Below are 114,964 nucleotides of genomic sequence, written 5' to 3' on the forward strand. Positions count from 1 at the left end.
TCGATATCGACCGCTCGCAGTTCGACCTGGTCGCGCACCGGCTCGCGCAGCCGCGGCGCACCGCGCCGCACTGCTTCGGCCCGTGGCTCCGCTTGNTCCGGCAGCTCTCCAAACAACTCGTCACCAGCCATCATCCCCCTCCTGCAAATCAATCCGCGAAGAGAATCACAGCTGCCACGCGCCCGATATAAAAAGATTCACAGTCTCGTAGGATGGGTAGAGCGGAGCGAAACCCATCATTCGCGCGGTTTGCTTCATCGCGATGGGTTTCGCTGTGCTCTACCCCTCCTACCGGGACGGTGCGTCCCCCTCACGACAGCTTGCGCTTGCTGCGCAGCCGCAGCCGTTCTTCGGCCTCGAGCTTCGCCATGCCCAATAAATGGCTCAAAACCTCCAGCCGGTGACGTTCCGCGAGCTTCACCAACTCGGTCACAGTCTCCGCAATGAAGGCCACGGCCTCGTCAGGGCCGCCCTCCTCGCCGGGTTCATCCAGTTGCGATCGCTTTTCCCGACCGGAAGCGGAGCGCTTCCGGCGGCCTCCCGCCCTAGCCAAAAATTTTTTCCAAAAGCATCATTTTGGAATGAGGATAGGGCCTTTTCGGCCGCAACTCTAGGACGCATTCTGCAACTTCCTAGATATTAAGTCGTAGACCGGCCCCACCCTCTCAGTATCCTTCGATTTGACAGGGGGCCCCTCAACACCCATGTTCGCCCCGACAGAGGGGATCGCGAGTCTCGCGGAGCCCGCTTTCAGTTCCTCCCCTAAGCTATTGGAATGACATGAATATCGTCATTGTGGAGTCGCCGGCCAAAGCCAAGACTATCAACAAATATCTGGGCTCCTCCTACGAGGTCCTGGCCTCGTTCGGCCATGTCCGCGACCTCCCCGCCAAGAACGGATCGGTCGATCCGGACTCCAATTTCCAGATGATCTGGGAGGTCGATCCCAAGGCTGCCGGCCGACTCAACGACATCGCCAAGGCGCTGAAGGGTGCCGATCGCCTGATTCTCGCGACCGACCCTGATCGCGAGGGCGAGGCGATCTCCTGGCACGTGCTGGAGGTGTTGAAGGAGAAGCGCGCGCTGAAGGATCAGAAGATCGAGCGCGTGGTGTTCAACGCCATCACCAAGCAGGCGGTCTCGGAAGCGATGAAGACGCCGCGCCAGATCGACGGCGCGCTGGTCGACGCCTATATGGCGCGCCGCGCGCTCGACTATCTCGTCGGCTTCACCCTCTCCCCGGTGCTCTGGCGCAAATTGCCGGGCGCGCGTTCCGCCGGCCGGGTGCAGTCGGTGGCGCTGCGTCTGGTCTGCGACCGCGAGCTCGAGATCGAGAAGTTCGTACCGAGGGAATATTGGTCGCTGGTCGCGACGCTTCTGACGCCCCGCGGCGACGCCTTCGAGGCACGGCTCGTCGGCGCCGACGGCAAGAAGATCGCGCGGCTCGACATCGGCTCGGGCGCGGAAGCCGAAGATTTTCGTAAAGCCATCGAAGCCGCGCTGTTCAAGGTCGCGACCGTCGAAGCAAAGCCCGCCCGGCGCAATCCGCAGGCGCCCTTCACCACATCGACGCTGCAGCAGGAAGCCAGCCGCAAGCTCGGCTTCGCGCCGGCCCACACCATGCGCATCGCGCAGCGGCTCTATGAAGGCATCGACATCGGCGGCGAGACCACCGGCCTCATCACCTATATGCGTACCGACGGCGTGCAGATCGATCCGTCCGCGATCACCCAGGCGCGCAAGGTGATTGGCGAGGACTTCGGCAACGCCTATGTGCCCGACGCTCCGCGCCAGTACCAGGCCAAGGCCAAGAACGCACAGGAAGCGCACGAAGCGATCCGCCCGACCGATCTCTCGCGCCGGCCCAACGACCTGAAGCGGCGGCTGGATAACGATCAGGCGCGGCTCTACGAATTGATCTGGACCCGCACCATCGCCAGCCAGATGGAATCCGCCGAGCTCGAGCGCACCACCGTGGACATCGAAGCCAAGGCCGGCTCGCGCGTGCTGGAATTGCGCGCCACTGGGCAGGTCATCAAGTTCGACGGCTTCCTCGCGCTCTACCAGGAAGGCCGCGACGACGACGAAGACGAAGACTCCCGCCGCCTGCCCGCGATGAGCGCGGGCGAGCCGCTGAAGCGGCAGGACCTTTCCGTCACCCAGCATTTCACCGAGCCGCCGCCGCGCTTCTCGGAAGCCTCGCTGGTCAAGCGCATGGAAGAGCTCGGCATCGGCCGTCCCTCGACCTATGCCTCGATCCTGCAGGTGCTGAAGGACCGCGGCTATGTGAAGCTAGAGAAGCGGCGCCTGCACGGCGAGGACAAGGGGCGCGTCGTGATCGCGTTCCTGGAGAGCTTCTTCCGCCGCTATGTTGAATACGACTTCACCGCCGATCTCGAGGAACAGCTCGACCGCATCTCGAACAACGAGATCTCCTGGCAGCAGGTGCTGAAGGATTTCTGGCGCGACTTCATTGGCGCGGTCAACGACATCAAGGATCTGCGCGTCGCCGAGGTGCTCGACGTGCTCGACGAGATGCTGGGTCCGCACATCTATCCGCCGCGCGCGGATGGTGGCGATCCCCGGCAGTGTCCGACCTGCGGCACCGGCCGATTGAACCTCAAGGCCGGCAAGTTCGGCGCCTTCATCGGCTGCTCGAACTATCCGGAATGCCGCTACACGAGGCCGCTCGCTGCCGATTCCGAGGCTGCCGCCGACCGCGTGCTCGGCCAGGATCCGGACACCGGCTTTGATGTCACCGTGAAGGCGGGACGGTTCGGCCCCTATATCCAGCTCGGCGAGCAGAAGGATTATGCCGAAGGCGAGAAGCCGAAGCGCGCCGGGATTCCGAAGGGCACCTCGCCGAGTGACGTCGATCTCGAACTTGCGCTCAAGCTGTTGTCGCTGCCGCGCGAGGTCGGAAAGCATCCCGAGACGGGAGAGCCGATCACCGCCGGCATCGGCCGCTTCGGCCCGTTCGTGAAGCACGAGAAGACCTACGCCTCGCTCGAGGCCGGCGACGAAGTCTTCGACATCGGCCTCAACCGTGCGGTGACACTGATCGCGGAGAAGATCGCCAAGGGTCCGAGCGGACGTCGTTTCGGCGCCGATCCCGGAAAACCGCTCGGCGATCATCCGACGCTTGGCGCGGTCGCGCTGAAGAACGGTCGCTATGGCGCTTACGTCACGGCGGGCGGCGTCAACGCGACGATCCCGAGCGACAAGACGCCCGACGAGGTGACGCTTACGGACGCGATCGCGCTGATCGACGAGCGCGCAGCCAAGGGCGGCGGCAAGAAGGCCAAGAAAGCCAAGGCGGAAAAGGCCGCCAAGGCCGACGGCGACGCCGCGGCAAAACCTGCCAAGAAGGCGGCGGCGAAGAAAGCGCCGAGCAAGCCGAAATCGGATGCCGCCAGCAAGGCGCGCGCCCCGGTGAAGGCAGCGAAGACATCAGCGGCAAAACCTGCCGCAACATCGAAAACGCCCGCGAAGAAAAGCGCGGGCAAGGCTCGAGGGTAAGTGAAGCAAAAGCCTGACCATGGCTTTCCGGCCAGGGACGCCATTGTCGCCTTTATCCGATCCAATCCCGGAAAAGTCGGCACGCGGGAGATCGCGCGCGAATTCGGGTTGAAGAACGCCGATCGCGTCGAGCTGAAGCGCATGCTGCGCGAGCTCGCCGACGACGGCACGATCGCCAAGCGCGGCCGCAAGATTCATGAGCCGGCCGCGCTGCCGCCGACCGTGATGGCCGACGTCACCGGCCGCGATGCCGACGGCGAGCTGATCGCAACGCCGACCGAGTGGGATACGGAAGAGAACGGCACCGCGCCGAAGATCCGTATCGTCACGCCGCGCCATCAGAAGCGCGGCACCACCGCAGGGGTCGGCGACCGCGCGCTGCTGCGCATCGAGATGGTCGGTGATGCCGACGGCACGCCCTATCGCGGCCGCATCATCAAGGTCATCGACCACGCCAGGACCCGCGTACTCGGGCTGTTTCGCGCCCTCCCCGACGGCGGCGGCCGGCTCGTGCCGGTGGACAAGAAGCAGGCCGGGCGCGAACTCAACATCGCCAAGGCCGACGCCGGCGGCGCCAAGGATGGCGACCTCGTCAGCGTCGACCTCGTTCGCAGCCGCGGCTTCGGTCTGGCGTCGGGCAAGGTGAAAGAGCGGCTCGGCTCGATCGCGAGCGAAAAGGCGATCAGCCTGATCGCGATCCATACTCACGAAATCCCGCAGGAATTTTCGCGCGGCGCCCTGCGCGAGGCCGAGGACGCGAGGCCCGCGACGCTGCAAGCGCGCGAAGACTGGCGCGACGTGCCGCTCGTCACCATCGATCCGCCGGACGCCAAGGATCACGACGACGCCGTGCACGCGGAAGCCGATCCCGATCCGAACAACAAGGGCGGCTACGTCATCCATGTCGCCATCGCCGACGTCGCCTACTATGTGCGGCCGGGTTCGGCGCTCGACCATGATGCGCTGATCCGCGGCAACTCGGTCTATTTCCCGGACCGCGTGGTGCCGATGCTGCCCGAGCGCATCTCCAACAATCTCTGCTCGCTGGTGCCGGGCGAGCCGCGCGGCGCGCTCGCGGTGCGGCTGGTGATCGGCGCCGACGGCCGCAAGCGCTCGCACACATTCCACCGCGTGCTGATGCGCTCGGCCGCCAAGCTGCACTATGCGCAGGCGCAAGCAGCAATCGACGGTCGGCCGGACGACACCACCGGTCCCCTGCTCGATCCGATCCTGAAGCCGCTCTGGGAAGCGTACCGGCTCGTGAAGCTGGCGCGCGACGAGCGCGATCCGCTCGACCTCGATCTGCCCGAGCGCAAGATCCTCTTGAAGGCGGACGGCACGGTCGACCGCGTCATCGTCCCCGAACGTCTCGACGCGCACAGATTGATTGAGGAATTCATGATCCTCGCCAACGTCGCCGCGGCCGAGACGCTCGAGAAGAAAGGCCTGCCGCTGATCTACCGCGTGCATGACGAGCCGACGCAGGAGAAGGTTTACAACCTCCAGGAATTCCTCAAGACGCTCGATCTTCCCTTCACGAAGGCCGGTGCGCTGCGGCCGTCGATTTTTAACCGCGTGCTGGCACAGGTCGAGGGCGAGGATTACGAGTCGCTGGTCAACGAGGTGGTGCTGCGCTCGCAGGCGCAGGCCGAATACTCCTCGGAGAACTACGGCCATTTCGGCCTGAACTTGAGGCGATACGCGCATTTCACCTCGCCGATCCGGCGCTACGCCGACCTGATCGTGCACCGTGCGCTGATCCGCGCGCTTGGGCTCGGCGATGGCGCCCTGCCGGACAGCGAGACGCCGGAGACGCTTGCCGAAATCGCCGCCGAGATTTCGATGACGGAGCGGCGCGCGATGAAGGCCGAGCGCGAGACCGCCGACCGGCTGATCGCGCATTATCTTGCCGATCGCGTCGGCGCCAGCTTCCAGGGCCGCATTTCCGGCGTCACCCGCTCCGGACTGTTCGTCAAGCTCGACGACACCGGCGCGGACGGCCTCATCCCGATCCGGACGCTTGGCACCGAATATTACGACTATGACGAGAAACGGCATGCCCTGATCGGCTCCCGCAGCGGTGCCATGCACCGATTGGGTGACGTGGTCGACGTGCGTCTGGTAGAAGCTGCTCCGATCGCCGGCGCACTACGCTTTGAATTGCTGTCGGGCGGACAGGCCATTCCGCGTGGCAGAAAAAGCGAGGGCCGGCGCGAACGGAAGAAAGAAGTGCGTGGTGCGAAAGCGGGTCGCGCGCCGAGCAAGAAGGATCGCAAGCCGGGCAAGCAAAAGTCCGGCAAATCAAAGCGAGGCAAGTCATGGAAACGCTGAAGCCCGCGACAACGGTATGGACCCGCGACGCTGTGCCGGTCGAGCGGCGCGACCTATGGACGGCCTTGAAGCGCGGCTTTCGCTGCCGCTGCCCACGCTGCGGCGAAGGCAAATTGTTTCGCGCCTTCCTCAAGGTCGATGGTCACTGCCCGGTCTGCGACCTGGATTTTTCGCACCATCGCGCCGACGACCTGCCGGCCTATCTCGTTATCGTCGTCGTCGGCCACATCGTGGTGCCGCTCGCGCTGTGGATCGAGACCAACTATTCACCGCCGGTCTGGCTGCAACTCTCGATCTATCTGCCGCTGACTTTGATCTTGTCGCTGCTGCTGTTGCAGCCGATCAAGGGCGCAGTCGTAGGTTTCCAGTGGGCGATGCGCATGCACGGTTTCGACGAGAACGCGCCAGACGATCTTCCGCCGATCCGATAGCCTTAAATTCAAAAAAATAACAAACGGGGATGGAATGACCGAAGCAGCGACCGCGATCAAAGCGGAAGTCAAGGAAGAAAAGGAAGCGGATCATCATCCGTATTTCCGGCCCAAGGATGCCGCGACGCTGATCCTGATCGATCGCTCCAGCGCGAGGCCGAAGGTGCTGGTCGGCAAGCGTCACGACAAGGTCGTGTTCATGCCCGGCAAATACGTCTTTCCCGGCGGCCGCGTCGATGCGGCCGACAACCGCGTCCCGGTCGCCGCTCCGATCAGCAAGGAGCTCGAGACGAACCTGCTGAAGGGCAGCCCGAAGATCACGCCCGGCCGCGCGCGTGCGCTCGCCAATGCGGCGATCCGCGAGGCCTGCGAGGAGACCGGCCTGTGCCTCGGCCGCAAGGCTGAGAAGCCCGGCAACCTCGATGGTCCGTGGAAGCCGTTCGCCGATGCCGGCCTGTTGCCCGACCCCTCCGGCCTGTTCCTCATCGCGCGCGCGATCACTCCGCCCGGCCGCGTCCGCCGCTTCGACACGCGCTTCTTCACGGCGGATGCCTCCGCCATCGCCCACCGCGTCGAGGGCGTGGTGCATGCCGATGCGGAATTGGTCGAGCTGGTCTGGGTCGAGATCGGCTCCGAGCCATTGGCGGACGCCCATGCCATGACCAAGAACGTGCTCGCCGAGCTCGACCGGCGGCTCGCCACTGGTCCCCTCAGCCACGACGCCCCGGTGCCGTTCTTCCATTTCTACGGCGGCAGGATGCAGAAGGACATTTTGGGAGCGTGACAGGCATGTCGCGCAAGTGTGCAAAAACAAAATAATCTTCCCGGTGGCGCCGCCGTGCTTCGTGCCTATCTGCTTCTGAACGACCCACACGGAAACGGGGCAGATGGCACAGCGTCAACTCAAGCTCGGCGCGTTCATGCGGCCGATCAGCATCCACACCGGCGCATGGCGCTATCCCGGCGCCTGGCCGGACGCCAATTTCAACTTTTCCCATATCAAGCAGCTCGCCCAGAAGCTGGAAGCCGGCAAGTTCGACGCCTTCTTCATGGCGGACCATCTGGCCGTGCTGAACATGCCGATCAACGCGCTGAAGCGCAGCCACACCGTGACCTCGTTCGAGCCGTTCACGCTGCTCTCAGCGCTCGCGACGGTGACGGAGAATATCGGCCTGGTCGCGACCGGCTCGACCACGTTCGACGAGCCCTATCATGTCGCCCGCCGCTTTGCCTCGCTCGACCACATCAGCGGCGGCCGCGCCGGCTGGAATATCGTCACCACCTCCAATCCGGATGCGGCGCTCAATTTCGGGCTCGACGACCATATGGAGCATGCCGAACGCTATCGGCGCGCGCGGGAGTTCTACGACGTCGTCACCGGGCTCTGGGATTCCTTTGCCGATGATGCCTTTGTGCGCGACGTCGAATCCGGGCTCTTCGTCGATCCTTCGAAGATGCATGTGCTCAATCATGAGGGAAAATACCTGAAAGTGCGCGGTCCCCTGAACATCGCACGCCCGGTGCAGGGCTGGCCGGTGATCGTGCAGGCCGGCGCATCGGAGGACGGCAAGCAGCTCGCGGCGGAGACGGCGGAAGCGGTGTTCACCGGTGGCGGCAGCCTCAGCGACGGGCAGAAGCTTTATGCCGACATCAAGGGCCGCATGGACAAGCTCGGCCGCGACCGCGAGCATCTGAAGATCCTGCCGGGCGCCTTCGTCGTGGTCGGCGACAGCGTCGAGGAGGCCAAGGAGAAGCGGGCCTTGCTCGACAGCCGCGTGCATTACGACAGCGCGATCGCCTCGCTCTCGGTGATCCTGGGCACCGATGCGTCCGGATTCGATCCGGATGGGCCGTTGCCGCCGATCCCCGAAACCAATGCCAGCAAGAGCGGGCGCCAGCGCCTGGTCGACGTCGCCGCGCGCGACAAGCTCACCGTGCGTCAACTCGCACAGCGCGTCGGCGGCTATGGCGGGCTGGCCTTCGTCGGCACTCCGAAACTGATCGCCGACCAGATGGAGGAATGGCTAACGAGCTATGCCTCCGACGGCTTCAACATCATGTTCCCGTACCTGCCGGGCGGGCTCTACGATTTCGTCGACAAGGTGGTGCCGGAACTGCAGAAGCGCGGGATCTTCCGCAAGGAGTATGAAGGCAAGACGCTGCGGGAGAATCTGGGCCTGCCGCGGCCGAAAAACCGGTTTTTCGCGCACTGATCCGCCCGAATTGGGCCGGTTTGGGTCCGGAAAACCTTGACTTTGGGCCGATTCTGACTAGTTTGCCGGCCAAACGCGGGCCGCTTGGCCGGCTCCTATACCCCACATTTCCTGAGGTTTTGACATGGCCAAGGCGGTCACCATCAAGGTCAAGCTCGTGTCGTCCGCCGACACCGGCTACTACTACGTCGCCAAGAAGAATTCGCGCACCATGACCGACAAGCTGGTCAAGAAGAAGTACGATCCGGTCGCGCGCAAGCACGTCGAATTCCGCGAAGCCAAGATCAAGTAAGATCGCGGGACACTACCCACTCGAACGGGGCCTCGCGGCCCCGTTTTTATTTTGTGGCCCGGGGGCACAGGGCTCACATGATCGCAACCTTGGACGAAGGAAGCGTTGGCGGTTACTCGGTCGCATATGGCCGCGAGGACATCTACTTTCCCGTCTACATCACCGCCGCCCTCGCCGCGATCTTCTTCACAGCCACCTGGATCACCGGCGCGCTGTATTGGCTGGCGCTTGCGGCTGCGGCGGCTGGCTTCACCTACTACAACATTCCCCTGCTGGAGACCGGGCGCCCGACCATCGGCGCCAATCAGTACGGCATCTTCATCCAGGCCTTCGGCCTGATCCGGTGGCGCGCCATCGAACGCATCGACCTCGTCCAGATCGCCGAGCGCGCGATGACCGTCCATGAATTGCAGATCGCGCTCAGCATGCCCCTCAGCGGCGCGCTCGTCGCCGACTGGCGCAAGCAGCCGGCCTATCGCCGCTTGATGCGGCTGCCGTGGCGCATGGATCACCGCGCCGTGGTGTGCGTCAACCTGGAGCCATTCGACCGGTCGCCCGACGACATCCATCGGACGTTCCTCAGGATGTGGCGTTACTACCGGAGCTAAGTGGCTTTGTGTCTGCTCAGACGAGGGCGGCGATCTCGTCCGCGGCTTTGCGAAGATCCGGCAATAACTCGACGACGCGTTCCATCGTCATGCGTTCGCTGGTCGAGGCCACTGCGACGGCGGCCACTGCCGCGCCGGTGGGGCCGAGCACCGGCAGGCCGACGGCAGTCACGCCCGGAACGGCTCGGTTGCCAATCAACGCATAGCCCGTCTTGATCGCTTGCCGCCGCAGCCGGAGCAGTTCGTTACCGCTCATATTGCCGTAGGCACGCAGCCAAGGCTCGTTGTCGGCCACGACCTCATCTGCATCGTCGTCGCTCAGCGCGGCGAGCAGCGCAAGGCCGCCAACAGTGATGCCCAGCGGATGCCGCGCGCCGAGCGGCACCGACGGCGTCTGGATCGGATGGGTACCTTGCACTCTGTCGACGCAGACGCTGTCGTTGGCGCTGCGGATGAAGAGGAAAGACGTGTCGCCAGTGCGCTCCGCGAGTTGCTGGAGCATTGGGTGACAACTCCGATGCATCGTGAGCGCGCGCGCGGAGACGAGGCCGATCTCGAGTGCGAAGGATCCGAGCACGTAGCGACGGGAGCCGTGCTCGCGCGCGAGCAGCCCCTCGTCAACCAGCGTCGCGAGCAGACGGTGTACGGTCGGCCGCGGCAGCGCGAGCGCGGCAGCAATGTCGGCGAGGCGAACGCCTCTCCCTTGCCGTTTCGCGACCAGCCGCAGAGCGCGGATTGCACGCGATATGGTTTGCGTCCCTGCGATCGACGTCGCTGACGTGTCTGCCACCATAGACAACCTGGCTCCAGAGTATTCCGCACGAAATAATTTCAATATGTGGAATATTTAAGCTGCCCCATCAAGCCGGATCTATACCGCATCCCCGTAGAGCGTCATTCAAGGCACCCGATGAATGCGTGAAATTCTGAATGAGGGACGCTCTATTCCGGTATTTGAAATTCACATGGAATTTCATCGACAGAATGTAGGGGTTTTTGACTGTTTTTGTGATGCCGCTTATCGTCGATGCAATTCCAATTAATGGAATTCTCTTACGGCGATAGGTTTTCTGTGATGACTCACGACCGGCCCGGTTTCTCCATCCGGGAACGCATTCCGTACGATCCGATCATCGGTCGCCGCTTTCGGCTTCCGGGAGGAGCGCGCGTCGCGGTATGGACGATCGTAAACGTTGAGACCTGGGATCCTGCCGGCGCGATGCCGCGTAATGTGCTGTCGCCGCCGATGGGGCAGCCGCTGTTGCCCGATATCCCCAACTGGGCTTGGCACGAGTACGGCATGCGCGTCGGTTTCTGGCGCTTCGTCGATGTGCTGGCGACGCGCGGTCTGAAGGCTTCGTTTGCTGTCAACGGCTCGGCGATCGCTAGCTATCCCGCGGCCTGCGCAGCGGCACGCGACGCCGGATGGGACTTCATGGGCCACGGCTATGTGCAGGGACCGATGCACGGCGTCGCCGACCAGGCCATGGCGATCCGCGAAACCGTCGATGCAATCCGCAGCTTCACCGGCAAGCCGGTGCGCGGCTGGGAAAGTCCCGGCCTGACCGAGACCAGCGATACGGTCGATCTGCTAGCGGAAGCTGGCATCGAATACGTCGCCGACTGGGTGCTGGATGACCAGCCGGTTTTCATCAGGACCCGCGCCGGCGATATCGTCTCAGTGCCCTACACCGTCGAGGTCAACGATGTGGTGCTGTCGGCGATCCAGCAGCAGCCGTCGGACGCTATCCTCCAGCGCGGACGCGACCAGTTCGATCGTCTCTACCAGGAGGGCGCCTCGATCCCGCGGGTCATGGCGATCAGCATCCATCCCTATTTGACCGGCGTTCCGCACCGCATCCGCTATCTCGAGGCCCTGTACGATCACATCCTGGCGCATGAGGGGGTGTTGATGTGCACCGGCGCCGAGATTCTGGACATCTTCAAAAGCCAGACGGGCGACAAGTCATGACACGCCCGCGCATCCTGCTCGTGTCGACCGGAGGTACCATCACCATGACGGGCGGCGTCGGCGGTGGCATCGCGCCGGCGCTGACCGGGGAGGATCTGGCCCGGGCCGTCCCCGAACTCGACACGATTGCGGCACTCGACGTGGTCACCTTCTCCACCAAGCCGGGCGCCTCGCTGACACTATCGGATTTGGCTGAGATCGCCGCGCTGATCGATGCGCGTCTGGGCGGCAACGATGCGGGAGCCGTCGTGGTGCAGGGCACCGACAGTATTGAGGAAAGCGCCTTCGCTCTCGACCTTATCGTCAAGTCGAACAAGCCGGTCGTGGTGACCGGTGCCATGCGGGGTGCCGCCTCGCCGGGTGCGGACGGGCCGGCCAATCTGCTCGCCGCAGTCACGGTTGCGACGGCGCCGATCATGACCGGCTGCGGCACGACGGTCGTCCTTAGTGACGAGATTCACGCTGCGCGCCATGTCGCGAAGGCCGACACCTCATTGCCCGGTGCTTTTCGTTCGCCGACGGCAGGGCCACTCGGCCGGGTCGCGGAAGGGGACGTGTGGCTGCTGTTCAAGCCGGAGCGCCTGCCTCCGCTAGCGCGAGTGGTCGCTACGACTGTCCCTCCGGTTGCGCTGGTGCGGATCGGACTCGGCGACGACGGCCGCCTGCTCTCAGCCCTTGCCGGTCTCGGCTATCGTGGCGCGGTGATCGAGGCGATGGGCGCCGGACATGTCCCCGCTAGCGTCGCCCCGCTCGTCGGCGCGCTTGCAGAAGCGATGCCCGTCGTGCTGGCGAGCCGCACCGGTGCCGGGCCTGTGTTCACACGAACCTACGGCTTCGACGGCTCCGAGATCGATCTCATCCGCCGCGGCGTCATCCCCTCTGGCATGTTGAGCGGCGTCAAGGCTCGCCTCCTGCTGCAACTCTTGCTCGGACAGGGGCTCGCACGGGACGAGATCGCCAGTGCTTATGCCGAGCGATCCGAAGGCCACCGCAGCCGGCGGGAGCGGGAGGCGGTCTAGCAGCGGCCTCGTCACCGTCGCCGCATCGAGTTTTGCCCTCCACACAAGCGCGCAAGGGTACGCGCAGGGAACGGAACCACATTATCATGAGCACACCGCAGAGCACTTCATCCGTCACCGGCAAGGATGGCAAGCGTGAGAAGATCGCATTGGCGATGTTCGTCGTCCTGCTGCTGTCCTACGTGGTGAACGCGATGGACCGCCAGCTCTTCTCGCTGCTGGCGACGGATGTCCGCAGGGCGCTGAACCTTTCGCTGCCAGAGGTCGGGCTGGCCTCCACCATCTTCACGCTTGGCATGGGGCTCGCCGGCATTCCGACCGGCTACCTGCTGCACAACATGTCGCGTCGGGGCGTCACCCTCCTCGGCCTCGTCATCTTCTCGGCGGCGACGCTGTTGACCGCCTATGCCACCGGCCTGCCCGATCTCTTGGTCTACCGCTTCGTCTCGGGCCTCGGCGAAGCGATGCAGCTCACTGCGATCCTGGCGATCGGGACGACCTACTTCCTCAACCACCGCGCCATGGCGGCAAGCTCACTCAACTTCACCTTCGGCATCGGCGCCATCGCCGGCCCCAATCTCGGGGCCGCCATCCTGAACGCGGCGCACTGGCAGATGCCGTTCATCCTCTTCGGCCTCGCCGGCATCCCGGCCCTAATCCTGATCCTGCTTTTCGTGCGCCCATGGTTCAGCGAGGCGAGCGTGACCGAGCAGGCAGCCGCGGGCGGCCCGGAGGAAGGCGCCGCCGACAGCCTGTGGTCGGCCCAGCCGCTGTTGCTGGCGGCCGCCACCGTATTCGCTGGGCTCGCGATCTACGGCTATCTCGGTCTGTACCCCACCTATCTGCGCGAGGCGGTCGGCTTCACGCCCAAGGAAGCCGCGCTCGCCGTGAGCTGCTACGGCTTCGGCGCGCTGTTCTCGTTGATCGGCGGCTGGTCCGGCGACCGGTTCGACTATCGGAAGCTGCTGTTGATCTCGCTGCTGATCGCCGCTGCGTCGGGAGGGGTGCTGTTCACCCAGCTTGGCCACTCGCTGACGCTGCATATGGCGGTCTCCCTTATCTTCGGCGTCGCCATTAGCGGCATGGTCTATGCGAACCTCTCCGCCGGCATCATCAAATCGGTGTCCCGGAAGAAGGCGGCCGAGGCGTCAGGCCTGTTCGTTGCGGCGCTCTACATTCCCGCCGCCTTCGCCGGCTATCTGCTCGGCCTGCTGAAGACTGCGCTCGGCTGGACGCCAGCCGGGGCGCTGCAGCTCTCCGGCTGCGCCCTCGTAGCCGCCCTGCTCTGTCTGGCCACGAGCCAAGTGCAGCGGAAACCACGCTGACGGACGCGATCCGCCGGATGGTTCGCTGCTTTTGCAGAAATGACACCGCCGAGTTTCGACCCGGCGGCAAGAACAGCGAGCGCCGGTCTAGTGCACCACTTCACCATGCAGCGCGAGGTCGAGGCCGTCGCGCTCGGCGTCCTCGTGCACCCGAAGCCCGACGAACACCTTGACCGCAGCGAGGATGATCAAGCTGACGACGGCATCGTAAACGATCACGGAGGCCACGCCGACGCACTGGTTGAAGAACTGACCAGCGTTCCCCTCCAGAACGCCGGCCGTCCCCCCGTATTGTTCGACCGCGAACACGCCGGTGAGCAGTGCCCCGACGATGCCGCCAATCGCATGCACGCCGAAGCAATCGAGCGCGTCATCATAGTTGAACGTGCGCTTCAAGCCGGTGCATCCCCAATAGCAGAAGACGCCTGCGCCAATTCCAATTGCAAAGGCGCCGATCGGTCCCACGAAACCGGAAGCCGGCGTGATGGCAACGAGGCCGGCAACTGCGCCCGAGCAGATGCCGACGACAGTCGGCTTGCCCTTGAGCGACCATTCCACCAGCATCCAGGTGAAGGCGGCGACGGCCGTGGCGATCTGGGTCACCAGCATGGCCATGCCGGCCTGCATCCCTGCCGTGACGGCGGAGCCGGCATTGAAACCGAACCAGCCAACCCAGAGCAAAGAGGCCCCGATGAAGGTGAGAACCATGTTGTGAGCAGGCCCCGTCTCCTTGCGCTTGCCGAGCATGATGGCGCACATCAGACCTGCCACGCCGGCATTGATATGCACGACGGTACCGCCGGCGAAATCGAGCACCTTCACCCATGCGTTCTCGTTGGCAGCGGCGAAGACGCCGTCGGGTCCCCAGACCCAGTGCGCAACCGGCGCATAGACCAGGATCGCCCACAGGCCGATGAACCACAGCATGGCCGAGAATTTCATGCGCTCGGCAAATGCGCCGGCAATCAGCGCCGGCGTGATGATCGCAAATGTCATCTGAAAGCAGATGTACACGGCCTCGGGAATGGTTGGAGCAAGCGGATTGGGATTGCCAATTCCGCCCTTGCCGATGTCGCTCAGGATGTCCTTGAGGAACATGCGATCGAGGCCGCCGACAAAGGGCGTGCCAGCGCGAAATGCCATGCTGTAAGTCAGAATGGCGAATAAAATGGTGACGAGGCAGGTGACCGCGAAACTGGTCATCACGGTGTCGCCGACGTTCTTCTTGCGCACCATGCCGCCATAGAACAGGCCGAGGCCCGGGATCGTCATCATCAAGACGAGCGCGACGGATGTGAGCATCCACGCCGTGTCACCCGAGTTCGGCGTGCACTTTTCAAGGACCTTGCCGCCGCAGGCCGGCGGCGTCGCGTCCTGCGCAAACGCAATGTCGCCGAGTGCGAGACCGAGGAGCGCAATTGCCAGGAAAGTCGCCAGGAAAGCAGCCGCGAATTTCACGAGCCTTTGGCTCGCATAGGTCCTTGAGTGCATCATCTTTCTCCCGTCGCAAGAGAAGTCGGCGAAAGGCTTGAAGAGAGGCTTTGCCGCGCCGGCACACGCGCGGCTTGCTGCTCAACGGACGTCACCAAATGTCTGCTGTGGCCCGCTCGTCGGGTTTTCGCAGTGCTTTGGAGCGCCGCAATTGGCCTGCAGTGCTTGCCCAGAATTGGCAACGTGCCCGCCCAGGGCACAAAGCTCGGGCAACTCGGCGCCGCGGCACGGCCGTCGAGTTTCAGTGGCTTGGGGTTGGCGGCGACTAGCCTCATGGGCTGCCAGCCTTTTCAGAGACACCAAAGTCGGAAGACGTCCGTGTCGCTCTCCGACTCCCAATTCTTAGCCAGACTTAATCAAGTTTCGTGCCACCAACCATGCAGAGAAAACCCGTTGAATCAACATCGTCTCTCGTTCACCAACGCGTGAACTGACTTGGCTACTGCCGATTTTGACAGCACCTCACTGACCATAATTTAATCAGCCCCGATGGCCGTCGGCATGGCGCAGCAGTCCTCCGCGGAGGACTAGCCACCGGCGCGGACTTTACGCCGCCTTCAATAGCGGCGGCTGCGAGGGCCGCATCAGCGCAAACGCCACCTGGATGATGCCGCCGGCAAGCCCCAGCGCGACGCCGATGCGCCAGGCCATGGTGTAGGAGCCGAGCGCGTCGTACAGCAGCCCTCCCCCATAGGCGCCGAGGAAGCTGCCGATCTGGTGGCTCATGAAGGCGAGCCCCTGGATCATCGCCTGCCAGCGCAGCCCAAACATCTCCGCCACGGCGCCCGCGACCAGCGGGCCGACGCCCATCCACAGGAAGCCCATGATGGCTCCGAACAGCAGCGTGGAGGCAGGCGTCGCCGGCAGCATGAAATACCAGGCGAGCGCCAGCGAGCGCAGGATGTAGATCATGCCCAGCAGCGCAAGCTTGTTCCAGCGCTGGCCGGCCCAGCCGAAGAAGAGAGAGCCGAGTACGTTGAAGCCGCCGATCATGCCGAGCGTCTGCGCGCTCAGCATCGGGTCGAGGCCGCAGATCGCGAGATAGGACGGCAGATGCGTGGTGAGGAAGACAAGCTGCATGCCGCAAACGAGATAGGCGCAAGTCATCACCACAAACGAGGCGTTGCCGAGCGCTGCTCGCGCGGCAATGGCTGCGGTGGCCTCGCCGATGTCCTCGGATGACCTTGGCTTGGGCAGCGGAACCTTGTCGATCCGCCCCGCGTACCAGGCGGCAGGAATCATCGCGAGCGCCAGCACCACGAAGCCGAGCAAACCGACGCGCCAGCCGAAACCTTCATTGAGAAGCTGTCCGATCGGGGCGGACAGCAGCGCGCCGAGCGATCCGGCACCGGAGACGATGCCAAGCACCGTCGAGCGCACCGTCTCGGGCACCGCGCGGGCAGCGACCGACATCGCGATCGCGGCTGCCGTGCACGCCATCGAGGTACCGATCAGGACCCCACCGCCGATCATGACGCTGATGACGCCGTGCGCGCCCGCCATGAACGCAAGGCCCGCGATATAGAGCAGCGAGCCAACCACCATGATCGGGCGAAAGCCGTACCGTACCGTCATGGCGCCGGCGAGCGGCTGCAGGAAGCCCCAGGCGAGGTTCTGCACCGCCAGCGCCAGCGTGAAGTCGGAAACAGAAATCCGGATGTCGTGCGTCAGCGGCTGCATGAAGATGCCGAGGCTCTGGCGCAGGCCCATGCTCAGCGTGAGCATGATCGAGGCTCCGATCAGGATGGGCAGCGTGGGACGCAGGACTTGCAGCAAGGGCATTGTTTTTGTTCTCCCTATCGATGGCGGCACAGCAAAGCCCATCTGCGATTCACGCGTTTTTTAGTTACACAGATCTGTTTACTTTGGCTACAATACGAAGATACTGTCAAGCGAGTGAGATACGGAGCCAACGCATGGCTTCTCCGCACCAGAAACAGACGATGAAGGAGCGCATCCTTCAGACCGCCGACCGGCTGTTCTACCTGAAGGGCATTCGCGCCATCGGCGTCGATACGATTTCCGCGGAGATCGGCATCAGCAAGCGCACGCTCTACAACCACTTTCCGTCCAAGGACGCATTGATCGCGGCCTATCTGGAGCATCGCTTCGTGCAGCCGAGGCCGTCGGACAAGTCACCGGTCGAGCAGATCCTCGGCACCTTCGATGCGCTGGAGCGTCGTTTCGGCGCCAAGGATTTTCGTGGCTGCCCCTTCGTCAACGCGGTCGCCGAACTCGGCAGTGAAGACAAGTCGGTCAAGAAGATCGCCATCGCCTTCAAGGAAAGTCGGCGGCTGTGGTTTCGCGATCGATTGGTCGAGCTAGGCGTTGCCGATCCGGAGGGGCTTGCGATCCAACTGCAATTGCTGGTCGATGGCTCGATCGCGCAGGATCTCGTCCGCGACGATCCCGCGATGGCGCGCGCGGCGAAAGATGCGGCGCGGGTGCTGCTGGAGAATGCCGGGGTGAAGGTCAGTAGCCCGGATGAAGCGAAAGCGTAATCCGGGGGCGGACGATGAGCGCACGTGCCCGTGGAGAGAACCCCTCACCCAAACGAGTACGTTGCTGGCACCGGAGCAGCCCCCTCCCACAAGGGGCGAGGGCGCATCAACCGGCACCTGCAAGGCAGGGACGAATTCTGTTCGAACGGCGATGGCGCGTCGTTTCCTTCTCCCCTTGTGGGAGAAGGTGGCGCGCATGCAATGCGCGACGGATGAGGGGTTCTCTCCGCGGGCACGCCGCATCCCGCGCGCTACGGAGCGGCTATGCCGCCGCTGAGACGACCCTGTTCCGGCCATCGTGCTTGGCGCGGTAGAGCGCGTTGTCAGCGCGTTTGAGCACGTCGGAGACCGACTCGCCCTTGCGCTCCAGCGTGGTGAGACCGATCGAGATCGTGACCTCGATGCGGTTGGCGCCCTTGTTGATGGAGAAGGATTCACCGGCGATCGAGCGGCGCAGGCGTTCGGCGACCATGCTGGCGACGTGAAGGTCGGTTTCAGGCATCACGATCACGAATTCTTCGCCGCCATAGCGGCAGGCGAGATCAATGCCGCGGATCGATTTGCGGATCCGTGTCGCGAAGTCGCGCAGGACGTCGTCGCCGGCGTCATGACCATAGGTGTCGTTGATCGCCTTGAAGTAATCGATGTCGAGGATCATCAACGCCAACGGCTTGCCGCGGGCGGAGGCCTGTTCGGCGAGGGTCCCCAGATGGCTTTCCATGTAGCGGCGGTTATGCAGCCCGGTCAGCGCGTCCGTGATCGCCATCTCGATCGAGTTCTGCACATTGTCGCGCAGATGATCGGTATAGCGCCGGCGCCGGATTTGCGTGCGTGCCCGCGCCAACAGTTCGTTCTTGTCGATCGGGCGCAGCAGGTAATCGTTGACGCCGATCTCGAGCCCACGCAGCAGCCGCGCATTGTTGTCCGCATCCGAGATGGCGAGGATCGGCAATTGGCGGGTCCGCTCCAGCGAGCGCGCCTGGCTGCAAAGCCGCAGGCCGTCGTAATTGTCGAGGCTGAGCGAGACAATCAGCAGGTCGTAATTGCCCTCGGCGGCATTGAACAGCGCTTCCGCCGGGTTGGTCTCGACATCGACCGTATGCTCGGCCGACAGCATCGGTGCGAGCCGTTCGTAGGACGACGGCCGGTCGTCGACCAGAAGGATGCGGCCGCCAAGCCCCTTGTCGGCAATCGCGCTGCGTTCGGGCGCCTGCATGCCGATCTCGAGCGAGGTGATCGCGCGCATGCGCAATTCATCGGTCATCATCTTCAGTCGCGTCAGCGAGCGCACGCGTGCGATCAGCACGACGTCGGACACCGGTTTGGTCAGGAAGTCGTCGGCGCCCGCTTCCAGCCCGCGCACGCGATCGGCCGGGCTGTCGAGAGCGGTGACGATGACGACCGGAATGAAGTGCGTGGCCGGGTTGGACTTGAGGCGGCGGCACACCTCGAAGCCATCCATGTCAGGCATCATGACGTCGAGCAGGATGATATCGCACTCGGCACGAGCGCAGATCTGCAGGGCCTCGGCGCCGTTGGAAGCGGTCAGCACGTCGAAATATTCGGCCGACAGTCGTGCTTCCAACAACTTGACGTTCGCGGGAACGTCATCGACCACGAGGATACGCGCAGACATCGAAACTCTACTCCCCTACCCGATAAAGCGTCGGACAGTCTCAATGAATTTGCCGACCGAAATTGGTTTGGACAAATAGGCCTCGCATCCGCCCTCGCGGATACGTTCCTCATCGCCCTTCATCGCGAACGCCGTGACCGCGACCACCGGGATCTTGCGCAGATCGGGATCGTCCTTGATCCAGCGCGTGACTTCGAGCCCGGAGACCTGCGGAAGCTGGATGTCCATCAGGATCAGGTCGGGATGCAGCTTGCGGACCAGATCGAGCGCTTCGAAGCCATTGCTCGTGCCGGAGGTCTGATAACCGTGCGCCTCCAGCAGGTCGCGAAAGAGCTTCATATTGAGCTCGTTGTCCTCCACGATCAGGACGGTCTTGGCCATCCCGTCCCTCCAAAGCCGTAAGAAACAGTCCCTGATACGGTACGTTCGATACCGCGCTCGGGCGCGTCGAAATGTAAAATCAAACTAGCGCCAGATTCGCTCAAACCCGTTAAGCCCGACGCTATCTTGTGTGGCGTGGTTTCCACTTGCTTGAACAGGTCCGAAAGACTCGGGCATGATGCGTCTCATTAGAGAACATAAGTTAACGGAAAGGCAAACCGGCCGTTGAAAAAGCCTGTTCAAAATCCCCGCGAAGTAGCTGAAATCGTTGCGGTTCAGGCGCTGGGTTTCATTGCCGGCGACCCCGAAAGGCTGGGCCTGTTCCTCGCCGAGACGGGAATCGGCCCGGAGACGCTCCGCTCGGCCGCCTCCGATCCAAAGTTCCTTAGCTCGGTGCTCGATTTCGTGATGCGGGATGATGCGACCGTGCAGGCGTTTGCGAAGGCTTCCGAGCTGCACCCGACCAACATCGCCGCGGCCCACCAGGTCTTGAACGATCCCAAATGGGAACGCGACGTGCCGTGAGCGCTCCGCTCACGAGCAACGGCCCCCGCTGCTTCTGCCGGGATTGTCTCGGCGATCTCGACTTCAAGGCAAGGCGCTGCAGCCATTGCGGCTCGCCGCGCCTGGTTCGCCATGACGCCCTGCCCCGGCTTGCGCTGGCGCATATCGATTGCGACGCCTTCTACGCCACGGTCGAAAAACGCGACAATCCTGATCTCGCCGACAAGCCTGTCATCATCGGCGGCGGCAAACGCGGCGTGGTCTCGGCCGCCTGCTACGTCGCGCGGACCTTTGGCGTGCGCTCGGCCATGCCGATGTTCAAAGCGCTTGAGCTTTGCCCGTCGGCAACCGTGATCCCGCCGGACATGGCGAAATATGTTCGCGTCGGCCGCGAGGTGCGCCACGCGATGCAGGCGCTGACGCCCCTGGTCGAGCCGTTGTCGATCGACGAGGCCTTCCTCGATCTCTCCGGCACCGAGCGCGTCCACGGCATGATCCCGGCGAAGGTGCTCGCGGGCTTTGCCCGCGACGTCGAGCGCAATATCGGCATCACCGTATCGGTCGGGCTGTCCTGCAACAAGTTCCTGGCCAAGATCGCGTCCGACCTCGACAAGCCGCGCGGCTTCGCCACGCTCGACCAGGACGAAGCGCGCGAGATGCTCGCGGACAAGCCGGTCGGATTCATTTTCGGCGTCGGCCCTGCGACCCAGGAAAGGCTGATCCAGCGCGGCTTTCGCACCATCGCCGACCTGCAGCGCGCGGACGAGAACGAGCTGATGAGGCAGTTCGCCAGCGAAGGCCGAAGGCTATGGCGGCTTGCGCGCGGCATCGACGACCGCCGCGTGGTAGCCGATCGCGGAGCCAAGACGATCTCGAGCGAGACCACGTTCGAGAACGACATCCGCGATTTCGTCACGCTGGAAAGGCTGCTGTGGAGATTGTCCGAGAAGGTCTCGGCGCGGCTGAAGAACAGCGAGCTTGCAGGCTCCACCATCACCTTGAAGCTGAAGACCGCCGATTTCCGACCGCGCACCCGCTCGCAATCGATCGCGGCGCCAACCCAGCTCGCCGGAAAGATCTTTGCGGTGTCGCGCGAGATGCTGGCGAAGGAGATCGACGGCACCGCCTTCCGCCTGATGGGCGTCGGCGTCAGCGCGCTGCGGCCGGGATCGGCGGCCGACGACACCGACATGCTCGACCGACGCTCCGCCCATGCCGAGCGCGCGATGGATGACCTGCGGAAGAAGTTCGGAAATGCGGCGGTGATTAGGGGGATTTCTTACAAGGGGCCGGCGAAGGCGGAGTGACGCCGACCGTCTTTCCGCTGTCATTGCCGGGCTTGACCCGGCAATCCATCCACTCCGAAAGAAATCTTTTGAAGGGCGATGGATGCGCGGGTCAAGCCCGCGCATGACGAGCAGAGCGCAATCGCCCTCCTGGTCACTTACAGGGCTTCGAGTCCTTGACGTCGAACTTGCCCATCGCGCCTGATATCACGAAGTCATTGTAATCCAGCACCAGCGCACGGGAGACGCCGTTCTCATAGAGCTCGAACGACATCGCGTAGACCGGCGTCTGCTCGCCATCAACGGCCTTGGCGTCCCGGTCATAGTAGCTCACCGTCACCGGCCAGCGGGTCATCGCTTTCATCGCATCGTTCGTGCTCGAAGCATCGGGCGACGCCGGCGCGCGCTCGCCGGGGATCGGCTGTCCGATCACCGAAAGCGTGTTGTAGACCTTTTCGCCATTGTCGGAGCCGTCATAGACCGTGAGTTCGAGCACGCTCTTGCCCTCGCGCGCAGCAGTGATGATGTGCTGGATCTGCTCGGTCGGAAATACGACTTTGCCGTCGAGCTGAAAGGTCTTCGCCACCGGCTGCTTCAGCTTGACCGTGATGTGGTCGCCCACCCGCTCCGCCACGCCATCCACCGGCGCGGAATCGCCGTCGTTCATCCGCGTATCGATCTTGAACCGGTAGCTCTTGCCGGCGGCATCCTCCCAGGACGAAGAGCGCAGGTCGGAGAGCGTAACCTTGCCCTCGCCGCTGTCGAGCTCCGATACCTGGCGGAATTCGGATGTGTAGCCCTCGCAGGTGCTGCCGGAGAAATTGTAGAGGATGCGCCCGCGCACGCCGCTGATCGCGTTGGAACCACGCGACTTCACGAGATTGAGCTCGTAGAGCGCCTGATGCGACAGAAACGGCACCGTTCCGGCCGTCGCCGCTCCGTTGGTGAATCCCGATCCTGCGGCTACGGCAATAGTCATCGCCAAAACGCGAGGCGGAATCCGGAACAGGCGGGCCATGTATATCCCTTTAGGAAACGGGCGATTCGTCACAATAGTGACGGCTCTATTGCGCCGCAACTGGGGCAGTTTCACAAAAAGGTAACGCCGAGGACGCGAGTGATGCGTTTTTCGGCATATTTCACCGGGGCTTACGCAGAAAGCGCCGTCCTTGACCGATCCGCGGCCGACTTGAAAGCGGCGGCGCGATGCGCGAAACAGTGCGCCCTGATTGTCACTGAACCGGGGACGGAAAACATGGCAGGTACGGTCGAACAGAAACTGGCGGCACAGGGCATTACCCTGCCCGAGCCCGCTGCTCCCGTGGCGAACTATGTCGGCTTCGTCCGGACCGGCAACCTGCTGTTCGTCTCCGGCCAGCTTTGCTTCGATGGCCAGGGCAAGCTGATCGCCAAGGGCAAGCTGGGCGCCGGCGTCACCCTCGAGCAGGGGCAGGCCGCCGCCCGCGGCTGCGCGATCAACCTGTTTGCGCAGATCAAGGCCGCGCTCGGCGACCTCGACAAGGTCGCGCGCGTGGTGCGGCTCGGCGGTTTCATCAATTCGACACCCGACTTCCCGGACGCACCGAAGGTGCTGAACGGCGCCTCGGACCTGATGGTGGCCGCCTTCGGCGACAAGGGCCGGCACGCCCGCACCACCGTCGGCGTCGCTTCGCTGCCGGCGGACGCCGCCGTGGAAGTCGAGGGATTGTTCGAGGTCATCTGAGCGATGCGGGCCCCCGACTGGCTGACGGCGCGGCCGGTCGCCCATCGCGGCCTGCATGATGCCGCGCGCGGCATCATCGAGAACATGCCGGCGGCGGCAGAGGCGGCCATCGCGGGCAATTTCACCATCGAGTGCGATATCCAGCTTACCGCCGACGGCGAGGCCATGGTGCATCACGACGATGCGCTTGGCCGGCTCACCGACGGCGCGGGCCTCCTGCTCACCAAGACGGCGGCCGAACTGAAGACCGTCAGGTTCAAGGACACCGCGGAGCGCATGATGTCGCTCGGCGACCTCTGCGCGCTGGTTGCCGGCCGCGTGCCGATCCTGGTCGAGGTGAAGAGCCATTTCGACGGCGACCGCAAATTGGTGAAGCGGATGGCCGAGGTGCTGAGCAGCTATGCCGGCCCCGTGGTCGGCATGTCCTTTGATCCGGACCAGGTGCTGGCGCTGCGCGAGATCATGCCAAGACTGCACCGTGGCATCACCGCCCAGCGCGATTATGACGACGGGTATTGGGCCAAGCTCACGCCGGCACAGCGCGACAGCATGCTCTACCTGCGCCACGGCTTTCGCACCGAGCCGCATTTCATCGCCTTTTGGGTCGACCAGTTGCCGGCGCCCGCTCCCTGGATCGCCCGAAACCTGTTCGGCTGCCCGCTTCTGGCCTGGACCGTGCGCACGGCGGAGCAGCGCGCGAAAGCGGCACGCTATGCCGACCAGATGATCTTCGAAGGTTTCATGCCGGGAACCTGAGATGTGGCTGGCGGCCTTGAAGTCGGCATTGCGATGCACGATCTTTGCAAGGCGCAGGTCACCATGGGCGATGGCCGCTCGCACAGGGGACCGGTTCAAATTCTCAATGGCCTCATCTGAAATCACCCTCGAAGCCGTTCCGTCCGTCAGCGACATCAAGGCTGCCGATTGGGACGCTTGTGCCAATCCGACGGTCGATCCCACCTCGCTCGACGCCCTCGACACGCTGGCTTTACCCAGTTCCGGAGGTCTTGCGTGCATCCATGCAAGACGTTCCTATAACCCATTCGTTTCACATGCCTTTTTTGCAGCGCTGGAGGTCTCTGGCTCGGCCGTTGCGCGGACCGGCTGGGGGCCGCGGCATCTCCTGGCCAGGCTCGATGGCGAGATCGCCGGGATCGTCCCCTGCTATCTCAAGTCCCACTCGCAGGGCGAATACGTTTTCGATCGCGGCTGGGCGGACGCCTATGAGCGCGCCGGCGGCCGGTATTATCCGAAGCTCCAGGTGTCGGTCCCCTTCACGCCGGCCACCGGGCCCCGCCTCCTGCTTCGCAACGGCATCCACCGTGAGCAGATCAGGTCGGCGCTTGCCCATGGCCTGATGGCGCTGTGCGAGGCCACCGAGGCCTCCTCCGTGCATGTGACCTTCGCAGGCGAGGACGAAGCAAAGTTTCTGGGCGGACATGGTTTCCTGCAGCGGACCGACCAGCAGTTCCACTGGCACAATGCCGGCTTCAAGAGCTTCGACGATTTCCTCGCCACGCTGAATTCGCGCCACCGCAAGGCGATCAAGCGCGAGCGGCGCGAGGCGCTTGCGGCTGGTGTGACGATCCACTGGCTAACTGGCGAGGAGATCACCGAGGATGCGTGGGACGCGTTCTTCGACTTCTACATGGAGACCGGCTCGCGCAAATGGGGCCGGCCGTACCTGAACCGGAAATTCTTCTCGCTGATCGGCCAGAGCATGGCCAAGGACGTGCTGCTGGTGATGGCCAAGCGCAATGGACGCTGGATTGCGGGCGCCATCAACTTCATCGGTTCGGACACGCTGTTCGGCCGCAACTGGGGCGCAATCGAGCACCATCCGTTCCTGCATTTCGAGGTCTGCTACTATCAGGCGATCGACTTCGCCATCCAGAACGGATTGAAGGTGGTCGAGGCCGGCGCGCAGGGCGAGCACAAGCTCGCACGCGGATATTTGCCGCAGACGACCTATTCCGCCCACTATATCGCGGAGCCAGGTCTGCGCCGGGCGATCGCCGATTACCTCAAGCGCGAGCGCGCCTATGTCGCCGAGGTCGGCCGTGAGCTCACTGACGCTGGCCCGTTCCGCAAGGGCGGCGACGAGGCTTGAGCTTTCTGCTAGGACCCGAGAACTTCAGACTGATGTGAGGAACCGCCATGCCCGCCTATGACCCCCAAAATCCCTTCGCAAAGATCCTGCGCGGCGAATTCCCCTGCTACAAGGTCTACGAAAATGAGTACGTGCTGGCCTTCCTCGACATCATGCCGCGCTCGACCGGCCATACGCTCGTAATCCCGAAGGCCCCTGCCCGCAACATCCTCGACATCTCGCCCGACGATTACGCCCATGTCGCGCGCGCCGCCCACAAGATCGCCGCAGCGGCGATGAAAGCCTTTCAGGCCGACGGCATCACCGTGCAGCAGTTCAACGAGCCAGCCGGCGGCCAGGTCGTCTTCCACCTCCACATGCATGTGATGCCGCGCCAGGACGGCGTCGCGCTGTTGCCGCCTGCAAGCCGCAAGGAGGATGTGAAGGTGCTGGAGGACAATGCGACCAAGCTGATCGCCGCGCTGGGGTAACGGCTCTCTCCACTCGTCATTCCGGGATGCGCCGTCAGGCGCAGGCCCGGAATCCATTGGACCACATGCGCTGCGGCGAAATGGATCCCGGGCTCGCGCTGCGCGCGCCCCGGAATGACGAGCGGGACGAGAAAATCACTCCGTCTCGAAATCGCCGGGCTGTGACGGCGCGAGCGGGGTGAATTCGCAGCGGTCGGGCTTGACGTCGAGCAGCGGCGTCTCGTCGAGACAGTCCAATCCGCGCACCAGGATGACGTTGCCCTCGACGCCGACTAGCTTCACGATCGAGGTCGCGATCGGGTTCGGTCGCACCGGGGAGCGAAGCGAGAAGGCGCCGCGGGTCTTGCCGTTGCTCTTCGGGCTCTGCAGCACGAGGTCGCGGCGCGACTGGTGCAGCCAGTAGAGCACCTCGAGATTTTCGTAGAAATCGACGCCCTTGATGGCGGGCACCCAGGGCTCGAAAATCTCCAGACGACAGACGGGCCCGTCCTGGCGGCCTTGGCGCGGCGTCATCAGCCGCGAGGTCCAGGGCGTGCGGATGCGGCCGATGAAGATCAGGCCGGCGTCCTGCGCCGGCGGCATCTCGACGGCGACTTCGCCCGGGCGTACCTCACCTTCTCGAACCATGTCTCAATCCACGGATAGCTGCTTGCCGATCGACAGTAACGCATTGCGCGGCGGCTGCAATCAGCCGAGCCACCATTGGCCGCCGACCAGGATCACTTCGCCGACGGCAACGCCTGCGAAGATCGACCTCCGCGACAGCATGAACGCGGCAAAGCCTGCGGCCACGGCGCCATAGCGCAACAGGGCCGGAACGCTTGCGAGCGCGCCGGGCGGCTGCACCACGATCTGCGCGATGACGCCGGCAAGAATTGCGGTCGCGACCGCCCTCACCCACACAAGAAGCTCCGAGCCCTCGTCGAGCCCGCCGCCGAACCACAGGCCCAGCATCCGCCAGATCTGGTTCGGGATCACGCCGGCCACGAACAAGACCACGAGCGCGTGCCAGTCGCCGATGAAGGTGCTCATGCGATCGCCTTTGCCCTTGCCCGGTGCACGCCATAGGCGATCGTGCCGGCGACGACGCCACTGACCAGGATGTCGAGGCCGCTGTTGAGCAGCGTCGCCAATGGATACAGTGCCAGTCCGAGCGCGAGCGCGATGCCGTCGGCCAGCTCGCGGCAATTGCGCGCGGTCGAGAACAGGAACGTCAGGGGCGTCAGCATCAGGATCGCCGCGGCGAAAAGCTGCGAAAGATTGGCCGCCAGCAAATAGCCGATCGTGTTGGCCACCACTGAGAGAAAGACCAATCCGCAGCCGAGCCCATGAATGAAGGCGATGCGGCGCTCCCGCGGCACCTGTGGCAGAAAGCGATGGCATTCGACCCACAGCGTCACCGCGGTGAGATGCGCCGCCAGGATCAGGTGCCGCCGTTTTGTCTTTGGCGTCCGCATCATTGGCAAGACTGACACCACCATCGGAAACAGGCGGATGGCGCTGACGCTCACCGCAATCGCCGACTGCAGGATGGTCGCGCCGGAGCCCAGCGTCGACACCAGGATGATCTGCGCCGGTCCAGCCCAGACAAACACCGTGCTCGCGAGCGTCCAGGCCAGCGAGAAATGCGTGTCATGCGCCAGCGCCCCGATGCCGAGATAGGTCGCGAACAGCACCAGCGCCAGAATGGTCGAGCCGACCGACCGCACGCCCCAGAAGAAGGCGCGGAACGAGCTGTGCCATTGCGGGGAATCGAGCGGAGGAAGCGCCACGGAGAACCGGAGGAAGGTTTGAATTGAGCGGCATAGGGCAAATGAAGACGGGCCGCGTCAAGTCAGGGCTGGCATGCAGCAGCAGTTTGTCGTCCCGGCCTTGAGCCGGGACCCATACCGCGGAATCTATCTGTGAGGCGATCTGGTCGACGCCCTTATCAAACGACTACGCCCTGTGGTTATGGGTCCCGACTCAAGGCCGGGACGACAAGTTTCGCTAGCCCCTCACACCCTGTTCCGTAACACAAAACAGGCGCCGCCGGCTTTGCGGATGCGGTTACAGAGATTGTCGGCCTCGGGCCGCGTGTCGGCGCCGATGCGCACCTGATAGAAGGTGGCGGTCCCGCGCGTGCGCAGGGGTGCGCTGAACAGGCTCGGGTCCTGATCACCGATCACGGCGCTCAGGCTCTTCATCGCGCGCGCATACATCGCGAGCGCCTTGTCGCGGTTAAAGCCAGCGGCAAGCTGAACGCCCCAGACCTTTGCAGCGGCGAGCGTAACGTGCTGTTCAAGGCCGGCAACGAACGGGTTCGGCGCGCGCTTCAAGAGCGCCATCAATTCGCGGCAGCTCGAGGTCTGCGGGCGTGTGGGCACCTTGCCATTGCGGGCGGCGGACGCCCATTCGTCGACGCTGGAGCCGGTGATCGCGTATACATAGTTGCGCGTTTCCTGCGGCATATAGCCGGTGCCGGCGAGCCAGTCCTGCACGCGGCGCGGACCGGCATTGTAGGCTGCGGCGGCAAGGCCGAGATTGCCGAACTGGCTGCGAAGCTCGCTGAGGAATTCGGCCGACTTCGGCAGCGCCTGCACGGGATTGAAGGGATCGAGCAGGCCGCGCTCGCTCGCCGTTCCCGGCATGAACTGCGCGATGCCCTGCGCGCGCTGGCCGTTCCGCGTCATCGGGCCCACCGCATCGGGCTGAAACCGGCTCTCCTGCCAGATCACGCGGGCAAAGAATTCGAGCGGCAGATCGTTCGCCCGTGCAGCGGATTCGATCATCAGGCACATCGCCTCCCGCGCCTCGCTCTCGCGCGCGGTCTCAGACTTTTCCGGGGGTTGCGCGAGTTCCTCGACGCTCGGGTGCACGACGCGGCTGTCAGGCTCCTCGGCCGCCGCCGGTGCCAGCCACAGCAAGATCGCGAAAGCGGCACTGAAATGCGGGATTATTCGCATCATCTCAGACCTGACAAATCAGTCCTTGACTTAGGCGGCGGGCCAACTAGCAAACTTGGGCATTATCAACGCCCCAGGGCCGAAATGCGCACAATCTATTTTGATCTCGACGGCACGTTGACCAATCCCAAGCCCGGGATCACCCGTTCGATCCAATATGCCCTCGAGCGACTGGGCCAGGCGATCCCAAGCGAAGACGAATTGACCTGGTGCATCGGCCCTCCCCTGCACGCGAGCCTGAAGAAACTGGTCGGCAGCGATGCGCTCGCAGATCGGGCGTTGACACTTTATCGCGAGCGGTTCGCCGATATCGGCCTGTTCGAGAACGAGACCTATCACGGCATCCAGGAGACGCTGTCCGCGCTGGCCGCCTCGCATCCGCGCATGTTCATCGCCACCAGCAAGCCCGCGGTCTATGCCGAGCGGATCATCGACCATTTCGGCCTGCGTCCCTATTTCGAACAGGTGTTCGGCTCGGAGCTCGACGGCACGCGCACCGACAAGACCGAGCTGCTGCGGCATGCGCTCGATACGGCGAAGGTGGATCCGACGCAGGCGATCATGATCGGCGACCGCAGCCACGATATCGTCGGCGCGCGGAGCAACGGCATGACGGCCATCGGCGTCCTCTACGGCTATGGCAGCGAAGAGGAGCTGAAGGGCGCCGGCGCACATCATATCTGCGCGACCCATCCGAATTTGCTCGACCATTGCCTGTCGCTTCCGGCTTGATCACTCGGAGCACACGAGATGACAACAACGTCCGACCAGCAGCTCGACTTCGCACCCGACGACGATGCGCCGATCGGCTATATGAAACGCACGCGCGACTACTATGCGGCCATCGGCTACACGACGCCCTACCGCTGGGCGCATTACACCAGCGCGCCGTTCCAGCCGCTGCGCAAGTCGCTCGCCGAATCCCGCGTCACCATCATCACCACGGCGGCGCCGTTCGATCCCGCCAAGGGCGATCAGGGACCGGCGGCGAAATATAACGGCGGTGCCAAGTTTTATCAGGTCTATGACGGCGACACATCGAAGCAGCACGATCTGCGCATTTCCCATATCGCCTATGACCGCGTGCACAGCTCGGCCGAGGACAGCGGCACCTGGTTCCCGTTGCCGCAATTGCGGCGGCTGGCGCAGGAAGGACGGATCGGCGAGATCGCGCCGCGCTTCTTCGGCGCGCCCACCAACCGCAGCCACCGCGTCACCATCGAGACCGATGCGCCGGACATCCTGGCGCGCTGCCGCGCTGATGGCGTCGATGCCGCGGTGCTTGTGCCGAATTGCCCTGTGTGCCACCAGACCGTCAGCCTGGTGGCACGGCATCTCGAAGCGAACGGCATTTCGACCGTCGTGATGGGCTGCGCGAAGGATATCGTCGAGCACGCCGCCGTGCCGCGCTTCCTGTTCAGCGATTTCCCGCTCGGCAATTCAGCCGGCAAGCCGTACGATCCTGCTTCTCAGGCGTTCACGCTGGAGCTTGCGCTACGTGTGCTGGAGTCCGCGCCAGAACCGCAGACCACGGTGCAGTCGCCGCTGCGTTGGAGCGCAGATCATTCCTGGAAGCGGGACTACAGCAACGCCGATGCGCTGAGCGCCGAAGAGCTTGCCCGGCTCCGCCGCGAGTTCGACGCGCAGAAGGAAATCGCGAAGAGTATTCGCGAGAGCGCCGGCTGATCCAATCTTGAAGTGAAGTGCAGCCGAGCGGGCAATTGGGACGACGGACTAACAACTGACAACGTAGTCACGGTACAGCTAGGCACTCATCGCGACCAGAAATCGCTCACGAAACTCGCGGTGCGGAAATCGATCGTGTATTTCCCGATGGAAAAAAGAGCCCTTGGAAGCGGCGGATTTGAAAGCTTGGATGACTTCGAAGGGAACGTCATCGTATACATACCGTTGCCCTGATGCAAAAGTAACAAGAAGTTCGCGCCGGCTGCTCTCGTAGGCAATTTCTTTGATGGTGGCGCTATCGAGTTCAATTCGCAGCGATGTAAGCTGATCGTTTGCAGGAGAAACGAGCGCGATGACGGCGCCGGCAGCATCATCAACGAAGTCAGGATTTCTTTTCAGTTCCTCAAGCGTATGCGCTATCGGAATGCGGTCTCCGTCCGCCTCCATCACAGCGAGGTGACCAGCAAGTGCCTCAGATGCGGTGCTGAGCGCATCGGCAAAGGAGTCACCAGCCGAGATGCAGCCCGGCACGTCAGGAAAACTGACTCCGTAGCTCGTATCCTCATCCTTGTGAACGAGGGCAATATAACTCGCTGTCTTGCTCACTTTCGCTCCTGCAATCCTGCCTGCCTGTAGATCGACCTGACAGTTTTGGGATGCAAATCTCTCTTTGGATGCGGCACCGTCACCTTACTGGCTTCGTCGGGTGCTTGTAGTGGTGGTGACTCCCGGTCGCTCCAACATATCGCCAACCGTCCGCTTCGAGCTCCTTTATAAGATCACGAGAATCCTTCGGCATTGCCGATTGAACGTATCCCGCGAGTACTCATCAAGGCAAGTTCCTCGCCGGCAGACGCAAGTTCAGATCATAAGTGAGGAAGGGCCGACTTGCGCCGGCCCCTCTTTTTCGATTGCTGTCAGACCTTCACCAGCGGTCCGCGCGCCGGCCCCTTGGAGCCGCCGCCGCCATTGGGACCGCCCGGCTTCGGCTTGCGCTTGCGGGCGCCTGGGAGCTTCTCCGGCTTCGGCGTGACCGGGCCTTCGACGAACTCGAAGCCGATCTTGTCTTTGCCGGTCGCCTCGTCCTTGACCAGGATGACACGGACATGGCCGCCGCCCTTGAGATGACCGAACAGCACTTCATCGGCCAGCGGCTTCTTGATGTGCTCCTGGATCACCCGCGCCATCGGGCGGGCACCCATCTGCTCATCATAGCCGTTCTCGATCAGCCAGGCCTTTGCGGGCTCGGACAGTTCGATGGTGACGTCGCGGTCCGCAAGCTGCGCCTCGAGCTGAAGCACGAACTTCTCGACCACCATGCCGATCACGTCGGCATTAAGATGCGCAAAGGAGACGATCGCATCCAGCCGGTTGCGGAATTCCGGCGCGAACTGGCGATTGATCGCCTCGTGGTCGTCGCCTTCCCGCTTGCTGCGGGTGAAGCCGAAGGCCTGCCTGGCGAGATCCGCCGCGCCGGCATTCGTGGTCATGATCAGGATCACGTTGCGGAAGTTGACCTGCTTGCCGTTATGGTCGGTCAGCCTGCCGTGATCCATGATCTGCAGCAACACGTTGTAGAGATCCGGATGCGCCTTCTCGATTTCGTCGAGCAGCACCACGCAATGCGGATGCTGGTCCACGCCGTCGGTCAACAGGCCGCCCTGGTCGAAGCCGACATAGCCGGGAGGTGCACCGATCAGGCGCGACACCGTGTGCCGCTCCATGTATTCGGACATGTCGAAGCGCAGCAGCTCGACGCCCAGCGACGCCGCGAGCTGTTTTGCCACCTCGGTCTTGCCGACGCCCGTCGGGCCGGAGAACAGGTAGCAGCCGATCGGCTTTTCTGGTTCGCGCAAGCCGGCACGCGCCAGCTTGATCGAGGCCGATAGCGACTCGATCGCCTTGTCCTGACCGAACACCACGCGCTTCAGGGTCTGCTCGAGATGCTTCAGCACCTCGGCATCGTCCTTCGACACGCTCTTCGGCGGAATCCGCGCCATGGTCGCGATCGTGGTCTCGATCTCCTTGATGCCGATCGTCTTCTTGCGCTTGTTCTCGGCGACCAGCATCTGCGCCGCACCGGACTCGTCGATCACGTCGATCGCCTTGTCAGGCAATTTGCGGTCGTGGATGTAGCGCGACGAAAGCTGCACCGCCGCCTCGATCGCCTCATTGGTGTATTTCAGCCGATGGTAATCCTCGAAATAGGGCTTGAGGCCCTTGAGGATCGCAATCGCATCTTCCACCGTCGGCTCGTTGACGTCGATCTTCTGGAACCGGCGCACCAGGGCGCGGTCCTTCTCGAAATGCTGGCGGTATTCCTTGTAGGTCGTCGAGCCCATGCAGCGGATGGTGCCCGAAGCCAGCGCGGGCTTGAGCAGGTTGGACGCATCCATCGCGCCGCCTGACGTGGCGCCGGCGCCGATCACGGTATGGATTTCGTCGATGAACAGGATCGCGTTCGGGTGCGCCTCGAGTTCCTTCAGCACCTGCTTTAGGCGCTCCTCGAAATCACCGCGATAGCGCGTACCGGCAAGCAGCGTTCCCATGTCCAGCGAGAACACGGTGGCCGCGGCCAGCACTTCCGGCACTTCGCTGTCGACGATGCGCTTGGCCAGTCCCTCCGCGATCGCGGTCTTGCCGACGCCGGCTTCGCCGACGAACAGCGGATTGTTCTTCTGCCGGCGGCACAGCACCTGGATCGCGCGGCTGATCTCGGCATTGCGCCCGATCACCGGATCGATCTTGCCGTCACGCGCCTTCTTGTTGAGGTTGACGCAATAGGTCTCGAGCGCCTCGCCCTTCTTCTTGGCGTCCTCATTGCCCTTGGTCTCGGTCTCCTCGTCGACGCCACGCACCGGTCGCGCCTCGGAGACGCCCGGCCGCTTGGCGATGCCGTGGCTGATGTAGTTGACCGCGTCGTAGCGCGTCATGTCCTGCTCTTGCAGGAAATAGGCGGCGTGGCTTTCGCGCTCGGCGAAGATCGCGATCAGCACATTGGCGCCGGTCACTTCTTCGCGACCCGAGGACTGCACATGGATCACCGCGCGCTGGATCACGCGCTGGAAACCGGCGGTCGGCTTCGCGTCGTCAGCGCCATCAGTCACAAGGTTTTCGAATTCGGTCTCAAGATAGTTGACGAGACTGGTCCTGAGCTTGTCGAGATCGACGCTGCAGGCCCGCATCACCGCGGCCGCATCCGAGTCATCGATCAGCGACAGCAGAAGGTGTTCAAGCGTCGCGTATTGATGGTGACGCTCGTTTGCAATCGCCAATGCACGATGCAGGGATTGTTCAAGGCTTTGGGAAAAAGTAGGCATTCGCTTCCTCTGTGGCCCCCGGCCATCATGATCGCCATTGCCCGGTCAGGCAACAACAACCTTCGTCATCCCCTGTCATATAGTCACGCACGATCGTGGCGAAAGCCCGGCTTCGCGCAGCGGTCAGCCAATCGAGCACAGGCGCCGCGACCGAGAGCCACATCCCTCCAGTCAGCGGGAACACCATCCGCTTCCATCGGGCAAAGCGCTTCCATCAGGCGAATTAAATGCAAGACCCGTTCCGCTTCGTGGCGGGTCTGCTAGACGCTGGGCCCGCGTTACTTCTTTTCCATCACACATTGCAGCGGATGCTGGTGCTTCCGCGCAAAATCCATCACCTGGGTCACCTTGGTCTCGGCGATCTCATAGGTGAAAACCCCGCACTCCCCGATGCCATGGTGGTGGACGTGTAGCATGATCTTGGTCGCCGCTTCCGCGTCCTTGTTGAAGAACTTCTCCAGGACATGAACGACGAACTCCATCGGAGTGTAGTCATCGTTCAAGATCAGGACGCGGTACAAATTCGGGCGCTTGGTCTTCGGCTTGACCTTGGTAATGACCGAAGTGGACGGACCTCCGGTGGTCCCCCCACTACGGCCCTCATCGTTGCTCATCCGGGGCGCTGATGGCGCGGCAAGCGCCGATATGGGCGAATTGGTTGCAAAAACTGTCTGCGACATGGCTCAGGCGTTCGACATCCCCAAAGGAAACACGCAACGCACTTGGAGGTTGCGCAACGCCGAAAACAGTCGTCACGGAACTTCCAGCACGCTCGAGAGATCGCCGTTTCCCGGTCCGACCCTTTGCTGGGTCGGCAAAAGGCAATATGGGCCCGGCTTTGTCCCGCTGCAAGCACAGATGCGTGGCTCACACGGGGCCGGCCGGCCCGACTCCCGGGTCTCGACGCTCATGCGAAGGTTAATCGTTTCTGGCGGGTTTGACAAAGGAAGCCGACTACTCGTTTAGCGACCATTGACAATAGGTCCGCTTTCGTCCCCGTCGTTCGGCTTTTGCCTTGGCTTTGACCCGTTTTTATGAGGACCGGTTTACCACCTATTTAGCGGCGCACTGAGAAATGGCGGCACCAACCAGATTGCGGTGAACGCCATGTCCGTTACAGCCATTTTCGACCGCCTTCGTACAGCGGCCCGCCGGTTCGCCGGCGCGGATGAAGGGAATATAGCGGTAATTTTTGCCTTGGCTGCGGTTCCGATCATCACCCTCGTCGGTGCCGCGATCGACTATTCCCGCGCCAACAGCGCCCGCTCCTCGATGCAGGCGGCGCTCGACTCGACGGCGCTGATGGTGGCGAAAGATCTGACCGACGGCAGGATATCGACCTCGGACGTCACCACGACGGCGCGGAAATATTTCGCCGCGCTCTACACTAACCCCGATGCCCAATCGGTGACGATCAACGCGAGTTATACGCAGAATACCGGAAACGGCTCGACCATCAAGGTCGATGGCTCCGGCAGCGTAAATACCGAATTCTTGAAGTTCGCGAGCCTTGACACTCTCGGCTTCAACCTCAGCTCCACCTCTCTCTGGGGCACGGTACGGATGCGGGTTGCACTGGTACTCGACGTGACCGGTTCGATGCAGTACGACGGCAAAATGGCCGCCCTGAAGCCTGCCGCAAAGGCCCTGATCGATCAGCTCGCTGCGCTCGCAAAGAATCCAGGCGATGTCTACATCTCGCTCGTTCCGTTCGCCAAGGAGGTCAATGCCGGTCCCGGCAACTACAATCAACCCTGGATCAACTGGAGCGAGTGGGATGCGGTCAATGGGACCTGCAGCAACACCTCCTATAAGGACAGCAGCAGTTGCACCGCCGCCGGCAAGACCTGGAAGACGAACAATCACACCACCTGGAACGGCTGCGTGACGGATCGCGACCAGGACTACGATACGCTGAATACCACACCAACCATCAACACTTCTCTCCCGTCCACTCGGTTCTACGCCGATCAGTATAACGCATGCCCGCCCCAACTGATGCCACTCACCTATGATTTTGCCGCCCTGAAGAACAAGGTCGATTCCCTCGTACCCAATGGCGGCACCAATCAGCCGATCGGAATCGCGTGGGGATGGCAGTCCCTCACCCAAGGCGCGCCGCTCAATGCACCCGCCGAGGATCCCAACTACACCTATCAGAAGGTCCTGATCGTGATGTCCGACGGTCTGAACACCCAGGACCGCTGGCCATCATACGGAAACGGCCAAGTCCAATTTAATGGCCAGATCGACGCCCGCCAGCGCATTCAGTGCGACAACATCAAGGGTCAGGGCATCACCATCTATACGATGCACGTGAATACCAGTGGTGATCCAACATCCCAAATTCTGAAGTACTGTGCCAGCAGCTCAGACAAATTCTCAACCGTGACGTCCTCAACCCAGATCATGACGGCCTTCACTTCGATCGGGAACTCGCTGTCCAAGCTGCGTGTCGCGCGGTAGCTACCGTCCCCTCGACGAACAGAAAAGCCCGGCCAAAGGCCGGGCTTTTCGTTTGGAAACTAAGGCAGCGCCGATTAATGCGTCGGGTTGAATCTAGCGACCAGGCCCTCGAACGGCTTGAAAGTCTGCTTGGCGCAGTCGCTGTAGAGGCCGGCGATCTTCTGCGATTCGGCAACGAAGGTCTCGTAGGCCGAGCGGGCATATTCGGTCTGGGCTTCCAGCGCTTTCTCGAGCGACTTCACGCCGGACAGCTTTTCCACAAACGACTTGGTGTCCTCGAACGACTTCTTCGCGTAGTCGCCATAGGCGGTCGCGATCGCCTGGACGCCGCTCTGCAGATTGTTCGCCGAAGCTGTGATCGTCTCAATCTGCTCTTTTCCGTAGTTCTGAATGTCTTCAACCTTGACCATTGGAATCCTTTCCCAAGACTTTTTGCGCAAACCCATTGTCGGCACGGAGCCGACTCCCCGAACGCGCCGTCAAACTAGTGCGGCGCACAATCAAGTCAAGCGATATTGTGCATTGCACAAATTGTTCGAATATGCCGAAAACCCCGGGTCTTTACGCAACGCTTAATTAAGCTTTTGGAAACTCGGCAGGCCTAACCTTGATTCCCGAACGGGTTCATCTTCCGACAAGCAGCCTGAAAACTGTTTGTGAACAGCATCTTAGCCAGAACAGCGACCCTGGCCGGCCGATGCAACCGGAGCCTCGTTTCCGGAAGCCATCGTCGAACAGGGTGATGTCAGCGGCCCGGCGGGCACAATTTTGCCCCACGGGCCGGTGATCAAGATAGAAATTGGGACGGGGAAGTAAATGCTTCGTACAACCTTCGCTTCCTCGCGTGTCTTGCGAGTTGGCGTTCTCGGGCTCATCACCTTCACCACAGCGATCCTGATCTCCAGCGAGAGCGCCGAGGCGCGTCGCTCTCGCCACCGCCATCACGTGCGCTCTCATCAGGTGGATCGCGACAGCTATAGCCCCCAATTCTCCTCCATCATCGTCGACGGCAATTCCGGCTCGGTGCTGGCATCAAACAATCCCGATGGTCTTCGTCACCCGGCCTCGCTGACCAAGATCATGACGCTTTATCTGCTGTTCGAGCGCCTCGAAGCCGGCAGGATGAAGCTGGATACGGAAATGCAGGTATCGGAGCACGCTTCGGAGCAGTCTCCTACCAAGCTTGGCCTCCGGCCCGGCCAGACCATCAGGGTCGAAGACGCCATCAAGGGCCTGGTGACGCGTTCCGCCAATGACGCCGCCGTCGTGATCGCCGAAGCCATTGGCGGCGATGAGGATGATTTCGCCAAGATGATGACGCGGAAGGCCCGTTCGCTCGGCATGAGCAAGACGGTCTACCGCAACGCATCAGGCCTGCCCAATGATGAGCAGGTGACGACCGCGCGCGACCAAGCCACCCTCGGCCGCGCGATCCAGGATCGGTTCCCGCGCTACTATCGGTATTTCTCGACCACCGTGTTCAATTATCGGGGACAGTCGATCCGCAATCACAACCACCTGCTCGGCAAGGTCGAGGGCATCGACGGCATCAAGACCGGCTACACCCGCGCCTCCGGCTTCAATCTCGTCAGCTCGCTGCGCCGAGGCAACCGCCATCTGGTCGGCGTGGTGTTGGGTGGCCGCAGCGGCGGCTCGCGCGACGCCATCATGCGCAGCCTGCTCGCCGAGAACCTCGAGAAGGGCGCAACGATCCGCACCGCCGCCGCCATCACCGAGAAGAACGTCGCGGACGGCAATACCAATATCGCGGAAGCTGATACGCCGTCGCGCGGCAACGACCAGCCGGCGCAGGTCACTTCCGGCGCCGCCGCCTCCGCTGAACCCGCAATGGCAGCGCTCACGCCGGCGGCCCCGCGCCCGGCCGCAAAGGCATCGCTGATGGCCGCAGCGGCCGCCGCCCTTCCCCCGCCGCCAGCGAAGATTGAGCCAGCGGCGAGGCCGGAGCCCAAATCCGAACCCGCGCCCCTGACCAACGGCGTGATCCAGAGCCAGCCGATGGCGATCATTCCCGGCTCGGCCGAGCCGATGAAGCCGGTCAAGGTGAAGACGGTTCAGGTCAAGGCCGGCGGCACCAAGCTCGCCTCCGCCGCGCCATCCCAGCCGGCACCACCGGTCACCAATGCGATCCCACCCCGTCCGGAAGTCGCCGAGACCTCCAGCGCCGTCGTGGCAAGCGCCGACGTCGCCAAGACCGACGTCGCCAAGACCGACGTCGCAAGGTCCGCAGCCAGAGCCGAAATGCCGCCGCAGCCTGCCGGGTTCGGCACCGGCAATGGCATCCTCGGTGTGTTGCCCGCGTCGAGCCTGCAGCAGCCCACCTCCTCGCCGCAGACGGTCGCCGCGCTCCAGCCGCAAGCGGTGTCGCCGGCCGCGGTCGCCAAGCCCACGCAGCCTGCCGTGCACACCGGCTGGATCATCCAGGTCGGTGCACTCGAAAGCGAGGACGAGGCGCGCCAGCGCATCGATCTTGCGCGCAACCAGTCGCGCGGCCTCCTCGGCAAGGCCGATCCCTTCACCGAGCCGGTCGTCGGCAAGGATAACCGCAAGCTTTATCGCGCCCGCTTTGCCGGCCTCGAGCGCGAGCAGGCCGAGGCGGCGTGCCGGACGCTGAAACGCGCCGACATCTCCTGCATCACCATCCGCAACTGATCTTTCGGCCCGATCGTAAAATCGCAAAGCCGGCGCCCACCAGCGCCGGCTTTTTTGCGTCGGCCTGTCGCAGCCGCGGCCACTTGTTCCCTCGCGAAAACTTCTCGGCAAGGATTTACGGTTAAGCTTTCGAGAACAGGGGATCGACCACGCTGGACAACGGCGGGCGAGACAGGGCGCGTCAGCACAGAGAAGCAGCGGCAACTCTCGGTTTGTAGCGTTGGTAGCGTGCCGGAGTTAGCTAGAATGCGTGCGAAGCAAGGTATCCTTGGCCTCGTTTACACGGGCAGCGAGGTACGTCGACCCCCCTTGGTCGGGATGCAGTTTCTTCATGAGAGTGCGGTGCGCCCGGCTGATCTCGTCACGCGAGGCTCCCGGCTGCAGGCCAAGGACCTGGTAGGCCTCCTCTTCCGTCATTTTGTCGCCCGGCGCCGCGCGGCGTTGCCCCCCTGCCCCGTTGCGCTGCGCGTCCTGACGCCAAGCGGGAAACCGGCGGTCCAGATAGCTTTCAAGTAACGTGACGCTTTCGGCGTCGAAGCCGGCGGCCATCGCCAGCAATCCCTGAAGGTCGAACTCGTCGAGCGAGCGGCCGGCATTCGGTCCTTCCACGATCTGGCCCGACAGCGCGCCGGTGTCGTGGTCGAGGCTCATGTCGAGATATTTCGAGCGCACGCGCGAGCTCTGTCCGGCGGAGCGCTGCGTGCCGCCGAAGATGCTGCCGAAATTGCCCAGCACGTTCGGCGACCAGCCGAGCAGGCCGGCGCCAAAGATCCCGAGCGGGATCGCGACAGCAAGTTCGCCCCTGATTCCGGTATAGGCGGCGACCGCGAGCGACAACACGCCGCCGACGATCTTGATCGCGCGCGCCATCATCGCCGGGTTGGCGGCCCGAAACATCTGCAGCAGGAGATAAAGCGTGACAACGGCGACGACGCCGGCAATCAGGGTTGGCATGGGCGCAATATAATCGCGGCGGCGAGGAAAAGCATCGCGAACCAAGCCCACAACGACCCAGCCTGGCTGGTGCACCGCCATGCGCTGTCAGGCGACGCGGCGACCACCGTCACTTCATCTGGCCGATCAACTTGGCCGCACCGCTCGCGGTTTTCGACAACTGCAGCAGCGCCTCGCGGCCGCCGGCGGCGTAGGCCGCAGCGGCCCGCAGCAGTTCGCGCAATTGCGCCGCTGCACCCGGATCGAAGCGGCAATAGGCGCCGCCGGTCAGCCGCGCAATCTCGCGGAACGCCTGCTCGGCGGTGGCGTCGCCGCCTTCCTGGAACGTGAAGACGGGTACCTTGAGCAGCCCGAGTTCGCCGGCCTTGGTGCAGAGATCATCGACGGACTCCTCCATGGCGTCGCCGACGAACACCACGGCCCGCACCCCGGAGGCGACCGCCTCGCGGCGCGTCTCCGACAACACTTTGCCGATCTGAGTATTGCCGCCCTGGCAATCGATCTTGCCCATCAATCTGGCAAGGTGAGCGCTGTCGGAAATCCAGCCAGTCGCCCGGCATTCGTTGAAACCGCGGTAGTAGACCAGGCGGATATCCAGGCTGCCCAGGGAAGCGGCTTCGCGAAACATGTCCGCCTGCAGCGCGCAGGCCATGTCCCAGGTCGGCTGCCGGCTCATGGTGGCGTCGAGTGCAAAAATCAGCCTTCCACGCCCGCTGGCCTGATGCGGCGACATCGCGCGCGCCTTGGCGACGAAGGCGGCGATATCGTCGGAGCTGGACGGAGATGCTTCCGGCAAGCGACCGAACTTGCGGGCCTCGGCCGCCTGCGCAGCGATGTCGTTACCGGATTTCGGTTTGGTCGGTTCGCCAGCCATGAATCCTCGCCGTTGCTGCGAGGATTATGTGGGCCGAGACCAGGAAAGCGTCAATGCGCGCGCGGGATGCGCCGAGCATTGGGGCCAGAGGTCAGTTTGGTACGGCCGAGCGATCTTTCTCGGTCTCGGTCTTCTGGACCTTCTTGGTCGAGGGATCCGGTACGTAGAGCGAGACCGGTCCCGGTTCGAGGATCTTCGGCGGCGCACTCCTGGTGTCGACCGGCGCCACCTCACTGTCGCTATCGACCAGAAACTTGTCGAGCATCGCCTGGATCGAGTTCTTCGCCACGTCCGGGCCGGTGTCGCGCATATCGTTGTGCTGGAAGTTGGTGTTCACCACGGTGATACCGGACTTCTCGCACTCCTCATCATCGGGCACGACGCCCGGATCAGGCTTGAAATGGGTATCCTTCGAGCGGAACGACAGGATCTTGAACTTGCCGTCGGTCAGGAACGGCACGCGCAGATTGTCCAGCGTCACGACCTTCTTGATCTCGTCGGGATACTGCTTGGCGAAGTACATCGAGATGTCGCCGCCCATCGAGTGTCCGACCATGGTGACCTTGGCATAGTCGGCGTTAGGCTGGAGCTTCTTCATCTCGTCGATAGCGAAGTGGATATTGGCCACGCCGCGCTGGATTTGCGGCAAGCGGCCGACATAGAGCTCGCCGGCCTTGGTCACCATCGGCGGGTCTGTCGGCAGGTCGTGCTGCGGGCTGATCACCAGATAGCCGCGCGCGGCAAAGATGTTGGTCAGGAACGAATACTCGGTGTTCTTGACGGTGTTGCCGTGGTTGAGGATCGCCACCGGCAGGGTGATCATGCCGGCGTTGGCCTGCATCTCCTTGTCCCAGCGCACGGCCACGTCGACGGGAACGAGGCGATTGTCCCGCGCCGGATCATAGAATTTGAGTGTCTCGTGACGGATAGCCCACTTGCTGGCGGTGAAATACGCGCCAGTAACAAGCACGGTAAGTGAAAGCAGAACGGTAATTCCACGTTTCATATTCGTCCTCGGCGCGCCCGCCTCTGGCGCTATATCCCATTTGTCCGGACTCTGACGGTCCGTGTGGATGATATATGTCACAGCGACGTGACGGGAAGTCCAAATGTTGTGTGTTGACCGCCTGATCGTTGTGCGATGCACCTAATCCTTGTGCATACGCACAAGTAGCTGTGGGATTTGGCTTTCCTCCTAACCTTATGATGGCGCCTGCGAAATTCGGGTCTAGGCGCTCAATACATTTGTAATAAAACGGCCTATTTTGAAGTTTGTTCCCGGCTTTGGACCCTCCCCCGTAGTCACACGGGTTCAGGCAGCCGTGTAGATGGTAAGTTTCAGCGCCGGGTCGTCATTGGCCTGAAAGCTCGCATATTCGTAGGCCAGGCGGCCCCTCTTGGGATGGCTGAGCACTTTGCGGCCGGACACGCTGCTTTTGATATCGTGCGCCCCCCACCATTGGGCGAATTCCTGGCAGCCGTGCTGCAGCCGAGCGAGCAGGTCGCGAAAGGCAGGATCGCCCGCCCAGAGATCGTGACTTGCGCGAAACTGGGCCACCATCCGGCGGGCTTCGTCGGCCCATGATGGACCGAACAGACGCCGCGTCGCCTCATTGGTCAGCATGCAGATGAGCACGTTGCGGTCGGCCGGCGGAAGTCGGCTGAAGCCGAAGGTTTGTTCTGCGGCATCATTCCAGGCCAGAATGTCCCAGCGCCGCCCGGTGATATAGGCCGGCTGGTTCAAGCTCTCCATCGTGCGCCGGATCGCCGGTGGCACCACCTCCGGGATGAACGGCCGCCGATCGGCGTCGCGGATCAGCGCCCGCAGATGCGCGTGCTCGGCCTTGGTCAACCGTAGCGCTCGCGCCAAGGCGTCGATCGTCGTCAGCGAAGGGCTGACGCTGCGGCCCTGTTCGAGCCGCGTGTACCAATCGACGCCGATGCCGGCGAGTTCGGCCACCTCCTCGCGGCGCAAGCCGGGCGTGCGACGGCGTCGTCCGATCGGAATGCCGGCAGTTTTTGGTGTCAGCTTCTCCCGCCGCGAGCGCAGGAAATCGCCGAGTTCGCTTTGCCGGGCATCTGCCATGGGACTCTTCCTGCGACGAAAGGAGGGACTCTTGATCCCAGGATAATACCAGGTCTTGTTGCCCAGGACAGGCGCTTCGATGATGCAGTCTCAAGCGGGGTAAGAGCCATGAAAGCTGCTGTTTTGAGATCATTTGGATCGCCACTTGCGATCGAAACCGTTACCGACCCGGTGATCGGCACCGGTGAAGTCGTGGTCGACGTCGTGGCGACGCGCGTACTGTCCTATGCCAACGAAGTCTTCAGCGGCGAACGAAACTATCTCTTGGAGTTGCCGGCCGTGCCGGGACCCGGCGCGATCGGAAGGGTTCGCGCGGTGGGGTCCGACGCCACGCACCTCGCCGTGGGCGACTGGGTCTATTGCGACCCGACCTTCCGCTCCCGCGACGACGCCATCTCGCCCGACATTACCCTGCAAGGCTGGAGCGCGCGCGGCGAAGGCGGGTTGCGGCTGCAGCGGCACTTCCGCCACGGTTCATTCGCGGAGCAGACGCTGGTCCCAACCGAGAACGTCAAGCGCATCGGCACGATCGATGCGGTCCACGCGCCAGCCTGGTGCGCGCTCGGCACATGCCTTGTGCCGTATGGCGGCTTCCTGGCGGCAAGACTGCAGGCGGGGGAGACGGTGCTGGTCAGCGGCGCCACCGGCAATTTCGGCAGCGCCGCCGTCGCGGTCGCGCTCGCCATGGGCGCGAGATGCGTGGTGGCGCCGGGGCGCAATGAAAGGGTGCTCGCCGACCTGGCGCGTCGCTTCGGCCACAGGGTGCGCCCGGTCCGGCTTTCCAGCAATGAGGAGGACGATCGCCGGCGGATGCGCGAGGCGGCTGACGGCCCGATCGATTGCGTGATCGACCTGATGCCGCCCTCGGTCAGTGCAACCACGGTGCGCGCGGCCATCACGACGGTGCGCCCCTACGGGCGCGTGGTGCTTATGGGCGGCGTCGGGATGCTGGGTGGCCCAGGCCTCGAATTGCCCTACCCCTGGATCATGCGCGAATGCATCACCATCCACGGCGTATGGATGTATCCGCCGGAAGCAACGCTCGGTCTCGTTGGCATGATCCGGGCGGGCCTGCTGCCGCTCGACCTGTTTGAGGTTACCACCTTCGACCTTGACCACGTCAACGAGGCGGTGGCGCACGCGGCCGCCAATGGCGGCCCTTTCAAGATGACGATCCTGCAGCCGGCGTGAGCCGCCCCCTCAAGTCGCGATGATGTCGTGGAGCTCGAGCGGTTTGTCGACCTGGCTGAACCATTCGGCCCGGTTGGCCGCGCGGCGGCGGCCGCGCTCGTCGAGCGGCAGCTTCAATTGGCGCAGGAGGCCAGTCACCTCCTCGCGCGCCGTGACGTGGCCCATACTGGGCCGGGTGCCGAGCGTCTGCTCGTCGATATCGTCGAGCGCGGTCAGGCCGCGCGGGAAGAATTCCCGGTACACGACGCGCTCGGCAAAGCCGTCGATCGAGCGGAAACCGAGCCGCAGCGACAACTGTTTCAGGCCGCTTGCGACGAGCTGCTTGTTGCGCGACCCAAGCATCGAGAGGCGGTTGCGGACCACGATCCAGTCGGTGGTGGTGCCGTCCACCTGGCGCCGCTTGCGCCTGACGTCGCGCACCATCTCGGCGTAATGGCTTTCGCCGGTCACCGAATAGGTGACGGGATCGATGGTGCCCAGCACGTCGAAGTCAAGGAAGCTGTCATTGATCGGCGTGACCAGCGTGTCGGCCATCGAATGGGCGAGCCGCATCAGGTGGCTGTCCGTGCCCGGCGTATCGATGACGATGAAATCGAAATTGCGCTCGACCGCGCTGATCGCCGCCATGAACTGCTGGAACTCGGCGTTCTCGTTCTCCGCGATCTGCATCGTCTCGCCGTACTTGATGCAATGATGCACGGGGATTTCGAGGCCGAGATTGGTGCGCCGTGCCCAGGCCCGCCGGTTATTGATGTAGCGGGTAAAGCTCTGCTGGCGGCAATCGAGATCGATGGTGGCGACCCGCTGGCCGGCCTTCATTAGGGCGACGGCGATGTGCAGGGCGGTGGTGGATTTGCCCGAACCGCCCTTCTCGTTGCCAAGCACCACCACATGGGCGGAGCCGGATTGCGCCTGACTAGCCTGTACCAGCATGACCTGATCCCCTTGATATCTTCAAATCGGGCGCTTCGACGGTCAAGTGAAATGCGCCATGCGCTCAAGGAGCAGCCGACTGTCTTCCTTGATCATGAATCCATCGCGGGAGATGCCAGCCCGCAATCGCTTAAGGTCGCCAAGCGGGTCAGGTGCGCCCGCCTGCCGCCTTGGCGTCGACGCCTTCCCCTTGGTATGGTCGGGTGCCCGCCTCATCGAGCGAGTCCAAGCCCGTCTCGCCCGACCAGACCTTCCCGAACCAGCCCAAGAGATTGAATCCAGATGTCGCGAAGTCCCGTGGTCGTCCGCACCGTCCCTGCCTTGCGCCGCTCCGTCGAGGCTTTGCGCGGAAGAAAGGCCATGACAGCACTGGTCCCAACCATGGGAGCTCTCCATGACGGGCATGTGTCGCTGGTACGCCTTGCCAAGCGACGCGCCCAGCGCGTCGTCGTCTCGATCTTCGTCAATCCGACCCAGTTCGCGCCATCAGAGGATTTCGGCTCCTATCCGCGTACATGGAAGGACGACGTCGCAAAGCTCGCCGCCGAGAAGGTCGACCTGATCTGGCATCCCGACGTCAAGACGATGTACCCGGATGGCTTTGCCACGCGGATCGCGCCGGAGGGGCCCGCCACCGTCGGCCTCGAAGACCGCTTCCGTCCGCATTTCTTCGGCGGGGTCGCAACGGTCGTCGGCAAACTGTTCACGCAGTGCCGGCCGGATTTTGCGATCTTCGGCGAGAAGGACTTTCAGCAGTTGCGGGTCGTGACCCAGATGGCGCGAGACCTCGACCTCGGCGTCAAGGTGATCGGCTCGAAAACTGTGCGCGAGCGCGACGGGCTCGCAATGTCATCCCGCAACGTCTACCTCTCGCCCGAAGAACGGCGCGTGGCGCCTGAACTCTATCGCGTCATGAAGGAAACCGCCCGCCGGATCCGTGCCGGTGAAGCGATCAAGCCGGCTGTCGCCGGCGGCGCCAAGCTGATCGAGAAGGCCGGCTTCAAGCTCGACTATCTGGAAGTGCGCCACGCCGAGACGCTGGCGCCGATCGCCTCGATCAAGGACGGCCCGTTGCGGATGCTGGTGGCCGCACGGCTCGGCACCACGAGACTGATCGACAATATCGCGGTTTAGGGCGGCCGCGCCTTAGAGCGTTTTCGAGCGAAGTGGACACCGGTTCGCGTGAAGAAAACGCGTCAAAACAAGAATCTAGAGCAATCCGAGATCGCGCAGTTCGCGCCGCATCGGCTCGGGCATCGCCGCGACGCCGGAAGCGGCCGATTTGGTCAGGTCGGGCGGCGCGGCATCGGCGGTGAGATAGCGCCAGCCCTGGAAGGGGCGCATCGGGCGCGGCGATACCGCGATCACCTTGGGCTGCATCACGATGCGGCAGCGGCCGATGCCGTCCTTGTCGCGGAACGGCTCGATCGCGATGATCTTCTCGCGCGCGGCGATCTCGCCGCGGATCACCCAATAGAGCGAGCCGCCGGCAAGGATTTCCTCCTCCCGTTTCGGCGTCATCCGCGTGATGTGGATGTGACGCTGCGGCAAGCTCTTCTTCTTCGCGATCGCCATCCGCTCGGCGACCCAGGTCTTGAGTTCCTTGACCGAGTCGCAACCAACGGCGAGCTTGATGAGATGAAGCGGCATGATCGTTTCGCTTTAGCCGCCGGCTCCGGTTTTGAAAAGATCACTCGTCCGAAGTTGCGGGAGCGGCTGTGGACGCCGGTGGTGGCGGCGTGATCGGCACCGGCGCGGGTGCCGGCGGACGTTTGGCCACAGCCTGTTTCTTGGCAGCGGCCGGCGGTGCGGGCGAAGCCGCTGGCGCGGGACGCGACGCAGGCGGAGCTGCGGTCGTGGTGGCCGCCGCAGCCGCCGCCGGCTTCGGTGCGGGCTCAGGCGTCATGATGCTGATCGGAGGGGTATTCGCGGCCGACGGAAATTCGGCGTTGGTAGGTTTGCCGGTGGGGACCGACGGCGGCAGTGCTCCGAGCACCCCTGCTCCGGCCCCCGCCGCAATGGCAGGCGCGGGCGCGTTCCACGACGGCGCGTAACGGGTGATCAGGTTCTCATAGAGGTGCTCGTCCATATTGGACACGATCTGCTGGGTGGTCCCGAGCGAACTGAACGCCGCGCATGAGGCCGGCGTGCAATGGTCGCGCACAGTGAGCACATAGGCCATGAGCCCGTAGCGGTCCCGCTCGACCGCGCGACGCAGCGCCTGCAGTTCGGGCGATGTGTTGCGCTCGGCGGTCGCAATATCCCCCAATGAAGTTAGGCGAGAGATCTGGGAAGCCGCATAGGCGACCGCGGCAGCCGCAGAGTCGGCGGAACCGAATAACACCTTTTCGCAGGCGTTCAGCACGGCATCGCCCGCGAGGTCATCGATGCAGGCGAGCGCGGCTGGCGCCGCGACGACCGGCTGCGCCGATCGCGCATCAGCGGAAGCAAGCCGATTACCGGAATCGAAGCCACGAATGGTCGAGGCAGCAGCGACCGCAATCGCAAGCAAGGTGATGACCGTCAACGCGCCGTTGGCCACGGATTTCTCCGCGCGCAACAGCGTGATCAACAGGATCACCCCAAAAAATCCTGCGGCGGCCAGCGTCAGCCACATCGGAAAAGTCGCGGAGCGCCAGATATGATCCAGCGAAGAAACCCAGCTCATGCGCGATGTCCCTCAACGCAGCCTAAAACACAGTCGCCAAAGGCGAACGCCTCCTTTCGGGCATTCGGCCTTCGGCAGAGTCGTTCTGCGAACGGGGCCTTTTGACGGCGACCCATCAGGGAACCGCGCCTACCGGGTGCTTGCGCACAGCTCTCTTCAGGACAGGGCGAGCTGGCTTTCCTTGGCGACCCGTTCGAAAGCTTCGGTCGAGCTTTTGATGCGGTATTGGCAATCGTCACCGTCGGTCGGCAGCAGCCGGACCACCTGATAGGTCCCGGTAGCGGCCGGACGAGACACGTTGCTCGCAGTGAAATAGACAGTCTCTCCAACGCCGTACTTGTGCTTCAACGCCCTCTCCATTTTCTTGGATCGTCGGCGCGCTGCCTTTGGTCCCACAGCGGCGGCCAACATTGAGAACCCCGCGTCAAGTTAGCACACCAACGGCCCCGAAATCCAGCAGGATCGGGGGCCAGCAAACGCACGAAATTCGTATATTTTTCAGCAGGATAGAAGGCCCACGAGCGAGTCGGCCGCGTTCCACGACGAGAATGGGCGAAAGTGCGGATTCCTGCGATCCAGCCACCTAAGGGCAGCCCGCCATCCGGGCTCGCATGGGAGGCGGCCGCCGGAAAGGACGAGGCATGACTGCGAACTGGGTCGGCCGGGTTAGACGGTCTCGAACCGCTCGATGACGAGCGTTTCGGCAAGCCCGTCGCGCGTCCACTCCTGGAATGCCGGCAGCGACATCATCGCATCGACATAGGCCTGCGCCTCGGGCTTCACCGGGATCGCATAGGTGCGGAAGCGATGCACGACTGGAGCGAACATCGCATCCGCGCCGGAGAACGCCCCGAACAGGAACGGCCCCTGCTTGCCGTAGCGCGCGTGGCAGTCTGCCCAGATCTCCTGAATCCTCGCGACATTGGCGCGAGCGTCGTCCGACAACGGAATCGCCCGGATCGGGCGATGCAGGTTCATGCCGCATTCATTGCGCAGCGGCATGAAGCCCGAATGCATCTCCGCGGAGACCGAGCGCGCATGGGCGCGGGCCGCGCGATCCTCAGGCCAGAGCCTTGTTTCCGGATATTTCTCGGCGAGGTATTCGATGATCGCCAGCGAATCCCAGACCGTGACATCGCCATCGATCAGCGTCGGCACCTTGCCGGCACGCGAGAAACTCAGGATCCGATCCTTGTCCGCCTTATCGGTGTAGAGCGGTATGAAGACTTCCTCGAACGCGATGTTGTTGGCGCGCAGCGCCAGCCACGGCCGCATCGACCATGACGAATAGTTCTTGTTGCCGATGACGAGCTTCAACATGTGCGGGGGATCCGGTTGAATTGCTACTTTGCCACAGCGCGGCGCGGCCGTCCAACTCGCATCGTGACGTCGACGACATTGGCTTCGCGGCTACGAAGCGAAGTCCTGCGGCGTGAAGCTGAGATCGAGCACCTTCCACTCGCCATAGCGATCCGCTGGCAGCATCTTGTAGGGCTGGCACGCTTCCAGTGCACTCATCGCGCCACGCATCAACACCGGTCCCTTCTCGGACGCGCTCGCCTCGATCAGCAACGGCTCGTCGGCGAGCGTCCCCTGCGGCGTCATGAACACACGCAGCGTGACCTTGACGTCGTCGGAAGGTTTTAGCGCTGCCGGCAGCTTCGAGCAGGTCTTGAGATGGCGGCGAAACTCGGCGACGACGCTCGGACTGAGGTCGGCGGCTCTGACGGCCGGTGCATCGAAATCATCGTCCACCTTGCCACCGTAGCGCGCGACCGGCGCCGGGGCTGGCGCCGCGATCGGCGGAAGGGCCGGCGGCAGGCCGAGTTGGACATTGTATTTGATCGAGAGATCAGGCTCCGGCGGCGTGTAGGCTGGGGCGGCCGCCGGTGTTGCCGCGGCTTGCGGCCGGACCGAATCTGATTCCGCCGGTTCCGGCTGGTTCTGGTGGGGCGGCGGCGACGCTGCCGGCTGCGGCGCTGCGGGCTGCGGCGCCGGTGGAGGCGGCGTGCTTACAGGCGGCTCTTGGAGCGCAGACAGATCGATGGATGGTGACGGAGAAGGCGACGGCGACGGGGTCGGTTCGGGCTTCTTCTCGATGTCCTTCTTCTCGATGTCCTGCGGCGTGACGATATCGACCGGGACGGTGTCAGCCGCCACGACGTCAAACGGATGGACTTCGGACAGGAGCAGCACCAGGGCCAGCACGGACACGTGCGCAACCGCCGACGCCGTCACGTCCACAGGAATGAGCTCCCGCAGGTTCATTCGCAACTGATCAGGTTTGAGCCCCCTGCCCGTCATCAGCATAGCGGGCAATCGAGGGGTGTCTCAATCCCATTTCGGCGCGAAGCCGAAATCGGTGATGCGGCCGGAGGCGCCGCCCATGGCCGAGATCAGGCTCATGTCGTCCTCCGACAATTCGAAATCGAAGACGTTGATGTTCTCGGACAGCCGTTCGAGCTTCGATGTCCGCGGGATCGCGGCAACATTCTGCTGCACCAGCCAGCGCAGGCAGACCTGGGCCGCCGTCTTGCGATAGCGGTCGCCGATCCGCGCCAATGCGCGGTCGTTCCGGATGCGGCCCTTCGCAATCGGGCTATAGGCGACCACCGCCATGCCGTGCCGGGCGCAGGCGGCCTTCACCTTCGCCTGATCGAGATAGGGATGATACTCGACCTGGTCGCACACCAACGGCTCCGCGCAGGCCGCCACCGCCTCCTCGATCAAGGCGACCGTGAAGTTGGACACCCCGATATGGCGCGCGAGCCCAAGCTGTTTGGCATGCGCCAGCGCACCCACCGTTTCCGCCAGCGGCACCTGCGGGTTCGGCCAGTGCAGCAACAAGAGATCGATTTCGGTCAGCCGCAGCCGCGCCAGGCTTTCCTTGGCCGAGCGCTCGAGGTCGTTGGGCCTGAAATGGGTGGTCCAGACCTTGGTCGTGATGAAGACGTCGTCGCGTCTCACGCCGGATGCGCGGAGCCCCTCGCCGACCTCGCGCTCATTGTCGTACATCTGCGCGGTGTCGATGTGGCGATAGCCGAGCCTGAGCGCCTGCTCGACGATCCGCGCGCAGGTGCGTCCGCGCAGTTCCCAGGTGCCGAGCCCGATCGCCGGGATCCTGGCGCCATTGGCTTCGATGATGTTCATGCGCCCACTATGGGCCGCCGCAGCTCCGCTGCCAACTCACGCCGCAGAGGCCTCTGTCGCCAGCGCAGCGAATACCGTTTCCGGCGAATGGGCGATGACCGCCAGAAGCGCCCGTGCCGGTCCGCGCGGGGCTCGCTTGCCCTGCTCCCAATTGCGGATCGTCTCCACGGGCACGCCGAGTTTGGCGGCGAATTCGAGCTGGGTCAGATGCGATCGGCGGCGCAGGTCGCGCACCGTGAGCGACCCGGTCGGCGTCTCGGGCGCGAGCGGGAACTCCTGCCCGTCTCGCAGCTCGACGATCCGTCCATCCGCTTTCAGCCGCAGGCGCTTCATGGTCTGCTCCGGAAAGCCGCATTGTGGGCGAACCGACTTAAGGCCCGATTAACGCTAAGCGAGGCGCTAGTTCAGGCCGAACCACAAAGTGGCGATGCCGAGGAAGCAGAAGAAGCCAACCACGTCCGTGATCGTGGTGACGAAGGTGCCGGACGCAACGGCCGGATCGGCTCGCACCCGTTCAAGCACCATCGGGATCAAAATCCCGCCGAGCGCACCGGCAACCAGGTTGCAGACGATGGCGAGCCCGATCACCACGCCAAGACCCGGAATCTTGAACCAGGCGACCGCGGCGATGCCGGTGATGACGGCGAAGGCAAGACCGTTGACGAGGCCCACCATGATCTCGCGCAGGATCACCCGGGCGGCGTTGTAGGATCCGAGCTCGCGGGTGGCCAGCGCGCGCACCGCGACGGTCATGGTCTGGGTCGCCGCATTGCCGCCCTGACTGGCGACGATCGGCGCCAGCACCGCAAGCGCCACCATCTTTTCGAGCTGGCCTTCGAACAGGCCGAGCACCGAGGACGCAAGAAAGGCGGTCGCGAGGTTGACCAGCAGCCAATTGAATCGCCCTCGCGCGATCGTCCAGACATTGTCCGACAACTCTTCGTGGCGGGTGACGCCGCCGAGCGCCTTCAGATCTTCGTCAGCCTCCTCCTCGATGACGTCGACGACGTCGTCGATGGTGATGACACCGACCAGCCGGTTTGTGGTGTCGACCACGGGCGCGGCCACCAGATTGTATTTGCCGAACATCCGCGCGACCTCTTCCTGGTCCTCCAGGGCGGAGACGCGGCGGCGATCTTCATCGATCAGGTCGGTGAGCGGCTCCGGGTCGCGGGAACGCAGCAGCACGTCGAGCGGTACGGCGCCCAGCCAGTGCCCGTCGCCGTCGACGACGTAAATCTCGTAGAACCGGTGCGGCAGGTCCGGCGTGTTGCGCATGTGGTCGAGTGTCTGCCCCACCGTCCAAGCGGGCGGCACCGCGATGAACTCGGTCTGCATCCGCCGGCCGGCGGAGTTGTCTGGATACAGCAGGCTGCGCTCGAGCTCAGCGCGCTCGGACGGCGGAAGCCTGTCGAGGATCTCCTCCTTGTCCTCCTCGTCGAGACCTTCGAGAAGCTCGATCGCATCATCGGATTCCAGCTCGCGGACACCTTCCGCGACGGTCTCCGGCTCGAGCTCTTCGAGGATTTCCTCGCGCACCGCATCGTCGACCTCGTTCAGTGCCGAGAAGTCGAAATCGGTGCCGGTGATCTCGACGAGGCTGACGCGGTCTTCCGGCGCGAGCGCGGCGATGAGATCGCCGAGATCCGCCTCATGAAGTTCCGCCACCACCTCGCACAGGAACGGCCGGTCGGCAGTGTGGATCGCGCTCGCGATATTTTCGACGAATTCGTGGCGGAGCTGCCCCTCTTCGTCCCGCATTGGCAACCGATCGAGGATGGATGCTTCGGCGGGATGGGCAGCGTCGATATTCTCGGCCATGCCGCGCCTCACCGTTTGACAGAAGGTAGGAACTCGTCTGAGTTATCGCCGCACGCATTACCCAATCGGCTGCGTCCCGCGCAATGCCAAATATCGCCAACCGCGAAGAACAGGTGTGCTTATGAGATCGTTCGGTGCAGCCATTCTTGCCCTGCTCGCGTGGAGCGGCGCGGCGCACGCCGCCGACGAATGCCCGCGCAAGGATGCACTCGGAACATCGCGCGTCCTGACCGTCGATCCCGCGAGCTATCCGCGCGTTGGCACCAAGAGCTTTCCGGACACGCTCCCCCTGCAGGATCACGAGGTGGTGTTGACGTTCGACGACGGGCCATGGCCATCAACCGACCGTAAGATCCTCGCGGCACTCGCTCACGAATGCGTGCGCGCGACCTTCTTCATGATCGGAAAGCCGGCCTCCGAGCATCCGGAGCTGGTCCGCCAGATCGCGGCACTCGGCCACACGATCGGTCATCATACATGGACGCATCACAACCTCAGATATATGAAGCCGGACGATGCCATTGGCGAGATCGACAAGGGCATTGCCGCCGTCGAAACGGCGCTGCATGGGCGCGCGACCACGACGCCGAGCACGCCGTTCTTCCGCTTCCCCTATTTCGAGATGTCGCCGGAGACGCTCGCGAACCTGGAGAAGCGCGGCATCGCCGTGTTCGGCGCCGACCTCTGGGCGAGCGACTGGAACAAGATGACGCCGCAGGAGGAGCTGAAGCTTCTGACCGGGCGCCTGAACGCCGCCGGCAAGGGAATCATCCTGCTGCACGATCCCAAGACGCAGACCGCGGCGATGCTTCCGGCCTTCTTGCGCTATCTGCGCGATCACAATTACAGGATCGTGCATATCGTGCCGCCGGGCTCGAAAACCGTGTCGGATCAAACACATTGAACCAAAGGACAGCTGTGGGTTACATAGCATTGAGGTAGCGTTCATGACGCCGCCTGTAAGGATTCGGCGTCGGACAAAGAGAATGCAGCCAGGGTGTTATGATCGGTAGCGTTGGCGAGGGATTTTGGAAGCGGTCATGGACTGCCCTCTCTCTGCTGATTCTGATCGGCGCGAGCAGCCAGTCCGCAATCGCGGCTGACTGTCCCCCTGATGCGCTCGGCACCTCGCGAACGCTGGTGGTCGATCCCCGCGAGCATCCCCGGATCGGCACCATGCAATATGCCGAGACCTTGCCGCTGGACGATCACGAAGTGGTGCTGACATTTGATGACGGCCCGCTGCCGAAATACAGCAACCAGGTGCTGGACATTCTTGCCAGCCAGTGCGTGAAGGCGACCTTCTTCATCATCGGCAGTCAGGCCAAAGCCAATCCGCAGGGAGTCCGCAAGCTCGTCGCCGCCGGCCACACCGTTGGCACGCACAGCCAGAACCATCCGCTGACCTTCAACAAGATGTCGATCGAGCAGGCCAAGCAGGAGGTCGATGCCGGCATCGCCTCGACGGTGGCCGCGCTTGGCGACGCGAGCAAGCTCGCGCCCTTCTTCCGCATTCCAGGGCTGCTGCGCGCCGAAGCGGTCGAGACCTATCTGGCCTCGCGTGGGATCCAGAACTGGAGCGCCGATTTCGTTGCCGACGATTGGCGCCATATCCCTCCGGCGCGCGTCTACGAGCTCGCAATCCAGCGGCTGGAGGAGAAGGGCAAAGGCATTCTGCTGTTGCACGACATCCAGCCGCGCACGGTGGCGGCGCTGCCGAAAATCCTGCAGGAGTTGAAGGCGCGCGGCTATCGGATCGTCCATGTGGTGCCGGCGACGCCGGAGCAGCCGGCCACGCCAACCGAACCTGTGCAATGGCTATTGCACCCGCCGATCGAGACCGTCGCAACGGTGCGCTGGCCGAAGATTGCGAATTTCGTGTTCGTCCAGACGCAGGAACTGCCCGCCCCCGGGCTCTCGAATCTGGATTGGCGTGATCCAGGCCTGTTCGATCGAGGACGCCGCCCGCGCGCCACAATCGCCGCGCAGACGGCATGGCCGGAGCCATTGCGGGTCTCCGAGAACAGCGGTCCGGCCCTGCCGGTCCCCGCCTCCTCCGTCTTCAGGATGCCCGAAGGCCTGCGTGTGACGTTGCTCGCGTCGCATTCACCCGCCAAACGGCCGCAACAGGTGGCAGCATCTCCTGAAGCCGCCAATGCGATGGGGCCGATGTCCGCGAGAGCCCGCACCATTGGCGCACGCCAGGCGCCGCATTCCCGGCATGCCGTGCATCAGAACCCGCAAGGAGGCCATGCGGGTCGTGGCGTCCCCAAGCATGCCGTGCAGGCGCAGCCGAACAAACGCGCACTTCAGGTCGCAAAGCGCTGAAGAGCGCGGCGCGGCGACTACAGCGTCAGGCGCTCAATTCGTCACGATCTTGGCGATGCAGAGCAGAATGACGAGCGCCAGGAACAGCAGGTCGATATAAGACTTGATCTCGCCGGCATGACGCAGCTCGGTGACGGCACCGACGATCTGCTTGCGTGAGGCTGTCGAACTTGGTCCCTCGACCACCGCCGTCCCAAGCCGACGCGTCTCCCCTTCCAGGCGTTCGATTCGCTGGAAGAAATAGAACGAGCGCAAGGCGGACGCCGCATGCATCGCGGCATAAACCAGCACCAGAAGCGCGACGAGCGCGCGATGCTCGTATTTTTCCATGAAGTTGAGGCTGAAATAGACCAGCGCCAGGAACACGAAATTGGAGACGAAGCGATAGATGTAGCTGAGCAGGATCATCCTGTTTTCCGGATTTCCGAATCGGGCGTGCGATCGGTGAGCGACGGCGCCCGTCGGGTTCGGAATCGCCGGCCCACGAGCTTCAACACCCTTAGCGTACGCCAAGGGTGTTACGGAAAGCCATCGACCGACCTCGGTTGCGGAAAATTTGTCGCCGCGCCAAAGCGGATAACGTAGACGTTCTCCGGCTACCTCGGCTCAACCTGAAGGATGCGATGGTACGCGTCGAGGACGGGGCGCGACGTCGTTTCAGGATGCCGCGCCTCGACCCGACTATGGCTGCATCCGACGGCGGCGTTCGGCGATCAATTGCTTTGCCTCGTCCATCGTCATCTCGCCCGCGCCGAGCACCTGGTAGGCGCTATCAGGGTTTTGGGCTCGCCCGTCGTCACCGCTCCGTTTCTTTTCGGGGTTCGGATTCGGCGTGGGAGAGCCGTCGCCACCGCCAAAGCCAAGAAACTCGACCAGGATCACCGAGGGGCGGTCGTTGTTCGACTGCGTTGGAGCGGCGCTTTGCTGAGTGGCGGCAGTGGCGTTCCCCGCCGAGCTCAGCGCGGCAACCGGCGGTGCCTGCACGACCGGAATTCCGGTCGCGCTGCCCTGGACTTGGATATTCGCCGCGTTCACGATCTGCAACGCGGCAAGATTGACGTTGCCCGAGACGCGGATGCCGGCTTCGCCTGCGTCGATGGTGCCGAGCGGCGCGATCAGATCGACGTTGCCGGGCTGCACCTCCGGATCGGATTCAGTGTCGCGATGCCGGCGCCTGTCGTAGGAACGGTTGGAGACAACGTCACCCGTCCCTAACTGGCTACGCGTGTAATGTTTCTTATTGAGCCGCGCGTGTCCGTGCGGATGCCATCTGCGCAGACATCCGCAGAATGGCGGGCGCCTCACTGTTGGCTCCCGCTGATCTCAAGGAACCGTTGTCGACTTTGCTGCCATTTCCTTCAGCACGCCCGCCATCGCTTCAATGACAGCCTTGGCGGATTCACCGATACCGTGCCGACGCGTGATATAGGCCGGATCATTGTAGGAAAGGAAAGTCTTGCCATCCTCGTCCTGCCAGACCAGCGCCTTCAACGGCAGATCGATGCCGATCGTCTGCACCGATTGCATCAGCGGAGTGCCGGCCTTCGCCGCGCCGAAGATCAGAAGATTCGTCGGCCGCAGTGGCAGGCCGACCGCAGCAGCGCCAGCGCTGTGGTCGATATGGCTAAATACCGCCATGCCCCTGGTACGAACCTCCGCTTCAAACCGGTGCATCGTTTCTTCCGGGCCAAAGCTGCTGGGCAGCGTGATCAATCCATCAGCGGACATTGCATGCTCTCCTGATAACGAAATCCTTGCGCCACGGTGCCGCTGCCGGGCGGCAGTCCCTTGCCATCGGGCCTGACGTCGATATCCCATAGCACGATCTCGCCGGGTGTCGCGGGACGGCCGAAATCATATGCAAGTACGGGAGAAGCGAGCGCGAGCGCAATAGCGCCAGTGAGGAGTGCCTTGCTAGTCGAGGACATTTCGAACCCTCCCGGTCTCTTCAATGCTCCAGGTCTGCTGCGCGTTGTAGTGAAAAGTTGCGTTGGTCCCGATTGCGCCGATAAAGGATTTTCGGTCGGGCTGGACATTGCCCTTATCGTCGGTCGCACGGCTGACGATCTTGGTCGGCTTACCGCCCCAGGTCCAATCCATCTGAAAGCGCGTTTGCGCCTTCGGCAATACCGGCAGATTTGGCTGCGCATCCTTCCAGCTCTTGGCGCCATCGCTCGAAATCTCGACCTTGCACGCTCTTCGCGCAGACCACGCACTCATTGCTCGTGAAATGCGCGGTGAAAGCTGTCCCGAACTGGCTGCGTGATGTAGCGGAAGAAGCTTCGCTCCCCAAGCTGCACCATCGCCTCCACCGGCATTCCCGGCGTGAGGCGGACGTTGGGAAGACGAACAAGCTGGTCCTGATCGATCAGGATCTGCACTTTATAGTAGTTGCTTTTTGTCTGCTCATCGGCGGTGACGTCGGAGGCGACGAAAGTGACGCGGCCCGCAACGAACGGTACGAGGCGCTGCTTGAACGCGGGGAGACGCACCTGTGCTTCAAGGCCGGGATACACGACATCGATATCGTTGGGCGAAAGTTTCACGTTGGCCACCAGCCGGTCGCGCGATGGCAGTAGTTCCATGACCGTATCGCCGGGCTTGACGACAGCGCCGTTGTTGAACACCCTCATGCCAAGGACCGTGCCGTCCTCGGGCGCCACCACATCGCGACGCACGGCGACATCCTGCGCGGCGCGCAATTTGTCGTCCACCTCGTTCAGCCTGATACGGGCCTCCCATATGTCGTTCGGACATCTTGTAGCCGCTGGTCTTGAATCTGCTTCATGGATGAACGAGATTCCGCGATCGTTGCCCGCGCGCGTTGGATCTGTCCGCTCAGGTCACCCAGTGTCCCTTCCAATCCGGCTTGGTTTCGCTGCAAGGCCAGCACGACGGACAGCGTCGCCAAGCCCTTTGTCAACAACCCCTGCTTGATCTCGGCCTCGTGCCGTATCAGTTCGAGCTGTTGCCGGGTGGCTCGCTGCTGCTGTTCTGCCGATTCAATCACGCCAAGTTGCTGATCGACCCGGTCTCGCAGCACGGCGACCTGGCTTTTCAAGCTGACCGTACGCGCTTCGAACAGCGCGCGCTGCCCGCTGACCACATCGGCGGCGCGCAGGGCGTCGAAGCCTTGCCCGCTCGCCGCTGCCAGCAGATCGTCAGGAAAGCTTATATCGCTCCTTCCGGCTGTCTCCGCATCCAGTCTGGCCAATTTTGCAAGCAATGCCCAGCGCTCGGCTCGCGCCGTCTCGGCCGTCGCGCTCGCCTGCACGTCGTTCAGTCGCATCAACACCTGACCGGCAAGCACATGATCGCCCTCGCGCACGAGCAGTTCCTGAACCGATCCCCCTTCCTGGTTCGCAATGACGCGACGCTGCCCCTCGACCTCGATCAAACCATTCGCGATCGCCGCTTCCGCCAGCGGAGCGGAGACGGACCAGACGCTGAAGCCGCCGATGAAGACCGCCATGGCCATCAATCCGAGCAGGATCACGCCGCGTGTTGACGGATGAGGCGCCTCCATCAATGGTGGCGCAGGCGACGCGATCGATCGGCCGTGGCTGTCAGCGACGACGGCTCGCCCGGATGGAGAGGTGAGAGCGCGGGTCATGATGCAACACGGTTCCGTTCGCGTCGGGCGGGTACGGCGGCTCTGGCGATGCGGGGTTCGGTGAATGTTGGGCGGGCGTCGGGTGCCGGGGCAACGACGCGGTTCAGGATCTCGGCCCGCGGCCCAAACATTTCTGCCGCTCCATCCCGCATCAGCAAGACCAGATCGACATGCTGCACCAAGCGCGGACGGTGCGAGACCAGGACCACCGTGGTGCCGCGCGCCTTGAGCTTCCGTAATGTGTCGGCCAGATTGGCCTCGGAATCGCCGTCGAGATTGCTGTTGGGTTCATCCAACACCACGAATTTCGGACTACGGAACAGTGCGCGCGCCAAGCCGATCAGCTGCCGTTGCCCGCCGGACAGATACTGCCCGTTCTCGCCGATCTCGGTGTCGTAGCCGCAGGGAAGCCGCAAGATCATGTCGTGGCAGCCCGCAAGCTGCGCGGCCTGGTAAACCTGCTCGGGCGTCGCCTCTCCCATCCGTGCGATGTTGCGGAATACCGAACCCTCGAACAGCTCGACGGATTGCGGCAGATAGCCGACGTAGCGGCCGAAATCCTCACGCATCCAGCGATGGACGTCGGCGCCATCGAGGCGCACGGTGCCGGCGCTTGGCGCAAGCGTGCCGATCAGCATCTTGATCAGCGTGGTCTTGCCGGCTGCCGAGGGGCCGATGACGGCAAGACTGTCACCTGGGGACAGCGCGAACTGCACGCCTTTGACGATCGGGGACGTCGAACCCGGCAAGCCGTACGTGACACGCTCCACCGACAGGCGGCCGACCGGGGCCGGCAATGGCCGTCCGGGCGGACGAAGACGAGGCTGGCGAAGAAAATGCTCCAAGCGAAAGAAAGCTTGCCGGGCCTGGACAAGCTGCTTCCAGCCGCCGATCAGCATTTCCACCGGCGCAAGCGCCCGGCCCATGATGATCGAGCCGGCAACGGCCACGCCCGATGTCAGCTCATGCTGCAGCACCAGATAGCCGCCCGCGCCAAGTACGGCGATCTGCACCGAGAGGCGCGCGAACTTGGCCATTGCCAGCAGAACGGAGGCTCGCTGCGCCGCGCGCCGCTGCGGCGGCAGCACTTCGGCCACTGCCTCCTGCCAGCGGCGCATCACCGCCGGCAACATGCCCATGCTGTCAATCACTTCAGCATTGCGCGCGCTGCTCTCGGCGCGACGTTGCGAATTGGCCGCCGCAACATTTGCCTCCTTCATCAGTCGCGACGTGGTCAGCTCATTCAGCAAGGTGAGAATAAAAAGGAGGATCGCTCCTGCCGTCGCGATGCAACCCAGCACCGGATGCAGGACGAAGATCACGGCGAGAAAAATCAGCACCCAGGGAAGATCGTAGAGGGCAAGCAAAGCAGGCGAGCCGAGATAGCCGCGGCAAATGGCGAGATCGCGTAGTGCCTCCATGCGATAGGAATGACCGGCGAGCACGCTCTCCATCGCTCTCGCAAAGCCCTCCGGCGCGGCCTTCTGCTCGACCCAGGTTGCAACGCGCTGCAGGGTCTGATTGCGCGAGATTTCCAGAATAGCCAGCAACAGGATGGACACGCCCGCAATCAGCGACAGATAGAGAAGCGTATCGACATTGTGCGTCGTCAGCACGCGGTCGAAAATCTGCATCATGTAGATCGGGATGGTGAGCTGCAGCAGATTGACCACGCCGCTGAACAGGCCCACCGCCAGCAGCTGAATCTTGCAACAGCCGATGGCGCGGCTGAGGATTGTCTCGCTTTTCTCATGTGGATCGACCACCGCAAGCTTCGACATCGGCTTCATATGCGGCGCCCCAATTTTCCAATTCTGATGTCTTCGTTGTGACATTCGAGTCTCGGCGCTCCTGCCGTATCTGACAGGCACGTCGCGACTTCAAAACCCATCCAATACGGTCGCCCTCCCCAAACAGGAGGGCGACCGTATTTGGCAGAAGCGCCGTTAGGTCGCTTCGAGGACAGGCAATCCCGATCGGACTTAGCTCAGGACAAAGTCGTGGTGAGAGAGGTCCGCGGCATGGACGCCCTGGAATGTCACGTCCCCAGCGGCGCCGAGGTCTAGAACGGCGCCGTTGGCGGTGTCATGCACGTGCGCAAGCGCATCAAAATTGGGGCCGAAGCCCGACAAATTGATCACGTCGTTGTTCACGTCGAAGTCCGTGATGACGTCGTGCCCGGCTTGCGACATCTGGAAGGTGAAGGTATCGGCACCGCCGTTGCCGGTCATAGTGTCGTTGCCCACACCGCCATCGATGCGGTCCGCGCCGCTGCCTCCGATGATGATGTCGTTGCCTTCGTCGCCGAAGAGCTTGTCAGACACCGTACTGCTGCCTGGACTGGCCGCCTGGATGAAGTCGTTGCCGGCATCGCCGTGAATCTCAGCGGCGGCCTCCCCGCCCAGCGGCGGATTGAAGGCGAGTTCACCGGTGATCCTATCGTTACCGGCTCCCCCATGAACCACGTCACCGAACGTTTCGGTCCACTGTACGATATCGTCGCCGTCACCCGCATCGGCGAAGCCGTGCTCACCCATATGATCGATCACGTCGTTGCCAAGGCCGCCGAATATCTGATCATGGCTGCCGCCGCCGCTGATATGATCGTCGCCATCACCGCCATCAAGGATGTCGGTGCCGCCATTTCCAGTGATGGTGTCGTTTCCGGTGCCGCCTTCGATATGGTCGCTGCCGTCACCGCCGGTCAGGGTGTCGTCGCCGGCATCACCGAAGATCTTGTCGCCCGCCGTGGCGTGCGCCGCGTCCGTCGTAAACGCGGAGATTATGTCGTTACCGTCGCCGCCATGGCTTTCATCGGACGCGGTATCGGAACCGGTGATCCGGTCATCGCCTCCGTCGCCGAAGACGGTGTCTCCGACCGCATCATTCCAGGAGATGACGTCATCGCCGGCGCCGGCATGAACGACATCGTGTCCCATCATCTGGTCGATCGTGTCGTTGCCGTCGCCACCGTAAACCAGGTCGTTGCCGGCCCCGGTGTTGATGTGGTCATTTCCCGACCCGCCATCGAGGTAGTCGTTGCCGCCTCCACCATTGATGGTGTCGCTTCCGGTACCGCCTTCGATGTGGTCCGCGGCATCGCCGCCGATCAACGTGTCATCGCCGCCGTCGCCGAACATCCGGTCGCCCGCCGTCGCATGTGCGGCATCCGTGGTGAAGGCCTGAATGAAATCGTCACCGTCGCCGCCGTGACTTTCATCGGACGCCGTGTCGGAACCGATGATCCTGTCGTTGCCGCCGTCGCCATAGACGGTGTCACCGACGGCATCATTCCAGGAGATCGTGTCGTTCCCGTCGCCGGCGTGGACGACGTCATGGCCCGCCATCTGGTCGATGGTGTCGTTGCCATCGCCGCCAAACACCGTATCGTTGCCGGCACCGGTGCTGATGTGATCATCGCCGTCGCCGCCATCGAGGTAGTCGTTGCCGCCTCCACCGTTGATGGTATCGTTTCCGGTGCCACCCTCGATGTGGTCGTTGCCGTCGCCGCCGATCAGGGTGTCATTGCCGGCATCACCGAAGATCTTGTCGCCTGCGGTGGCGTGCGCGGCGTCAGTCGTGAAGGCCTGGATGAAGTCGTTGCCGTCGCCGCCATGGCTCTCGTCGGCCGCGGTGTCGGAACCGATGATCCGGTCGTTGCCCTCATCGCCGAAGACAACATCACCGACCTTGTCGTTCCACGAGATCAGATCGTCGCCCGCACCTGCGTGGACGACGTCATGACCGGCCATCTGATCGATCGTATCGATGCCGTCACCGGCGAACACGACATCGTTGCCCGCTCCGGTGCTGATGTGGTCGTTTCCCGATCCGCCTTCGAGAAGATCGTTGCCGTTGCCGCCGGTGATGACGTCGTTGCCCGCGCCGCCGAGGACATGATCGTCACCATCACCGCCGTTGAGCGTATCATCACCGTCATCGCCTGACAGCGTATCGTTGCCGCCGTTGCCGTCAATCGTATCGTTGCCCGCAAGGCCGAAGATATGATCCGGCCCATCGGTGCCGGTCAGGATATCGTCGCCGTTGGTTCCCGTGAGATTGGACATGAGGCATTCTCCCTTTCAGATGTGGGCCTCAGCTTCACATGCGGGGCCTCGGCGAGTTGCAGGTTGACAAAGAATCCTGCGGGCCCTGAACCGACGCCCTCACGCGTTCGTATGCTTTCTTTTCGGAGAGTTCAGGGCGATATGGCTGCATCTGTAATGCGAGGAGCGGATCGCTGTAACCAAACTGTAACGTCGCCCTCAGCGCAGCATCGAGGATCACTGAAGCCGTACCGCTCCACTCGATCAGAGCTGCAGCAGCGGTCCGCCAAGGACGCCGCAAGATTCGTACAGCCGTCGTACCGCCCTCTCCGAGCTTGGCCGGAGCCTCCGTTGCCGTAACCGGCATACGATTCCAACTTGGCTGACATTCCCGACGGCGGCTTGAAGCCTTAGGCATACTCAAGAGCAAGCGATACTATTGGGCATAACCGATGAAGTCGCTGATCATCAGTTGCTTGTCTTGTATTAATCCCGGAATGGCACCCACTGCATTTCCTTCTCTCGGGATGTCGGCTTCTTCTCAGCCTTTCGCTGTCGGGGCGGTCGACAACGCTTCTCGGATCTGGTCCGCGACCGATGTCGTCAGGCTTGCTCGCGCAAGCCCAAGTGGAATGGTTCGCTCAGTCAAGGAGCGATACAATTCACCGGCGTTAGGGCTGAAGAGGTCCATCGCGGCTACGTGCCGTCGCACCGTGCCGACATCGCCTCTCGCGACGCAGCCGCCCATTCCCTTGGCTAGGCTGCTGCTGGTGACTGCCGAGGTGGTTCCGGCGAGAAGCGGCAGGAGGGCGTTCAAGGCGTCACGTTCGCTGGCGCCGAAGGACTTCCAGATCGACACGGCCTCCGAAAGCAGCGCGATGAAGAAAGGACCGACGTAATAGACCGAGGCATGGTAGATCGCGCGTTGTCCTCGGGGTACCTCCACGGTGGTGCAGCCGATGTCGCCGGCCAGCCGCTTGAGCGTCTCGAGGAATGCGGGTTCGGCGGCCTCCACGCCGACCGTCACGCCCGGCAAGCCCCGCAGAGCGACGGCCGGATCGGTAAACATCTGCAGGGGGTGGAAGCCACCTATCGTCGCGCCATCCGATTTCGCCTTCGCCAACGCTTCGATGTCGGTCGCGCCGCTGCAGTGGACGACCTTATGATGCGACTGCCAGGCAATGCCGTCGGCGACGCGCGCGATGGCATCGTCCGATACGGTCAGCCAGACGAAGTCGCACGCGTCCGCCACGTCCTGCGCGCTCGCGAGCGCACGCAGCCCCTCGACTTCCTGCCGCATTTGGAGCGCGCCCTCGCCGCCTCGGCTCCAGGCGGCGGCCACCTGATACCCCGCCCGACTGAAGGCTTGTGCGAGCGTGCGTCCGACGCTGCCGCACCCGATGAATCCGAATTTTGCGCTGGGCATCCCGATCAGCTCCGGAACGAGGCATCGAGCCGGTCGAGTTTGCGCAGCAGGGCCGCCCATTCGAGCAAACCGTATCCGCCCGAATTCCGCCTCGCGCCTTCGTTGAGCGTGGGGTTCGTGTCCGCTTCATTGAGCAGCGTGATCTCGCTGCCGGAGAAGCACGTCACCGTGTTCTCGATCGCGGCGGGAGACGGCTGATGGACCGGCCGGTTGCAGGCCAGAAGATCGACCTGGATCCGGCAAGCGTTCTCGAGCCAATAGATGGCGTTGAAGGCCTGCGGGATCGTCCGGCCACAGGCGAGCAGCCCATGGTTGCGCAGCAGGAGCACGTCGTGTTCGCCCAGATCGCGGACGACGCGATCGCACTCCTCGCCGCTGATCGCCGGCCCTTCGAATTCGTGGTAGCCGACCCGACCGTGGAAGCGCATCGCGGTCTGGGACAACGGGAGCAAGCCTTCGCTCAGACCGCTGACGGCGGTGCCGGCGCGGGTGTGCGTGTGGATGATGCAGTGAAGGTCCGGTCGCGCCCTGTGGATGGGAGCGTGCAGATAGAAGCCGGCGACGTTGACGTTGTAGCCGTGATCGGGTTGCAGGAGCGTGTTGCCGTCGACGTCGATCTTGACGAGGTTCGACGCCGTGATCTCTTCGTACAGCATCCCGTACGGGTTGATGAGATAGCTTGCTTCCTCGCCCGGAACGCGTGCACTGATGTGGTTGTAGATCAGGTCCGTCATTCCAAAGACGGCCATCAATCGGTAGCAGGCGGCGAGATCGATCCGGGTCTGCCACTCATCGAGCGAGACCGCCGACTTGATGTCGGCGAGGGAAAGCACCTTCATGTTGCCCATCTGTGTTGTCCTTTCCAAGTGAACCGACGCGTTACCGCGTCCATTGATCGGGCGAAGCAGTCGGCCGATGGCCGCGGCAGCCCCCGTCGGCCCTCGCTCTTCGGCCGCTCAGGACTTCTTCAGAGAGACGGCTTCCACCGCACCGGTCGCGGGACGCTCTCGCGCGAGCAGGCGGTTGTCCGGCTTCGCGACCGCGGCGAGGCATAGATCCGCGATGGAATCCGCGAACTCTTCGGTCTGCATCGGGACGCCGCTGGCTCCGGGCGCGAGAACGCTGATCAGACCTTCCATGAAGGCTCCGACGAGGCAGGTTGCGGCGACCCTGACGTCGACCTTGCGGAATTCGCCGGCGGCGAGGCCTTCCTTGATAATGGTCTCGAAGACGCGCGCGACGGCAAGTCGATACTTCAGTCGCGTGCTTTCCACTTCCGGATCGATCGGCTCGAAGATAAGGCCGTAGGCGAGGCGCTTGCCGCGCACGGCTCGCAGCACGAAAGTGCGGACCGCGTCCCTCACCTTCTGCGACGGCTCTCCTTCCGCGACGGCGATCCCCGATAGAACGTCGACCTCGCGCTGCGAAACCGTGCTGACGATGGTGGCGCAGAGATCCGCACGTGACGGGAAGTATCGATAGATCGTTCCGACCGCGACGTCGGCTGCGGCCGCGACCGCGTTCATTTGAAGCTCCTGGAATCCGCCATCCATCACGACGCCGCGCGCGGCCCGCAGGATATGCGTCTTCTTGTCGAGGGAACGGACCTGTCTAGTCGCCATCTCGTCACCAAAGGTGAACTCGAATTCATTTTCATATTGATTCGGAAATCAATCGGTGTCAAGAGATGATGTAATTCGGCGTGAAAATCAGCGTTTTTGAGCCGACCTGAAACTGAACAATCGCTTCAGTTTGGTGGACTTTCCGACCCTGTCTGAGGGTTGGTTCGGTTTCGAGAATGCTCGCCAACGCAGCGAGCCACGAACCTAGGAACGAATTGGAGGCGTCCCATGACCCAAGCACTCGAAGCTCCCGCCAGCCGTTACGGCACCCACAAGGTCCTAAACCAGGCCAAGCCCGCCGCCGGCTTCAACGCCTTTACCGGCGACGCCGTGCTGCGCGCCGCGATCGAGCGCGAGGCTCCTTGGGCCACGGACCGCTGCGAGGCCCTCGGCGCGATCGCGGGCGACAAGGATGTGCAGGAGCTCTCCCGCCTCGCCAACCGCCACTTGCCCGAACTGAAGACCCACGATCGGTTCGGCAACCGCATCGACTGGGTCGACTTCCATCCGAGCTGGCACGAACTGATGTCGCTGGCGTGGAAGCATGAAGTACCGAACCTCGCCTGGCGCACCAACCAGAAGAACGGCCACTACGCCCGCGCCGTGCTGTCCTACGTCTGGAATCAGGTCGAACAAGGCACCGCCTGTCCGACCGGCATGGCCTACGCTTCGTACGCGGGCTTCGAGGCCGAGCCCGCGCTGGCGATCTGGGCGGAGAAGGTCAAGGGGACCGAATACGAATTCAGCCGCCGCGAGGTGAGCGAGAAGCCTTCGGTCGTAATCGGCTACGCCATGACCGAAAAGCAAGGCGGCTCTGATCTCCGCGAGACACAGACGACCGCTCGCTTCTCCCACTCCGAGGATTATCACGGCAAGACGGCGCACTGGTACGAACTGACCGGCCACAAGTGGTTCTGCTCGGTGCCGCAAAGCGACGGCTTCTTCACGCTCGCCAAGGTCAATGGCGGCGTGACCTGCTTCTTCCTGCCGCGTACGCTGCCCGACGGCAGCTACAACAACTTCTTTGTCCAGCGTCTGAAGGACAAGGCCGGCAACAAGAGCAACGCTTCCAGCGAAGTCGAGTACGCCGGCACCATGGCGATCCGCGTCGGCGAGGAAGGCCACGGTATCCGCGAGATACTTTCGCACGCGCACCTGACCCGCTTGGACTTCGCGATTGGCTCCGCCGGTCTGATGCGTCAGTCGCTGACGCTGGCCCTGCAGCACACCACCACCCGTAGGGCGTTCGGCACCTCCATCGCGGACCGACCGATGATGACCAACGTGCTGGCCGACATGGCCGTCGAGGTCGAAGCTGCCACGCTTCTGGCGCTGCGCGTCGCAAAGGCGACAGACCAGATGAAGGCCTCCGAACACGAACGGCTGCTCGCCCGCGTAGCCACGCCAGCGGCCAAACTCTTCAATTGCTCGCGCGCCCCGTCCATCGCCTACGAAGCGCTCCAGTGTCATGGTGGGAACGGCTTCATCGAAGAAAATCCGATGGCGCGTCTCTACCGCGAAGCGCCGCTGAACAGCGTCTGGGAGGGCACGGCGAACATGATGTGCATGGATGTCCGTCGGGCGATGGCCAAGGACCCGCGCACGATCCAGGCACTCTTCGACGAGACCCGTCCCCTGCTCGGTCAGGACGCCCGCTTCGACGCGCTGGTCCTTCACACCGAAACACTGGTTCGCGAAGTCGTTGAGGACGAGTTCGTCGCCCGTCCGATGACCGAAGCGGTCGCACGCGTCCTGCAGGGTGCAGAGCTCCTGCGTCACAGCACGCAGGACGTCGTCGACCTCTTCCTCGCCACCCGCGCACCGAACGCATCGGGATCATGGGGTTCGCACTACGGGACGCTGGCGTTCAGTGTCGACCAGGCGAAGGCGCAGAAAGTCATGCGCCGCGCCGTGGTCGTCGAATGAATTGAGGAACGTGTGTACGCAACGAGTTTGATCGTCATAGTCGCTTCGCACCGGCCGCATGGTCTCAGTGGACAAGTCCATCGTCGCTACTCGCCGGCACGACCCGTTTGCGTTCGTCCGCCGTCAGTCGTTGCAGCGCGCCTGAGCTAAGATTACCCGCGCCAACGATCTGCACCGCACTATCGGGATTCTGTGAGCGCTGCTCGCGCTTGCGAGGACGTTCTTCCTCGCCATCGCCGCCGCCGAATCCGAGGAACTCGACGATAATGACGGAGGATGGTTCGTTGGCCCGCTGTTGCGGGGGCGCCGCCTGCTGGGCCGCGGCCCCGGCCGTGTTTCCGGCCTCCGCCAGTCCACCGATATTCGGCGCCTCGATCACCGGCACGCCCTTGGACAGGCCGCCGACTTCAATATTGGCGGCGTTCAGGACATGCAGCGCCGCGAGATTGAGATTGCCCGCAACCCGGATGCCCGCATCCCCTGCATTCACCGTGCCTTCGGGCGCAACGAGGTCGACATCGCCCTGAACCACGCCAGCAAAACCGATGATGGTGCCGATGCCACTACCGGAAATATCCGCCCGCTCTTGGACACGGGTAACCGCATCAACGCTAGTGGCAACCTCCGGCGCCGAAGGAACGCGGGCCGTCTTTGCGCCGCGACCGGCATCGATATCGCCAAGTGTAGCCCATAGCGTCTCGTCTCCACCGCCAAACGTCAGGACACGCGACCGATTCACCGTGACGCTTTTCTTCACGAAGACACTGATATCGCCCGGCCCGAGCGCAACGAGGCCTTGCCCGTCCCCGATGGCTGCGCCCAGTGCTGCAACCTGCAATCCACCGCCGGGAGCCAGCACCTCGATGCCGCCGCCGGCCATGGTGCGCAATGTCAGCGACTGGCCGAGCACATCGCCCTTCCAGCCCTCGCCCGGGAACAAGGCCGCGATCGCTGCGTAGCCGCGGTTATATCCGCCATTGAGCGGCCGGCCCTTGCTGTCGGGCGTCAATTGATCGCGGCCGGCCTCACGCAGCTCCTGCATATAGACGCGATTGACGAAGGCATGGCGAACCAGTTCCGGCAGGCTTTGGAAGCGCGCCCATGCCTCGAGCGGCGACAGGGTCTCGCCGGTCTTCTCTTCGATGAAAGAAACGAGGCCAAATCTGAGCAGCTTGTGCTGGCCGTCGCGCTCCTCGCTCCGATCGGTGAGATAGAACGGCACCAACGTGCCGTCCGGCAATGTTGTCGTCAAATAGGCCGGCATGGCCGCGACACGCGAGGGATCGAGATAAGCGGCGATGAAAGCATCGTACGATGGCCGCTTGTCCTGCAGGCCTGCCATCACAGAGATCGAGGCGCCCTGCTCCGGTAGCCCTCTGATGTCGGTGCCGACGATCGGCCGGTTATTGCCGTCGAAACTGCGATTGCCGGTCGTGGTAATGGACAGAGCCTGTCCGTAGACATCGCGACCCGTGCTCAGCGTGACTGATCCCGGTCCTTGAACCTGCACGGTGCCGCCGATGATGTCGTTGCCGGCCTCCAGAAGCGAGACGTCAGTTCCACGCACATTTCGCAGTTGATAGTTGATGTCGCGAATATCCGTGCCGGCACGGAACCATGTCTGCTCCGCGGTCATGACCTGCGTCGAGAGTGGATCGCCGTCGTTCCGCAGGAGCACGTTGGAGATGGTCCCACGACGGGCGTAGATGCGGCTCGGCTCATAGTCCTCGGCGTTGGGCAGCACCGCGGGTTGCGAATGGTTTGCAGGAAGAGACCGTGATCTCCGTGAGTGACCCGTTCGGCAGAAATGGCATTCTGCAGCATGAAGTGGAAGCTGCTTCCGCTTTGCCGCGGATCCTGGAATATGTCGTCGAAAGGCGAGCCCGCGAAAGTGATTACGAGACCGTTGATGCCGTCCACAGGCAGGAACGGAGACGGCATCATCTCCGGAATGGCGCGCGTTTGGGTAATCGAGCCCAGGACGATGTCCCGGTCGGCGAGCAACTGCAGCTCCGGACGCGTGCCCGGCGCGGTGTAGAGCCTCCCGAAGTTGACGATGTCGCCATTCAGCGCGAGCACGTTGGTGATCGCAGGATAGAGATTCGTGGCGAAGAGACCGATCGTACCGTAGTCGGAATCTCCATCGAAAACGTAGCTGAGGTTCAAGTCCTTCGACAGGTATTGACCTTGATTGACGAGTCGAACGTCGCCGCCGATCGATACCAGATTGAGAGCGGTGCGGTTTGTATAGCCGCTCATGATCGCGCTCCGACGAGCGATACCGCCCAATAACAGAGGGTCACCGCTCAGCATCAGCGGATCGAGCACGGTTTGGACGATCAAATCGCCGGCCGTGCGCACACTCAATTCGGCGTCGCCGAGAGCGAAGACAGGGGCGATGTTGTAGATTCCGGCGACGCGTCCGCTGATCGTTACGGATCGCCCGGTCGTAGTCTCTCCCGCGGTGACCGTGCCTGTGCCACGGCCGACATAGTAGTAGCCAGCGCGGAGCGCGCCTTCGACGTCGACAGTCAGTGCACCGCCATTGCGCATTTCCAACGATTTGGCCTCGCCGCTCGTGCGACCGCCGCGTACCCGACCGTTGGTCGGGAGAGCCACGAGAATATTGTCGAGATCGCCTCCGGCGAAGACCGAGACATTGCCGCCGCCGAGCGCGCCAACGCCTTGCGCAAAGTTTGCGTAGTCAATCCACCAGGAGCTCTGCTCGCCCGGACGGAAGACATAGTCTTGATCCGTGCCGCCGACGTGCTTGAGCCATTCAACGAAGAGCTGGTTGTCCTTCGGGTTGGCCGGAAGCGCCGACGAAATGCTGCCTCCCGCGGCGATCGTAAGGTGTCCACCCTCGATTCCGTAGGTCGCCGCTGAGGGCGCAGTGAAGTTGTCCCAGGTCGTCGTATCTTTGCGCCCCGCAGTGTAGACGACCGATTGATAGTGAGCGAGGTCGAGGTTGCGCCCGGCGCGGAGATCGATATCGCCGGTGCCGGTGCGCACCAGTATGCCACTGCTGCTGTTACCTACCGTGATCGTGCCAGAATTGCTGCCGAGACCGGCGAGCGGCATCGTGGTGATCGCCGACGCCGAGCCGAGATCGGCCCCTGCGACGAGGCGAAGATTCCAGGATGCGGCATCCTGCAACACCCCGGACCGGTCGGCCCGATCGAAGCCGTCACTGAGGTTGCCGTTGATGATCAGATTGCCGGCAGCGCGGAGCGTCAACGTGCCCTCACGCTGTGAAGCTCCAAAGTCGGCGAACAGGTTCCAGTCCTGGTCGATCAACAGGTCGCCGGTGCCGCGAATCTCGATCCCGGACATGAGCTCGATGCCGCGTGAGCTGAGCCCCAAGGCAGCCGCGATAGCACCAGCATGGGTACCGAACGTGTGGGCATCGTCAACCGCCTGGACCTGAACCGCGCTGGTGGTGCCGCTGGTGTAGACACTCACGCCCTCGAGCACCGCCGAGCGAGCGCCGATGATATGGGCCGCCAAAGCATCGACCGCGATGCCATCGTGGCCTGCGTTCTGCAGCGCGCGGAAGCGCACCCGGCCGGCCTCGCCGCCCGCGACATCGATCGCGCCGCCGCGGACATCGAGCCTTCCGCCCGCCGCCTCGAGCGTTACTCGGCCAGAGCCAAGTGTGGCGTCGGTCGCACCGGCAAGAAGATGGGCAGAGCTCTCCATCACCAGGCCATTGCCACCCGAGATCAAGATATTGCCGCCGTAAGTCGCGCGCGCATCAACGCTACCGGCGATCGTCACCCGTCCCTGGTCGGCCGCGAGTTGGAAGTCTTCGACCTTGGTCATGCCGGAAACGACGACATCGCCGGATCGAATGCGAAATTGGCGCGAGCGGGTGAAGCCCGCCGCGTTAAGGCGGTCGGCGAAAGCCGCGAAATCCGGCAACTCGGCGATGTCGAGCACGAACGTGCCGCCCTTGCCGTTCGCTCCGGCCTGCGCCGCGACCGCGCCATCGAGCACAACCGTGCCGCCACCAGATGCCGTCGCCGCAAGACTGCCGGCATTGCCACCGCCAGCGTGCGCAGCCAGATTCAAGATCGCGCCAGAGCCAACGACAACATTGCCGCCGTCGACGGCGGTCAGGCTGATGCGTCCGGCATCGCCATAGGCGCTGACGTCGAAGAATTGCTTGGCGAAGCCGCCGACATCGATCACCGCGCCGTCGGACAACGTCACGCCACCTGCGCCCGCCGTTATTTCGACGGCGCCGCCGAGCGCGGCAATGCGGGTCGCGACCTCAATCGTCTGACCACGGAGCGTAAGCCGGGTGCCGAGGCTCTCCTCGAGACTCGTCGATGCCGTGCCGGCTCCCGCGAGCCGTAGCATGCCGCCCGTGATCAACGACTGCGCAGCGCCGCTGCGCCCGGTCAGCAAGGGGGTGTCGATCGTCAGCGCTGCCATGCCGGTGTCGATCCCGCCATTGCCCTGCCCTGTGATCTGGCGACGTCCCGCCATCACGACATGATCGAAACCGGAGATCGTTTTCGTTCCGGCCCCGAGAATGAGCTGGTCCGCGGCCAGCGTCAGCGTGCCCGATCCAGTGCCCGCAGTCGCCGTTCCTCCACCGCTGTTGATGAGCGCGATCGAGCCGCCGGACACCTCGATGTCCTTGGCGCCATATCCTACGAGGCCGGCGCCATCGAAGGTCACCGAGGCAAGTCCGGCGCCGCTCAGGTTGAACGAGGAATAGAAATCGAGCGTCGTATAACTGCGGAGCGTCAGGCTCTCGGCGCGATTCAGTTGCTTTAAGGATTCGAGAGACAGAACGAGGCCGTTGGTGCCACCGCCGAAGCCGATCCGGCCCGACGCGACGGACAGCGAGGCCGCCGACAGCAGCGCGCTTCCAGCAAGCTCCGTCGTCTGCGTCGCATCGATCAGGAGCGCACCGTCAGCCGTAAGGCGAACGCCTTCGCCGACCCGCACCGTGCCACCGATCGTCGTGTCCACGTTCTCGCGGATCACCTGGACGGCATCACCGTTCGACACGCGGATCAGCGCGCCATAGTCCTTGGAGGGCGCCACCATGACGTCGTCGGCCGGGTTGCCGTCGTCCCAACCGTCGGGATCCTCGTAACGCGCCGCCACCTGCGGCTTCATGATGAGATTGCCGGCGCCGCGCGTCGCCGTCCCCTCCGCCCTGATCACGCTGCCGACGCCGATGTCGACGAGCCCGCTCGCCGCAAGGATAATCTCCGGCCCGATGAGCGCGGAACCGGAGTCGTTCCGGACCAGGATATCGCTCGCGGTCACGTCGAGACGCAAGCCGAGGGGATCTCCTGTGCGCATGCCGCCGACCAACAGACTCCCAGCGCCGAACCTGGACAGGCTCGCGGAATCGATGACCAGGTAACCATTGGCGCGCAGATCCGAGCCGTCTACGCCTGCGCCAACGATCGCAATCTTGGTTCCGGCGATGTCGATAAGAGAACCGCGGCCCCCTTCCGGCGTCTGCGCTTGCAGGCTGCCGTCGAGGATCAGTTGCTGCGTCGCCTTGAACACGACGGCGCCGCCATCCAGCGGCAGCCGCGGCGTCATCACATTGAGCCCGGTCAAGCGATATTGTGTGAGCTTGAATGCATCGGAGACAAAGAAGGTGTTGGCGAAGGCCTCGTTGTACTCGGTGTACTGGCGCAACTGCGTGCCCGTCATCACCCGCCAGACTGACGAGAGCTGATCCTCGCTGCCTAGCAACGCATCGCCGCGCCGACCGCTCATCATGACCGATCCGTCGGCAAGGCTCACAGGCCTCGCCAGCGGCGTGGTCGTCGCCGTGGAGACAAGCGAGAGGAGATAAGCGCCGGGCAACGCCGCGTAGCTCGCCGGCAGCAGCGTGTACCAGCCGGCAGCAAGACCGTTGCCACCGGCGAGCCAGACCCGCTCGCCAACCGCACCGCGCGGCGACGCGCCATTGAAGCCGGGGACCACCGCGTAGCTGTTGGCCGACGCCAGGATGTCGTGCGAACCGCCGGGCCCAGGCACGAACTCGCGCGCGTAGAGGTCGCCGCCGCCGCGGATATCGATGACCGACCCCGCCCGGCTCTCGACAACCGGGGCTTCAAGCGAAATCCGCTTCTCGGGAGGCGAGGTCAGCACCCCGTCAGCGCCCACCGCACCTGGCTTGGTCGGATCGAGCCAGTTCTCTCCGTTGGACAGACTTCCATATGGCACGGTGAGCCCAGCACCCGACACCGATGTCACACTGCCGGCACCGAGGATCAGACGCTCGCTTGCTTTTAGCGTTATCTGCCCGAACGGCGCTCGAAGCACACCGTTCTGTTCGATGACAGGCGCCGCCAGAGTCAAACTGCCGCCGGCCGACAACGGCGGAGCGACCACGTCCTTCCGCTCGACCGTTATCCGATCGGACGCTTTGATTGTCGCCTTGGTGCCCGTCGCCGGATAGACCTGCCCGGCTCTCAAAACCAACGCTCCATCGACATCGAGAACAGAGAGCGGCGGGATGTTGGCGTCGAACGGTGCATTGAGCCGCAACTCGGATGTATCGAAGACCGTTTCCGCGAAGCCGCGGATATTCATCTCACTGTTCACGTCGATCACGGATGCGACCAGTGTGAGCCCGCCTTCGCGCCTGGTGCTGGACTGTCCGGTTCCAGTCAATGACATGTATGGCGCGATCAGGCTGGAGCGGCCGCCGTTGAGATTGACGAGCGGTGCCGAAATCTGAAGAGAACGATCCGCTTTGACGACCGCATTGTCGAGCTTGATGCTTGCTGCCGTCGTCAGCGACACGTCGGCGAAAGAGCCCGACGCCAGCACACCCGGTCGAACGTAAGCATTGCGAACCTGCACAGTGGACGGGAAAATCGCAAGCAAGTCCGTCCCGACCGTATCCCGGAGTTCTTGAATGGTCGCGTCGGTCCAGCCGTAATTTCTCGGATCAACACCGCTACTGCTTGCCGCCGGCGCGGAGGTGATGATGATGTTTCCACCGGTCCCGGCCTCGATCATTTCCTTTGAAATGAGCCATGAGCCCGATGCCGGAATCCCCAGATCGCGGGCAATTCGCGCAAGGTCGAACCCGATCACGTCGAGCGGGTTGTTGTCGCACGCACCGTTGGCCACATATCCCCAGCAGTCGGGATCGAGTTGTCCGAGCCCCGCATCGTTCTTGATCGCCTCGATCGGATTGAAGCCGCCCGAGACCTCCGCGTTTATCGAGATCTTGCCGTTAACCGCGCCAGGGCCGCCCGCCTTGGCGACGAGACGACCTGCAATCACACCCCATTGCAGCGTGAGCGAGATCGAACCGCCGTTGCTATCGATGCGGGAGTCGAGGTTGCTGTGCTGGAGGCCGCCATTCGGCACCGTGAGAATGCCCCTCGCACCCGAGACATCGATGAGTGAACCGGCATCGAGGTTCACCACGGCGCCGCTGATGCCCACTGAACCGCCAGCACGAACATCGACGACCGGAGGGAGATTGCCGTTCTTGACCAGCGTCGATACGCCACGCGCCAGCAATTCGGCGCCATCAGCGAGCATAACGTCGCCATTGTTCGCCGAAAGCTGGATCGTTCCTGCAGGAGCATCCAGCGTGCCTTTGACCACAACCTTGCCGCCGGTTTCGGAGGTCGCAAGAGAAATGGTGCCACCGATGTCAGTCCTGACGACGGCGCCAGCTCCGACTGTGACATTGGTTCCGCCTGCCAGATTGAGAGCGTTGGGCTTGCGTTCGACCCGCTCGTAGACAGGCAGGACGGCAAGCGTTCCGAGAGCCGCAATGGACGTCCCCGTTTCGGCAGCGAATGCCTTTTTGGTATCGATCACCAGGCTGGAGACGCGATGCTCGATGTTCGCCTCATCGGCAACCGTAATCGAGCCTTGCGTCGTGATCGCCAGCGAATGGAAGCCGCGATCACCTAAAAGAGAATCGTTCAGATGGAAGGCGGCGGCATTTGTGCTGGCGCCGCCCAATTCTACATCGGAGTTCGTAATGAGCTCCAGTTCGCCGCCCGAGCCCGCCGCATAGCCACGAAGATCGATATTCGACAGCATATCGGCATCGGCAATTCCTAGCCTGATACGTCCCGCGTCACCGGCCGTGATGCTGGGCTTGCTGCCACCGCTGAGCCTTGCCCCACCCGAAACGTCGATAACAGCGCCTTGCTTGAAGTCTCCGGCGACCTGAACCGTACCGCCATTGATCTTCCGGAAGAGCGGCGCTGCCGGGTTCAAGAGTTCATTGATCCACTGTCCGCTGACGTCGATGCGCGAATTTGCCCCGAAAGTGCTGTGCTGGCCGACAAACCAAATATCGCCGCCGGCGATACGGATCGTCCCGTCGACAGTGAACGTGGTCGGCAGGTTGTTCGGCACGTTGGAGATAACGTTCAGTTTGGCGCCGGGCAACAGTTCGAGCGCTTCGCCTTCACCGAGCGTGAAACCCTTGGCGACATAGAACTCGAAGGAACCCATGCCGGACTGGGCGAGCACGGCGGGGTCAAGGTAAGTGACTTTGTCGCGATGCGGATTGGCCGAATTCGGATCGTACCAGATGGTGCCGAGCGCGCTCGAGACGTTGAAATCATCAGCCAGGCGAACCGGATCGCTCGCAATGATGAGCTCGCCGGGTAGCCACAACCGGGCCGGATCGCTGTTGGCGCCAATCTTTAACGTACCAGCCTTCGCTGGATTACCGAGCGCCGCCTGGCGCTCGCCGACAACCACGCCGCCCCAATAGCTACCTTCGAGAACGAGTGCTTCGGCTGCAAAGAGTTGAATCTCACCGGCGTCACGCCCCTCGGTGTATCCCTTCTCGAATGTGCGCGCTGATTTGCCGAGCGGGTTGGTCCACGTTTCGCTGATGCCCCACCGGTCATGGCGACGGGTAAAGCCCCCCGCTACCGCTGTGTAGAGCTGGTCGGGAAAGGCGTCGCCAATATTGTAGACTCGTCCATCGGCGCCGAGCAGCGTGGTGGTCGTGTTCCAACCATCCGTATAGCGCACCGACCCACCCGAGACGTCGAGCAATGAGCCCTCGCGGGTAATGATCGAACCGCTGGATTTTATGACGATCGAGCCGGCCTTGGTGGAGAGCTCGGCGAGATCAGTCTTGCCCACGCCAACCCAGGATGAGACGTCGGCCAAAGGCGTGCCTACCCAACGGCCGGGCTGGCCGTCGATCCAATTGACCTCGGCCATGGGCCCGCTGGTGAAGGTACCCGACCGCCGTCGATCGACGATCACTTTGAGGCCGCGCAACCAGGAATCACGATAGAGCGGCGTATCGCGCAGCTCATTTATGTAGAGCTGGGCCTCGACGAAGTTACGGTCCATCGACACCGCAATGTCCTGCAGGCCCGCAACGCTCAAATAGGCATCTTCGCCGATGTAAACGCGGCTGCCGTCGCGAACGGTCGGCTCACCGGAGATCGGCTCTTCCCCCGAAAGCGGCGAGGTGCTTGCCACGATGCTGATCTTGCCCGCCGGAACGATCACGCTTGCGCCTGCCTTCACATCTATCAGATTTCCGCGCAACTCGACGCGGCCGGGCTGATAACGTGTCTTGAGTGATGTCTGCTCGATCTCTTCGACGTCGCTCAGGTCGGGTGTCGCCATGGTGACGCTGTTCTTGCCCAGGGTCAGACTTCCGGTCGACCAGTATTGCAGGGGCGAACCGCTGAACGAGCTGCCGTTCGCCATCATGCCTTGATCCCAGGCGAGCAGCCGGATCGAGCCATCACGGTTGTTCAGCTTTGTGGTCGCGAAAAGCCCGCCATCCTGTACGATCTCGCGACCCATGATCGTAATATTCCCACGGTCGCTTTGGACCACACCGTCATTGGCGACGCGGTAGCCGACCGAAGCCGCCCTCGCCGCCATTTCGGGGAAGACGATGTCGCGCAAATCCCGCGCGAAGACGTTGGCCGGAGCCAGCGGATCGGTCGCGGCCTGCATCGCATAATAGTCGAACAGCCAGCGCATCGGGGACGATACGGCGACGTCCAGACCGCGTACGCCCGTTTGACTGCTCAAGAGATAGATCTGCTCACCGGCAGCCATGATCACTTGACCATCCGGGGCCGAGATTTGGCCGGAATTGATCACTTTCGGCGCGAACAGCATGACCTTGCCGGCGCTCGCGGTCTCAATCCGAGCGCCGGCCTCAACACTCACGTTGCCCGGCGCCGCGCCGATCACCGCGCCCGGAACCTGACTGGGGTCGTTGACGGAGACCAATTGGTTCGGCTGTTGTTGCCCCAGATAACCGAACTGGGGCTTGTAGACGTACGTGTTGCCGCCGCTCGCGTCGGTACCGTAAAGCTGCTTGTTGATACCGGCCAGGAACTGCTCATTGGACAAGGCCAGCGAAGAAGCAACGAGCGCCCCCACATTCACCTGGCTCGCGCCGCCGAAGACGATGCCGTTCCGATTGATAATGTAGACTTGGCCTTCGGCCTTGATGGAGCCGAGGATTCTGCTCGGTGCCTCCGAAGGATCGAGAACGCGGTTGAGCGCGATCCAATCCGACGCATTTGAACCGCCTGCACGCTGGTCGAAATAGAGCTGGGTGCGGCCGCCGACGTTGAAGGTCTTCCACTCGAGGATGGCCTTCTGCTGCGATTGCTTGATCGTGACGTTGGCGTTGCCGCCACCGACGGCCTCGGTCGGGAGCTCCGCTCCCTGCCACAGGTTCGCCCTTGTGGCCACGCCCGGAGCCACCTGAAGACCGCCCGGCCGCAAGCCGTTGGGCACGATATTCGGCGTGGCGTCGAGCTGAACGCGCGCCGCATCGCGAGCAGCCTGCTGGCTTGCCTGCATGGCCTGCACCGCGAGTGTCGCGCGCTGCAAGGCACTCTGCGCGTCACGCGCCGCCTTCGAAGCCTCGAGCTGGGCCGCCTGAGCGGCCGCGACCGCAGCGGCCGTGGGAGACGATGGTTGTCCGCCAAGAGGCCGCGCCATTGCGCCCGGCACAGTCGCAATGAGAGCCAAAGCGCTGACCGTCGCAAACAACTTGGCACGACGTGTTGTGAACTGCGACTTGCGACTGCTCGACGCCATGATCATTCCTCGACGGTTCTTAATCGGTCGGGAACATGCCGTTCAGACGACGCCGCCCGGACATCCAACTGTCGGATGCACGCTGCAAACACGTCTTGAGCCTATCCCCTCAATGTCACCCGGTAAGACCGGCCGAGCAGCGCGTTACTGAACCGCGCCGGAGAAAAAAATTCGAATGAGAGGGAATGTTCTCGTCGCACACGCATTCGGCGTATTCTATGACACAACGACGACACCGCCGGGCAGTTGTGTAATGCGCGCGCCATAAACGTCCTGGATAAGCGCAATGAGATCGTCGATACGGTCGAGCGTAAGCCGAACTTCCACGCGGCGCCGGCCAAGCGCTTCGTTCATGAGCATGATGTGCCCTGGCCGATAGCGGTTGACCTCGCCGATCACTTCTGAAAGTGGGGTTTGACGAAACACCAACTGGCCTTCGCGCCAAGCCAGGACGGCTCCAACATCGGCCGCGACAACGGGCTCCAAAGCGCCTTGGGCATAGGCGATCTGCCGGCCTTCATACAGCGTGACTGAGTTTCCGGAGTAGTCGATCGCCACCGAGCCGCGTTCGCAGGTCACGGTCGCCCGCACACCTTCGCAGCGTACATTGAAATGCGCGTCGACAGCGCGGATGCGGCCGCCTGCTGCCATGATCGTCAGCGGCGCATCGAGCGACTTGCTTGTGACGATGGCCACCTCACCCGACACCAGTTCCAGCGACCCTTCGCTGGCCTCGTGTGGCATGTTGAGGCTCGTACGCGTGTTGAGATCGATCGAGGCGCCCGATTGCAGCGCAATCCGACGTCGCTCGCCTATTGCGGTCCGCAGGTCCGCCCGCAACTCGGAGGCCGACGGCCAAAGGTCAAGCGGCGGCTCCACAACAAAGTAGCCGAGTGCCGCAGCCGCCGCAGATGCCCCCGCGGCAGCCAAAATCGTGCGTCGGTTGAGGACGGCGCGCCGGGGACGTCGCGATGCCGATGCGATGTTGTCCCAGAGCAGGTTCGCTTCCGCGAAGGCTTCAGCGTGCAGTTCGCTGCGCTCGCACCAGCGTTTCAACGCCGCGGCATCGGCCACGGTGGCGCGTCCGGAGGTCAGGAGCACCAGCCATTGCTGTGCTTCTTGTTTAATGGTCGCCCGCATGTCGGGCGGTGTGATCGGATCGTCTTCGCGCATGGCACTTCTAAGACCCTTTTCGGGGACCAGAACTGAACCTGCGATTCAGCTTTCTTTCAAGCCGATTGGAGCAATGCCGCAGCGCATTCAAGAGCTCCTTCTCGACCATCCGGGGAGAAATGCCAAACCGCTCTGCGATCTCCTCGTGCTTCACATTATCCAGCCGCGCGAGAAGCAGAATGGCTTTGCGGCGCGGCGTCAGCTCTTCCAGTGCAGCCCGGAGCATCGCAAGCTCCGCTCGCGCCTCAGCTATGCGCTCTGGATCAAGCGCGCCATCCATCGTGTGACGAATCGCTTCGATCTCAGAAGCGGTGAGTTTCCGATTGTCCTTCTCCCTTTGATCCGCGGCGACATTGAGAGCCATCCGGAACAGATAGGCCTCGGGCTGCTGCACCAAGCCGACATCGTCTATGCGCGCTATTCGCAGCCAGGTTTCATGCAGCACCTCGGTCGCCAACGCGTCCGAGCCAAGCCTCCAGCGAAGACGTTCGCGAAACCGTTGGTAGCTTGCTTCGAAAACCTTCATCATTCGTGCTCGCGCGCCGGTCATAGTCGTGCCCCCGCGGAGCGAGAGCAACCACCATTCGACGATGCGGCGCGCAGGATTATCGTGATCGGTTGCGGCAAATCCCGTGGCGGGGGCACGACGGTGTCACTCGTAATTCGCGTAGTGATCGCCGCGTCGAGGCTTTCATTGCCGGTCGAACCAAGGAGATGCAGGGCCCGTATCCGCCCGCTCTCTTCGATCCACACTTGAAATGCAGCGCGGTAAGTGCCAAGCCGCGTGTCGTCATTACGGCACAAAGCGCGCTCGACGGAATTCTGAAGCTCGGCAAAATAGGCACTCTCGTCAGAGCGATGCGTCGATTGCGATCCCGGGATGCCGACTGTTGGATTCGGCGGCGGCGGGCCCACGGTGAAAGCGTTGGCACCGACGTAGCGGATCGCAAGGCCTGTTCCGGCAAGAAGCACCTGCAGGGCGTCGGTTGGAGAAAAACGACCTTTGACAGGCGGCGAGTGCAACCCATTCGCCAACTCGCCGTCGATCAGCGCCGTCATGCCTGTCCGATTGGCGAATTCAACCAAGGCGCTGCCGAGCGGCTGCGCGGCCAGATCAAAGTTGATGTGCCGCTCGCGCGCCATCGCCCCGCCGATCGGGGACAGCGCGAGCATCAACGCCAATCCTTGACTGAGCGGCCGGCAGGTACATGCCCTGCGGACGCGCGCGGTTGCGAGCGCATCTCGCATCAAACGCCCTGCCCCCTTACAAACGCAGCGATCTGCGGCACGGTAGCTAGGTCGGCACCATTACATTTTTATGACGGCACGAGCGTCCCCGCACAGCCATCGTTCCGCCGGATCGCCCCTGACCGCCCCGATGCGGCAAGGCCGGGCACCGCAACCTGCTGAATTGCGGCGCAGGCCAACGAAGCTGCCGGCCTTGCTGGTCGAAATGGCGGCCAGCGCGCAGCAGGGGCCGCAGATCGATCGCGTCCCTTTCCGCGACGGTAGGTACGCTCGGTATCGGAACAAATTCCGAGACCCGCACGTCTAGGAAGTGTGGGACTAAGCTATTCTTACAGATCTCGATGGTAGCGGGGATGACTCGAACCCAAGAGGCAAACATTCTGGCCTCTAGTCTATACTGGCGGCAAAGGCCAGCATCGACGTCCGGCGGTGCGCGCGCTGAAGAACAGGGTCGCACAATATGCCCAACCGCACCCTGCCCGATTGTCCTTGATCGAACGCTGCTCGGGGCTCGTGGCGATTACAAATGCGGGAAGAGCCGGCCGATTTCCACGCTGAGCTACGCGCAGCTCTCTCGCAACGAAACAGTGCTTTTGTCTCGCCGGATCTTCTTCAAATAGAGATGCGAGAACCACGGGAGCAAACGCCGGACTCTCTTCGAGAGACACTGGGTGCAAGGCTTGGACAACAGGCTGCACGCGAGTGTCTCGGGAGGTGACCAACTCATAAGGAGCCACACGAAAGCGCGTGAGACGCTGAACACTCGCTGGCACTAACATTCGCTGCGAGTAACAATGCGGGAACAAGGAATAGCAAAAACGCCTTTTATCAATGGGTTAGACCATTGGTGCGCTCGGAGGGACTCGAACCCCCACGATTTTACTCACTGCCACCTCAAGGCAGCGCGTCTACCAATTCCGCCACGAGCGCTTGGGATGCCGGAGGGAACCTAAAGGGCGCGCCGCCGGATCGACGGCGCGGGATGTAACAAATCGGAAGGTGGGGGACAAGCCGATAAGTGGCCTATCAACTACCTAACATCCGGGGATTTCGGCAGCATTTGCTTGACCTCGACCGCGATCCGGTTGCGGTCGACCAGCACCACGCCGCTGGCGATCGGCAGGTTGTTGGCGAGGATCTTCACCTCGTCGGCCTCGGTGGCATCCAGTTCTATGATGGCACCGCGGGAAAGCCGCATGACCTGGTGGATGGGCATGGTAGTGGTGCCGAGCACCACCATGAGATCGACACTGACTTTATCGAGGGTAGGCACTTTTGAACCGCCAAACCGAGATTAGATTGTGGTTCCACCTGACCACGTGATGGTTAGCCAATGGTTAATGTCCGCCAAGACCTTGATTTGACGATTTTCGGGCACCCAGACGGCGGCGAAGCCGTGGAATGGCAGATTTCGGATGCCCCGGTGCCCTACCCTGACGCTGTCGCCGCGATGGAATCACGCGTCGCCGATATCGCCGCCGGGAAAGCGCCCGAACTGGTCTGGCTCCTGGAGCATCCTCCACTCTACACCTCCGGCACCAGCGGCAAGGCCGGCGACCTCCTGGAGGCGCGCTTCCCGATATTCCAGACCGGGCGCGGCGGTCAGATCACTTATCACGGCCCGGGCCAGCGAGTGGCCTATGTGATGCTGGACCTGAAGCGGCGCCGGCCGGATGTGCGCGCCTATGTCGCCTCGCTGGAGGAATGGATCATCCGCACCCTTGCCGCCTTCAATGTCCGCGGCGAGCGCCGCGAGGACCGCGTCGGCGTTTGGGTCAAGCGGCCGGACAAGGGATCGGGATTCGAGGACAAGATCGCAGCGATCGGGGTCCGGCTGAAGCGCTGGGTGTCCTTTCACGGCATCGCGATCAACATCGAGCCGAATCTGGCGCACTTCTCCGCGATCGTGCCCTGCGGCGTGGTTGACCCACGCTACGGCGTCACGTCACTGGTCGATCTCGGCCTGCCGGTGACGCTCACCGATGTCGACGTGGCGCTCCGGCAGGCCTTTGCCGAGGTGTTCGGCGAAACCGAAGCGCGACCGCTGGAGACGATTCAGCACGGGGCCGCGCACGGCCTCACATGATCGCACCTACACCGTCGCCAGCACCGAGAAAGCCTCCCCTGCCTCGCGCAGGTTGAGCAGATCGGGACCGCCGGCGTCGTCTTGCACGGCATCGACGCGTGCCGCAGTCGGCCCGCGCCGGCACGCGGCGATCATTCCCGACACGACCGCCTCGGGCCCGGCAAACACCGCTTCGACGCTGCCGTCCCGGCGGTTGCGTACCCAGCCATTGAGCCGGCGCAGGTGCGCCTGGTGTTCGACCCAGGCGCGGTAGCCGACGCCCTGGACGCGACCGCGGATCATGACATGACGGATCGTGTCGCTCACTTCTTCAGTCCGAGAAATTCGCTGCCGCGCGCTTTCGTCTCAGCCTCGCGCATCGCACGGCCGGTCAGTTCCGGGGATGGCAGCCCTTTCAGGCTTTTCGGCGACGCGCCCTCGCGCAGCGCCTTCAGCGTCTCATAGACCGCCTGCGTCGCCGCTGCGAACGGCGCATGGCCTTGCAGCGCAATCCGCACGCGCAGGCCCGCGAGATAATCCGGCGCAGCCATCTCCTCCGGCGCACCGCCGAGCACGATCGGCAGTGTCGTTACCGCGGAGATCGCTTCCAGCTCCGCCTTGACCTTAATGCCGGTGAAGAACAACGCATCGACACCGGTGGCCTCATAGGCCTTTGCTCGCGCGATTGCATCGTCAAGGCCGGTGATCGACACCGCGCCGGTGCGGCCAATGATGACGAGCGATGGATCGCCGCGGCCGTCGAGCGCCGCCTTCATCTTGCCGATGCCTTCATCGAGCGGAATCAGTTGCGTCTTGGCCTCGCCAAACGCCTGCGGCAGCAAGGTGTCCTCGATGGTGAGGCCAGCGGCGCCGGCGGCCTCAAGCTCCTGCACCGTGCGGCGGACGTTCAGTGCATTGCCATAGCCGTGGTCGGCATCGACAAGCACAGGGAGAGCAGAGGCCCGTGACATCCGCCGCATCTGCTCGGCAAGCTCGGTCAACGTAATCAGTGCGATGTCGGGATCGCCGAGCACCGCGAGTGAGGCGACGGATCCGCCGAACATGCCGACCTCGAAGCCGAGATCCTCGGCAATCCGGATCGACGTCGCATCGTAGACCGAACCTGGCCGAACGCAGCCGGTGCCGGCAAGGATCGAACGCAGTGCTTCGCGTCGCGCACGGAAGGTCATGGGAGCTCTCTCTATGTCAGCTTGGGCACGATCCTTTCGCGGAACCGGTATCCACGTTCCGGATCATGCTCTAGGCGAATTCGAGGATCAGCGCGTCGACCGCCAGCGTTGCGCCGGGAGCGGCGTGGATCTTCTTCACCGTACCGTCGCGTTCGGCGCGCAGCACGTTCTGCATCTTCATGGCCTCGACGACCGCAAGCGTCTCGCCCGCCTTGACCTCCTGTCCCTCGCTGACTGCGATCGACACCACGAGTCCCGGCATAGGGCACAACAGCTTCTTGCCGGTATCGGCGGCCGACACCACCGGCATCAGACGCGCCGACGTTGCTTCGGCTTCGGTGAAGACATAGATCGGAACCTCAAAGCCCTGATGCGCGAGGCGGAAGCCGTTGTTGATCGGGCGCACCTGCACCGCCACGAACTGGCCATCGATCGTGCCCTGCCACACCTGCTCGCCCGGCACCCAGCTCGAGACCAAATTGTGCGGATTGCCCGGCAGCCCATCGCTGCCGATGAAGCGGACCGCGATGCCGTCGGCCTCGCGCGCGACGTCGAGCGCGATCTCATCACGCTCGAGCCACACCGCGCGGCGCCGCTCCCGCTGCACCAGTCGGCCATTCATCTGGCCCGAGATCTGCCTCTTGCGCTCACCGAGCACGTGGTCGATCGCCGCGGCCACCGCCGCCAGCCGTCGCGCGATCTCGCCCTCCGGCGGTCGCGCCGAGAATCCCTTCGGATATTCCTCCGCGATGAAGCCGGTGGAGAGCTTTCCCTCGCGCCAGCGCGGATGGTTCATCAGCGCCGACAGGAACGGAATGTTGTGGCGGATGCCATCGACATAGAACGCGTCCAGCGCGGTCGACTGCGCCTCGATCGCCGCCGCCCGCGACGGCGCATGCGTGATCAGCTTGGCGATCATCGGATCGTAATGGATCGAGATCTCGCCGCCTTCCTGCACGCCGGTGTCATTGCGGACGGTGACGCCATCCTGGCTCTTCTCGGCCGGCGGACGATATTTCACCAGGCGCCCGATCGACGGCAGGAAGTTACGGAACGGGTCTTCGGCATAGACGCGCGATTCCACCGCCCATCCCGTCAGCGTCACGTCCTTCTGCGTAAGGCTGAGCTGTTCGCCGGCGGCGACACGGATCATCTGCTCGACCAGATCAATGCCGGTGACGAGCTCGGTGACGGGATGCTCGACCTGCAGGCGCGTGTTCATCTCCAGGAAGTAGAAGCTCTTGTCCTGGCCGGCGACGAACTCGACCGTGCCGGCCGAGTCGTAGTTCACCGCCTTCGCCAGCGCGACCGCCTGCTCGCCCATCTTGCGGCGCGTGGTCTCGTCGAGCAGCGGGGACGGCGCCTCCTCGATGACCTTCTGGTTGCGGCGCTGGATCGAGCACTCGCGTTCGCCGAGATAGATCACGTTGCCGTGCTTGTCGCCGAGCACCTGGATCTCGATGTGGCGGGGATCGACGATGAATTTTTCGACGAAGACGCGGTCGTCACCGAAAGAGGATTTCGCTTCGGCCTTGGCGAGATTGAAGCCCTCCTCGACCTCGGCCTTCGAATGCGCGATGCGCATGCCCTTGCCGCCGCCGCCGGCGGAGGCCTTGATCATCACGGGATAGCCGATCTCGTCGGCGATCCTCACCGCATGCTTGCCGTCCTCGATGACGCCGAGATGGCCAGGCACGGTGGAGACCTTGGCCTTCGCGGCCGCCTTCTTGGACTCGATCTTGTCGCCCATCGCGGCGATGGCACCAGGATTGGGGCCGATAAAGACGATGCCGGCCTCCTTCAGCGCGCGCGGAAACGCCTCGCGTTCGGACAGGAAGCCGTAGCCGGGATGGATGGCCTCGGCGCCGGTCTTGCGGCAGGCCTCGACGATCTTCTCGATCAACAGATAGCTCTCCGCCGCCGCCGGCGGGCCGATCAGCACAGCCTCATCGGCCATCTCGACATGCAGCGCATCGCGGTCAGCCTCGGAGTAGACCGCGACCGTCTCAATCCCCATACGGCGCGCAGTCTTGATGATCCGGCAGGCGATCTCGCCGCGATTGGCGATCAGGATTCGTTTGAACATGTGCTTCTTGCTTGAGCGTTTGGGCAGGATCTTCGCCCGCAATGTGGTACGGGCGGTGGGCGTCTCAATTAACGTGGTACAGGAAAACTCAGGAGAGGCAACGGTCTATATAAGGAGGCGGCCGGCTTGCACCCGGCGCCCGAAGCCATCAACCCGAATAGGTATTAAATCTACCACGGACATGGGCGCGAGAGACGGCCTTCATCAGCTCGCTGACCTCGTTTTCCAGATAGTCATTGGCCACGATCAGCGCGCGGACGGTGGCCCGCATATCCCCGCCGCAGGCCGCGATCGCCTCATCCACGGCAGCTTCTAAGCCGTCGATATCCTCGCTGCTGGCACTGGGAAGAGAGGACATCTGGCGGTTTCCGGGATGCGGGGCGAGCACTTATGTTCTATTTTTGTTCTCAACAAGTCAACCATGGATCCGTCACTGTCGACCAGTTCCGGCGGCTTTTTCCCAATGCGGAATAGCTTCGCGGGAGCTTCGTGCTAGAGCATGATCCGGTGGAAACCGGTTTTCCCTCGCGACAAACGCGAAGCGTTTGCGCGGAGATCATGCTCAAACAAGAAAGATGAGATCATGATCCGATTCCGTCCAATCGGCTCATGATCTTGAACCTTTGCCCCCGCACGCCACCCCATCGATGCAGACCATGCCATTACGCACATTGATCGCAGGGCTGATCTTGATAGCCCTTCCGGCGAGCCAAGGCTTCGCCGCCAACGCTACCGTCAGGGACGGCAGCACGCTGCAGCTCGGCAACGTGACCTATCGGCTCGATGGCATCGACGTGCCTCCGATCGACCAATTGTGCATCGACGAGCATGCCGAGAGCTGGACCTGCGGCATCGAGGCCCGCGACCAGTTGGCGAAGCTAATCGGCGATCGTCAGGTCCGCTGCGACGATCTCGGTCCCGACCCGGCCTACAAGAAACGACATCTCGGCGTGTGCAAGATCGAAGGCGACCCGACCAGCCTTAGCGAGGTGATGGTCCAGCGGGGCTTTGCCCTGAACGTCGAGGCTTCTGCCACCGGCCGCTTCAAGCCTGACGAGGCGCGCGCCAGGGAAGACCGCCAGGGCATGTGGAAAGGCTGCTTTGTTGCCCCGCAGGAGTTCCGCCGCGGCAAGCAGGATGGCGCGCTGCTGGGCGCATCATGTCCCGCCGACCGCGATCGCGCGATCCGCGACGTGCTCTTCCCTGAAGATCTTCCCATGCCGGCAAGCTGCAACATCAAGGGCAAGTTCGCCGTGCGCGCCCGCGTCACCGGCGATATCGGCATCTACCACTTGCAGGCGTGCCGCAGTTACCCTGGATTAACCAGGCCAGACCGCTGGTTCTGCTCTGAAGATGACGCACAAGCGGCGGGGTTCCGCAGGGCCTATAACTGCAGGCCCGGCACCAAGGCCAAATGATGCTGGCAAGCCCTCTTCCGTTGTGTGAGACTGCGGAAAGAGGTCGCCCGCCCCGATGCCGCCAGACCCTATGAACGTCCTTCCCGAGACGGTCGCCGCTGAACGGCTGCGCCAGCATCTGGAAGAAATTGCCCGCGAACGTGACCGCGCGCATCGCGAATTGCAGGAGCGCGAGGCGGAGCTTGCCCGGATCCAGCGTATCGGCCGCGTCGGCGGTGTCGAGGTCGATTTCCGCGAGGGCTTCCGCAACCGCCGCTCGCCGGAATACCTGATCATCCATGGACTGGGGTCGGATGCGGTGAACGAAACCCACGAGGATTGGGTCGACCGCATCCACCCCGACGATCGTGACCGCGCGATCGGGCATTTCTTCGATGCCCTGGCCGGGACGAGCGGAGACTATATGGCGGAATACCGGATCCTCCGTCCGAGCGACGGTGAGGTCAGGTGGATCGCCGTCATCGGGGAAATCGAGCGCGACCGCGACGGCCGCGCACTCCGTCTGGTCGGCGCCCATATCGACATCACCGAACGCATGCTCGCCCAGGAAAAGCTGCGCGAAAGCGAGGAGCGCTTCCGCCTCATCGCCGACAGCGCGCCGGTTCCGATCTGGGTGACCAAACTCGACCGCACCCGCTCCTTCGCCAACCGGGCCTATATCGATTTCCTCGGCCTTCCCTTCGAAGAAGCCATCAAGTTCGACTGGCGCAAGCGGCTGCACCCTGACGACATGTCGCGCATCGTGCAGGAATCGATCGCGGGCGAAGCTTCGCTCAAGCCTTTCGTGCTGGAGGCGCGCTATCTGCGCGCCGACGGCGAATGGCGCTGGCTCAGGTCGGAGTCGCAACCGCGCTGGGATCCGACCGGCAACCACATCGGCTTCATCGGGGTCGCCCACGACATCACCGCGGCCAAGCAGGCCGAGATCGAGCTGCGCCGGCTGAACGAAACGCTCGAACTGCGTATCTCCGAGCGCACCGCGCAGCTCGAAGCCAGCGAAGCGCAAATGCGCGCGATCTTCGAGACCAGCCACCAGTATCAGGTGCTGCTCGATCAGCACGGCGACGTGCTCCATGCCAACCGGACGGCACTGGCCGGCATCCGCGCCGAGGCCCGTGATGCCATCGGCAAGCCGTTCTGGGAAACGCCCTGGTTCGCCGCGACCGACGACTTGCCCAAGCTGGTTCGCAACGCCTTCATGGCGGTCATGAAGGGCGACGACGTCAAGACCGAGATGATGCTGCGGCTTCCGGTCGGCGAGCGCTATTTCGATTTCGCGATGCGGCCGCTTCGCGACCAGCACGGCACTGTGATTGGCGCCGTGGCCGAAGCCGTCGACATCACCGAACGCCGCCAGGGCGAAGAGGTGCTACGGCAATCGCAGAAGATGGAAGCCGTCGGCCAGCTCACCGGCGGCGTGGCTCACGACTTCAACAATCTGCTGACCATCATCCGCTCCGCGACCGACTTCATGCGCCGCCGCGACCTGCCCGAAGAGCGCCGTCATCGCTACATCGACGCGATCTCCGAGACGGTGGAGCGCGCCTCGAAGCTGACCGCGCAGCTATTGGCGTTCGCCCGCCGCCAGCCGCTGAAGCCGCAGGTCTTCAATGTCGGCGCGCAGGTCGAGGGCGTGACCCAGCTTATCCGGCCGCTGGTCGGTGCGCGCATCCAGATCGACGTCGAGATCGACGACCCCGATTGCTTTGCGATCGCCGACATCGCCCAATTCGAGACCGCACTGATCAATCTCGCGGTGAACGGCCGCGACGCCATGGACGGTGAAGGCCGCCTCTCCATTGCGGTGCGGAAGGTGCGGGGCATCCCTGCCCTGCGCGCCCAGCCGGCGCGCCGCGGCGACTTTGTCGCGATCACCATGGCCGATAGCGGCAGCGGCATCGCGCCCGATCATCTGCAATCGATCTTCGAACCGTTCTTCACCACCAAGGAAGTCGGCAAGGGAACCGGGCTTGGCCTGAGCCAGGCATTTGGCTTTGCCAAGCAGTCCGACGGCGACATCGATGTGGTCAGTACGCTCGGACGAGGCGCGGCCTTCACGATCTATCTGCCGCAGGCAGCACGACCGGCCGATGCGGCGTCCGCTGCAGCCATCGCCAGCGAGCCGGCAACCACGGGCCGCGGCTACCGCGTCCTGGTCGTGGAGGACAATGACGAGGTCGGGCAGTTCTCCACCGAGCTGCTCGAAGATCTCGGATACTCGGTCAAACGCGTGGCGAATGCCAATGCAGCGCTTGCCCTGTTGTCCGAAGACGAGTTTTCCGCCGACCTCGTATTCTCCGACGTCATCATGCCCGGCATGAACGGCGTGGAGCTCGCCAGCGTGATCCGCGACCGCTATCCCGGGCTGCCGGTCGTCCTGACGAGCGGATACAGCAACGTGCTCGCCGAAAATGCGCATCGCGGATTCGAGCTGATCCAGAAACCCTATTCGGTCGAGTCGCTGTCGCGCATCCTACGGAAAGCGATCGTCGATCGGGGGTCGATCAGTTCGACCGTCTGAGCCTTAACGTCTGCGGCCTTAACCTCTGCCCTCCGTTGGAACGACATCCGCCGTCGGCCGTTCTTGCCGATAAACGGAGGATTAAGACGATGGCACCCTCATCGCGTCAACGACGCGTCACCGGCAGGGTGATGCACGAATTCAAGCATGGCGAACTGAAGAGCGGCCGTGGCGGCCGCGCCGGCAAGGTCAAGAATCGTCGGCAGGCGATCGCCATTGCGCTGCAGGAAGCGGGCGCCTCCAAATACCAGAGCGAGCGCAGCAACCGTCGTGACCTGCGCCGTACCGAACAAAAGGAAGCGCAGGGCCGTACCGCCCAGCAGGAACGCGAGGGCAAGTCGCATGTCGGGGCTTCCGGCAAGCGGGAAAGCAGCCGCGCGATGGGCGGCCGCAATGCCCGCAAGCTCACCGCCCGCGGACGCAAGGCGGCACGCTCGCGCGCCCGCAAGCGCGACGGACATACGCGGCGAGAGCTTTACGCGAGGGCTCAGCGACGCGGAATCGAAGGCCGCTCGAAAATGACGAAGCGGCAGTTGGAGAACGCGCTCGGCGTGCGCTAAGCGCGTCTCCTCTTGCTATTGGCACTATTGGGCCGCGATATCGATGAGGGCGATGCCGAGGTCCGCCCTCTTCTTCCGCCGAAGCTTTGCCGGCGCTTCCGTCAGCACAACCTCAAGCGTCGGCCGCACCACGCCCGCGAGCAGGTGGCCGCCGCGCGTGGAGCCATCCGACAGCCCGAGCACGATGTGAACGTGCAGACTGGCCTTGCCGTCATCGCCGATCGCGACGTCGCCGATCGCGCTCAGCACCTCGCATTGCTCGTTGACCTCGATCTTCCGGTAGGATTTCGAGCCGAAATCGAACCAGCCGACGGTCGCCTTCTCGAACGCGCCGATCGCGGTCAGCGTCGCCGCCGAGATCCTGGCCTCGTTGGCGAACTTCGTCAGCGCCGCGAATGCTTCCTCGCCCGTGTCGAGGATGACGACATGGACCTGCGCGCCCGGCTCGTCGGAGATCAATTTGCTTTGCATCGGCTGGCTCGCTTCATCAGGCTGCGCTGCGCTGGGTGTGGCGGCCTTCCTTCACCTCCTCGATGATCTTGGCACTGAAGGCTTCGAGATCGCCGGGATTGCGGGAAGTGATCACGCCCTGGTCGGTTACCACCTGGGAGTCTTCCCACTTGGCACCAGCATTCATCACGTCGGTCTTGATCGACTTGTACGAAGTCATCCGCCGCCCCTTGGCAATGCCGGTTTCGATCAGAAGCCACGGCGCGTGGCAGACCGCCGCGACGACCTTCTTGGCGTCGAATATCTCCTTGATGAATTTCAGCGCCTTCGGCTCGGCCCGCAGCAGGTCCGGATTGATCTGTCCGCCCGGCAGCACGATCGCGTCGTAGTCGGACGCGGAGACCTGGTCGAGCGTCTTGTCGACCTTCACCGGCCGGCCCCAATCCTTGATGTCCCAGCCCTTGATCTCGCCTGCGGCCAGCGAAATCACGTCGACGGTTGCGCCGGCCTTCTTGAGCCGGTCGCGCGGCACCTCCAGTTCCGACTGTTCGAAGCCGTGGGTTGCGAGGATTGCGATCTTCTTGCCTTTCAAGTCCATGGGAAACTCCGTCGCAGTGGATGGGAGATGCCGACCAATCGGCAATGCCGAACATCGTTCCTGCGCAACGGTGAATTGATCCCCGCTTCGCCCGGAACCGAGGCTGACGCTATTTCGGATTCGGCTGGACGAGCCCCGCTGCCGGATCCTGCAACTTGCCCTCACGCGCAAGCTTCACCGCGTTGCCGAGCGCTCGCGCGACATTCAAGGTCTGTTCCTGGAACGCTTTGTCCTCATCGAGTGCCTGATGTGAGGTCGCGTAAGGCTCCATGTAGCCGATATAGCCGTCGAGCTCACCCGTTCGGCCGGCCGGGATCAGCCCCATATCCGTCAGCCAATCCGATAGCGAACGTCGCATCGTTTCCGCGCCAACGGAATCTCCGTGCACGACGAGACCAAAGTTGCGGCCGGCGAGATGCCGCGGATAAGGCCAGCCCTTCAACTCGAGCGCCTTGGCCTCATCCGCGTGTTTGCCGTGGGTGGAGGTCGGGTCGGGATTGCAGCCATCGGCACAAACCATCCGATCGATCATGGCTTTCAGCCCCGTCGGCGCGTGATACCAATTCACCGGCGATACGATGAGGATGCCGTGGGCCGCCACCCATAGCGGATAGATATCGTTCATCCAGTCGTCGGTCTGGCCGAGCGCGTAATTCGGATAGCAACTGCAGGGCCAGTGACACAGCGCAGGCGATGTCGAGACGCAGGACTTGCAGGGATGGATTTGCTTGCCGAACTCGGATGCCAGTCGCGAGAGATCGAGGATGTCGACGGCAAGGCCCATCTCGACGAACACAGGCTCGGCGAGCTTGACCAATCGCCAGCTCTTGGACATTTCACCGGGGCAGGTATGCTCGCTGCGTGAGGAGCCGTTGATGATCAGGATGCGCGGTCTCTCCGCCGCATCGTCGTGGCGCCGCTGCGCCGCCAGGATCGCCTCGCGCGCCGCGAGCCAATCCACCGCCAGTTCGTATTCCGGATCGACGAAGCCCGGCCCCGCTTTGCGCGTCAGCGGCGACTTGCGCGAATGACTGTAGGCATCCCACGCCGCGTCGATGATGGCATCGATCTCCCGCTGCAGCGGCCTGAAGGCGGGATCGACGAAACGGCTGCGGTAGCGCTCCGCAAACTCCTCGCGCGGCAATTTGACTGATGGCATCCCCTTGCGGACGTCCGGCGCCGTCATGTCGCACCCCGCCGTAGATGAACGTTAGATGACATGTCGCGTTAACAACACGACATCGGCGACGGTTCCGGCGCGGCGAGAAAGGAGTGCGGCCAGGATGTCCGAGAAGCTGGACCGCATGGTCAAGACGGCGCTTGACGAAACTCGTCTGCTTGTCCTCGGCATCCAGGTCCTGCTCGGATTTCAATTCCAGGCCTTCTTCCAGACCGGCTTTCCATCGCTCTCCTCCGCGTCGAAAATGCTCTGCGCCGTTGGGCTTGCGCTGCTGACGCTTTCGCTGGGGCTCCTGATCATCCCCTCGATGGAACACCGGATGGTCGAGGGAGGTTCATCGTCGAAGCGCCTCGTGCGCGCGACCTCTTTGTACGCGACCGCCGGCCTGGTTCCCTTCTCCTTGAGCATTGGCGTTGCCGCCTATGTCGTGATCGAACGACATTTCGGCTGGTTCGCGGGTACCACCAGCGGACTCGCGCTGATACTCGCATCAAGCTTTGCGTGGTTCGGATTGGAGCTGTTTCACCGGGAGAGAACACCAATGCCCGATTCAGGAGGAACAACCCCGCTCGCGACAAAAGTCGAGCAACTGCTGACCGAAGCGCGGGTCATCATCCCCGGCGCACAGGCCCTGTTCGGCTTTCAATTCATCGCCATGCTTACCGCTGGATTTGATGAGATGCCGCAGACGGCAAAGATCGTGCATGCCGTCGCGCTCGGCCTCGTCGCCGTGAACGTCATCCTCCTGATGACGCCAGCCGCCCTGCACCGGCTCTCCTATGGCGGCGCAGATTCTCCGAGATTTCTGCGCACAGCCTCCGCGCTGGTGACAGCGGCGCCGCTGTTTCTGGCCGCGGGCATAGCCGCAGAGAGCTACGTCGTTCTCGGCAGGATCACCAACCGCGAACTCGCCGCAACTTGCGCGACGGCGAGTTTTCTCGTCCTGGTCGGATTCTGGTACGCTCTGCCGCTGATCGTGCGATGGACGCGCCACCAGCGCAAGGCGTGACGCCGCGGCGTCACTTGCGATTCTTGTCCAGCGCCTGCGCCATCTCGAGATGGTGCCGCAGCGTCGGCAGCGTCTTGCCGGCCCAATCCTTCAGCTTCGGATTGTCGCCGCTCTTGGCGTAACGTTCGAACAGCGACACCGCATCCTTGTGCGCGCTCACCTGCATCGGGTTATATTGGCTTGCAAAGTTCTCCGGTTTGGTGTCGCGCAGCTTGTCGAGCTTGCCTTGCGAAGATGAATCCAGGCCCGATGGAATCTGCACGCCCTCGCTGCTCGTGACCAGGCCCTTCAGCTCGCTGCTGGTCTTGGTGTGGTCGGCGATCATCTGGGACGCGAACTTCTTCTCCTCCGCATTGCCCTTCTGCTCGGCGACCTTGCCCGCCTCGATCTCCAGCATGTCGCTGATCGCCGCTTCCTTGACGAAATCCGCCGTTGAGGGAGCGACCCCCAGTACCGAATTGACGCCGGTCTTCTCGCCGACCGATTGCGCAGCTGCCGAGGTGGAAATAAGGGCGACGGCAACCGCAACCGCCGTTACCACGATCGATCTCTTCATGGTGCTTGCCTCTCCTCGGGATCGTGAGCGGCAAACTCGTGGCCGAAATTTTCGTTCCTATGCGCGGGTGCGCCCGCGAAACCATCGCGGCCGTCAAAGGTTTGTAGTCTCGAAGGGAGAATCCGATGGCGCTTTTCCGGGTGCAGCCAACCCGTGCTGATAAGGCAATCGCCGACACCGTATCGGAATACACAACGCCGACAGCCGAGCGGGTCGCCGAGGTCCTGACCTGGGGCGCGGATGAGCACGTGCTCAGCGCGCTTGCGCTGGGCTGGTGGCTTTATTCTCGCGACAAGGACGCGAAGCAGCGCCGCAGCAGCAACCACATCCTCCTGACCACGATCGTCGCGGCTATCCTGCCCCATGTGCTGAAGACGGTATTCGACCAGGAGCGCCCCGATCGACAAACCGCTCGCGGTCACCTTCATGGCGTACCCTACTCCGGCAAGCCCGAGGACGCCTTTCCGTCCGGCCATGCGATTCACGTCGGCGCAATTGCCTCGGCCGCAACCGTGCTTCCGCCGGCAAAGCGCGACGTGGTATGGGCGATCGGTGGAGGCCTGGTGTTGACACGCGTCGTCCTGCTTGCGCATTGGCTGAGCGATGTAGTTGCCGGCCTCGCGATCGGCGCGCTGACCGAACGGCTGTTGCGTCCCATCACAGGCTACGGCAAGGATTCGCGCGAACGCTGAAATATCGCCGATCAGGCAGCGTCTTCCTCGGCTTCGGCCGCCAGCATCCTGCGGATATCCTGTGCAGTGCGCGCCGCACTGAACAGATAGCCCTGCATCTGGGTACATCCCAGCATGTGCACGGTGTCGCGCTGCTGCTCGGTCTCGACGCCCTCTGCCGTCGTGATCATATCGCGGTCGGCCGCGATGCTCACCACCGCGCGGATGATCGACGCCGACGAGCTGTTGCGGGTGACTTCCTTGACGAAGCTGCGGTCGATCTTGATCTTGTCGAACGGGAAGCGCTGCAGATATTGCAGCGAGGAATAGCCGGTTCCGAAATCATCCAGCGCGATGTGAACACCGAGCGCGCGGAGCTGGTTGAGTGCGATCAGCGCGGCATCATCGTCCGCGATCAGCACGGCCTCGGTGATTTCGAGCTCGAGGCGGCGCGGATCAAGCCCGCTCTCGGCCAATGCCCTCGCGACCTTCAGTGACAGCGCCTCCGACTTGAACTGGACTGGCGACACGTTGACCGCTACCCGCACATGGGCGGGCCAGGTGGCAGCCTCAGTGCAGGCGGTCCGCAGCACCCATTGCCCGATCTCCTCGATGAGGCCCGTCTCCTCCGCGACCGGAATGAACTCGGCCGGCGATACCATGCCGCGCACCGGATGCCGCCAGCGCACCAGCGCCTCGCAGCCGGTCACCTCGTCGCTGCGCAGGTCGACCAGCGGCTGGTAGTGGATTTCAAACCCGCCCTCGACCAGCGCAGTGCGCATATCGGCTTCGAGCTCGCGGCGGAGCCTGGCCTCCTTCTCCATCTCCGGCTCGAAGAAACGGTGGGTGCGGCGACCGGCAGCCTTGGCGGCGTACATCGCAAGATCCGCGCGCTTCAACAGGGCGAGCAGATCGGTACCATCCCGCGGCGCGACCGCGATGCCGATGCTGGCGTCGCCGGACAAGTGATGGCCATGGCAATCGAACGGCGTCCGCAGCGCCTGATAGATCCGTTCAACCAGCGCGCTGACATCGACATCGGCCGCGATGCCGCGCTGAACGATGGCGAACTCGTCGCCGCCGAGACGAGCGATGAAATCCTCCGGTCCGATCGACTGCCGCAACCGTTCGGCGACACTTCTGAGGAACTCATCACCGATCAAATGGCCGAGCGAATCGTTGATGCGCTTGAACTCGTCAATATCGATATAGAAGATCGCGAACTGCACATCGGCTGTTTCGAGCAGCAAGCCTTCGGCGTGGCGCTGGAACAGCGTCCGGTTCGGCAGATTCGTCAGCGGATCGTAATGGGCGAGATGTTCGATCTTCGCCTCGACGCGGCGCCGCTCGGTCACGTCCTCGAATGTCGTGGCCCACCCCCCGTCCGGCGAATGTTTGAAGATCATTCGGATAATTCGTCCGTCCTGCGTCGAGAAGTGGCGTTCGCCGATCTCGCTGCTGTTAGGTCCGATGAAGTGCGCGCAATATTCGTCGACATCGCCGATAAAGGATCCGATCGCCTTACGGTGCAGCACGAGATCGCGCAGGTGGCATCCGGGCTTGGCGACGTCAGGCGATACGCCGAGCATATCGAGATAGCGCTGGTTGCAGACCACGAGCCGACCCGACGCATCGAACAGCAACAGCCCCTGGGTCATGTTGTTGATGGCGGTGTCGAGATGAAAGCTCTTCTCCGACAGCTTCTGGCGCGCGGCTTCATGCTGTCGCTGCAGTTGTCTCACGATCGGGAAGATCGTGACGATGACGACGACGATCGCCAGGATCGCGGCGCTGAACTGTAGTTTCGTCTGCGCGCGCCAGTCGGCGAGCGCGGTCGAGGTCTTGGTCGTGGCAACGATCAAGATCGGAAAATGAGTGAGCGGTCGAACCGCCCCGATCTTGTCTTCGGCATCTTCAGTGCTGAAGCGCCCCGAGATATTCCCGTCAAGCGTCAGCGCCTTCTGGAATGGCCGGAGACCGGCTACGCTCTTGCCGATCGCCCCGTCATCCTTGGGGTAGCGGGCGATCACCGTGCCGTCGCGATGGATCATTGAGATGATTGTGTCGCCACTCAGCGCCAGAGAGGCGACGAAATCCTCGAACTGGCTGGGCTCGACGCCCCGGCTGGAAAAACCGATGATGGCGCCATTACCGTCGACAATCTTGCGGGCGAACAGCGTCGTCCACTTGCCCGTGACGCGGCTCACCGCGGGCTCGACGATGACATCCGGCGTCGGCTTGCCGGAGGTGAACTCCCTGAAATATCGCCGATCCCTGACGTTGAGGTCGGGCACCGGCCACATCTCGGAGGAATTGATCAGCCATCCCTCGGCATTGAACAGATTGAGACCACCAACATGCGGCAGCGCCGCCAGCCTGGTGCGCAGCATTTCGTGCGCGCTCAGCAGTGACATTCTCTTTTCGAACTGATCGGCCGTATCGACCCCGTCCGCCCGCATGTTGGCGACGACATCATCGTGCACGTGCTGGAGATCGGAGAGCTGCTGATCGAAATGGCGGGACAGCAGCAGCGCCGTGTTGGAGAGTTCGCGTTCGGCAAGATCGAGCGCGCGCTCCCGGAATTGCAGCGCCAGGTACCCGGTGCCGAGCCCGATCGCGGCCACAAGCGCCGCCGCGCAGAGCACGAGCCACTGAATTGCGCTCAATCGCGGTGGCGCCGCGGCGGCCCATTTCGGCCACCACCGGCTCTGCAAGATATCGCTCTTGGCCGAGCTGTCTGACATTTCCCTGCCCCTACAAGCGCTTGTTGTAGGAGACACAACCCAAGAGAGCGTTAGGAAAATGAGTTATCAGCCGGTTAACATGGAACTTTGTTTCTGAGTGTTACCAGATTTCGACCGCGCAACATCGCTTGTGCGGTATTGGACGTTACGCAGTTTATGAGAGATTTAGGTGTTTGCTGGATGGTGGCAGCCGGCAATCTTCATTCGGGCGATCTCACCGGGGCGGCCAAGCGCGCAGCAGGATGAATGATTTCACGCAATCGGTGGCGACGGCGCTCTCGCTGATCGCCAGCCTTGACGCTGAGCTGATCGGCATCGTCCTGCTATCGTTGCGCGTCAGCCTGACGGCGAGCCTGCTGGCGCTGCTGATCGGCGCCCCCCTCGGCGTCCTGCTCGCGATCAGCCGGTTTCAGGGCAGGCAGGCCACGATCGTGCTGGTGAACGCCATGCTGGGCCTGCCGCCCGTGGTGGTCGGACTGGCGCTTTACCTCCTGCTGTCGCGTTCCGGTCCGCTCGGCTTTGCCGGACTGCTGTTCACGCCGAGCGCCATGATTGTCGCGCAGACGATCCTCGCCACGCCGATCGTGGTCGCACTCGTGCACCGTCCGGTCTCGCTATTGTGGGCGGAATATGCCGACCTCATGCGCACCGATGGCATGTCGCGCCTGCGCAGCATGGCGCTGTTGTCGTCGCTTGGCCGCGCCTCGCTGTTGACCGCGTTCCTCGCCGCGTTCGGCCGCGCCATCGCCGAAGTCGGCGCCATCATCATCGTCGGAGGCAATATCCGCAGCTACACCCGGACCATGACGACTGCGATCGCGCTGGAAACCAGCAAGGGCGAGTTGCCACTCGCGCTCGGGCTCGGCCTGATCCTGCTCGGCCTCAGCGTGACCGTCAGCACGGTCGCGTTCCTGCTAGTCGGACGCGTTGGGGAAAAATAGCTGCTCGCCCCCGACCTTGTAGTCGGCGATCACCTTCTGTCCCTCGGCGGAGATCAGCCAGTCGACGAAGGCCTGGCCATCCTTGGCTTTCACGGTCGGGTGCTTGGCCGGATTGACCAGCATCACGCCATATTGGTTGAACAGGCGCCGGTCGCCCTCGGTCAGGATCGCGAGATCGCCGCGATTCTTGAACGACAGCCAAGTGCCGCGATCGGAGAGCACATAGGCATTGTCGGATGCGGCCATGTTGAGTGCGGGCCCCATGCCCTGCCCGATCTCGCGATACCAGGATCCCTTCGCCGTCGCGATGTCGATGCCCGCCTCCTTCCATAGCCGCAATTCGGCCTGGTGCGTGCCGGAGCGGTCGCCACGCGAGACGAAGGTCGCCTTCGCGGCGGCGATCTTTTTCAGCGCTTCCGTGACGTCCTTACCGCCGGCAATATGCGCCGGATCGGCCTTTGGCCCGATCACCACGAAATCATTGTACATCACGTCCTGGCGCTTGACGCCAAATCCTTCGGCCAGGAACTTCTCCTCCGCGGGGCGATCATGCACGAACACCACGTCGGCATCGCCTCGCCGTCCGATGTCGAGCGCCTGGCCGGTGCCGACCGCGACGACCTTGACACCGATCCCGGTTGCCGCCGTAAAGCGCGGCAAGAGGAAACCGAACAGCCCGGATTGCTCGGTCGATGTCGTCGATGCCACCGTGATTGAGCGCTCCTGCGCGAACGCGCTGGAGATCATGAGAAGAGTTGCGACCACGATTCGTGCGAGCATTTCCCCACCTCCGCCAAGCCGGCTGACTACGAAGTTCTACTTCATCTCAGCCTGCCCGACCATAAGCGAGGCGATCCGCCGCAGCGATCGGAGGCTCGGCTTTTACAATGCCCCTAACTGCGCGACTCCGTCGTCGCGCCGTCATGTTCGGCGTCACAAGGAACAAGCGGCCGCCGGCGAAAGCGCAACGTTATAGCATTCAGCCCTCTGCTGACTTGAATCGGCACCGGGGCGGCGCTAACTAACGGCATGGACTCTCGCTTCGCCGCACCGGATTCTTCGACCCGCAAGGCCCCGTCGCGCCGGTGGCGCAGCCTGCTTGCGGGACTGATCTCGCTAGCGCTCGTGCTGTCCTTCTTTCACGGTCTCGGCTTCGACAGCGACGATACAGTGCCGGCACAGTCGATCGCGCAACTCGCCGGTGATACCACCGACAAGGCTCCCGTCCATCCAGCATTGCCCCATGGCGATCATTGCTTGACCCACGTATCGACCGTGGCGACACAGGACACGTCGATCACGATCGAGCATACCGCGCACGCCTATCGCTTCCTTGCCATGCGTGCCCCCGAAGCGGCAGAACCGATCTCTCCCTTCAAGCCACCCCGCGCCTGATCCGATCGGCATGACCGATCCGGCCGCGCTGCCTCCCGGCAGCGCGCCCAACTTGCACGCATGGTTATGGCAGCAGCGCCGGGCTCGGACCCGCGCGCGGCGGGAAGGCATATATGAGACGGATTCTTCTTTTCGTTGCCGGCATCATCGTCGGCAGCGGCCTGGGCATCACGGTTTGGTCGCATTGGCCGCTGTCGGGAACGCCAGCGCAACAGGAAGCGGCGACGACCGGGACAGCAAAAGCCGAAAGCGAGGATCACGGCACCGAGCGCATCGTGCTGAGCGAGGAGCAGATCAGCGATGCCGGCATCAGGCTGGCACCGGTTGCGGGCGGTACGCTCAGACGCCATTTCCTGGCGCCAGGCTCGCTTATTCCCGACGCCGACCACGTCGGCCGCGTCTCCGTACGCGTGCTGGCAACGGTCGGCGAACTGCGCAAGCGCCTCGGCGATAGTGTCGAAAAAGGTGAGATCGTCGCCGTCATCGAAAGCCGCGAAGTGGCGGACGCCAAGAGCGAATACCTCGCCGCGCGGCTGACCAACGATCTGCAGCAGACCCTCTACAACAGACAAAAGAGCTTGGCCGAAAGCCGGGCCATGTCGGAAAACGAATTCCTGCGGACCCAGCTCGCCGCCAACGACGCTAGGATCAAGCTCGACGGCGCCAGGCAAAAGCTGTTCGCGCTGGGTCTGTCCGAACAGGAGATCGCCGATCTCCCGAACCAGCCGCCGGAAAGCCTGCGCCAACAATATTTACGTGCGCCGATCTCGGGCCGGGTCTCGGAGCGGCGCGTCGACCTCGGCGGGCTGATCGGCCGCGAGGGCCAGGAAAGCGAACTGTTCGTCATCGTCAATCTCGACGATATCTGGGTCGATCTCGCGGTCTCCCCGGAAGACATCGCCGCCGTGCGCGAGGGCGGTCTGGTCACGATCCGCGCCATCGGTAGCGACGACGAAGCGGTCGCGCGGGTAATCTTTGTCAGCCCCCTGCTCGATCGCGAGACCCGCAATGCTCGCGTGATCGCGACGCTGCCGAACCGGGATCACCGGTGGAGGCCCGGCACTTTCGTCACCGCCGAAGTGCCGCTCGGCGGCGAGCCCTCCAAGGTCATCGTCTCGAAGAAAGCGCTTCAGACCGTCAAGGGCAACGCCACGATATTCGTGCGCGACGCCGAAGGGTTTGAGGCGCGACAGGTGCGTACAGGTCGCGAGGATGATGACGACGTCGAGATCGTGAGCGGCCTTGCTTCGGGAGAGACGATCGCCGTCGCCAACACGTTCACGCTCAAAGCTGAACTGGAAAAGGCCGAAGCGGAGCATGGCCATGATTGAGGCGATCATCGGCTTCTCCGTTCACCGCCGCTGGGTGGTCGTTGCGCTCTGCGGCGTCGTCATGGCGCTAGGCGGCTTTGCGTTGACGAGGGTATCGATCGACGCGGTGCCCGACATCACCAACAAGCAGGTGCAGATCAACACCGCGGCCCACGCGCTGTCGCCGCTCGAGATCGAGAAGCAGGTCACCTTTCCCGTCGAGACGGCGCTCGCCGGCGCGCCCGGCCTCGAGAGCACACGCTCGCTGTCGCGCAACGGCTTTTCACAGGTGACCGCGGTCTTCAGCGAATCGACCGATATCTACTTCGCGCGCCAGCAGGTCACCGAACGCCTCGCCGAGGTTCGCGCGCGCCTGCCGCAAGGCATCGAGCCGCGGATCGGTCCGATCTCGACCGGGCTCGGCGAGATCTACATGTGGACCGTCCGCTTCGCCGACAAACCGGTCGGAGCCGACGGCGCGCCGGGCCTGCAGCGCGACGGCAGCTTCGTCACCAGCGACGGGGCACGGCTCAAGAGCGACATCGAGAAGAACGCCTATTTGCGCACGGTACAGGACTGGATCATCCGGCCGCAGATCAAGACTGTTCCGGGCGTCGCCGGCGTCGATACGATCGGCGGCTATCTCAAGCAGTACCAGGTCCATCCGGATGCGGCGAAGCTGATCGCCCTCGGCTTGACCTTTGCCGATGTTGCGAACGCGATCGAGGCCAACAATGTCAGCCGCGGCGCGCGCTATATCGAAAAGAACGGCGAGGGTTTCGTCGTGCGCTCCGGCGGTCGCATCGAGAACATGGAGGAACTCGGCACCATCGTCGTCACTACGCGCGGCGGCGTTCCGGTGCGGATCCGCGATATCGCCACCGTCACGATCGGCGGCGAAAGCCGGACCGGCAGTGCCAGCGAGAACGGCCACGAGGTGGTGGTCGGCACGGCGCTGATGCTGATCGGCGCCAACAGCCGCACCGTGTCGTCGGCGGTCGATGCGCGACTGCGCGAGATCGCGCCGACACTGCCGCCGGGTGTCGAGGTCAAGACCGTGCTCGACCGCACCCAGCTGGTCGATGCCACCGTCAGAACGGTTGCGACCAATCTGAGCGAGGGCGCACTGCTGGTCGTTGCTGTGCTGTTTGTCCTGTTGGGCAATTTTCGCGCAGCGCTGATCACCGCGCTGGTGATCCCGGTGGCGATGCTGATGACTGCCATCGGCATGTGGCAGGGCCGCATCAGCGCCAATCTGATGAGCTTGGGCGCACTCGATTTCGGCCTGATCGTCGATGGCGCCGTCATCATCACCGAGAACAGCCTGCGCCATCTGGCGGAGCCGCAGCGCGACCTTGGGCGTCCCCTCTCCCGCGACGAGCGGCTGGCCACCGTGCGCGCCTCCGCGGTCGAGATGATCCGCCCGAGCCTCTACGGGCAGGCCATCATCCTCCTGGTTTACGTGCCGCTCCTCACCTTCACCGGCATCGAAGGCAAGATGTTCACGCCGATGGCCGTGACCGTGATCCTGGCATTGGCATCGGCATTCGTTCTGTCGCTGACGCTCGTTCCCGCCGCGATTGCCATTGCCGTCACGGGACGCGTACAGGAGCGTGAAAGCAGGCTCGTCAGCGCCTTGAAGCACCTGTACCGGCCGCTGTTGCGCTATGCGATTGCCGCCCCGCTGCCCGTCATTGCAACGGCTGCGGTGCTGTTTGCGGTCGCACTCCCTGGCTTCGCGCGCCTCGGGCAGGAGTTCATCCCGTCGCTGGACGAGAAGAACATCGCCATGCATGCGCTGCGGATTCCCAGCACCGCGCTATCGCAATCGCAGGCGATGCAGCTTGCGGTCGAGAACGCCGTCAGCCGTTTGCCGCAGGTCGCCTTCGTCTTCTCCAAGACCGGAACGGCCGAGGTCGCGAGCGACCCGATGCCGCCGAACGCGTCCGACACCTTCATCATGCTCAAGCCGCGCGATCAATGGCCGGATCCGTCGATGACGAAGGAGGAACTGGTCGAGCAGATCGCAAGCTCCGTCAATCGCGTGCCCGGAAACGTCTATGAATTCACCCAGCCTATCCAGATGCGCTTCAACGAGCTTCTGGCCGGCGTTCGCGGCGACATCGCCGTCAAGGTGTTCGGCGACGAGTTCGAGCCGATGCTGAAAGCGGCCAACGAAGTGGCCTCGGTCCTGCGCTCGGTGCATGGAGCGACCGACGTGAAGGTGGAGCAGGCCGGCGGCCTTCCTGTCCTCGACATCAAGGTCGACCGCGCCGCGATCGCCCGTCGCGGCCTGAGCGCGGCGGCGGTGCAGGATGTGATCGGCGCCGCGGTCGGCGGCCAGGACGCAGGCGTCGTGTTCGAGGGCGACCGCCGGTTCGACATCGTCGTAAGGCTGCCGGAAGCATTGCGATCCGATCTCGAGGCGCTCGGCAACCTTCCCGTGGCGCTGCCGAAGGCAACGCCCAATGCCCCGGTCCAGAGCCTGCCACTCAATCGATTGGCGCGCTTCTCCTTCACCGAGGGGCCGAACCAGATCAGCCGCGAGAACGGCAAGCGCCGCATCGTCATCACCGCCAACGTGCGCGGCCGTGACCTCGGCTCGGTGGTCGCGGAAGCCCAGGCCAAGGTCGGCCAGCAGGTCAAGCTTCCGCCAGGCTACTGGACGAGCTGGGGCGGACAGTTCGAGAATCTGGCCGCGGCCCGGCAGAGGCTCGGCATCGTCGTGCCGGCGTGCTTTGCATTGATCTTCCTCTTGCTGCTGGCGGCCACGGGATCGGCGCGCGATGCGCTGGTGGTGTTCAGCGCCGTGCCGCTCGCACTCACCGGCGGCATCGCCGCGCTCTGGCTTCGCGGCATGCCGTTCTCGATCTCAGCGGCGGTCGGCTTCATCGCGCTGTCCGGCGTCGCCGTGCTGAACGGCCTTGTGATGCTGAGCCTGGTCCGCAAGCTCCATGAGGACGGCATGCCGCTGCGGCAGGCCATCGAGAATGGCGCTCTCACCCGGCTTCGCCCAGTGGTGATGACCGCACTCGTGGCGGCGCTCGGCTTCGTGCCGATGGCCTTCGCCACCGGCACGGGCGCGGAGGTGCAAAAGCCGCTGGCGACCGTCGTCATCGGCGGCCTGATTAGCGCAACACTGCTGACGCTGGCCGTCCTCCCGGCGCTCTACGCACGGTTCGGACGGCGCGTTGACAAACCTGTCGCAGAGCACGCACAGGAGCCCGCCTGTAACAATTCTGTCATATAGCAAAACTAAACGGGTGCGACGATCGATCGCAGGATCGTCGCTTCTGATGGGGGAAATGAAGATGCGCCGCACAATAACATTGCTATCGGCAGGCTTGATCACACTCGCGGCCGGGGCCGCATCGGCCCAGAACAGCACGCCACGTAACGTGATCCTGTTCATCCCCGACGGCCTGCGCTCGCGCATCGTCACTCCGCAGACGGCGCCGGCGATGGCCGATATCCGCGACAAGGGCGTCAACTTCAAGAACTCGCATTCGCTGTTTCCGACCTTCACCATGGCCAACAGCTCGGCGATGTCGACCGGCCACTATCTCGGCGACACCGGTACCTTCAGCAACACCATCTACACCGGCTATTCTTCGGCCCCCGCAGGCGACACCGTTGTGCCCTTCATCGAGAATGACGCGGTGCTGGCCGACATCGACGATCACTTCAACGGCGACTATCTGAACGAAGAGACCATCCTGAAGATGGCGCGCGAGAAGGGTTTCAGCACCGCCGCCATCGGCAAGGTCGGCCCGACGCTGCTGTTCGACCACACCGATCGCGGCAAGCACACCATCATCTTCGACGATTCCACCGGCGGCAAGAATGGCGTTCCCGTATCCGAGGAGGTGAAGGATGCGCTCACCAAAGCCAACCTGCCCCTGACGACGCCAAGCCGCGGCGACAATGGCAAGGCCGGCGACGCTAAGACACCCGGCACCACGGTCGCCAATGTCGCCCAGCAGGCCTATTTCGCGGACGTCGCCACCAAGGTGGTGCTGCCGATGTTCAAGGCGCGCAACAAGCCGTTTGTCCTGGTGTTCTGGTCGCGCGACCCGGATGGCAGCCAGCACAACACCGGCGACAGCCTCAACACGATCACGCCCGGGATCAACGGACCGACCTCGATGGCCGCGATCAAGAACGCCGACGACAACCTCGCGCAGTTGCGCAAGGCGCTCGACGAGCTCGGGCTCGCCGCCTCCACCAACATCATCGTCTCCGCCGACCATGGCTTCTCAACGATCTCGAAGGAGAGCAAGACCAGCCCCGCGGCCAAAATCTCCTACGACGACACACCGAAGGATTTCCTGCCGATGGGCTTCCTGGCGATCGATCTAGCCAAGGCGCTGGACCTGCCGCTGTTCGACCCCAACGACAAGAACGCCCGCGTCGCAGACAACGCCCATCCCAAGGCCGGCAACGGCGTGCTCGGCCAGGACCCCGCCAAGCCCGACGTCGTCGTGGCCACCAATGGCGGATCGGACCTGATCTATCTGCCGAACCGGGACAAGAAGCTCACTGGGCGCGTCATCAAGGCGCTGCTGGAGCAGGACTATGTCAGCGGCCTATTCGTCGATGACCGGCTCGGGCGCTTCCCCGGCACGCTGCCGATGTCCCAGCTCAACCTGCGGGGCAAGGCGGCGACGCCGACGCCTTCGGTCGTGGTCAATTTCCGCTCCTGGTCGTCGGACTGCGAGGAGCCGACCAATTGCTCGGTCCAGGTCGCCGACACGATCCTGCGCCAGGGCCAGGGCATGCACGGCAGCTTCAGCCGGGGCGACACGCTGAACTTCATGGCGGCGATCGGACCCGACTTCAAATCCGGCTATGTCGATCCCCTTCCCGTCAGCAACGCCGATGTCGGCATGACCATCGCCAAGCTCCTAGACCTCCGCGGCAGCGCCAATGGCGGGCTGCTGGGCCGGGTGATGTCGGAAGCGATCCCGAACGGCATCGTCCCGAAGATGGCCGACGGCACCGTCACCTCGAAGCCGGACACCAACGGGCTACGCACCGTCATCAAGTTCCAGCGCGTGCTGTCGACCCGCTATTTCGACGTCGCCGGTTTTCCGGGGCGGACGCTGGGCCTCGAGGCCGAGAGCGGCAAACAGAAAACGGCGGGGAAATAGCCCCGCCGTTGATCCTCTTCTCGCTGTCGGGCGATTTACATCAACCCGATATCGAGCACATTCGGGAGCTGCACCAGCGGCAGCGCCGCGGCGCCGACCAGCGTGGCGACCATCGCGGCGAGCGCGTGGCTGGTGCGGCGCTTGCCACGCATCTGGCTCGCGATCCACTCCAGCACCTTGATGTCGATATTGCCGGCGTGCGTGGGCGCCCAGCTCTCGATGTCGGTGTCCGGCGACAGCGCCACCGTGCGGGGCGGCACCGGCAGGCCGGACATCGAAGCGGCGTGATGGGCGACCGCCTTGGCCAAGAGGTCGTCGAAACGACCATCATCGCTGCGCTCGGCCGCGGCTTCGTTGATCTCGAACAGCGCCGCGACCTCCTCCCGGCTCACCGGCTGGTGCGCCACGGCGGAGGCGGTGAGGATGCGCGCGCACCAGGCGGCGTCATCGGCATCGAGCGCTCGGGAAAAATGGATACGGCCCTTGGTGGTGGGGCCTTCGCCGGTGATCACGCCATCGCGTACGATGGTCAACGCATGGGCGGCGGTCTTACGGCAGGACGGTTGCAGGGCGACCACATCGGTCGCCTCGATACTAGGGGCAGACATAGCGAGACTTCTCAGTTCCTTATTTCAGTCCAGCATTTCCATGCCGGCGTAAACGAGTGGTTACCGATTCGAAACCGGGGTTTCGACATTTGTACATAGTTGCCAATTGGTCGCTGTGACCGCGGTCACGGTTCGAGCCTATTAGCAGATCGGACCCCGCAGATGGGGACCATAAAAGGCAATTCCACGGCAATCCGTGCTCTTGCGGGCATTATGGGTTTTTTCGCCGCAGGCAGGCCGATCAAAAGAAGTTGCTCGAAGTTCCGTCACAAAAGAGAATGATTTCACCTTTTAGCTACAGTGGTTCACTTAAGCCCTTGCAGCGCCTATACTCGCGTGCACACCGGCACAGAAAATTCTTTAGCCACTTCAATAGCATGAGGCAACACCATGACACTTCCCATTGGCGCGACTGCCCCCGATTTCGAAGCCGAAACCACCGAGGGCAAAATTAAATTCCACGACTGGATCGGCAATAGCTGGGCGCTCCTGTTTTCGCATCCCAAGGACTTCACCCCGGTCTGCACCACCGAGCTCGGCGCGCTCGCCAAGCTGAAACCGGAATTCGACAAGCGCGGTGTCAAGCTGATGGGCCTTTCCGTCGACCCGGTCGACCGCCATGCCAAATGGTCTGAAGACATCAAGGAGACCCAGGGTGCCGCGCCGAACTACCCGATGATCGCCGACACCGACTTCAACGTCTCCAAGCTCTACGAGATGCTGCCCGCCTCGACCTCGGGCGATCCCCTCGTCCGGACGCCGGCGGACAACCAGACCGTCCGCAACGTGTTCATCATCGGCCCCGACAAGAAGATCAAGCTGGTGCTGGTCTATCCGATGACCACCGGCCGGAACTTCCAGGAGATCCTGCGCGTCATCGACTCCCTGCAGCTCACCGCCAAGCATCGCGTCGCGACGCCGGCCGACTGGAAGCAGGGCGAGGACGTCATCATCGCCGGCTCCGTCAGCGACGACGAAGCCAAGACGATCTATCCGAAGGGCTGGAAGGCGCCGAAGCCTTATATCCGCATCGTCGAGCAGCCGAAGTAACGCCTCGCGCCATCGATATCCGACCATCATGCTCGGCCTTGTGCCGGGCATGATGGAGCCGTTCCGAACTGCATTTTGTCCCTCCGGACTGCCCTCTCCGCCTAAGCCAGGGCCGCCACCAACTGCCGGCACCCCGCCCCTCATCCGCCGCGGCAAGTTGCTCCAGTTACGCATCAATTTGAAGAAAGCTGCTCCGTTGCCGCGCTTTACAGGCGATGGTTGCGATGGAAGTTTAGCCTGCGAACGGGCAGGAATCGGATCATCGCGATGGACAGCAATCCCAGACAAATACGCTCCGCGGCACTGACGGGGTTCCTGATTGCACTGCTGCTCGCTGCCCTTCCGGTCGCGGTGTGGCTCGATCTGACCAATCTTGCGGAAGTCGCGCTCCGGCGGCAGGCCAATGATCTCAATTCGCTCGTCTCTAGCGTCCGCTCCTATTACGCCTCGAACGTCGTCGGGCGGATATTGTCCCATCCCGGCCAGACCCAGGTGGTCCACAACTACGAGACCATCCCGGGCGCGATCCCGATCCCGGCGACGCTGTCGCTCGAGCTCGGCAAGGTCATCAGCGAGCAGCAGCAGAACATCACCTACCGCTTCGTCTCGGACTTCCCGTTCAAGAACCGGGCACCGCACCAGCTCGACGAGTTCGAGAGAGCTTCGCTGCAGAGCCTGCGCACCAACCCGGACCAGAAGATCGTCGACACGACGACATCGCTGTTCAGCGACCGCGTCCGGCTGGTCGCCCCGGTCATCATGGGGCCGGCCTGCGTCAGTTGCCACAACTCGCATCCCGAAAGCCCCAAGACCGACTGGAAGGTCGGCGACGTCCGCGGCATCCAGGAGGTCGCGATCACGCAGCCGATCGCGGCGAACCTGTTCTCCTTCAAATATCTGCTCGCCTACCTGGCGCTCGCCAGCATCAGCGGCCTCTCCTTCCTGACGATGCAGCGCCGCCAGGCCCGGCAGATCCGGGCCATGAACCGCGAGCTCGAATCCAACAACGATTTCCTCGCCACGCTGTCGCTGAAAATATCCCGCTACATCCCGCCGCAGATCTACAAGAGCATCTTCAGCGGCCAGAAGGACGTCACCATCCACACCGAACGGAAGAAACTGACGATCTTCTTCTCGGACATCCAGAATTTCACCGCCACCACCGAGCGGCTGCAGCCGGAGCAGATCACCCAACTGCTCAACGAGTATTTCACCGAGATGTCCGAGATCGCCCACCAGCATGGCGGCACGATCGACAAGTTCATCGGCGACGCCATGCTGATCTTCTTTGGCGACCCCGAAACCAAGGGCGACCGGGCGGACGCCGAGGCCTGCCTCCAGATGGCCTGGAAGATGCAGCGCCGCCTTTTGGAGCTGAACGCCAAGTGGCGCGCCGCCGGCATCGAACAGCCCTTCAAGTCGCGCATGGGCATCAATTCCGGCTACTGCAATGTCGGCAATTTCGGCAGCGTGGACCGGATGGACTATACGATCATCGGCGCCGAAGCCAATCTGGCGGCGCGGCTGCAATCGATCGCCGAGCCCGGAGGCGTCGTGGTCAGCTATGAGACCTTCGCGTTGGCGAGGGACATCATCCAGGCCCACCCGCTGCCCGCGATCACCATGAAGGGCATCAGCCGCGAGGTGATCCCCTATTCCATCGACAACGTGCTGGACGACGCCGCCAAAGGCGACGTCATCGTCGAGCGGACGGCCGGGCTGGATTTCTACCTTGATCCATCCGTGCTCGATCCGCAGGGCATCGACCGGATCAAGGCGATCCTGAGCGATGCACTGGCAGCGCTCGACCGCAAGCGCGCCACGCCCGCGCAGTAGCGAAGACGGGACGACAATCGAAGCGCCGGTCGCTGGCATCTGTCCCTGAGAGCAATCGCGCTTGCCGACTGCGCCGAACTGCGCAGTGCGCAAATGACGACATCGATTTGACGCTTTCAAGAATCCGGCTATCGTTGTGCTCTCGTTCAACTGTTGGGGGATGACATGGACGACGACAAGCCCGTAATCGAAGAGGTCACCAACACGCTCGGCGCCGCCGCAACGGCCACCATCGAAGCCGCCACGACAGCCGCGAAGAAGGTGCGAGGGGCTGCCAAGAAAGTGGCGAAAAAGGTAGCCGCAGCCAAGAAGAAGAGACCGACGAAGACCAAGAAGGCCGGCAAGAAGGCCGCCAAGAAGTCGGCAAAGAAAGCCAAAAAGGCGCCGAAGAAAACGTCCAAGAAAGCCACCAAGAAAACCTCCAAGAAAGAGAAGGCCAAGAAGTCGAAGCGCTGAGCAAAGCCGCGGCCCTCGCCCGGCGAACGCCGGGACGACGAGGGGCGAGGTTCTGATTCAAATTTCAAACAGCGTGAGGATGTGCGTTCGCGCTCTCGCGGCATGAAGTGCCCGAGCTTTGCGTCTCGTTTCACCCTCTCAATCATCAGAGGGCGCAGGGAAAGCCAGGTGCTGGTTGCACCCGTGGGTCCCGTGCAACAAAAAGCACGGGGGTAGGACCACAGGTTCAACCGAAGCATTCCGGCTTTCCCTGCGCGATGGTGTTACGGTTTCCTTCGTGCTCTCCTCGGTGACCGGGCTTTCTTGCCACCGTCGCCCTTAGGGATGTTTCCATCCCTTAAGGACTTAGCGCCAGCGTCGGGGCGCCAGGACCACACGACTTCGCCGTCCGTGATGCGTGTGCTCGTCAGTCACGCGCTTCACGTCCACCGCATCTCACCGCAACGTTCGTGACGATCGCGAGCCGCCCCTCATCCGCCGTGAGACGCGCGGATTTAAATCACTGATTTGCCCGACGGCGGAAGCGGAATGTTTTTCACGCGACGGCTGGACAGGGCAAATCAGGTTGAAATCGCTTGCGAATTTTCCTCCGCTGTCATTCCGGGGCGCGCCTCTTGGCGCGAGCTATGATGTGCAATTGCACATCAGAGAATCCATTGCGCCACAGGCGCAAGCGGACAGATGGATTCCGGGCTCGATGCTTCGCATCGCCCCGGAATGACGGAGGGCGTGGGAATTGGGCTCCCGGAATGACGAGGGAAATTGCGGTGAGGCGAATGACTGAAACCGGCCCGCCCTACCACTCTTCCGGGCAGGGATCGACGATCTTCCAGAGCTCAACGCCGTTCTTGATCTTCTTCATTTCGGTGGTCAGCCCACCGTTGCGGCGGATCCAGTCCTTCACCGTCTGCGGGTAATAGGACATCAGGTCGGAGGTGCCGTCGAGGCTCGTGACCTTGATGCCGAAGGTGAAGGCCTTGTCGTAATAGGCCTGGTGGAAACCGACGCTCGCCCTGGGCGTGACGCAGATCTTGTTCATCGGCACGATGCCGAACACCAGCGTGCAGGCGGAATTGCAGATGCCGTCGATGATGACGCGATCGCCGCGATCGCGGATGCGCTTGTACTTGGCCTTGTACTCATCGACGTAGCCGCCATGGTCGCGCGTGATGTGCAGGACGGCACGCGCCGGCGCCATCGCGAGAGCAAGGAACAACAGGGCGAGAAGCGTGATGCGCATGAACAATGTGACAGTCGCCTTGGTCGCCTCAAACAAAGCCGGCTGCGGGCCCCGGACCAGACCCCAAAACTCTGGCCGGACTGTGTTGGGAAACCGTTAAGCATCCAGAATGGGCCAAAAATTGACGTGATGTGGCCGATTTCCCGCAGTTTTTCCCTCCAAACCGCGCTAAATGAAAGGCCGGATCGGCCAGAATCGCCCCGGCTGGCCCTGGAGACGCACAATGCCCAGACTGAAGTTTTTCGCCGCCGCAGCGGTTCTCGCCGCCATGGCTGCCGCCCCAAGCGTGGCCGACGCCCGCCATTACCGCCATCATCACCATCACCGGCACTACGCCCGGCATCTGCCTTATCAGATCAGCTACCTCCACAATTACGGCCCGGGGCCGACGCCCGGTACGTTCGCCTATTACGACGGCCCGGCGACGGTAAAATGCCGCCAGAGCGCCTCCGCCTATATCGGCCAGGACGGCCGCCGGCATCCCTGTTTCTAAAAGCGTCACCGGGCGGGACGGCGTGCGCAGAGTACCCTTCCCGCTCTCCCCCGCTGGCCGTTCCGGCCCAACTCTGATAATCGACGCAAACGGCACGCGCTCGTAGCTCAGCTGGATAGAGCATCGGATTTCGATTCCGAGGGTCGGGAGTTCGAATCTCTCCGAGCGCGCCAATTCCACTGTCCAGCCCGGACGCATGATCGCGCCGTCCATCGGCGCAACCAAGCCAAGATGACGGAAGTCGCGCGCAAGGCATGGCACGCGTTCGTCAAGCTGCGATTTTGGTCTTCGCTCTGACGACGGTCACCCCGCCCGCGCAGGCCTGCAATGGCGGGGGAAATTGCACGGAGGCCCACGAGAACGCTCCCGGTCAGAACAAACACGTCGGCGGAGCGCCCGGGCCGATCGCTGGCGCAGGCCTTCCGATCCTTGCGGTTGGCTACGGCGTCTATTGGCTGATCAGGCGCCGCCGTAGGTAGGCCAACGGGCATCTGGCGACGATTGAAGCGGTCGCTTCTTCAAGCGCGCGATCGTGCGCGGCCGGCGGTGCATGCACGAGAGCGGCACCTCCGTGAAGATCACGCCGGCTGGGGCTGAACTGTTCGCCTAAGCGTTAAGACCGGCTATGAGACCGCAACTGCCGTGGCGGACTGATGAAGATGCCTTTCGCGGCGTTTCTACTTCAGCGGCCTTAATTGTGACGACTCCTTTAGCCCCCGCACTGCGCTGCCGGGGGCTTTTTTTGGCTGCGCCCCCGCTGTTCGGTGCAAAAGTGCACAGACTTCCCTACCCAAGGGGGCTTGGATTGGCCACGTAACCTCCCGGTGGATCCGTGTCGACTCCTCGGCCCGACGGTTCGCCGAGAGGAAGCGCAGCCCCGGCGTGCTCCCCTACGCCGGTCGCGTCGGGGCAGCGTTCCCGCCCACCATTTGCAATCCAACAGCTCCTGAACGATCGATGACGCCACGCGAAAAGCGCGATATGCCTTACATCGTCGGGCTCGCCTGTTGGGCGACGGCCCTGATGGTCGCACTCGCTGCGTTCTGGCGATAGATCGTGCTGGAACGGTGCTAGGCGTTGTGTGTTCGAGGGGGGATGAACGACGATCGCAGCCCGCTGCTGACCCTGATCTCCTCCATCATACGCAAAAAAACGATGCGGCCTGAGGGAAGTCACCCGGATGGCGACCACAAGGACATCATTTCAATATCGCTGGGATCCATGCGGGCGCATTGAGCGCGTCCGGCTGCTGCGAAGGAGCTGTCCGGACGAGTCTGTCAGCCGGTCAGTCGTTTGATAAGCCGCTCGTTGAGTTGGCCGTCCGCGAACAGCACGCCCCAATAGCTGACCCTCGACAGCTCGACGGCCAGCAGCTCGGCCTCGATCGGCACCCCAAAGTATTCGGCTTTGGTGACGTTTTGCCATGTCGTCTCGATCACGCGGCCATGACGATCGATGCACCACGCGTGATGAATAGGGCTGCCGCCGCTCTCGTGGTCTACCGCGTAACCCTCGACGTAGGTCAGGTTGTCGTCGATGAGCGCGAGGCCGGCCGCATTTCGGAAGCACCAGCCGAGCGCACCGCGCGCCGCACTGTACTTCTTCGGCAGCGCACGCCCTCTATAGGCGGTGCCGTGTTCGAGCAGGAAGCGCTCGAACCGGCCGCCGTTCGCGGCGCCGGTTTGGAGGAAGTGCTCCAGCGGCACTATTATTGGGCGTCGATCGTTGTAGGCGGGGCCATGTTCTAGCAGAAAGCGCTCCAACTGGCCGCCCTTCGCAACGCAGCTGCGAAAGAAGTGCTTCAATGGCACTATTATTAGGCGTCGATCGTTGTAGGCGGGGCCATGTTCTAGCAGAAAGCGCTCCAACGGGCCGCCCTTCGCAATGAAGGTGCGAAAGAAGTGCTTCAACGGCACTATCGGGCGTCGATTGAGCATCGCTATCAACGCACATGAGGGACTCTGGTTGCGGCGGTCGGTGCCACCTCATGAAGGGCCAGTACCGCAACCCTATCCGGATCGTAAGCTTCAATATCGGTGAGGGTTGATCCCGCGAGGCATTCGCAATCTCTCTCCCTGATGCCTATCTCCGGTGCATGCTTAACCGAAGTACATTCCCTGCATCCCAACGCGTGGGACGAGGATGCCTGACCGGCCGGAATGGATCCAATGACGAGCGACCACTCGCCGCGTTCGCCGGGATCTGAACCGAGTTCAAGGGCGGCCGCGGCACCAAGTCAAAACCAGTCCCCGGCCCTCATCTCGTGTATGGCTTCCTCACCACCAAGCCGAACGTGGCCGTCGCGCCGATCCATCCCAAAGCGATGCCAGTCATCCTGATGACGGACGAGGAGCGCGACGTCTGGCGGCGCGCACCCTGGGACGAAGCGAAGGCACTTCAGCGGCCGCTACCCGATGACGT

Annotated in this window: 101 protein-coding genes, 2 tRNA genes and 3 pseudogenes (1 of these 106 cut by a window edge); 44 read left to right on the plus strand and 62 right to left on the minus strand. The window is 63.3% G+C overall.

Features of this window, described 5'->3' with window-relative positions:
* Positions 1-310: 310 nt before the first annotated feature.
* Complete coding sequence (locus tag YY7_RS63090; protein ID WP_245287282.1) at positions 311-454, minus strand: hypothetical protein; 144 nt, start codon at positions 452-454, stop codon at positions 311-313.
* A 326-nt stretch (positions 455-780) separates the two neighbouring features.
* Here YY7_RS63090 and topA point away from each other — a divergent pair, with 326 nt between their 5' ends.
* The 7 genes from topA to YY7_RS0114790 all read left to right on the plus strand — a co-directional run bounded on the left by topA (position 781) and on the right by YY7_RS0114790 (position 9,394).
* Positions 781-3,519 (plus strand): type I DNA topoisomerase, encoded by a 2,739-nt coding sequence (topA, locus tag YY7_RS0114760; protein ID WP_028163942.1) that lies wholly within the window; start codon positions 781-783, stop codon positions 3,517-3,519.
* The gene (gene rnr / locus YY7_RS0114765; RefSeq protein ID WP_028163943.1) at positions 3,520-5,850 is read left to right on the plus strand and encodes a ribonuclease R; all 2,331 of its coding nucleotides are present in this window, start codon (positions 3,520-3,522) and stop codon (positions 5,848-5,850) included.
* Positions 5,838-6,281 (plus strand): DUF983 domain-containing protein, encoded by a 444-nt coding sequence (locus tag YY7_RS0114770; RefSeq protein WP_028163944.1) that lies wholly within the window; start codon positions 5,838-5,840, stop codon positions 6,279-6,281. The genes rnr and YY7_RS0114770 overlap by 13 nt, the downstream gene beginning before the upstream one ends.
* A 34-nt stretch (positions 6,282-6,315) precedes the next feature.
* Positions 6,316-7,065, plus strand: a complete 750-nt coding sequence (locus tag YY7_RS0114775; RefSeq protein WP_028163945.1) for an NUDIX hydrolase — start codon at positions 6,316-6,318, stop codon at positions 7,063-7,065.
* Between the two features lie 103 nt (positions 7,066-7,168).
* Entirely contained in the window at positions 7,169-8,494 is a 1,326-nt protein-coding gene (locus tag YY7_RS0114780; protein ID WP_028163946.1) for an LLM class flavin-dependent oxidoreductase, read from the plus strand.
* A 124-nt stretch (positions 8,495-8,618) separates the two neighbouring features.
* On the plus strand, positions 8,619-8,786 hold the full coding sequence (gene rpmG, locus YY7_RS0114785; protein ID WP_027581235.1) for a 50S ribosomal protein L33: 168 nt from the start codon (positions 8,619-8,621) through the stop codon (positions 8,784-8,786).
* Between the two features lie 77 nt (positions 8,787-8,863).
* Positions 8,864-9,394 carry a hypothetical protein gene (locus YY7_RS0114790; RefSeq protein WP_028163947.1) on the plus strand — a complete coding sequence of 177 codons (531 nt, stop codon included), beginning with the start codon at positions 8,864-8,866 and terminating at the stop codon, positions 9,392-9,394.
* Positions 9,395-9,410: 16 nt separating this feature from the next.
* Here the strand turns inward: YY7_RS0114790 and YY7_RS0114795 are convergent, their stop codons facing one another.
* Positions 9,411-10,187, minus strand: coding sequence for an IclR family transcriptional regulator (locus tag YY7_RS0114795; RefSeq protein WP_028163948.1), 777 nt, complete (start codon positions 10,185-10,187; stop codon positions 9,411-9,413).
* 282 nt (positions 10,188-10,469) lie between these two features.
* Here YY7_RS0114795 and YY7_RS0114800 point away from each other — a divergent pair, with 282 nt between their 5' ends.
* The 3 genes from YY7_RS0114800 to YY7_RS0114810 all read left to right on the plus strand — a co-directional run bounded on the left by YY7_RS0114800 (position 10,470) and on the right by YY7_RS0114810 (position 13,710).
* Positions 10,470-11,366, plus strand: coding sequence for a polysaccharide deacetylase family protein (locus tag YY7_RS0114800; protein ID WP_035690137.1), 897 nt, complete (start codon positions 10,470-10,472; stop codon positions 11,364-11,366).
* Positions 11,363-12,385, plus strand: a complete 1,023-nt coding sequence (locus tag YY7_RS0114805; protein WP_028163950.1) for an asparaginase — start codon at positions 11,363-11,365, stop codon at positions 12,383-12,385. Before YY7_RS0114800 ends, YY7_RS0114805 begins: the two co-directional genes overlap by 4 nt.
* 86 nt (positions 12,386-12,471) lie before the next feature.
* Positions 12,472-13,710 (plus strand): MFS transporter, encoded by a 1,239-nt coding sequence (locus YY7_RS0114810; RefSeq protein ID WP_028163951.1) that lies wholly within the window; start codon positions 12,472-12,474, stop codon positions 13,708-13,710.
* Positions 13,711-13,797: 87 nt separating this feature from the next.
* On the opposite strand, the gene YY7_RS0114815 is transcribed toward YY7_RS0114810, so the two are convergent.
* Positions 13,798-15,204 carry an ammonium transporter gene (locus tag YY7_RS0114815; protein WP_051396708.1) on the minus strand — a complete coding sequence of 469 codons (1,407 nt, stop codon included), beginning with the start codon at positions 15,202-15,204 and terminating at the stop codon, positions 13,798-13,800.
* Between the two features lie 543 nt (positions 15,205-15,747).
* Positions 15,748-16,983, minus strand: coding sequence for an MFS transporter (locus tag YY7_RS0114820; RefSeq protein ID WP_028163953.1), 1,236 nt, complete (start codon positions 16,981-16,983; stop codon positions 15,748-15,750).
* 134 nt (positions 16,984-17,117) lie between these two features.
* Between YY7_RS0114820 and YY7_RS0114825 the strand changes: the two genes are divergently transcribed.
* Positions 17,118-17,702: a TetR/AcrR family transcriptional regulator gene (locus YY7_RS0114825; protein ID WP_028163954.1), complete on the plus strand. Its 585-nt coding sequence runs from the start codon at positions 17,118-17,120 to the stop codon at positions 17,700-17,702.
* 262 nt (positions 17,703-17,964) lie between these two features.
* On the opposite strand, the gene YY7_RS0114830 is transcribed toward YY7_RS0114825, so the two are convergent.
* Positions 17,965-19,338: a PleD family two-component system response regulator gene (locus YY7_RS0114830; protein WP_028163955.1), complete on the minus strand. Its 1,374-nt coding sequence runs from the start codon at positions 19,336-19,338 to the stop codon at positions 17,965-17,967.
* Between the two features lie 15 nt (positions 19,339-19,353).
* Entirely contained in the window at positions 19,354-19,719 is a 366-nt protein-coding gene (locus YY7_RS0114835; RefSeq protein ID WP_027581229.1) for a response regulator, read from the minus strand.
* 225 nt (positions 19,720-19,944) lie between these two features.
* Here YY7_RS0114835 and YY7_RS0114840 point away from each other — a divergent pair, with 225 nt between their 5' ends.
* Positions 19,945-20,244, plus strand: a complete 300-nt coding sequence (locus tag YY7_RS0114840) for a DUF3572 domain-containing protein (protein ID WP_028163956.1) — start codon at positions 19,945-19,947, stop codon at positions 20,242-20,244.
* The gene (locus tag YY7_RS0114845; protein WP_035690139.1) at positions 20,223-21,530 is read left to right on the plus strand and encodes a DNA polymerase IV; all 1,308 of its coding nucleotides are present in this window, start codon (positions 20,223-20,225) and stop codon (positions 21,528-21,530) included. The genes YY7_RS0114840 and YY7_RS0114845 overlap by 22 nt, the downstream gene beginning before the upstream one ends.
* Positions 21,531-21,663: 133 nt before the next feature.
* Here the strand turns inward: YY7_RS0114845 and YY7_RS0114850 are convergent, their stop codons facing one another.
* Positions 21,664-22,527 carry a cell envelope integrity EipB family protein gene (locus YY7_RS0114850; RefSeq protein WP_028163958.1) on the minus strand — a complete coding sequence of 288 codons (864 nt, stop codon included), beginning with the start codon at positions 22,525-22,527 and terminating at the stop codon, positions 21,664-21,666.
* Positions 22,528-22,764: 237 nt separating this feature from the next.
* On the opposite strand from YY7_RS0114850, the gene YY7_RS0114855 reads away from it, so the two are divergent.
* The 4 genes from YY7_RS0114855 (at position 22,765) to YY7_RS0114875 (ending at position 25,812) form a co-directional block, all read left to right on the plus strand.
* A complete protein-coding gene (locus YY7_RS0114855) occupies positions 22,765-23,232 on the plus strand; it encodes a RidA family protein (protein WP_028163959.1) in 468 nt (155 codons plus the stop codon).
* 3 nt (positions 23,233-23,235) lie between these two features.
* A complete protein-coding gene (locus YY7_RS0114860) occupies positions 23,236-23,988 on the plus strand; it encodes a glycerophosphodiester phosphodiesterase (RefSeq protein ID WP_028163960.1) in 753 nt (250 codons plus the stop codon).
* A gap of 106 nt (positions 23,989-24,094) precedes the next feature.
* Positions 24,095-25,342: a GNAT family N-acetyltransferase gene (locus YY7_RS0114870; protein ID WP_028163961.1), complete on the plus strand. Its 1,248-nt coding sequence runs from the start codon at positions 24,095-24,097 to the stop codon at positions 25,340-25,342.
* 47 nt (positions 25,343-25,389) lie between these two features.
* On the plus strand, positions 25,390-25,812 hold the full coding sequence (locus YY7_RS0114875; RefSeq protein WP_028163962.1) for an HIT domain-containing protein: 423 nt from the start codon (positions 25,390-25,392) through the stop codon (positions 25,810-25,812).
* A 135-nt stretch (positions 25,813-25,947) separates the two neighbouring features.
* On the opposite strand, the gene tsaA is transcribed toward YY7_RS0114875, so the two are convergent.
* From tsaA to YY7_RS0114895, 4 genes are all read right to left on the minus strand, one after another.
* Entirely contained in the window at positions 25,948-26,439 is a 492-nt protein-coding gene (tsaA, locus tag YY7_RS0114880) for a tRNA (N6-threonylcarbamoyladenosine(37)-N6)-methyltransferase TrmO (protein WP_028163963.1), read from the minus strand.
* 60 nt (positions 26,440-26,499) lie between these two features.
* On the minus strand, positions 26,500-26,844 hold the full coding sequence (locus tag YY7_RS0114885; RefSeq protein WP_028163964.1) for an AzlD domain-containing protein: 345 nt from the start codon (positions 26,842-26,844) through the stop codon (positions 26,500-26,502).
* Positions 26,841-27,584, minus strand: a complete 744-nt coding sequence (locus YY7_RS0114890) for an AzlC family ABC transporter permease (protein ID WP_028163965.1) — start codon at positions 27,582-27,584, stop codon at positions 26,841-26,843. Before YY7_RS0114890 ends, YY7_RS0114885 begins: the two co-directional genes overlap by 4 nt.
* A 225-nt stretch (positions 27,585-27,809) precedes the next feature.
* Positions 27,810-28,757: a lytic transglycosylase domain-containing protein gene (locus YY7_RS0114895; protein WP_028163966.1), complete on the minus strand. Its 948-nt coding sequence runs from the start codon at positions 28,755-28,757 to the stop codon at positions 27,810-27,812.
* Positions 28,758-28,841: 84 nt separating this feature from the next.
* Between YY7_RS0114895 and YY7_RS0114900 the strand changes: the two genes are divergently transcribed.
* Together YY7_RS0114900 and YY7_RS0114905 are read left to right on the plus strand one after the other, a co-directional pair.
* Positions 28,842-29,489 carry an HAD family hydrolase gene (locus YY7_RS0114900; protein ID WP_028163967.1) on the plus strand — a complete coding sequence of 216 codons (648 nt, stop codon included), beginning with the start codon at positions 28,842-28,844 and terminating at the stop codon, positions 29,487-29,489.
* 18 nt (positions 29,490-29,507) lie between these two features.
* Positions 29,508-30,443 carry a glycine/sarcosine/betaine reductase selenoprotein B family protein gene (locus YY7_RS0114905; protein ID WP_028163968.1) on the plus strand — a complete coding sequence of 312 codons (936 nt, stop codon included), beginning with the start codon at positions 29,508-29,510 and terminating at the stop codon, positions 30,441-30,443.
* Between the two features lie 78 nt (positions 30,444-30,521).
* On the opposite strand, the gene YY7_RS64390 is transcribed toward YY7_RS0114905, so the two are convergent.
* From YY7_RS64390 to clpS, 4 genes and pseudogenes are all read right to left on the minus strand, one after another.
* Positions 30,522-31,049 (minus strand): type II toxin-antitoxin system HicB family antitoxin, encoded by a 528-nt coding sequence (locus tag YY7_RS64390; protein WP_063623373.1) that lies wholly within the window; start codon positions 31,047-31,049, stop codon positions 30,522-30,524.
* A pseudogene (locus YY7_RS58040) lies at positions 31,046-31,242 on the minus strand (type II toxin-antitoxin system HicA family toxin). The gene YY7_RS64390 and the pseudogene YY7_RS58040 overlap by 4 nt, the downstream one beginning before the upstream one ends.
* A gap of 118 nt (positions 31,243-31,360) precedes the next feature.
* Positions 31,361-33,763, minus strand: a complete 2,403-nt coding sequence (gene clpA, locus YY7_RS0114915) for an ATP-dependent Clp protease ATP-binding subunit ClpA (RefSeq protein WP_028163969.1) — start codon at positions 33,761-33,763, stop codon at positions 31,361-31,363.
* 278 nt (positions 33,764-34,041) lie between these two features.
* Positions 34,042-34,377, minus strand: coding sequence for an ATP-dependent Clp protease adapter ClpS (clpS, locus tag YY7_RS0114920; protein WP_028163970.1), 336 nt, complete (start codon positions 34,375-34,377; stop codon positions 34,042-34,044).
* A gap of 493 nt (positions 34,378-34,870) precedes the next feature.
* On the opposite strand from clpS, the gene YY7_RS0114925 reads away from it, so the two are divergent.
* Positions 34,871-36,229, plus strand: a complete 1,359-nt coding sequence (locus YY7_RS0114925) for a TadE/TadG family type IV pilus assembly protein (RefSeq protein ID WP_028163971.1) — start codon at positions 34,871-34,873, stop codon at positions 36,227-36,229.
* A 74-nt stretch (positions 36,230-36,303) separates the two neighbouring features.
* Here YY7_RS0114925 and YY7_RS0114930 read toward each other — a convergent pair whose 3' ends face one another.
* Positions 36,304-36,639 carry a phasin family protein gene (locus YY7_RS0114930; RefSeq protein ID WP_028163972.1) on the minus strand — a complete coding sequence of 112 codons (336 nt, stop codon included), beginning with the start codon at positions 36,637-36,639 and terminating at the stop codon, positions 36,304-36,306.
* Positions 36,640-37,045: 406 nt separating this feature from the next.
* Here YY7_RS0114930 and YY7_RS0114935 point away from each other — a divergent pair, with 406 nt between their 5' ends.
* Complete coding sequence (locus tag YY7_RS0114935) at positions 37,046-38,899, plus strand: serine hydrolase (protein WP_028163973.1); 1,854 nt, start codon at positions 37,046-37,048, stop codon at positions 38,897-38,899.
* A 237-nt stretch (positions 38,900-39,136) separates the two neighbouring features.
* Here YY7_RS0114935 and YY7_RS0114940 read toward each other — a convergent pair whose 3' ends face one another.
* The 4 genes from YY7_RS0114940 to YY7_RS0114955 all read right to left on the minus strand — a co-directional run bounded on the left by YY7_RS0114940 (position 39,137) and on the right by YY7_RS0114955 (position 42,813).
* Positions 39,137-39,853 carry a DnaJ domain-containing protein gene (locus tag YY7_RS0114940; protein ID WP_028163974.1) on the minus strand — a complete coding sequence of 239 codons (717 nt, stop codon included), beginning with the start codon at positions 39,851-39,853 and terminating at the stop codon, positions 39,137-39,139.
* 109 nt (positions 39,854-39,962) lie between these two features.
* Positions 39,963-40,727, minus strand: coding sequence for a hypothetical protein (locus YY7_RS0114945; protein ID WP_028163975.1), 765 nt, complete (start codon positions 40,725-40,727; stop codon positions 39,963-39,965).
* A gap of 91 nt (positions 40,728-40,818) precedes the next feature.
* Positions 40,819-41,733 (minus strand): alpha/beta fold hydrolase, encoded by a 915-nt coding sequence (locus YY7_RS51595; protein WP_051396718.1) that lies wholly within the window; start codon positions 41,731-41,733, stop codon positions 40,819-40,821.
* 306 nt (positions 41,734-42,039) lie between these two features.
* Positions 42,040-42,813, minus strand: coding sequence for a helix-turn-helix transcriptional regulator (locus tag YY7_RS0114955; protein WP_028163976.1), 774 nt, complete (start codon positions 42,811-42,813; stop codon positions 42,040-42,042).
* Between the two features lie 108 nt (positions 42,814-42,921).
* On the opposite strand from YY7_RS0114955, the gene YY7_RS0114960 reads away from it, so the two are divergent.
* Complete coding sequence (locus YY7_RS0114960) at positions 42,922-44,004, plus strand: zinc-binding dehydrogenase (RefSeq protein WP_028163977.1); 1,083 nt, start codon at positions 42,922-42,924, stop codon at positions 44,002-44,004.
* A gap of 9 nt (positions 44,005-44,013) precedes the next feature.
* On the opposite strand, the gene YY7_RS0114965 is transcribed toward YY7_RS0114960, so the two are convergent.
* Positions 44,014-44,937 (minus strand): division plane positioning ATPase MipZ, encoded by a 924-nt coding sequence (locus YY7_RS0114965; protein WP_028163978.1) that lies wholly within the window; start codon positions 44,935-44,937, stop codon positions 44,014-44,016.
* A gap of 282 nt (positions 44,938-45,219) precedes the next feature.
* Here YY7_RS0114965 and panC point away from each other — a divergent pair, with 282 nt between their 5' ends.
* The gene (gene panC, locus YY7_RS0114975; protein ID WP_028163979.1) at positions 45,220-46,071 is read left to right on the plus strand and encodes a pantoate--beta-alanine ligase; all 852 of its coding nucleotides are present in this window, start codon (positions 45,220-45,222) and stop codon (positions 46,069-46,071) included.
* Positions 46,072-46,146: 75 nt separating this feature from the next.
* Here panC and YY7_RS0114980 read toward each other — a convergent pair whose 3' ends face one another.
* The 8 genes from YY7_RS0114980 to mgtE form a co-directional block, all read right to left on the minus strand.
* On the minus strand, positions 46,147-46,587 hold the full coding sequence (locus tag YY7_RS0114980) for a DUF1489 family protein (protein ID WP_028163980.1): 441 nt from the start codon (positions 46,585-46,587) through the stop codon (positions 46,147-46,149).
* Between the two features lie 40 nt (positions 46,588-46,627).
* Positions 46,628-47,605, minus strand: a complete 978-nt coding sequence (locus YY7_RS0114985; RefSeq protein WP_028163981.1) for a hypothetical protein — start codon at positions 47,603-47,605, stop codon at positions 46,628-46,630.
* 156 nt (positions 47,606-47,761) lie between these two features.
* On the minus strand, positions 47,762-47,965 hold the full coding sequence (locus YY7_RS0114990) for a hypothetical protein (RefSeq protein WP_130231764.1): 204 nt from the start codon (positions 47,963-47,965) through the stop codon (positions 47,762-47,764).
* A 306-nt stretch (positions 47,966-48,271) separates the two neighbouring features.
* The gene (locus YY7_RS0114995; RefSeq protein ID WP_028163983.1) at positions 48,272-48,925 is read right to left on the minus strand and encodes a glutathione S-transferase family protein; all 654 of its coding nucleotides are present in this window, start codon (positions 48,923-48,925) and stop codon (positions 48,272-48,274) included.
* Positions 48,926-49,015: 90 nt separating this feature from the next.
* Positions 49,016-49,873, minus strand: coding sequence for a hypothetical protein (locus YY7_RS0115000; protein WP_028163984.1), 858 nt, complete (start codon positions 49,871-49,873; stop codon positions 49,016-49,018).
* 63 nt (positions 49,874-49,936) lie between these two features.
* Complete coding sequence (locus tag YY7_RS0115005) at positions 49,937-50,755, minus strand: aldo/keto reductase (protein ID WP_028163985.1); 819 nt, start codon at positions 50,753-50,755, stop codon at positions 49,937-49,939.
* Between the two features lie 36 nt (positions 50,756-50,791).
* The gene (locus YY7_RS0115010; protein WP_028163986.1) at positions 50,792-51,088 is read right to left on the minus strand and encodes a helix-turn-helix domain-containing protein; all 297 of its coding nucleotides are present in this window, start codon (positions 51,086-51,088) and stop codon (positions 50,792-50,794) included.
* A 66-nt stretch (positions 51,089-51,154) separates the two neighbouring features.
* Positions 51,155-52,576, minus strand: coding sequence for a magnesium transporter (gene mgtE / locus YY7_RS0115015; RefSeq protein WP_028163987.1), 1,422 nt, complete (start codon positions 52,574-52,576; stop codon positions 51,155-51,157).
* 121 nt (positions 52,577-52,697) lie between these two features.
* Here mgtE and YY7_RS0115020 point away from each other — a divergent pair, with 121 nt between their 5' ends.
* The gene (locus YY7_RS0115020; RefSeq protein WP_035690144.1) at positions 52,698-53,480 is read left to right on the plus strand and encodes a polysaccharide deacetylase family protein; all 783 of its coding nucleotides are present in this window, start codon (positions 52,698-52,700) and stop codon (positions 53,478-53,480) included.
* Positions 53,481-53,578: 98 nt separating this feature from the next.
* The gene (locus tag YY7_RS51600; RefSeq protein WP_051396710.1) at positions 53,579-54,904 is read left to right on the plus strand and encodes a polysaccharide deacetylase family protein; all 1,326 of its coding nucleotides are present in this window, start codon (positions 53,579-53,581) and stop codon (positions 54,902-54,904) included.
* A 33-nt stretch (positions 54,905-54,937) separates the two neighbouring features.
* On the opposite strand, the gene YY7_RS0115030 is transcribed toward YY7_RS51600, so the two are convergent.
* The 13 genes and pseudogenes from YY7_RS0115030 to YY7_RS51625 all read right to left on the minus strand — a co-directional run bounded on the left by YY7_RS0115030 (position 54,938) and on the right by YY7_RS51625 (position 65,611).
* A complete protein-coding gene (locus YY7_RS0115030; protein ID WP_028163989.1) occupies positions 54,938-55,312 on the minus strand; it encodes a hypothetical protein in 375 nt (124 codons plus the stop codon).
* Positions 55,313-55,585: 273 nt separating this feature from the next.
* Positions 55,586-56,044, minus strand: a complete 459-nt coding sequence (locus tag YY7_RS0115035; RefSeq protein ID WP_028163990.1) for a filamentous haemagglutinin family protein — start codon at positions 56,042-56,044, stop codon at positions 55,586-55,588.
* 183 nt (positions 56,045-56,227) lie between these two features.
* On the minus strand, positions 56,228-56,632 hold the full coding sequence (locus YY7_RS0115040; RefSeq protein WP_028163991.1) for a DUF302 domain-containing protein: 405 nt from the start codon (positions 56,630-56,632) through the stop codon (positions 56,228-56,230).
* Positions 56,614-56,832, minus strand: coding sequence for a hypothetical protein (locus YY7_RS0115045; protein ID WP_028163992.1), 219 nt, complete (start codon positions 56,830-56,832; stop codon positions 56,614-56,616). Before YY7_RS0115045 ends, YY7_RS0115040 begins: the two co-directional genes overlap by 19 nt.
* A complete protein-coding gene (locus tag YY7_RS0115050; protein WP_028163993.1) occupies positions 56,819-57,124 on the minus strand; it encodes a hypothetical protein in 306 nt (101 codons plus the stop codon). The genes YY7_RS0115045 and YY7_RS0115050 overlap by 14 nt, the downstream gene beginning before the upstream one ends.
* Complete coding sequence (locus YY7_RS51605; RefSeq protein ID WP_155255177.1) at positions 57,121-57,606, minus strand: HlyD family efflux transporter periplasmic adaptor subunit; 486 nt, start codon at positions 57,604-57,606, stop codon at positions 57,121-57,123. The genes YY7_RS0115050 and YY7_RS51605 overlap by 4 nt, the downstream gene beginning before the upstream one ends.
* Positions 57,607-57,623: 17 nt before the next feature.
* Positions 57,624-58,517, minus strand: a complete 894-nt coding sequence (locus YY7_RS51610) for a biotin/lipoyl-binding protein (RefSeq protein ID WP_155255178.1) — start codon at positions 58,515-58,517, stop codon at positions 57,624-57,626.
* Positions 58,514-60,307: a type I secretion system permease/ATPase gene (locus tag YY7_RS51615; protein ID WP_210164696.1), complete on the minus strand. Its 1,794-nt coding sequence runs from the start codon at positions 60,305-60,307 to the stop codon at positions 58,514-58,516. Before YY7_RS51615 ends, YY7_RS51610 begins: the two co-directional genes overlap by 4 nt.
* A gap of 192 nt (positions 60,308-60,499) precedes the next feature.
* Positions 60,500-61,066: a calcium-binding protein gene (locus YY7_RS63105; protein ID WP_245287289.1), complete on the minus strand. Its 567-nt coding sequence runs from the start codon at positions 61,064-61,066 to the stop codon at positions 60,500-60,502.
* Positions 61,067-61,111: 45 nt separating this feature from the next.
* Positions 61,112-62,584 (minus strand): annotated as a pseudogene (locus YY7_RS65030) (calcium-binding protein); the annotation flags it as partial.
* A gap of 520 nt (positions 62,585-63,104) precedes the next feature.
* The gene (locus tag YY7_RS0115075) at positions 63,105-63,989 is read right to left on the minus strand and encodes a Rossmann-like and DUF2520 domain-containing protein (RefSeq protein WP_028163995.1); all 885 of its coding nucleotides are present in this window, start codon (positions 63,987-63,989) and stop codon (positions 63,105-63,107) included.
* 5 nt (positions 63,990-63,994) lie between these two features.
* A complete protein-coding gene (locus YY7_RS0115080; protein WP_028163996.1) occupies positions 63,995-64,837 on the minus strand; it encodes a class II aldolase/adducin family protein in 843 nt (280 codons plus the stop codon).
* Between the two features lie 108 nt (positions 64,838-64,945).
* Positions 64,946-65,611, minus strand: a complete 666-nt coding sequence (locus YY7_RS51625; protein ID WP_051396712.1) for a TetR/AcrR family transcriptional regulator — start codon at positions 65,609-65,611, stop codon at positions 64,946-64,948.
* Between the two features lie 228 nt (positions 65,612-65,839).
* Here YY7_RS51625 and YY7_RS0115090 point away from each other — a divergent pair, with 228 nt between their 5' ends.
* Entirely contained in the window at positions 65,840-67,537 is a 1,698-nt protein-coding gene (locus YY7_RS0115090; RefSeq protein ID WP_028163997.1) for an acyl-CoA dehydrogenase family protein, read from the plus strand.
* A gap of 64 nt (positions 67,538-67,601) precedes the next feature.
* Here YY7_RS0115090 and YY7_RS0115095 read toward each other — a convergent pair whose 3' ends face one another.
* The 7 genes from YY7_RS0115095 to YY7_RS0115130 all read right to left on the minus strand — a co-directional run bounded on the left by YY7_RS0115095 (position 67,602) and on the right by YY7_RS0115130 (position 82,289).
* Entirely contained in the window at positions 67,602-69,281 is a 1,680-nt protein-coding gene (locus YY7_RS0115095) for a filamentous haemagglutinin family protein (protein ID WP_028163998.1), read from the minus strand.
* On the minus strand, positions 69,170-78,595 hold the full coding sequence (locus tag YY7_RS0115100) for a filamentous hemagglutinin N-terminal domain-containing protein (protein WP_196237272.1): 9,426 nt from the start codon (positions 78,593-78,595) through the stop codon (positions 69,170-69,172). The genes YY7_RS0115095 and YY7_RS0115100 overlap by 112 nt, the downstream gene beginning before the upstream one ends.
* A 216-nt stretch (positions 78,596-78,811) precedes the next feature.
* On the minus strand, positions 78,812-79,768 hold the full coding sequence (locus YY7_RS0115105; RefSeq protein ID WP_035690151.1) for a FecR family protein: 957 nt from the start codon (positions 79,766-79,768) through the stop codon (positions 78,812-78,814).
* A gap of 7 nt (positions 79,769-79,775) precedes the next feature.
* Positions 79,776-80,297 (minus strand): RNA polymerase sigma factor, encoded by a 522-nt coding sequence (locus YY7_RS0115110; RefSeq protein WP_245287283.1) that lies wholly within the window; start codon positions 80,295-80,297, stop codon positions 79,776-79,778.
* 17 nt (positions 80,298-80,314) lie between these two features.
* Positions 80,315-80,941: a secretin and TonB N-terminal domain-containing protein gene (locus YY7_RS51630; RefSeq protein ID WP_051396713.1), complete on the minus strand. Its 627-nt coding sequence runs from the start codon at positions 80,939-80,941 to the stop codon at positions 80,315-80,317.
* A gap of 920 nt (positions 80,942-81,861) precedes the next feature.
* Positions 81,862-81,946 (minus strand) — tRNA-Leu (locus YY7_RS0115125).
* A 100-nt stretch (positions 81,947-82,046) separates the two neighbouring features.
* Positions 82,047-82,289, minus strand: coding sequence for a FliM/FliN family flagellar motor switch protein (locus YY7_RS0115130; protein WP_028164002.1), 243 nt, complete (start codon positions 82,287-82,289; stop codon positions 82,047-82,049).
* Between the two features lie 60 nt (positions 82,290-82,349).
* Between YY7_RS0115130 and lipB the strand changes: the two genes are divergently transcribed.
* Positions 82,350-83,102 (plus strand): lipoyl(octanoyl) transferase LipB, encoded by a 753-nt coding sequence (gene lipB, locus YY7_RS0115135; RefSeq protein ID WP_028164003.1) that lies wholly within the window; start codon positions 82,350-82,352, stop codon positions 83,100-83,102.
* Positions 83,103-83,108: 6 nt separating this feature from the next.
* On the opposite strand, the gene YY7_RS0115140 is transcribed toward lipB, so the two are convergent.
* From YY7_RS0115140 to YY7_RS0115155, 4 genes are all read right to left on the minus strand, one after another.
* The gene (locus YY7_RS0115140; protein WP_028164004.1) at positions 83,109-83,408 is read right to left on the minus strand and encodes an acylphosphatase; all 300 of its coding nucleotides are present in this window, start codon (positions 83,406-83,408) and stop codon (positions 83,109-83,111) included.
* The gene (locus tag YY7_RS0115145; protein WP_028164005.1) at positions 83,405-84,271 is read right to left on the minus strand and encodes an isocitrate lyase/PEP mutase family protein; all 867 of its coding nucleotides are present in this window, start codon (positions 84,269-84,271) and stop codon (positions 83,405-83,407) included. The genes YY7_RS0115140 and YY7_RS0115145 overlap by 4 nt, the downstream gene beginning before the upstream one ends.
* Before the next feature lie 70 nt (positions 84,272-84,341).
* Positions 84,342-86,357, minus strand: a complete 2,016-nt coding sequence (locus tag YY7_RS0115150; RefSeq protein WP_028164006.1) for an acetyl-CoA carboxylase biotin carboxylase subunit — start codon at positions 86,355-86,357, stop codon at positions 84,342-84,344.
* Positions 86,358-86,505: 148 nt separating this feature from the next.
* A complete protein-coding gene (locus tag YY7_RS0115155; protein WP_028164007.1) occupies positions 86,506-86,715 on the minus strand; it encodes a hypothetical protein in 210 nt (69 codons plus the stop codon).
* 298 nt (positions 86,716-87,013) lie between these two features.
* Between YY7_RS0115155 and YY7_RS0115160 the strand changes: the two genes are divergently transcribed.
* The 3 genes from YY7_RS0115160 to YY7_RS57455 all read left to right on the plus strand — a co-directional run bounded on the left by YY7_RS0115160 (position 87,014) and on the right by YY7_RS57455 (position 90,856).
* On the plus strand, positions 87,014-87,775 hold the full coding sequence (locus YY7_RS0115160) for a thermonuclease family protein (protein ID WP_028164008.1): 762 nt from the start codon (positions 87,014-87,016) through the stop codon (positions 87,773-87,775).
* Positions 87,776-87,845: 70 nt separating this feature from the next.
* On the plus strand, positions 87,846-90,296 hold the full coding sequence (locus tag YY7_RS0115165; protein ID WP_245287284.1) for a PAS domain-containing hybrid sensor histidine kinase/response regulator: 2,451 nt from the start codon (positions 87,846-87,848) through the stop codon (positions 90,294-90,296).
* An 89-nt stretch (positions 90,297-90,385) separates the two neighbouring features.
* Positions 90,386-90,856 (plus strand): DUF6496 domain-containing protein, encoded by a 471-nt coding sequence (locus YY7_RS57455; RefSeq protein ID WP_028164010.1) that lies wholly within the window; start codon positions 90,386-90,388, stop codon positions 90,854-90,856.
* Positions 90,857-90,880: 24 nt separating this feature from the next.
* Here YY7_RS57455 and YY7_RS0115175 read toward each other — a convergent pair whose 3' ends face one another.
* The 3 genes from YY7_RS0115175 to YY7_RS0115185 all read right to left on the minus strand — a co-directional run bounded on the left by YY7_RS0115175 (position 90,881) and on the right by YY7_RS0115185 (position 93,090).
* Positions 90,881-91,327: a PPC domain-containing DNA-binding protein gene (locus YY7_RS0115175; RefSeq protein WP_028164011.1), complete on the minus strand. Its 447-nt coding sequence runs from the start codon at positions 91,325-91,327 to the stop codon at positions 90,881-90,883.
* Between the two features lie 16 nt (positions 91,328-91,343).
* Positions 91,344-91,904 carry a type 1 glutamine amidotransferase domain-containing protein gene (locus tag YY7_RS0115180; RefSeq protein ID WP_028164012.1) on the minus strand — a complete coding sequence of 187 codons (561 nt, stop codon included), beginning with the start codon at positions 91,902-91,904 and terminating at the stop codon, positions 91,344-91,346.
* Between the two features lie 109 nt (positions 91,905-92,013).
* Positions 92,014-93,090, minus strand: coding sequence for a flavodoxin family protein (locus YY7_RS0115185; protein ID WP_028164013.1), 1,077 nt, complete (start codon positions 93,088-93,090; stop codon positions 92,014-92,016).
* 97 nt (positions 93,091-93,187) lie between these two features.
* On the opposite strand from YY7_RS0115185, the gene YY7_RS51635 reads away from it, so the two are divergent.
* Positions 93,188-94,093, plus strand: coding sequence for a DUF6328 family protein (locus tag YY7_RS51635; RefSeq protein WP_035690153.1), 906 nt, complete (start codon positions 93,188-93,190; stop codon positions 94,091-94,093).
* Between the two features lie 10 nt (positions 94,094-94,103).
* Here the strand turns inward: YY7_RS51635 and YY7_RS0115195 are convergent, their stop codons facing one another.
* Positions 94,104-94,649: a DUF4142 domain-containing protein gene (locus tag YY7_RS0115195; RefSeq protein WP_028164014.1), complete on the minus strand. Its 546-nt coding sequence runs from the start codon at positions 94,647-94,649 to the stop codon at positions 94,104-94,106.
* A gap of 125 nt (positions 94,650-94,774) precedes the next feature.
* Here YY7_RS0115195 and YY7_RS0115200 point away from each other — a divergent pair, with 125 nt between their 5' ends.
* A complete protein-coding gene (locus YY7_RS0115200) occupies positions 94,775-95,341 on the plus strand; it encodes a phosphatase PAP2 family protein (RefSeq protein WP_028164015.1) in 567 nt (188 codons plus the stop codon).
* Between the two features lie 11 nt (positions 95,342-95,352).
* On the opposite strand, the gene YY7_RS51640 is transcribed toward YY7_RS0115200, so the two are convergent.
* The gene (locus YY7_RS51640; RefSeq protein ID WP_080663698.1) at positions 95,353-98,064 is read right to left on the minus strand and encodes a bifunctional diguanylate cyclase/phosphodiesterase; all 2,712 of its coding nucleotides are present in this window, start codon (positions 98,062-98,064) and stop codon (positions 95,353-95,355) included.
* Positions 98,065-98,306: 242 nt separating this feature from the next.
* Here YY7_RS51640 and YY7_RS0115210 point away from each other — a divergent pair, with 242 nt between their 5' ends.
* Positions 98,307-99,005 carry an ABC transporter permease gene (locus YY7_RS0115210; protein ID WP_028164016.1) on the plus strand — a complete coding sequence of 233 codons (699 nt, stop codon included), beginning with the start codon at positions 98,307-98,309 and terminating at the stop codon, positions 99,003-99,005.
* Here YY7_RS0115210 and YY7_RS0115215 read toward each other — a convergent pair.
* On the minus strand, positions 98,979-99,785 hold the full coding sequence (locus tag YY7_RS0115215) for an extracellular solute-binding protein (protein ID WP_028164017.1): 807 nt from the start codon (positions 99,783-99,785) through the stop codon (positions 98,979-98,981). The two genes, YY7_RS0115210 and YY7_RS0115215, sit on opposite strands and share 27 nt — an antisense overlap.
* 249 nt (positions 99,786-100,034) lie before the next feature.
* Between YY7_RS0115215 and YY7_RS0115220 the strand changes: the two genes are divergently transcribed.
* The 4 genes from YY7_RS0115220 (at position 100,035) to YY7_RS0115235 (ending at position 106,860) form a co-directional block, all read left to right on the plus strand.
* Positions 100,035-100,400: a hypothetical protein gene (locus tag YY7_RS0115220; RefSeq protein ID WP_028164018.1), complete on the plus strand. Its 366-nt coding sequence runs from the start codon at positions 100,035-100,037 to the stop codon at positions 100,398-100,400.
* Between the two features lie 113 nt (positions 100,401-100,513).
* On the plus strand, positions 100,514-101,731 hold the full coding sequence (locus YY7_RS0115225; protein WP_028164019.1) for an efflux RND transporter periplasmic adaptor subunit: 1,218 nt from the start codon (positions 100,514-100,516) through the stop codon (positions 101,729-101,731).
* Positions 101,724-104,960, plus strand: a complete 3,237-nt coding sequence (locus tag YY7_RS0115230; protein ID WP_028164020.1) for an efflux RND transporter permease subunit — start codon at positions 101,724-101,726, stop codon at positions 104,958-104,960. The genes YY7_RS0115225 and YY7_RS0115230 overlap by 8 nt, the downstream gene beginning before the upstream one ends.
* Before the next feature lie 61 nt (positions 104,961-105,021).
* Positions 105,022-106,860, plus strand: a complete 1,839-nt coding sequence (locus tag YY7_RS0115235) for an alkaline phosphatase family protein (RefSeq protein ID WP_028164021.1) — start codon at positions 105,022-105,024, stop codon at positions 106,858-106,860.
* Between the two features lie 35 nt (positions 106,861-106,895).
* On the opposite strand, the gene YY7_RS0115240 is transcribed toward YY7_RS0115235, so the two are convergent.
* A complete protein-coding gene (locus tag YY7_RS0115240) occupies positions 106,896-107,468 on the minus strand; it encodes a hypothetical protein (protein ID WP_028164022.1) in 573 nt (190 codons plus the stop codon).
* A gap of 390 nt (positions 107,469-107,858) precedes the next feature.
* Here YY7_RS0115240 and YY7_RS0115245 point away from each other — a divergent pair, with 390 nt between their 5' ends.
* The 3 genes from YY7_RS0115245 (at position 107,859) to YY7_RS0115255 (ending at position 110,810) form a co-directional block, all read left to right on the plus strand.
* Positions 107,859-108,518, plus strand: a complete 660-nt coding sequence (locus YY7_RS0115245; RefSeq protein ID WP_028164023.1) for a peroxiredoxin — start codon at positions 107,859-107,861, stop codon at positions 108,516-108,518.
* A gap of 267 nt (positions 108,519-108,785) precedes the next feature.
* A complete protein-coding gene (locus YY7_RS0115250) occupies positions 108,786-110,354 on the plus strand; it encodes an adenylate/guanylate cyclase domain-containing protein (RefSeq protein ID WP_028164024.1) in 1,569 nt (522 codons plus the stop codon).
* A 165-nt stretch (positions 110,355-110,519) separates the two neighbouring features.
* The gene (locus YY7_RS0115255; protein WP_028164025.1) at positions 110,520-110,810 is read left to right on the plus strand and encodes a hypothetical protein; all 291 of its coding nucleotides are present in this window, start codon (positions 110,520-110,522) and stop codon (positions 110,808-110,810) included.
* 796 nt (positions 110,811-111,606) lie between these two features.
* Here the strand turns inward: YY7_RS0115255 and YY7_RS0115260 are convergent.
* Positions 111,607-112,050 carry a hypothetical protein gene (locus YY7_RS0115260; RefSeq protein WP_028164026.1) on the minus strand — a complete coding sequence of 148 codons (444 nt, stop codon included), beginning with the start codon at positions 112,048-112,050 and terminating at the stop codon, positions 111,607-111,609.
* Positions 112,051-112,273: 223 nt separating this feature from the next.
* Here YY7_RS0115260 and YY7_RS0115265 point away from each other — a divergent pair, with 223 nt between their 5' ends.
* From YY7_RS0115265 to YY7_RS51645, 3 genes are all read left to right on the plus strand, one after another.
* Positions 112,274-112,543: a hypothetical protein gene (locus YY7_RS0115265; RefSeq protein ID WP_028164027.1), complete on the plus strand. Its 270-nt coding sequence runs from the start codon at positions 112,274-112,276 to the stop codon at positions 112,541-112,543.
* A 96-nt stretch (positions 112,544-112,639) separates the two neighbouring features.
* Positions 112,640-112,716 (plus strand) — tRNA-Arg (locus tag YY7_RS0115270).
* Between the two features lie 922 nt (positions 112,717-113,638).
* A complete protein-coding gene (locus YY7_RS51645; protein ID WP_245287285.1) occupies positions 113,639-113,779 on the plus strand; it encodes a hypothetical protein in 141 nt (46 codons plus the stop codon).
* A 41-nt stretch (positions 113,780-113,820) separates the two neighbouring features.
* Here the strand turns inward: YY7_RS51645 and YY7_RS0115290 are convergent, their stop codons facing one another.
* Positions 113,821-114,453 carry a hypothetical protein gene (locus tag YY7_RS0115290; protein ID WP_155255180.1) on the minus strand — a complete coding sequence of 211 codons (633 nt, stop codon included), beginning with the start codon at positions 114,451-114,453 and terminating at the stop codon, positions 113,821-113,823.
* A 257-nt stretch (positions 114,454-114,710) separates the two neighbouring features.
* Here YY7_RS0115290 and YY7_RS56530 point away from each other — a divergent pair.
* Positions 114,711-114,964: pseudogene (locus YY7_RS56530) on the plus strand (SOS response-associated peptidase) (its annotated part continues 52 nt past the right edge of the window); the annotation flags it as partial.

It is taken from the genome of Bradyrhizobium elkanii WSM2783 (assembly GCF_000472865.1).
GTDB lineage: Bacteria > Pseudomonadota > Alphaproteobacteria > Rhizobiales > Xanthobacteraceae > Bradyrhizobium > Bradyrhizobium elkanii_A.

Coding starts and splice junctions, on each gene's coding strand:
- YY7_RS0114825 (WP_028163954.1), top strand. CDS start 17,118: ATGGCTTCTCCGCACCAGAAACAGACGATGAAGGAGCGCATCCTTCAG.
- YY7_RS0115080 (WP_028163996.1), bottom strand. CDS start 64,837: ATGGGCAACATGAAGGTGCTTTCCCTCGCCGACATCAAGTCGGCGGTC.
- YY7_RS0114935 (WP_028163973.1), top strand. CDS start 37,046: ATGCTTCGTACAACCTTCGCTTCCTCGCGTGTCTTGCGAGTTGGCGTT.
- topA (WP_028163942.1), top strand. CDS start 781: ATGAATATCGTCATTGTGGAGTCGCCGGCCAAAGCCAAGACTATCAAC.
- YY7_RS0114845 (WP_035690139.1), top strand. CDS start 20,223: ATGGGAACGCGACGTGCCGTGAGCGCTCCGCTCACGAGCAACGGCCCC.
- rpmG (WP_027581235.1), top strand. CDS start 8,619: ATGGCCAAGGCGGTCACCATCAAGGTCAAGCTCGTGTCGTCCGCCGAC.
- YY7_RS0114815 (WP_051396708.1), bottom strand. CDS start 15,204: ATGATGCACTCAAGGACCTATGCGAGCCAAAGGCTCGTGAAATTCGCG.
- YY7_RS0115250 (WP_028164024.1), top strand. CDS start 108,786: ATGGACAGCAATCCCAGACAAATACGCTCCGCGGCACTGACGGGGTTC.
- YY7_RS51635 (WP_035690153.1), top strand. CDS start 93,188: ATGTCCGAGAAGCTGGACCGCATGGTCAAGACGGCGCTTGACGAAACT.
- YY7_RS0115045 (WP_028163992.1), bottom strand. CDS start 56,832: ATGTCCTCGACTAGCAAGGCACTCCTCACTGGCGCTATTGCGCTCGCG.
- YY7_RS0115145 (WP_028164005.1), bottom strand. CDS start 84,271: ATGACCTTCCGTGCGCGACGCGAAGCACTGCGTTCGATCCTTGCCGGC.
- YY7_RS0115210 (WP_028164016.1), top strand. CDS start 98,307: ATGAATGATTTCACGCAATCGGTGGCGACGGCGCTCTCGCTGATCGCC.
- YY7_RS0115180 (WP_028164012.1), bottom strand. CDS start 91,904: ATGGACTTGAAAGGCAAGAAGATCGCAATCCTCGCAACCCACGGCTTC.
- YY7_RS0115230 (WP_028164020.1), top strand. CDS start 101,724: ATGATTGAGGCGATCATCGGCTTCTCCGTTCACCGCCGCTGGGTGGTC.
- YY7_RS0115240 (WP_028164022.1), bottom strand. CDS start 107,468: ATGTCTGCCCCTAGTATCGAGGCGACCGATGTGGTCGCCCTGCAACCG.
- YY7_RS0114875 (WP_028163962.1), top strand. CDS start 25,390: ATGCCCGCCTATGACCCCCAAAATCCCTTCGCAAAGATCCTGCGCGGC.
- YY7_RS51645 (WP_245287285.1), top strand. CDS start 113,639: ATGAACGACGATCGCAGCCCGCTGCTGACCCTGATCTCCTCCATCATA.
- YY7_RS51595 (WP_051396718.1), bottom strand. CDS start 41,733: ATGAAACGTGGAATTACCGTTCTGCTTTCACTTACCGTGCTTGTTACT.
- YY7_RS0114930 (WP_028163972.1), bottom strand. CDS start 36,639: ATGGTCAAGGTTGAAGACATTCAGAACTACGGAAAAGAGCAGATTGAG.
- YY7_RS0114835 (WP_027581229.1), bottom strand. CDS start 19,719: ATGGCCAAGACCGTCCTGATCGTGGAGGACAACGAGCTCAATATGAAG.
- YY7_RS0115000 (WP_028163984.1), bottom strand. CDS start 49,873: ATGAACCTGCGGGAGCTCATTCCTGTGGACGTGACGGCGTCGGCGGTT.
- YY7_RS0115105 (WP_035690151.1), bottom strand. CDS start 79,768: ATGCGCGAAGACGATCCGATCACACCGCCCGACATGCGGGCGACCATT.
- YY7_RS0114780 (WP_028163946.1), top strand. CDS start 7,169: ATGGCACAGCGTCAACTCAAGCTCGGCGCGTTCATGCGGCCGATCAGC.
- YY7_RS0114940 (WP_028163974.1), bottom strand. CDS start 39,853: ATGCCAACCCTGATTGCCGGCGTCGTCGCCGTTGTCACGCTTTATCTC.
- YY7_RS0115200 (WP_028164015.1), top strand. CDS start 94,775: ATGGCGCTTTTCCGGGTGCAGCCAACCCGTGCTGATAAGGCAATCGCC.
- YY7_RS0115005 (WP_028163985.1), bottom strand. CDS start 50,755: ATGAACATCATCGAAGCCAATGGCGCCAGGATCCCGGCGATCGGGCTC.
- YY7_RS0115165 (WP_245287284.1), top strand. CDS start 87,846: ATGAACGTCCTTCCCGAGACGGTCGCCGCTGAACGGCTGCGCCAGCAT.
- YY7_RS0115010 (WP_028163986.1), bottom strand. CDS start 51,088: ATGAAGCGCCTGCGGCTGAAAGCGGATGGACGGATCGTCGAGCTGCGA.
- YY7_RS0114965 (WP_028163978.1), bottom strand. CDS start 44,937: ATGCTGGTACAGGCTAGTCAGGCGCAATCCGGCTCCGCCCATGTGGTG.
- YY7_RS0115160 (WP_028164008.1), top strand. CDS start 87,014: ATGCCATTACGCACATTGATCGCAGGGCTGATCTTGATAGCCCTTCCG.
- YY7_RS51640 (WP_080663698.1), bottom strand. CDS start 98,064: ATGTCAGACAGCTCGGCCAAGAGCGATATCTTGCAGAGCCGGTGGTGG.
- YY7_RS0115225 (WP_028164019.1), top strand. CDS start 100,514: ATGAGACGGATTCTTCTTTTCGTTGCCGGCATCATCGTCGGCAGCGGC.
- clpA (WP_028163969.1), bottom strand. CDS start 33,763: ATGCCTACTTTTTCCCAAAGCCTTGAACAATCCCTGCATCGTGCATTG.
- YY7_RS0114960 (WP_028163977.1), top strand. CDS start 42,922: ATGAAAGCTGCTGTTTTGAGATCATTTGGATCGCCACTTGCGATCGAA.
- YY7_RS0114790 (WP_028163947.1), top strand. CDS start 8,864: ATGATCGCAACCTTGGACGAAGGAAGCGTTGGCGGTTACTCGGTCGCA.
- YY7_RS0115090 (WP_028163997.1), top strand. CDS start 65,840: ATGACCCAAGCACTCGAAGCTCCCGCCAGCCGTTACGGCACCCACAAG.
- YY7_RS0114885 (WP_028163964.1), bottom strand. CDS start 26,844: ATGAGCACCTTCATCGGCGACTGGCACGCGCTCGTGGTCTTGTTCGTG.
- YY7_RS0115220 (WP_028164018.1), top strand. CDS start 100,035: ATGGACTCTCGCTTCGCCGCACCGGATTCTTCGACCCGCAAGGCCCCG.
- YY7_RS0114900 (WP_028163967.1), top strand. CDS start 28,842: ATGCGCACAATCTATTTTGATCTCGACGGCACGTTGACCAATCCCAAG.
- YY7_RS0115215 (WP_028164017.1), bottom strand. CDS start 99,785: ATGCTCGCACGAATCGTGGTCGCAACTCTTCTCATGATCTCCAGCGCG.
- YY7_RS0115030 (WP_028163989.1), bottom strand. CDS start 55,312: ATGATCCTGCTCAGCTACATCTATCGCTTCGTCTCCAATTTCGTGTTC.
- YY7_RS0114895 (WP_028163966.1), bottom strand. CDS start 28,757: ATGCGAATAATCCCGCATTTCAGTGCCGCTTTCGCGATCTTGCTGTGG.
- YY7_RS51610 (WP_155255178.1), bottom strand. CDS start 58,517: ATGACCCGCGCTCTCACCTCTCCATCCGGGCGAGCCGTCGTCGCTGAC.
- YY7_RS0115255 (WP_028164025.1), top strand. CDS start 110,520: ATGGACGACGACAAGCCCGTAATCGAAGAGGTCACCAACACGCTCGGC.
- YY7_RS0115185 (WP_028164013.1), bottom strand. CDS start 93,090: ATGACGGCGCCGGACGTCCGCAAGGGGATGCCATCAGTCAAATTGCCG.
- lipB (WP_028164003.1), top strand. CDS start 82,350: ATGGTTAATGTCCGCCAAGACCTTGATTTGACGATTTTCGGGCACCCA.
- YY7_RS0114830 (WP_028163955.1), bottom strand. CDS start 19,338: ATGTCTGCGCGTATCCTCGTGGTCGATGACGTTCCCGCGAACGTCAAG.
- YY7_RS0114820 (WP_028163953.1), bottom strand. CDS start 16,983: ATGCCCTTGCTGCAAGTCCTGCGTCCCACGCTGCCCATCCTGATCGGA.
- YY7_RS0114990 (WP_130231764.1), bottom strand. CDS start 47,965: ATGGAGAGGGCGTTGAAGCACAAGTACGGCGTTGGAGAGACTGTCTAT.
- YY7_RS0115235 (WP_028164021.1), top strand. CDS start 105,022: ATGCGCCGCACAATAACATTGCTATCGGCAGGCTTGATCACACTCGCG.
- YY7_RS0115195 (WP_028164014.1), bottom strand. CDS start 94,649: ATGAAGAGATCGATCGTGGTAACGGCGGTTGCGGTTGCCGTCGCCCTT.
- YY7_RS0114980 (WP_028163980.1), bottom strand. CDS start 46,587: ATGCCGCTTCATCTCATCAAGCTCGCCGTTGGTTGCGACTCGGTCAAG.
- YY7_RS0114905 (WP_028163968.1), top strand. CDS start 29,508: ATGACAACAACGTCCGACCAGCAGCTCGACTTCGCACCCGACGACGAT.
- YY7_RS0115265 (WP_028164027.1), top strand. CDS start 112,274: ATGCCCAGACTGAAGTTTTTCGCCGCCGCAGCGGTTCTCGCCGCCATG.
- YY7_RS0115175 (WP_028164011.1), bottom strand. CDS start 91,327: ATGCAAAGCAAATTGATCTCCGACGAGCCGGGCGCGCAGGTCCATGTC.
- YY7_RS0115100 (WP_196237272.1), bottom strand. CDS start 78,595: ATGGCGTCGAGCAGTCGCAAGTCGCAGTTCACAACACGTCGTGCCAAG.
- YY7_RS0114860 (WP_028163960.1), top strand. CDS start 23,236: ATGCGGGCCCCCGACTGGCTGACGGCGCGGCCGGTCGCCCATCGCGGC.
- YY7_RS0115245 (WP_028164023.1), top strand. CDS start 107,859: ATGACACTTCCCATTGGCGCGACTGCCCCCGATTTCGAAGCCGAAACC.
- YY7_RS0115150 (WP_028164006.1), bottom strand. CDS start 86,357: ATGTTCAAACGAATCCTGATCGCCAATCGCGGCGAGATCGCCTGCCGG.
- YY7_RS0114850 (WP_028163958.1), bottom strand. CDS start 22,527: ATGGCCCGCCTGTTCCGGATTCCGCCTCGCGTTTTGGCGATGACTATT.
- YY7_RS0114995 (WP_028163983.1), bottom strand. CDS start 48,925: ATGTTGAAGCTCGTCATCGGCAACAAGAACTATTCGTCATGGTCGATG.
- tsaA (WP_028163963.1), bottom strand. CDS start 26,439: ATGGTTCGAGAAGGTGAGGTACGCCCGGGCGAAGTCGCCGTCGAGATG.
- YY7_RS0115110 (WP_245287283.1), bottom strand. CDS start 80,297: ATGATGAAGGTTTTCGAAGCAAGCTACCAACGGTTTCGCGAACGTCTT.
- YY7_RS0114855 (WP_028163959.1), top strand. CDS start 22,765: ATGGCAGGTACGGTCGAACAGAAACTGGCGGCACAGGGCATTACCCTG.
- YY7_RS0114800 (WP_035690137.1), top strand. CDS start 10,470: ATGACTCACGACCGGCCCGGTTTCTCCATCCGGGAACGCATTCCGTAC.
- YY7_RS0114985 (WP_028163981.1), bottom strand. CDS start 47,605: ATGAGCTGGGTTTCTTCGCTGGATCATATCTGGCGCTCCGCGACTTTT.
- YY7_RS0115040 (WP_028163991.1), bottom strand. CDS start 56,632: ATGTCCGCTGATGGATTGATCACGCTGCCCAGCAGCTTTGGCCCGGAA.
- YY7_RS0114775 (WP_028163945.1), top strand. CDS start 6,316: ATGACCGAAGCAGCGACCGCGATCAAAGCGGAAGTCAAGGAAGAAAAG.
- YY7_RS51625 (WP_051396712.1), bottom strand. CDS start 65,611: ATGGCGACTAGACAGGTCCGTTCCCTCGACAAGAAGACGCATATCCTG.
- YY7_RS0115050 (WP_028163993.1), bottom strand. CDS start 57,124: ATGAGTGCGTGGTCTGCGCGAAGAGCGTGCAAGGTCGAGATTTCGAGC.
- YY7_RS0115260 (WP_028164026.1), bottom strand. CDS start 112,050: ATGCGCATCACGCTTCTCGCCCTGTTGTTCCTTGCTCTCGCGATGGCG.
- YY7_RS0114925 (WP_028163971.1), top strand. CDS start 34,871: ATGTCCGTTACAGCCATTTTCGACCGCCTTCGTACAGCGGCCCGCCGG.
- YY7_RS0114810 (WP_028163951.1), top strand. CDS start 12,472: ATGAGCACACCGCAGAGCACTTCATCCGTCACCGGCAAGGATGGCAAG.
- YY7_RS0114795 (WP_028163948.1), bottom strand. CDS start 10,187: ATGGTGGCAGACACGTCAGCGACGTCGATCGCAGGGACGCAAACCATA.
- YY7_RS51615 (WP_210164696.1), bottom strand. CDS start 60,307: ATGAAGCCGATGTCGAAGCTTGCGGTGGTCGATCCACATGAGAAAAGC.
- YY7_RS51630 (WP_051396713.1), bottom strand. CDS start 80,941: ATGCTCGCGCTGTCCCCGATCGGCGGGGCGATGGCGCGCGAGCGGCAC.
- YY7_RS0114945 (WP_028163975.1), bottom strand. CDS start 40,727: ATGGCTGGCGAACCGACCAAACCGAAATCCGGTAACGACATCGCTGCG.
- YY7_RS0114870 (WP_028163961.1), top strand. CDS start 24,095: ATGGCCTCATCTGAAATCACCCTCGAAGCCGTTCCGTCCGTCAGCGAC.
- clpS (WP_028163970.1), bottom strand. CDS start 34,377: ATGAGCAACGATGAGGGCCGTAGTGGGGGGACCACCGGAGGTCCGTCC.
- YY7_RS57455 (WP_028164010.1), top strand. CDS start 90,386: ATGGCACCCTCATCGCGTCAACGACGCGTCACCGGCAGGGTGATGCAC.
- YY7_RS0115020 (WP_035690144.1), top strand. CDS start 52,698: ATGAGATCGTTCGGTGCAGCCATTCTTGCCCTGCTCGCGTGGAGCGGC.
- YY7_RS0114770 (WP_028163944.1), top strand. CDS start 5,838: ATGGAAACGCTGAAGCCCGCGACAACGGTATGGACCCGCGACGCTGTG.
- YY7_RS51600 (WP_051396710.1), top strand. CDS start 53,579: ATGATCGGTAGCGTTGGCGAGGGATTTTGGAAGCGGTCATGGACTGCC.
- YY7_RS0114955 (WP_028163976.1), bottom strand. CDS start 42,813: ATGGCAGATGCCCGGCAAAGCGAACTCGGCGATTTCCTGCGCTCGCGG.
- panC (WP_028163979.1), top strand. CDS start 45,220: ATGTCGCGAAGTCCCGTGGTCGTCCGCACCGTCCCTGCCTTGCGCCGC.
- mgtE (WP_028163987.1), bottom strand. CDS start 52,576: ATGGCCGAGAATATCGACGCTGCCCATCCCGCCGAAGCATCCATCCTC.
- YY7_RS0115155 (WP_028164007.1), bottom strand. CDS start 86,715: ATGTCCTCTCTTCCCAGTGCCAGCAGCGAGGATATCGACGGCTTAGAA.
- YY7_RS0115075 (WP_028163995.1), bottom strand. CDS start 63,989: ATGCCCAGCGCAAAATTCGGATTCATCGGGTGCGGCAGCGTCGGACGC.
- YY7_RS0114805 (WP_028163950.1), top strand. CDS start 11,363: ATGACACGCCCGCGCATCCTGCTCGTGTCGACCGGAGGTACCATCACC.